74 protein-coding genes are annotated in these 85,826 nt (G+C 55.0%); 33 read left to right on the top strand and 41 right to left on the bottom strand.

The genetic code is table 11. From position 1 onward, the window contains the following. Positions 1 to 123 precede the first annotated feature (123 nt). The 3 genes from IM284_RS00375 to hrpB all read right to left on the bottom strand — a co-directional run bounded on the left by IM284_RS00375 (position 124) and on the right by hrpB (position 6,130). A complete protein-coding gene (locus tag IM284_RS00375) occupies positions 124 to 696 on the bottom strand; it encodes a fimbrial protein (RefSeq protein WP_047367355.1) in 573 nt (190 codons plus the stop codon). Between the two features lie 333 nt (positions 697 to 1,029). Then, a complete protein-coding gene (mrcB, locus tag IM284_RS00370; protein ID WP_045631651.1) occupies positions 1,030 to 3,555 on the bottom strand; it encodes a bifunctional glycosyl transferase/transpeptidase in 2,526 nt (841 codons plus the stop codon). A 145-nt stretch (positions 3,556 to 3,700) separates the two neighbouring features. Further along, positions 3,701 to 6,130, bottom strand: a complete 2,430-nt coding sequence (gene hrpB / locus IM284_RS00365; protein ID WP_047367353.1) for an ATP-dependent helicase HrpB — start codon at positions 6,128 to 6,130, stop codon at positions 3,701 to 3,703. Positions 6,131 to 6,203: 73 nt separating this feature from the next. On the opposite strand from hrpB, the gene thpR reads away from it, so the two are divergent. From thpR to IM284_RS00285, 16 genes are all read left to right on the top strand, one after another. Beyond that, a complete protein-coding gene (gene thpR / locus IM284_RS00360; protein ID WP_047367352.1) occupies positions 6,204 to 6,758 on the top strand; it encodes an RNA 2',3'-cyclic phosphodiesterase in 555 nt (184 codons plus the stop codon). Then, entirely contained in the window at positions 6,748 to 7,452 is a 705-nt protein-coding gene (sfsA, locus tag IM284_RS00355; RefSeq protein ID WP_041911210.1) for a DNA/RNA nuclease SfsA, read from the top strand. Before thpR ends, sfsA begins: the two co-directional genes overlap by 11 nt. Positions 7,453 to 7,628: 176 nt before the next feature. Continuing rightward, on the top strand, positions 7,629 to 8,084 hold the full coding sequence (dksA, locus tag IM284_RS00350) for an RNA polymerase-binding protein DksA (protein ID WP_013095632.1): 456 nt from the start codon (positions 7,629 to 7,631) through the stop codon (positions 8,082 to 8,084). Positions 8,085 to 8,143: 59 nt separating this feature from the next. Further along, complete coding sequence (gene gluQRS, locus IM284_RS00345; RefSeq protein ID WP_069733536.1) at positions 8,144 to 9,034, top strand: tRNA glutamyl-Q(34) synthetase GluQRS; 891 nt, start codon at positions 8,144 to 8,146, stop codon at positions 9,032 to 9,034. Between the two features lie 42 nt (positions 9,035 to 9,076). Then, positions 9,077 to 10,474 (top strand): polynucleotide adenylyltransferase PcnB, encoded by a 1,398-nt coding sequence (pcnB, locus tag IM284_RS00340; protein ID WP_072252701.1) that lies wholly within the window; start codon positions 9,077 to 9,079, stop codon positions 10,472 to 10,474. Next, entirely contained in the window at positions 10,471 to 10,950 is a 480-nt protein-coding gene (gene folK, locus IM284_RS00335) for a 2-amino-4-hydroxy-6-hydroxymethyldihydropteridine diphosphokinase (protein ID WP_047367349.1), read from the top strand. Before pcnB ends, folK begins: the two co-directional genes overlap by 4 nt. Before the next feature lie 123 nt (positions 10,951 to 11,073). Next, entirely contained in the window at positions 11,074 to 11,865 is a 792-nt protein-coding gene (panB, locus tag IM284_RS00330; protein WP_045259479.1) for a 3-methyl-2-oxobutanoate hydroxymethyltransferase, read from the top strand. A gap of 11 nt (positions 11,866 to 11,876) precedes the next feature. Continuing rightward, positions 11,877 to 12,728 (top strand): pantoate--beta-alanine ligase, encoded by an 852-nt coding sequence (gene panC, locus IM284_RS00325; RefSeq protein WP_008501942.1) that lies wholly within the window; start codon positions 11,877 to 11,879, stop codon positions 12,726 to 12,728. Between the two features lie 32 nt (positions 12,729 to 12,760). After that, complete coding sequence (gene panD, locus IM284_RS00320) at positions 12,761 to 13,141, top strand: aspartate 1-decarboxylase (protein ID WP_003856284.1); 381 nt, start codon at positions 12,761 to 12,763, stop codon at positions 13,139 to 13,141. Positions 13,142 to 13,539: 398 nt separating this feature from the next. Next, positions 13,540 to 14,127 carry a fimbrial protein gene (locus tag IM284_RS00315; RefSeq protein WP_047367348.1) on the top strand — a complete coding sequence of 196 codons (588 nt, stop codon included), beginning with the start codon at positions 13,540 to 13,542 and terminating at the stop codon, positions 14,125 to 14,127. Between the two features lie 62 nt (positions 14,128 to 14,189). Next, on the top strand, positions 14,190 to 14,927 hold the full coding sequence (locus IM284_RS00310) for a fimbrial chaperone (RefSeq protein ID WP_047367347.1): 738 nt from the start codon (positions 14,190 to 14,192) through the stop codon (positions 14,925 to 14,927). A gap of 65 nt (positions 14,928 to 14,992) precedes the next feature. After that, on the top strand, positions 14,993 to 17,572 hold the full coding sequence (locus IM284_RS00305; RefSeq protein ID WP_193055693.1) for an outer membrane usher protein: 2,580 nt from the start codon (positions 14,993 to 14,995) through the stop codon (positions 17,570 to 17,572). 13 nt (positions 17,573 to 17,585) lie between these two features. Continuing rightward, positions 17,586 to 18,164, top strand: coding sequence for a fimbrial protein (locus IM284_RS00300; RefSeq protein ID WP_047367345.1), 579 nt, complete (start codon positions 17,586 to 17,588; stop codon positions 18,162 to 18,164). A 23-nt stretch (positions 18,165 to 18,187) separates the two neighbouring features. Then, positions 18,188 to 18,745 (top strand): fimbrial protein, encoded by a 558-nt coding sequence (locus tag IM284_RS00295; RefSeq protein WP_047367344.1) that lies wholly within the window; start codon positions 18,188 to 18,190, stop codon positions 18,743 to 18,745. Then, the gene (locus IM284_RS00290) at positions 18,745 to 19,377 is read left to right on the top strand and encodes a fimbrial-like protein (protein WP_309264704.1); all 633 of its coding nucleotides are present in this window, start codon (positions 18,745 to 18,747) and stop codon (positions 19,375 to 19,377) included. Before IM284_RS00295 ends, IM284_RS00290 begins: the two co-directional genes overlap by 1 nt. A 34-nt stretch (positions 19,378 to 19,411) precedes the next feature. Beyond that, positions 19,412 to 20,494 carry a fimbrial protein StkG gene (locus IM284_RS00285; RefSeq protein ID WP_047367342.1) on the top strand — a complete coding sequence of 361 codons (1,083 nt, stop codon included), beginning with the start codon at positions 19,412 to 19,414 and terminating at the stop codon, positions 20,492 to 20,494. A gap of 1 nt (position 20,495) precedes the next feature. On the opposite strand, the gene IM284_RS00280 is transcribed toward IM284_RS00285, so the two are convergent. The 4 genes from IM284_RS00280 to IM284_RS00265 form a co-directional block, all read right to left on the bottom strand. Then, the gene (locus tag IM284_RS00280; RefSeq protein ID WP_047367341.1) at positions 20,496 to 21,743 is read right to left on the bottom strand and encodes a polysaccharide deacetylase family protein; all 1,248 of its coding nucleotides are present in this window, start codon (positions 21,741 to 21,743) and stop codon (positions 20,496 to 20,498) included. 63 nt (positions 21,744 to 21,806) lie between these two features. Further along, positions 21,807 to 22,247 carry a PTS sugar transporter subunit IIA gene (locus tag IM284_RS00275; RefSeq protein ID WP_047367340.1) on the bottom strand — a complete coding sequence of 147 codons (441 nt, stop codon included), beginning with the start codon at positions 22,245 to 22,247 and terminating at the stop codon, positions 21,807 to 21,809. Between the two features lie 104 nt (positions 22,248 to 22,351). Beyond that, positions 22,352 to 23,122, bottom strand: a complete 771-nt coding sequence (locus IM284_RS00270) for an ABC transporter permease (protein ID WP_023334536.1) — start codon at positions 23,120 to 23,122, stop codon at positions 22,352 to 22,354. Beyond that, positions 23,119 to 24,045 carry an ABC transporter ATP-binding protein gene (locus IM284_RS00265; RefSeq protein WP_193055692.1) on the bottom strand — a complete coding sequence of 309 codons (927 nt, stop codon included), beginning with the start codon at positions 24,043 to 24,045 and terminating at the stop codon, positions 23,119 to 23,121. The genes IM284_RS00270 and IM284_RS00265 overlap by 4 nt, the downstream gene beginning before the upstream one ends. Positions 24,046 to 24,152: 107 nt before the next feature. On the opposite strand from IM284_RS00265, the gene can reads away from it, so the two are divergent. Continuing rightward, entirely contained in the window at positions 24,153 to 24,815 is a 663-nt protein-coding gene (can, locus tag IM284_RS00260) for a carbonate dehydratase (RefSeq protein ID WP_014882586.1), read from the top strand. Between the two features lie 61 nt (positions 24,816 to 24,876). Here can and hpt read toward each other — a convergent pair whose 3' ends face one another. Continuing rightward, positions 24,877 to 25,413, bottom strand: coding sequence for a hypoxanthine phosphoribosyltransferase (gene hpt, locus IM284_RS00255; RefSeq protein ID WP_032644976.1), 537 nt, complete (start codon positions 25,411 to 25,413; stop codon positions 24,877 to 24,879). Positions 25,414 to 25,621: 208 nt separating this feature from the next. Between hpt and IM284_RS00250 the strand changes: the two genes are divergently transcribed. Beyond that, positions 25,622 to 28,012: a glucose/quinate/shikimate family membrane-bound PQQ-dependent dehydrogenase gene (locus IM284_RS00250; protein ID WP_047367339.1), complete on the top strand. Its 2,391-nt coding sequence runs from the start codon at positions 25,622 to 25,624 to the stop codon at positions 28,010 to 28,012. Between the two features lie 74 nt (positions 28,013 to 28,086). Here the strand turns inward: IM284_RS00250 and cueO are convergent, their stop codons facing one another. Next, entirely contained in the window at positions 28,087 to 29,646 is a 1,560-nt protein-coding gene (cueO, locus tag IM284_RS00245; protein ID WP_047367338.1) for a multicopper oxidase CueO, read from the bottom strand. A 145-nt stretch (positions 29,647 to 29,791) separates the two neighbouring features. Between cueO and IM284_RS00240 the strand changes: the two genes are divergently transcribed. The 3 genes from IM284_RS00240 (at position 29,792) to speD (ending at position 31,919) form a co-directional block, all read left to right on the top strand. Beyond that, positions 29,792 to 30,139, top strand: coding sequence for a YacC family pilotin-like protein (locus IM284_RS00240; RefSeq protein ID WP_014882582.1), 348 nt, complete (start codon positions 29,792 to 29,794; stop codon positions 30,137 to 30,139). A gap of 115 nt (positions 30,140 to 30,254) precedes the next feature. After that, positions 30,255 to 31,124, top strand: a complete 870-nt coding sequence (gene speE / locus IM284_RS00235; RefSeq protein WP_028015536.1) for a polyamine aminopropyltransferase — start codon at positions 30,255 to 30,257, stop codon at positions 31,122 to 31,124. Further along, positions 31,125 to 31,919 (top strand): adenosylmethionine decarboxylase, encoded by a 795-nt coding sequence (gene speD, locus IM284_RS00230; protein WP_028015535.1) that lies wholly within the window; start codon positions 31,125 to 31,127, stop codon positions 31,917 to 31,919. Positions 31,920 to 31,950: 31 nt separating this feature from the next. Here the strand turns inward: speD and yacL are convergent, their stop codons facing one another. Together yacL and acnB are read right to left on the bottom strand one after the other, a co-directional pair. Beyond that, the gene (gene yacL, locus IM284_RS00225; RefSeq protein ID WP_028015534.1) at positions 31,951 to 32,313 is read right to left on the bottom strand and encodes a protein YacL; all 363 of its coding nucleotides are present in this window, start codon (positions 32,311 to 32,313) and stop codon (positions 31,951 to 31,953) included. A 190-nt stretch (positions 32,314 to 32,503) separates the two neighbouring features. Beyond that, entirely contained in the window at positions 32,504 to 35,101 is a 2,598-nt protein-coding gene (gene acnB, locus IM284_RS00220; protein WP_048338844.1) for a bifunctional aconitate hydratase 2/2-methylisocitrate dehydratase, read from the bottom strand. An 893-nt stretch (positions 35,102 to 35,994) separates the two neighbouring features. Between acnB and IM284_RS00215 the strand changes: the two genes are divergently transcribed. Further along, entirely contained in the window at positions 35,995 to 37,542 is a 1,548-nt protein-coding gene (locus IM284_RS00215) for a DUF3300 domain-containing protein (protein ID WP_047367335.1), read from the top strand. 10 nt (positions 37,543 to 37,552) lie between these two features. Then, positions 37,553 to 38,344, top strand: a complete 792-nt coding sequence (locus IM284_RS00210; RefSeq protein ID WP_047367334.1) for a DUF2950 family protein — start codon at positions 37,553 to 37,555, stop codon at positions 38,342 to 38,344. A gap of 52 nt (positions 38,345 to 38,396) precedes the next feature. Here the strand turns inward: IM284_RS00210 and lpdA are convergent, their stop codons facing one another. The 4 genes from lpdA to pdhR all read right to left on the bottom strand — a co-directional run bounded on the left by lpdA (position 38,397) and on the right by pdhR (position 45,461). Next, complete coding sequence (gene lpdA, locus IM284_RS00205) at positions 38,397 to 39,821, bottom strand: dihydrolipoyl dehydrogenase (RefSeq protein WP_023332094.1); 1,425 nt, start codon at positions 39,819 to 39,821, stop codon at positions 38,397 to 38,399. A gap of 175 nt (positions 39,822 to 39,996) precedes the next feature. Then, the gene (gene aceF / locus IM284_RS00200; RefSeq protein WP_045259471.1) at positions 39,997 to 41,895 is read right to left on the bottom strand and encodes a pyruvate dehydrogenase complex dihydrolipoyllysine-residue acetyltransferase; all 1,899 of its coding nucleotides are present in this window, start codon (positions 41,893 to 41,895) and stop codon (positions 39,997 to 39,999) included. Between the two features lie 14 nt (positions 41,896 to 41,909). Next, on the bottom strand, positions 41,910 to 44,573 hold the full coding sequence (gene aceE, locus IM284_RS00195) for a pyruvate dehydrogenase (acetyl-transferring), homodimeric type (RefSeq protein WP_028015529.1): 2,664 nt from the start codon (positions 44,571 to 44,573) through the stop codon (positions 41,910 to 41,912). A gap of 123 nt (positions 44,574 to 44,696) precedes the next feature. Next, positions 44,697 to 45,461 (bottom strand): pyruvate dehydrogenase complex transcriptional repressor PdhR, encoded by a 765-nt coding sequence (gene pdhR / locus IM284_RS00190; RefSeq protein WP_006173806.1) that lies wholly within the window; start codon positions 45,459 to 45,461, stop codon positions 44,697 to 44,699. 537 nt (positions 45,462 to 45,998) lie between these two features. On the opposite strand from pdhR, the gene aroP reads away from it, so the two are divergent. The 3 genes from aroP to IM284_RS00170 all read left to right on the top strand — a co-directional run bounded on the left by aroP (position 45,999) and on the right by IM284_RS00170 (position 49,892). Then, complete coding sequence (gene aroP, locus IM284_RS00180) at positions 45,999 to 47,369, top strand: aromatic amino acid transporter AroP (RefSeq protein ID WP_028015528.1); 1,371 nt, start codon at positions 45,999 to 46,001, stop codon at positions 47,367 to 47,369. 164 nt (positions 47,370 to 47,533) lie between these two features. Then, entirely contained in the window at positions 47,534 to 48,931 is a 1,398-nt protein-coding gene (locus IM284_RS00175; protein WP_045259469.1) for a glycoside-pentoside-hexuronide (GPH):cation symporter, read from the top strand. 10 nt (positions 48,932 to 48,941) lie between these two features. Beyond that, the gene (locus IM284_RS00170; protein WP_047367333.1) at positions 48,942 to 49,892 is read left to right on the top strand and encodes a family 43 glycosylhydrolase; all 951 of its coding nucleotides are present in this window, start codon (positions 48,942 to 48,944) and stop codon (positions 49,890 to 49,892) included. 18 nt (positions 49,893 to 49,910) lie between these two features. On the opposite strand, the gene ampE is transcribed toward IM284_RS00170, so the two are convergent. Both ampE and ampD read right to left on the bottom strand, forming a co-directional pair. Further along, a complete protein-coding gene (gene ampE / locus IM284_RS00165) occupies positions 49,911 to 50,765 on the bottom strand; it encodes a beta-lactamase regulator AmpE (RefSeq protein ID WP_041911235.1) in 855 nt (284 codons plus the stop codon). A 9-nt stretch (positions 50,766 to 50,774) separates the two neighbouring features. Further along, a complete protein-coding gene (gene ampD, locus IM284_RS00160) occupies positions 50,775 to 51,326 on the bottom strand; it encodes a 1,6-anhydro-N-acetylmuramyl-L-alanine amidase AmpD (RefSeq protein ID WP_047367332.1) in 552 nt (183 codons plus the stop codon). An 87-nt stretch (positions 51,327 to 51,413) separates the two neighbouring features. Here ampD and nadC point away from each other — a divergent pair, with 87 nt between their 5' ends. The 4 genes from nadC (at position 51,414) to hofC (ending at position 55,486) form a co-directional block, all read left to right on the top strand. After that, a complete protein-coding gene (nadC, locus tag IM284_RS00155) occupies positions 51,414 to 52,307 on the top strand; it encodes a carboxylating nicotinate-nucleotide diphosphorylase (RefSeq protein ID WP_047367331.1) in 894 nt (297 codons plus the stop codon). A gap of 174 nt (positions 52,308 to 52,481) precedes the next feature. Then, a complete protein-coding gene (gene ppdD / locus IM284_RS00150) occupies positions 52,482 to 52,919 on the top strand; it encodes a prepilin peptidase-dependent pilin (RefSeq protein ID WP_047367330.1) in 438 nt (145 codons plus the stop codon). A gap of 10 nt (positions 52,920 to 52,929) precedes the next feature. After that, positions 52,930 to 54,312, top strand: coding sequence for a type II secretion system protein GspE (gene gspE, locus IM284_RS00145; protein ID WP_047367329.1), 1,383 nt, complete (start codon positions 52,930 to 52,932; stop codon positions 54,310 to 54,312). Further along, a complete protein-coding gene (gene hofC, locus IM284_RS00140; RefSeq protein WP_047367328.1) occupies positions 54,302 to 55,486 on the top strand; it encodes a protein transport protein HofC in 1,185 nt (394 codons plus the stop codon). The genes gspE and hofC overlap by 11 nt, the downstream gene beginning before the upstream one ends. 41 nt (positions 55,487 to 55,527) lie before the next feature. On the opposite strand, the gene IM284_RS00135 is transcribed toward hofC, so the two are convergent. After that, positions 55,528 to 56,571 (bottom strand): GMP reductase, encoded by a 1,044-nt coding sequence (locus IM284_RS00135; RefSeq protein WP_028015519.1) that lies wholly within the window; start codon positions 56,569 to 56,571, stop codon positions 55,528 to 55,530. 228 nt (positions 56,572 to 56,799) lie between these two features. Here IM284_RS00135 and coaE point away from each other — a divergent pair, with 228 nt between their 5' ends. From coaE to yacG, 3 genes are read left to right on the top strand one after another with little or no spacing between them, the layout of a single operon-like run. Next, positions 56,800 to 57,420 (top strand): dephospho-CoA kinase, encoded by a 621-nt coding sequence (coaE, locus tag IM284_RS00130; protein WP_047367327.1) that lies wholly within the window; start codon positions 56,800 to 56,802, stop codon positions 57,418 to 57,420. Then, positions 57,420 to 58,163 carry a cell division protein ZapD gene (gene zapD / locus IM284_RS00125; protein ID WP_028015517.1) on the top strand — a complete coding sequence of 248 codons (744 nt, stop codon included), beginning with the start codon at positions 57,420 to 57,422 and terminating at the stop codon, positions 58,161 to 58,163. The genes coaE and zapD overlap by 1 nt, the downstream gene beginning before the upstream one ends. Before the next feature lie 9 nt (positions 58,164 to 58,172). Continuing rightward, positions 58,173 to 58,367: a DNA gyrase inhibitor YacG gene (gene yacG, locus IM284_RS00120; protein WP_028015516.1), complete on the top strand. Its 195-nt coding sequence runs from the start codon at positions 58,173 to 58,175 to the stop codon at positions 58,365 to 58,367. Between the two features lie 34 nt (positions 58,368 to 58,401). Here the strand turns inward: yacG and mutT are convergent, their stop codons facing one another. From mutT to leuO, 23 genes are all read right to left on the bottom strand, one after another. After that, complete coding sequence (gene mutT, locus IM284_RS00115) at positions 58,402 to 58,794, bottom strand: 8-oxo-dGTP diphosphatase MutT (RefSeq protein WP_193055691.1); 393 nt, start codon at positions 58,792 to 58,794, stop codon at positions 58,402 to 58,404. Between the two features lie 57 nt (positions 58,795 to 58,851). Then, positions 58,852 to 61,557, bottom strand: a complete 2,706-nt coding sequence (gene secA, locus IM284_RS00110) for a preprotein translocase subunit SecA (RefSeq protein ID WP_047367326.1) — start codon at positions 61,555 to 61,557, stop codon at positions 58,852 to 58,854. Positions 61,558 to 61,615: 58 nt separating this feature from the next. Beyond that, complete coding sequence (gene secM / locus IM284_RS00105; RefSeq protein WP_028015513.1) at positions 61,616 to 62,119, bottom strand: secA translation cis-regulator SecM; 504 nt, start codon at positions 62,117 to 62,119, stop codon at positions 61,616 to 61,618. Positions 62,120 to 62,399: 280 nt separating this feature from the next. Beyond that, positions 62,400 to 63,317, bottom strand: coding sequence for a UDP-3-O-acyl-N-acetylglucosamine deacetylase (lpxC, locus tag IM284_RS00100; protein WP_006810110.1), 918 nt, complete (start codon positions 63,315 to 63,317; stop codon positions 62,400 to 62,402). A 101-nt stretch (positions 63,318 to 63,418) separates the two neighbouring features. Then, positions 63,419 to 64,570: a cell division protein FtsZ gene (ftsZ, locus tag IM284_RS00095; protein WP_008501978.1), complete on the bottom strand. Its 1,152-nt coding sequence runs from the start codon at positions 64,568 to 64,570 to the stop codon at positions 63,419 to 63,421. A gap of 63 nt (positions 64,571 to 64,633) precedes the next feature. Then, positions 64,634 to 65,890 (bottom strand): cell division protein FtsA, encoded by a 1,257-nt coding sequence (gene ftsA, locus IM284_RS00090; RefSeq protein ID WP_006173845.1) that lies wholly within the window; start codon positions 65,888 to 65,890, stop codon positions 64,634 to 64,636. Continuing rightward, on the bottom strand, positions 65,887 to 66,729 hold the full coding sequence (gene ftsQ, locus IM284_RS00085; protein WP_045259458.1) for a cell division protein FtsQ: 843 nt from the start codon (positions 66,727 to 66,729) through the stop codon (positions 65,887 to 65,889). Before ftsQ ends, ftsA begins: the two co-directional genes overlap by 4 nt. A gap of 1 nt (position 66,730) precedes the next feature. Next, positions 66,731 to 67,651 (bottom strand): D-alanine--D-alanine ligase, encoded by a 921-nt coding sequence (locus tag IM284_RS00080; RefSeq protein WP_047367325.1) that lies wholly within the window; start codon positions 67,649 to 67,651, stop codon positions 66,731 to 66,733. Then, positions 67,644 to 69,119, bottom strand: coding sequence for a UDP-N-acetylmuramate--L-alanine ligase (gene murC / locus IM284_RS00075; protein WP_028015510.1), 1,476 nt, complete (start codon positions 69,117 to 69,119; stop codon positions 67,644 to 67,646). The genes IM284_RS00080 and murC overlap by 8 nt, the downstream gene beginning before the upstream one ends. A 56-nt stretch (positions 69,120 to 69,175) precedes the next feature. Then, complete coding sequence (gene murG, locus IM284_RS00070; RefSeq protein ID WP_028015509.1) at positions 69,176 to 70,240, bottom strand: undecaprenyldiphospho-muramoylpentapeptide beta-N-acetylglucosaminyltransferase; 1,065 nt, start codon at positions 70,238 to 70,240, stop codon at positions 69,176 to 69,178. Further along, a complete protein-coding gene (gene ftsW, locus IM284_RS00065; RefSeq protein WP_028015508.1) occupies positions 70,237 to 71,481 on the bottom strand; it encodes a cell division protein FtsW in 1,245 nt (414 codons plus the stop codon). The genes murG and ftsW overlap by 4 nt, the downstream gene beginning before the upstream one ends. Continuing rightward, positions 71,481 to 72,797: a UDP-N-acetylmuramoyl-L-alanine--D-glutamate ligase gene (gene murD / locus IM284_RS00060; protein WP_193055690.1), complete on the bottom strand. Its 1,317-nt coding sequence runs from the start codon at positions 72,795 to 72,797 to the stop codon at positions 71,481 to 71,483. Before murD ends, ftsW begins: the two co-directional genes overlap by 1 nt. A 2-nt stretch (positions 72,798 to 72,799) precedes the next feature. Continuing rightward, positions 72,800 to 73,882 carry a phospho-N-acetylmuramoyl-pentapeptide-transferase gene (gene mraY / locus IM284_RS00055; protein WP_008501985.1) on the bottom strand — a complete coding sequence of 361 codons (1,083 nt, stop codon included), beginning with the start codon at positions 73,880 to 73,882 and terminating at the stop codon, positions 72,800 to 72,802. After that, entirely contained in the window at positions 73,876 to 75,234 is a 1,359-nt protein-coding gene (murF, locus tag IM284_RS00050) for a UDP-N-acetylmuramoyl-tripeptide--D-alanyl-D-alanine ligase (protein WP_047367324.1), read from the bottom strand. The genes mraY and murF overlap by 7 nt, the downstream gene beginning before the upstream one ends. Beyond that, positions 75,231 to 76,718, bottom strand: coding sequence for a UDP-N-acetylmuramoyl-L-alanyl-D-glutamate--2,6-diaminopimelate ligase (murE, locus tag IM284_RS00045; RefSeq protein ID WP_048338842.1), 1,488 nt, complete (start codon positions 76,716 to 76,718; stop codon positions 75,231 to 75,233). Before murE ends, murF begins: the two co-directional genes overlap by 4 nt. Beyond that, complete coding sequence (locus tag IM284_RS00040) at positions 76,705 to 78,471, bottom strand: peptidoglycan glycosyltransferase FtsI (protein WP_028015504.1); 1,767 nt, start codon at positions 78,469 to 78,471, stop codon at positions 76,705 to 76,707. The genes murE and IM284_RS00040 overlap by 14 nt, the downstream gene beginning before the upstream one ends. A 15-nt stretch (positions 78,472 to 78,486) precedes the next feature. Beyond that, positions 78,487 to 78,852 (bottom strand): cell division protein FtsL, encoded by a 366-nt coding sequence (gene ftsL / locus IM284_RS00035; RefSeq protein ID WP_006173860.1) that lies wholly within the window; start codon positions 78,850 to 78,852, stop codon positions 78,487 to 78,489. Beyond that, complete coding sequence (gene rsmH / locus IM284_RS00030) at positions 78,849 to 79,790, bottom strand: 16S rRNA (cytosine(1402)-N(4))-methyltransferase RsmH (RefSeq protein WP_028015503.1); 942 nt, start codon at positions 79,788 to 79,790, stop codon at positions 78,849 to 78,851. The genes ftsL and rsmH overlap by 4 nt, the downstream gene beginning before the upstream one ends. Positions 79,791 to 79,792: 2 nt before the next feature. Continuing rightward, positions 79,793 to 80,251, bottom strand: a complete 459-nt coding sequence (gene mraZ, locus IM284_RS00025) for a division/cell wall cluster transcriptional repressor MraZ (protein WP_014882537.1) — start codon at positions 80,249 to 80,251, stop codon at positions 79,793 to 79,795. A gap of 599 nt (positions 80,252 to 80,850) precedes the next feature. Then, complete coding sequence (gene cra / locus IM284_RS00020) at positions 80,851 to 81,858, bottom strand: catabolite repressor/activator (protein WP_014168621.1); 1,008 nt, start codon at positions 81,856 to 81,858, stop codon at positions 80,851 to 80,853. Positions 81,859 to 82,037: 179 nt separating this feature from the next. Further along, a complete protein-coding gene (gene ilvN / locus IM284_RS00015) occupies positions 82,038 to 82,529 on the bottom strand; it encodes an acetolactate synthase small subunit (RefSeq protein WP_045259452.1) in 492 nt (163 codons plus the stop codon). 1 nt (position 82,530) lies between these two features. After that, entirely contained in the window at positions 82,531 to 84,255 is a 1,725-nt protein-coding gene (ilvI, locus tag IM284_RS00010) for an acetolactate synthase 3 large subunit (RefSeq protein WP_047367322.1), read from the bottom strand. 380 nt (positions 84,256 to 84,635) lie between these two features. Continuing rightward, on the bottom strand, positions 84,636 to 85,580 hold the full coding sequence (gene leuO, locus IM284_RS00005) for a transcriptional regulator LeuO (RefSeq protein WP_041911249.1): 945 nt from the start codon (positions 85,578 to 85,580) through the stop codon (positions 84,636 to 84,638). Positions 85,581 to 85,826: the final 246 nt, after the last annotated feature.

The following is an 85,826-nucleotide window of genomic DNA, read 5'->3' as shown; positions in this document are numbered from 1 at the left end:
CCACCGAGAACAACACTTGCCTGTACTGAACAGCAGGAAATAATTAAACAACCACATAACAATTTAAATAAAGTCTTCATACAATGTTCCAAAAAGGCAGCCGTTCAGGCTGCCCGTCATTGCTTAGCGATAGACAACCTCGAATGTTGCAGAGGAGGAGTAATGGCCCGCGGTTGGCGCGGTATCCCCCACCTGAATCACTTTCGCGGTGTAGTTAAAGACAGAAGCCGTTGCCCCGGTCGCGTCGTTATTCACATCGGTACCCGTATCCGGTACTGAACCGTCGAAAACAACATCGCCTTTAGCGCCGTTCTCATTGCTGACGATGATGCCAACGTTGGTCGCATTGCCTGCGCCAGTCAGATCGTTCTTCAAGCGCTTGTTAGCGGCGTCTGTTGTCGTGCCGCTAAACTTGAGGTTCAGTTTAGCGACCAGCGGGTCACATTTTTTCACTTCAATCTTAAAGGCTTTTGAGGTGCCAACCGTACCGTCAGCACCAAAATCCGAAGGATAGGTATCTGCGAAAGTGACGGTGGAAGCGTTAGTCCCTGTGCCATCAACGTTAATTTCACAGGTATCGGCAACAATTTTTCCGGCGAAGTTCACCGTACCGGAATCGTTTGATGCAAATACAGGCAGAGACAGCGCGGCCATAACGCTTCCGGCTAAAAATGTAGCGACAACTTTTTTGTTCATGAAAAATATCCTTATATTTGACAATTGTGGCATCCATTCGCACTACAAATATTTTGAGTCGAAATGTTATCCAGCATGTTACACATGACTGACTAAATAGGAATATCCTTTGAGCCAGTGAATTTCTTATGGCGATTACATCAGATTATTCTTCATTGTGTCCAGAGAGGATAAAGTTACGCAACAGGTAGCAGATTTCAAATGCATGTTTTAGATGAAAAAAATGAGAACTTAAAAATTCTAAATTAGATATTTAATATTTTTAAAAATTGCAGAATGTAAAAAACAAAAAAGCCGCTTTATATTAAAGCGGCTTTTTATTCAGGGAATTAATTAATTCCCACCAAACATATCCTTGATCCAGCCGGCCACGCCATCACTGTCTTTCTTCTCGTTCTGCTGCTGGGCCGGTTGTTGCTGCGGCTGCTGCGGCTGAGAAGATTGATCGAACGGGTTGCCCGTTGGCTGTTCAGGCTGGCTCTGCTGGCACAGTGAGTCCGGGTTGGTCGTCCAGACCGGCAGGGTACGCATCCCGCCGCCGCAGATAAAGTTCCCGGAACCATCCACGCCCATATCGACGATATCTTCCGGCGCGACCAGGTTCAGCGGCACAGGTGACTGGTTCGCCAGGTAGCGCTGGTAAATCGACATCGCCCCGCTCGCCCCGTAAAGTTTGGTCGGCTGGTTGTTGTCACGACCTACCCAGGTGATCACCACTTCACGGCCATCAATACCGGCAAACCAGGTATCGACGTTGTTGTTGGTGGTCCCGGTTTTACCCGCCAGATGCAGACCAGGATACTTCGCCCCCAGCTGACGACCGGTACCGCGCTGCACAACCTGCTGCATCGTCCACAGCGTCATGTAGGCCGCCTGCGCAGGAACGGCACGTTCAGCCTGCGGGAAGCTCTGATACAGCACGGAGCCATCTTCGGCAATCACCGAACGCAGGGCAGAGAGCGGTGCGCGGTTCCCCCCGCTGGCAATGGTCTGGAACGCCTGCGCCACTTCGATCGGCGTCAGGTTAAGCGCCCCCAGAATCATCGCCGGAACAGGGTGCAGCTGATCTTTCGGTACGCCCAGCTTCTGCCAGGTATCGACAATAGCCGGCAGGCCCAGCGCCATACCGAGGTTAACCGTAGGTACGTTCATGGAGCGGGTTAACGCATCCACCAGCATCACCTGGCCGCTGAACTGTTTATCATCGTTCTGCGGTGACCAGACCTGGCCGTTAGGCTGACGCAGGGAGATTGGCGCATCGGCGATCCAGGTGTTCAGGCGATACAAATTCGGCTGGCTCAGCGCGGTGAGATAGGTCGCCGGTTTAGCCAGAGAGCCAATCGAACGACGCGCCTGCATCGCGCGGTTGTAGCCCGCATACTGCGGCTCTGCGCCGCCCACCATCGCGCGCACTTCGCCGGTGTTACGGTCAACCACCACCATCGCGGTTTCCAGATCGGAGAGCTTGCGCTGTTTCTTCAGCGCCGGAATGCCTTCCACCGCCGCTTTTTCTGCCGCGTCCTGGGCTACCGAGTCAAAAGTTGTGAAGATCTTCACGCCGGAGAGATCTTTGACCTTATCACCAAGCTTGCTTTGCAGCTCCTGGCGCACCATCTGCATGAAAGCAGGCTGCGGAGAGATCACCCCACCGCGCGGCTGCACGCCCAGCGGACGTGCGCTAAGCATGTCGTATAATTCCTGGTCAATCACCTGCTGCTGTTGCAGCAGACGCAGTACCAGGTTACGACGCTCCAGCGCCAGTTTCGGGTTGCGCCACGGGTTATAAATGGACGCCCCTTTCACCATGCCCACCAGCAGCGCCTGCTGGTCAAGGCTGAGCTCTTCCACCGGACGGCCAAAGTAGTACAGGCTCGCCAGCGGGAAGCCGCGGATCTCGTTATCGCCGCTCTGGCCGAGGTACACCTCGTTCATGTACAGCTCAAGGATACGATCCTTGCTGTAGCGCGCATCCATCAGCACGGCCATGTACGCTTCGTTGGCTTTACGCCAGTAAGAACGCTCGCTGGAGAGGAACAGGTTCTTCACCAGCTGCTGGGTAAGCGTACTCGCCCCCTGCACGGTACGACCCGCAGTCAGGTTCGCCAGCACCGCACGGCCGATGGAGTAGAGACTGATACCGTCGTGCTCGTAGAAATGGCGGTCTTCGGTTGCCAGCAGGGTATCCACCAGCAGATCCGGGAAGCCGTTACGCGCCACGAACAGGCGCTGTTCGCCATTGGCGGACGAGAGCATGGTGATCAGACGCGGATCAAGACGGAAGAAACCGAACTGGCGGTTATTGTCCATGTTCTCAATGGTTTCCAGCCGATCGCCGTCAAAAGTCAGACGCGCGCGCACCTGCCCCTCTTTGCTGTCCGGGAAGTCGAACGGGCGGCGGATCATCTCAATGCTTTTCGCCTGGACGGTAAATTCGCCCGGGCGGGTCATTTTCGTGACCTGACGATACTGCGTAGCTTGCAGCAGTTTCACCATCTCGTTCTTGCTGATGGACATGTCCGGCTCAAGGTTCACCATGCGACCATACACTGCCGCCGGCAATTGCCAGACTTTCCCGTCGATACGGCTGCGGATCTTCTGATCCAGATAAACGCCGTAAATCGCGATCAGCACAACAAAAACAATGAACAGCTTCAGCAGCAGCCAGAACCAGCCGCGCTTCCCACGAGGCTTACGCCCTTTGCCTTTTCCTTTACGCGGCATGGGTTCTTCATCCTCATAATCGTCTTCATAGTCATCGTCATACTCCTCATCTCTGAGGCGACGACGGCTTACCTTTTCTTTCGCCGGACGCGCGGGTTTTCCCTTACGTCCTATTGGCTCGCGGTCATTCCCCGCCATGCTTTTTCTCCGCAACTTTCAGGCGCAAAGGCCAGATTTTCTTTTCTTCCACAGGCCTGTGAAAGAAGAAATCTCTCAAAATTGGTTTTCTCCCTCTCTCCGTGGGAGAGGGCTGGGGTGAGGGCATCAGACCGCACTTTCCCCACTACGAATATTTCTTCGTCCGCCGCGTCGGCGCCGTATTCGCCGGATCGTCCGGCCATACGTGTTTGGGGTAGCGCCCTTTCATCTCTTTCTGCACTTCACGGTAGCTTCCCGCCCAGAACGCTCCCAGATCGCGGGTGATCTGCAACGGACGATGCGCAGGCGAGAGCAACTCAAGCACCAACGGCACCCGCCCTTCCGCAATAGACGGCGTGGTTGCCTCACCAAACATCTCCTGCATCCGAACCGCCAGCGCCGGAGGATTATCCTCATGATAACGAATGGCAAGCCGGCTCCCGGTGGGCACAGTGTAATGCCCAGGAAGCTCACTATCCAGACGTTGACGTAATGACCAGTCCAGTAAATTCTGTAACGCGGTCTTAACATCAAGCGCCTTAAGGGCGCGCAGAGAGTGCACGCCGCTCATTTGCGGCAGCAGCCACTGCTCAAGCGTCGCGAGCAGCGTCTCATCATCCACCGCGGGCCAGCCGTATTCCGGTAGCCACTTCGCGGCGCAGTGCAGACGAATGCGATATTGTTCAGCTTCCGGCGTCCAGTTCAGGACGTTAAGGCCCTTTTCACGAATACCGTTCAGCATTGCCTGGTGTAACTCTTCTTCCGACGGCTTCGCCAGCGGTTTCGTCCCGAGGATCAGTTTGCCAATCTGACTACGCCGAAACGCCTTTAGCGTCCCCTGAGCGTCATCCCATTCCACGATGTCCGATTGCTGGAGCAGCTGCGGGCAGGTACGCGTCAGGGCATCTATGTCCACGGCAATCGCCTGTAAAATACGGGCATCAGGAGACTGGCTGCCCTGAAGCAGGAGCGGCGCGATCAGCCATTCATGTCGCGTCAGGGCATCATCGCTGTCCAGCATCGCCCCCATGCCGTTTGCCAGTTGGTAGCGTCCATCCAGCCCGCGGCGGCGCGCAATCCTGTCCGGGAAGGCCAGCGCCAGAAGGGAGGCAATCTTATCGCCGTCAGGTGAACCGCCCCAGCAGTTCAGGCGTTTGCACAACTGCTGCGCCCGCTGCTGCCAGTTTCCCTGATTGCGCGAAAACGCCTGCCCCAGCTCGCTGCTGCCTCCGCGCGGCGGCTCCTCAAGAATAGCCGCCAGTTTCGCCGCTGTGGCAATTTCATCTTCGCCCTGAGCAGCCACCAGCATCGCCGCCAGACGCGGATCGTTGCCCAGCGCCGCCATTTTCTGACCGCGCGCCGTCAGACGTTCACCTTCCAGCGCGCCAAGCTGGGTGAGCAGGCTGCGCGCGGCGGCGAGATTCACGACAGGCGGTGGATTAAGCCAGGTGAGCTGTTCAGGATCCGGGCAGCCCCAAAGCAGGAGATCCATCACCAGCCCGGAGAGATCGCTTTGTAAAATCTCCGGCGTGCTTTGCTGTGCCGCGCGTTCAGCCTGCTCCGCGCTGGTCAAATGCAGGCAAATACCCGGCTCTAGACGCCCCGCACGGCCCGCGCGCTGCACCATTGACGCCTGACTGATGCGTTGTGTCAGCAGTTTAGTCAGCCCGGTTCGCGGATCAAAGCTCGCCACCCTCTCCTGCGCGCTATCCACCACCAGGCGAATGCCTTCGATGGTCAAACTGGTTTCGGCAATGTTGGTTGCCAGCACGACTTTACGCTGCCCCGCCGGGGCGGGAAGGATGGCTTTACGCTGCTCGGTCAACGACAGGGCGCCATAGAGCGGGCAAAGCAGTACGTCACTGCCCACCCTGGAGGCCAGCCGCTCCTGCACGCGCTGAATCTCCCCCACGCCGGGCAAAAACAGCAGCAGCGAGCCGGGCGCCTGGCGAAGCAGGTCTGCAGTGGCAATAGCTACCGCTTCGTCAAAGCGCTGATGGGCAGGAAGCGGCTGATAGCGACGCTCAACAGGAAATGCCCGTCCTTCTGAGCTGATGACCGGCGCATCGGGTAATACCTGTCGTAGCCGCTCGTTATCCAGCGTCGCCGACATAATCAGCAGCCGCAGATCGTCGCGCAGCCCCTGCTGAACGTCGAGCAACAGCGCGAGGGCCAGATCGGCCTGCAGGCTGCGCTCGTGGAATTCATCCAGGATCACCAGCCCGACGCCGTTCAACTCCGGGTCGTTTTGCAGCATGCGGGTAAGAATGCCCTCGGTGACCACCTCAAGCCGCGTGGACGGGCCGACGCAGGTTTCGGCGCGCATCCGGTAGCCTACCGTTTCGCCCGGTTTTTCATGCAGCAGTTCCGCCAGGCGCTGCGCAACGTTGCGCGCGGCCAGCCTGCGCGGCTCCAGCAGGATAATTTTCCCGGCAATCTTCCCCTCTTTAAGGATCTGCAGCGGCAGCCAGGTAGATTTACCCGCCCCCGTAGGCGCGTTAAGCAAAACCTGCGGGGCATGTTGTAAGGCAGCGAGAAGCTCAGGAAGAACGACGGCGACCGGCAATGAGGACACTAACTGCTCCAGAGGGTTAACATTAGTCGGCGTACATTGTAGCATCGGCGCATATCATTACCGAGTCCCCCGTATGTCTGATTCGAAACGGCTGTTTTTTGCCATTGAATTGCCCACCACCCTACAGCGGCAAATCGTTCGCTGGCGCGCGGAACATTTTCCACCGGAAGCGGGCCGGCCCGTTGCGGCGGCAAACCTGCACCTGACACTGGCCTTTTTGGGTGACGTGAGCGCCGAAAAACAGCGGGCATTAGCCGCCATGGCCGGGCGTATTGCCCAGCCGGCGTTTACGCTGCACCTTGACGATGCGGGTCAGTGGCTGCGTTCGCGCGTGGTCTGGCTGGGTACGCGCCAGCCGCCGCGCGGGTTGTTACAGCTCGCCAATATGTTGCGCGCGCAGGCAGCGCGCAGCGGCTGTTACCAGAGCCCGCAGCCGTTTCATCCGCACGTCACGCTGCTGCGCGATGCCGGTCAGGCCGTTGCCATTCCGCCGCCGGGTTTTCACTGGGCTTTTCCGGTTAATGAATTCGCGCTTTATGAATCCGTCTTTGCACGGGGACGCACCCGCTACAGGCCGCTACAGCGCTGGACGTTGGGCGACACCACAAGGAATTCCGATGAAGTTTAGTCCTGCACTCCAGTCCGCCACGCTGATCCAACGCTACAAACGCTTCCTCGCCGACGTGGTGACGCCGGAAGGCGAAGAGCTCACCCTGCACTGCCCCAACACCGGCGCCATGACCGGTTGCGCCGCACCGGGTGACACGGTCTGGTATTCCACTTCAGAAAATACTAAACGCAAATATCCCCATACCTGGGAAATAACCGAAACGCAAAACGGGGCGTTTATTTGTGTTAATACTCTGCGTGCAAATCAGCTGGTTAAGGAAGCGCTGACGAATGGCGCCATTCCCGAACTGGTGGGTTACGGTACGCATAAAACAGAAGTGAAATACGGCGATGAAGGCAGCAGAATTGACTTCATGTTACAGGCGGAAGGCCGTCCTGAGTGCTATATTGAAGTAAAATCAGTGACGTTAGCGGAACAGGAAAACGGCTTCTTTCCGGATGCGGTAACGCTACGCGGGCAGAAGCATCTGCGAGAGCTAATGAGTGTTGCGGCGGCGGGCAAACGCGCCGTATTACTGTTTGCGGTGTTGCATACAGCGATTGAACGGTTTTCCCCTGCCCGCCATATCGATCCTAAATACGCACAACTGTTGAATGAGGCACAAAAGCAGGGGGTAGAGGTTTTAGCTTATAAAGCGGAACTTTCTGCCGATAATATGACTCTGAGATCGTCTCTTCCCATTGTCTTATAAGGGATTAGACGATTGATGAATAAGTGTTCTGGCCGCGTGCGCAAATACGCTTTTCCTCACAGGCTTGTCAAGTGTTACGTTTAGATAATTGCCATACGGAAAAGCATCTGCTATTTATAGCGACCTGATTTTTCCCCCAACACGGGGATCGATAGTGCGTGTTAAGGAGAAGCAACATGCAAGAAGGGCAAAACCGTAAAACATCGTCCCTGAGTATTCTCGCCATCGCTGGGGTGGAGCCGTATCAAGAGAAGCCGGGCGAAGAGTATATGAACGAAGCCCAGCTGTCGCACTTCAAGCGTATTCTTGAAGCATGGCGTAATCAACTCAGGGATGAAGTGGATCGCACCGTTTCGCATATGCAGGATGAAGCTGCTAACTTCCCGGATCCGGTAGACCGTGCCGCTCAGGAAGAAGAGTTCAGCCTCGAACTGCGTAACCGTGACCGCGAACGCAAGCTGATCAAAAAGATCGAGAAAACGCTGAAAAAAGTCGAAGACGAAGATTTTGGCTACTGCGAATCCTGCGGTGTTGAAATCGGTATTCGTCGCCTGGAAGCGCGTCCAACCGCCGATCTGTGCATCGACTGTAAAACGCTGGCCGAAATCCGCGAAAAACAGATGGCCGGCTAACGCCAGCGCTGTTTATACACTTCAAAGGCGGGAGTCTCTCCCGCCTTGTTACTGTTGATATGTCTGAATCACACTATATCGGGCGCTTTGCGCCATCTCCTTCCGGTGAATTACACTTCGGCTCATTAATTGCCGCGCTTGGCAGCTACCTGCAGGCTCGCGCCAGTCAGGGTAAATGGCTCGTCCGCATCGAAGATATTGACCCTCCGCGTGAAGTTCCCGGTGCTGCAGACACCATTCTGCGTCAGCTGGAACATTACGGTCTTCACTGGGACGGCGACGTTCTGTGGCAGTCACAACGTCATGAGGCTTATCGGGAACGTCTGGCCTGGCTCAGCGCTCAGGGGCTCTCCTATAACTGCACCTGCACCCGCGCGCGTATCCAGAGCGTGGGAGGTGTGTATGACGGCCACTGCCGCACGCTGAATCTTCCCGCGGAAAATGCCGCCGTACGCTTGCTACAGCGCGCGCCCGTCACCCGCTTCCACGATCGGCTCTCCGGTGAGATTAGGGCGGATGAACGTCTGGCATGTGAAGATTTTATTATTCACCGTCGTGATGGTCTGTTTGCGTATAACCTGGCGGTGGTCGTCGACGATCATTTCCAGGGCGTGACGGAAATTGTGCGCGGGGCGGACCTGGTCGAACCGACCGTACGGCAAATCTCGCTTTATCATCAGTTTGGCTGGACGGCGCCGGATTACATTCATCTGCCGCTGGCGGTCAATGCGCAGGGCGTTAAGCTCTCCAAGCAAAACCACGCCCCGGCCCTGCCAGACGGCGATCCGCGTCCTGTTTTGATCGACGCGCTGCGATTTCTCAACCAGAATGTAACCAACGAATGGCAGGATCTGCGCATTGACGAATTGCTGAAAATAGCCATTGCCAACTGGACGCTCGCGGCAGTGCCAAAAATCCAGCATTCTCAAATGCGTTGCGCTGAGCTATGATTAGCCGCTTTTTTCATAACAAAACACACTACGAGGTGTACCATTTTTACCCGAGTCGCTAATTTTTGCCGTAAAGTGCTAAGCCGCGAAGAGAGCATGGCGAACGACGCTATTGCACAACCACACATGTCGGTTATTCCGCGTGAGCAGCACAATATTTCCCGCAAAGATATCAGTGAAAATGCCCTCAAGGTACTCTATCGTCTGAATAAAGCGGGCTACGAGGCCTATCTCGTTGGCGGTGGGGTGCGTGATTTACTGCTGGGCAAAAAACCGAAAGATTTCGACGTGACGACCAGCGCCACGCCCGAGCAGGTGCGTAAATTATTCCGCAACTGCCGTCTCGTTGGCCGCCGTTTCCGTCTGGCTCACGTGATGTTTGGGCCGGAAATCATCGAAGTGGCGACCTTCCGCGGCCACCACGAAGCGGGTGCATCCGACCGCACCACGTCACAGCGCGGCCAGAACGGTATGCTGCTGCGCGACAATATCTTCGGCTCTATCGAAGAAGATGCCCAGCGTCGCGACTTCACCATCAATAGCCTTTATTACAGCGTGGCGGATTTCACCGTGCGTGATTACGTCGGCGGCATGCAGGACCTGAAAGAGGGTCTGATCCGCCTGATCGGCACGCCGGAAACGCGCTATCGTGAAGATCCGGTGCGCATGCTGCGCGCCGTGCGTTTTGCCGCCAAGCTGAACATGCGCATCAGTCCGGAAACCGCAGAGCCGATCCCGCGTCTGGCGACGCTGATTAACGACGTGCCGCCTGCCCGCCTGTTTGAAGAGGCGCTGAAGCTGCTGCAGGCCGGCTACGGGTTCGAAACCTACAAACTTCTGCGCGAATACAACCTGTTCCAGCCGCTGTTCCCGACCATTACCCGTTACTTCACCGAAAACGGTGACAGCCCAATGGAGCGGATGATTGCGCAGGTACTGAAAAATACCGACACCCGCATCCATAACGATATGCGCGTGAACCCGGCATTCCTGTTTGCGGCAATGTTCTGGTACCCGCTGCTGGAAACGGCTCAAAGAATCACCCAGGAGAGCGGCCTCGCCTATTACGATGCCTTCGCGCTGGCCGCGAACGATGTATTGGACGAAGGGTGCCGCACGCTGGCTATCCCAAAACGTATTACCACGCTGGTGCGCGACATCTGGCAGCTTCAGCTGCGCATGTCCCGCCGTCAGGGCAAACGTGCCTGGAAGCTGATGGAGCATCCAAAGTTCCGCGCCGCCTTCGACCTGCTGTCGCTGCGTGCGGAAACTGAACGCAATCAGGAGCTACAGCGCCTGGCGCAGTGGTGGGCCGAATTCCAGGTTTCCGCCCCGCCGGAGCAGAAAGATATGCTGACCGGGCTGGATGAAGAACCTGCCCCGCGTCGCCGTCATCGTCGTCCGCGCAAACGCGCACCGCGTCGTGAAGGGACAGCATGACCCTCGCGTATATCGCCATCGGCAGCAATTTAGCCTCTCCGCTGGAGCAGGTGAATGCTGCCGTACAGGCGCTGGGTGAGATCCCGCAAAGCCGTATCGTGGCGGTCTCCTCCTTTTACCGCACGCCGCCGCTAGGCCCGCAGGATCAGCCTGATTATTTGAACGCCGCCGTGGTGCTGGAAACATCCCTCGATGCCGAAACGCTGCTGGACAACACTCAGCGCATCGAACTGCAGCAGGGGCGCGTACGCAAAGCCGAACGCTGGGGGCCGCGCACGCTTGATCTCGATATTATGCTGTTCGGCCATGAGGTGATTAACACTGAACGCCTCACCGTACCGCATTACGACATGAAAAATCGTGGCTTTATGCTCTGGCCGCTCTTTGAAGTGGCGCCCGATCTCACCTTCCCGGAAGGCATCCCGCTCAAGGCCGTTCTGGACAACCTGAACGCGGAAAGACCCGCTCGCTGGTGATCCTCTTCCCTCACCGGTTGACCCCAGAATAATTGTGGTTAATCGGTTGCCTAAAATCATTGTTCCCTCGAATGTTACTGTTAGAATGCGCAAAGATTCGCTTTTGGGCTATCAGGAAACAGTATGAAACCAACCACCATCTCCTTACTGCAGAAATGCAAACAGGAAAAAAAACGCTTCGCCACCATCACCGCGTATGACTACAGCTTCGCCAAACTGTTTGCCGAAGAGGGGATCAACGTCATGCTGGTCGGAGATTCGTTAGGGATGACGGTACAAGGACATGATTCCACCCTGCCGGTCACGGTCGAAGATATTGCATATCACACCCGTGCGGTACGCCGCGGTGCGCCAGGCTGCCTTCTGCTTTCCGACCTGCCGTTTATGGCCTATGCCACGCCAGAGCAGGCATTTGAAAACGCGGCGGCAGTGATGCGCGCTGGTGCTAACATGGTCAAAATTGAAGGCGGCGCCTGGCTGGTGGAGACGGTGAAAATGCTCACCGAACGCGCCGTGCCGGTGTGTGGTCATTTGGGCCTGACCCCGCAGTCCGTCAACATCTTTGGCGGGTATAAGGTGCAGGGCCGCGGCGACGCAGCGCAGACGCTGTTTGAGGATGCCCTGGCGCTGGAAGCCGCAGGCGCCCAGCTGCTGGTGCTGGAGTGCGTGCCGGTTGAGCTGGCGAAACGCATCACCGACGCACTCTCCATTCCGGTGATTGGTATTGGTGCAGGCAACGTGACCGACGGTCAGATTCTGGTGATGCACGACGCCTTTGGTATTACTGGCGGGCATATCCCGAAATTTGCCAAAAATTTCCTCACTGAAGCGGGCGACATGCGCGCTGCGGTCAGGCAGTATATTGCCGACGTTGAATCCGGTGTTTACCCGGGTGAAGAACACAGTTTCCATTAAGGAGTCTCGTTGTGCTAATCATTGAAACCCTGCCGCTGCTTCGCCAGCATATCCGCCGCGCGCGTCAGGAAGGTAAACGTATCGCACTGGTCCCGACCATGGGCAATCTGCATGACGGCCACATGAAGCTCGTCGACGAAGCCCGTGCGCGAGCAGATATCGTGGTGGTCAGTATCTTCGTGAACCCCATGCAGTTTGACCGCGCCGACGATCTGGCACGCTATCCGCGCACCCTGCAGGAAGATTGCGAGAAGCTCAAAAAACGCCACGCGGATATCGTCTTCTCACCTGCACCGGCGGACGTTTACCCGCAGGGTACCGAAGAGGCGACCTACGTTGACGTCCCGGGCATTTCCACCATGCTGGAAGGAGCAAGCCGTCCGGGCCACTTCCGCGGCGTCTCCACCATCGTCAGCAAGCTATTTAACCTGGTGCAGCCGGACGTTGCCTGCTTCGGTGAGAAAGATTTCCAGCAGCTGGCGCTGATCCGCAAGATGGTTGCTGACATGGGTTACGATATTGAGATCGTCGGCGTACCGATTGTGCGTGCGAAAGACGGTCTGGCACTCAGCTCGCGGAATGGTTACCTGACCGCCGAACAGCGTAAAATCGCGCCGGGCCTGAGCAAGGTTATGAACACCATGGCAGAGCAGATGCTGGCAAAAGAGTTAACAGCAGAAGAGATTATTGCCCTTGCCGAGCAGGCGCTTAACGATAAGGGCCTTCGTGCTGACGACGTACAAATTCGTGATGCTGATACGCTGCTGGAATTAACCCAGAACAGCAAGCGCGCAGTCATCCTGGTGGCGGCATGGCTCGGCCAGGCACGCCTGATTGACAATAAAGTGGTTGAGCTGGCGTAGTTCTTCACCCTTGATAATTAAAGGTAAACGTAATGATTCGCAAAATGCTGCAAGGTAAGCTTCACCGTGTGAAAGTCACGCAGGCCGACCTGCACTATGAAGGCTCCTGCGCCATTGACCAGGATTTTCTCGACGCGGCGGGTATCCTTGAAAACGAAGCGATTGATATCTGGAACGTGAACAACGGTAAACGCTTCTCTACTTATGCGATTGCCGCCGAGCGCGGTTCTAAAATCATCTCCGTTAACGGCGCTGCGGCGCACTGTGCGGACGTGGGCGACATTGTGATCATCGCCAGCTTCGTGATGATGTCTGACGAAGAAGCCCGCCGCTGGCAGCCTAAAGTGGCCTACTTCGAAGGCGACAATGAAATGAAGCGCACCGCAAAGGCGATTCCGGTTCAGGTTGCCTGATTCCAACAAGGAGCGGAACCCTCTGGATCCGCTCCTTAACAGGAAAAAACACATCATTCTGAATTATGTAAATAGCATCTCTTTACTCATTTCACTTATTTTGACCTCTCTTTTCGCGTCTTCTTTCTTCAATAAACATTCCCCTCAGTTATATGCGAATGGGAAATGATCAATGCCATTAATAATCCAAGCCTGCCAATACCACATCAACGCAATAAAAAATAATCCCCAGTGTTTTTTTGAGATCATTTTCAAGATCTTTTTCAATGACTTATCAATCTTTAATTTTTTCTAATTATAACTTTTAGTAATTCTAAATACCCAACGTATACAGAGATCCCTATCATCATTTTGCTTGTATTAAATCATTACAATGTTTTTTAAATGGAATTTCAATTATGTTAAAAAAAACGTTATTAGCTTCAGCTGTAGCTTTGTTTGCAGTAGGTTCTTTTTCAGCAATCGCAGATACGGATCTTGGTTTAATCACCTTTGATGGTGCGGTAACAGACACAACATGTAATATTTCCACCTCCAATGGTGAATCACAAAGCAATATTACTATTACCTTACCCGTCGTTAAAAAATCTGAAGTTGAATCCACAACTATTGATACTGGCGTCGGTTCCAAAAACTTTGAACTGCTGCTCACCAATTGCCCTGAGACATTAAAGAATGCCTCTGCAAGCTTCATGTCAAAAAATATGGGCGCTATTGCGAACGGTACTATTGAACCCGATGCTAACGTACAAGGCTCTGCAACCAACGTTGCACTTGCCCTGTTTAACAATGCCCCAACCATTTCATCTCGTATTATGGTAGGCCAGCCTGACAATAATACGCAGAAAACAGACCTGAAAGCCGGCTCCGGTAAACTGTTCTACCGTGTTGCTTATGTCCCTGGCTCCAACTGGGTGAAAGATACTAGCCCTGTACAGTCAGGTAAAGTCAGCGCCAACGCTTACTTCACCATGAGCTACGAATAATTTTATTCGTCCTGTTAATGTGCCCAGCCGGGCACATTTTTTCGTATTATTTGAGAGTAGACATGTACTTACTGAATATTAAGAGCGGATTAAAAGCCCTGCTGCTGGCCTCGGTGAGCGTTTTTGCTCTTAACGCCAGTGCAGATATTGTGATTTCCGGCACCCGTGTCATTTATCCAGAATCGGCAAAAGACGTAACGGTGTCTATGGATAACCGTGGCACCAGACCTTTACTGGTACAAACCTGGCTCGATGACGGAAGAGATACCACTAATCCTCAAGAGCTGAAACTTCCCTTTATTGTCACGCCTCCTGTATCGCGTGTAGAACCGCAAAAAGGGCAAACGGTCAGAATCACCTGGCTTGGTCAGTCATTGCCAAAAGATAAAGAATCCCTGTTCTGGTTTAACGTTCTGGAAGTTCCGCCAAAGGCAAAGGAAAGCGATACGCAAAGCATGCTTCAGCTGGCATTCCGTACCCGCATAAAACTCTTTTTCCGGCCTACAGGTTTGAAAGGAGAACCGACAGATGCGGCTAAAAATCTTAAATGGACTGAAACCCGGCAAGGTCAAAATATCGTTTTAAGTGCGAAGAATGATTCACCTTATTATGTATCACTGGCGGGGGCAACGCTTATTGCTGGTGCTAAAAGTTACGATATTGAAACGCATTATATTGAGCCATTCTCAAGCCAGACTATGAACGTAAAAAATCATAACACCCTGGGGTATAACAAAATCACCTGGCAAGCCATCAATGATTTCGGTGGAATTGATAAGTATGAATCCATACAGAATTGATTATTTATCCGCCTCGTATCATTCGGAATAACTATAATTAGCTTAACTCTGGGACAGAGTACATCATGCGGTTTAAACGTTCACTACTATTTTTATCGATAAGTGCGGTATTGCCGTTTTGTGCATTTGCTGCTGAAAATAATAAAGAAGAAGACGTGCAGTTTAACGATCAGTTTCTTTATAACACCGGTACATCAATTGATGTCAGCCGTTTTTCAAAAGGCAACCCTGTTCTTGCCGGGACGTATAAGGTGAAGGTGGTTATTAACGGAAAACCTTCCATTACCACGGATCTTGTGTTTAAGGAGAATGGTACACCGCGCGCTACGCCCTGCATCACGCGTAAACTGCTCACCCAGACAAATGTAGCAACCGAGCAACTTAAACCAGCCGGAGATGATTCCGAAGATACGTGCGTCTCTGTGTCAGACGCCTATCCCGGCTCACGTGTGGCTTACGATCCTTCCACACAGGAGTTGGACCTTTCTATTCCCCAGGCTTTCGTCATTCAGCGCCCGGCGGGATTTGTCGATCCTTCTCTTTGGGAAGACGGGATCCCGGCGGCGATGCTCTCCTGGGATCTTAACGGCTGGCACGCGGACACGTCTGATTACAGCACCGATACGGCCTACGCAGGGTTGCGCTATGGAGCAAACCTGGGCCCGTGGCGGCTCCGGGCACGAGGTAATCTGAACTGGGATCGGGATTCCGGTACCCATTACGCCAGCCAGGACATTTATCTCCAGCGTGATATCACGCCGCTGAAAGCACAGTTTATCGCGGGAGATTCCTACACCCGTGGAGATGCTTTCGATTCCATTAGTCTGCGCGGGGCGCGTTTATATAACGATGATCGTATGCTTCCTAATGGCATATCGACTTATGCGCCGGTGATTCGGGGTGTGGCAAACAGCAACGCCAAAGTCACGATCGCCCAGAGCGGAAACACGATTTACGAAACCTCCGTCCCGCCGGGGCCCTTTGAAATCTCAGATCTCAGTACGACGGGTTATGGCAGCGATCTTATCGTCACTGTAGAAGAAGCGGATGGCAGCAAACGTTCCTTCTCGGTCGCGTATTCCTCGGTCGCGCAAATGCTGCGCCCGGGCTACTCCCGATGGGATGTCGGCGTGGGTGAACTGCGTGACGATAACCTACGTGACAAGCCAAAGGTAGGTTACGCCACGGGCTATTATGGATTAACCAATACCTTCACAGGTTATGCGGGTCTGGAGTACACCGATAGCGATTTTTACGCCGCATTGGTGGGTTTGGCAATGAACACCCGCATTGGCGCATTCGCCTTTGATGTCACGCATTCTGATGCCCGGATCGACGGCTTACGGCATCTTAAGGGTGAGAGTTATCGTATCTCCTACAGCAAACTCATGGAAGCCACGAATACCTCTTTCAACGTAGCAGCATACCGGTTTTCGACATCTGACTATCTCAGCCTGAGCGATGCAGCTTCCTTGACCAACGAGATCAAATACCGTGACAGGGAGCTTAACCCTGACCGTGATAACAGCGATGTGTACCAGACTTTCCAGCGCATGAAGAACCAGATCCAGGTGAACATCAGCCAGCCGTTGGCCTTTAACGGCCTTGATTTGGGATCGCTGTATGTCAACTCCACCTGGCAGGACTACTGGAATGAAAGCAGCTCATCAGCGCAGTACTCGGTTGGCCACAGTCAATCGTTAAGCTGGGGAAGTTACAGCCTCTCCGTGCAGCGCACCTACAACGAGTTCGGGGAAAAAGATGATAGTGTCTATCTGAGCCTCACAATTCCTTTCGACACGCTGATGGGTAACGGCAAGCGTGCAGGCGGGTTCTCATCCCTCACCACGGGCATCGGCAGCGATCTAAAAGGCGGTGGAAGTTTTAACGCCAGCGCCAACGGCAACACCGAAGATAACCGGTTCAGTTACAGCATCACCGAAAGCACCACGCGTAACGACGATACATTAAATCAGCTAAGCGGTTACGGGAGTTATAACGGCCCGCATGGACCGGTGAGTCTTTCCGTCTCCGCATCCGATGACGATAGCCGACAATATTCCGCCAGCTATAGCGGCGGGATGATTCTGCACTCTGGTGGCATAACACTCGCCCCTGGCAGCATTAGCGAAAGCGATACGCTTGCGCTGATTAAAGCTGAGGGAGCAGAAGGTGCCCGAGTCTCCATCGGTAACGGTGAAATTGGCTCTTCAGGCTATGCCCTTATGCCCTATCTGTCTGCCTACCGTGAAAACAACGTCGGTCTTGATATCAGCGATATGCGCTCTGACGTTGAAGTGAAAAATACCCGTTCCACTACTGTCCCTCGTAGCGGTGCCGTTGTGCTGGTTAATTTTGAGACCGATCAAGGGCGTTCAGTGTTAATGGAACTGACGCGTGACGACGGTGGGTTTATTCCGCTTGGTGCCGATGTTCAAACTGAGCAAGGCGTATCCGTAGGTAGCGTAGGCCAGGCCGGGCAAGCCTGGATTCGCGGAATTGAAGATAAAGGGTTGTTAAAAATCGTCTGGGGAAGTGAGTCCGGCACATCCTGTACTGTCTCCTATCAGATTCCGCCCAATGCGAAAAAGATTGGACCAACAACGCTGCTGACAGGCCAGACCTGCCGCATCACAGTATTATAAAAGGAGTTAGAGCATGCTTTTTAAACCTGGGAAAAAAACAGGATTATGGGTATTAAGTTCGAGTCTGATGGCGCTGTCGCTCGGAACATACGCCGATAATCTCGATATTACCTTTACCGCTAATATCCGTGACACCACCTGCGATATGAAAATTGAAGGTGGCAGCGGTGATGGCTCCAGCAACGTTATTCCCATTGGCACCGACGGCAAGGTACGCCTGGATTACATCATCCTCAAAAATGCCAAAGCAACAACAAATTTTAAACTCAAAATGGTCTCATGCCCTTCGAGTCTGACAAAGCTGAACACGACCATTAGTGGTAGTGCCAGCCCACTGAATACGGCAATTAAAAACTCACTCTCCGGTGAGGGCAGCGCAGAAAATATTGGCGTGGCGATTTCCCGCACCGCCACTCCGGATGCCCCTTTTGTCATTAATTCATCCACTGATACTCAGCGCCTCGTCTGGTCGAGCGGAGAAATAAGTGCTGGCGAAGTTCAACTCCTGGCGACGCTGGTGGAAACTGCAAGCGGGCAAGGAATGACCGGCAACTTTAGCGGTATCGCTACGTTTAATTTCACCTATGAATAACTGGCGCAATACGGAGCGTTAATATGAAAAAGAAAATGACATCACTGGTGTTTGCGATGACTGCCATCCTGCCTTCCGTTTGTTTAAGCGCCATTACGGGTACGACGAGCGTTCAGGCCACCTTTACGTCCACCATTGAAGCCGGAACCTGTAATGCCGAGATTCAGGATGCGAGCGGGGCTCCTATTAGCATTTTGCCGTTTGGCGATGTATTTAAGTCCGATCTGGTGAGCCAGAACCGAACAGGGGCATTCAAAATCGCGTTCACTAACTGTGCCGGGGTCAAAAATGCCTCCGTTCAAGCCACGCCGGGTGCTGGCGGGTCCTGTACTGGCAATGCCAAAAATGGGAACTCATATGCAGCCGGACATAACGTTGGTTTTGAAATCTGGAAAGGTTCTGTCGACTCAGGTTCCCTGCTGAACTGCGCCACGGCCCCAACTTCTATCGTCAACCTGTCTAACGGGGCGGGAAAATTTGAAATGGATGCGCGCATCGTTATTGCTAAAGATAAAACCATTTCTGACGTGACCACTGGTTCGGTCAGCGCCCCTGTGACTTTTATCGTGACCTATCAATAATGTTTATTAAGACTGATAGCTTAAACAGGATGTTCCACTCCCGCTTAAACTTTAGAAGTGCGATGTTATGGCTCGCCTGCTGTCTGGGGTTTCCCGCAGCAGGTTTTGCCTCGAGCCTGGAGATGGATATGACGGCAAACATCATCAACAATACGTGTCAGGTAAGTATTCCGAATGATGGCAAAGTTATTTTACCGATCGTTGGCAAAGGTTGGTTTTATAACTCCGACGGCAGCCCACGGCTACAACCCGGTGACGCAGCTGGGGGAACTCGCTTCGAAATACAGCTGAAAAGCTGTGCGGAAAGTGAATCTGGACTGGCAAAAACCCTGCATTTTGAGTTTAAACCTCAAAGTGGGATAGTTATCGGAAGCTCTCAACAGGTGTTCGCCAATGAAATTCCCGCCTCTGGGGGAGGAGCAGAGAACGTCGGCGTTGTGATTTTCTCAGAAAAAGACAATACCAATGTGGTCAATGCGTCAGGAACGTCAGATGTTATTTTTGATGTATCTAACCAAACCGAAAGCCAGTATTTAACAAATTATAATTTCTATGCCCGTTATCAAGACACAGGGATTGTCAGCGCGGGGAAAGTTACCACAAGCGTGCTGGTCAGCGTTACTTACAATTAAAATATACCAAGCATCGGATATAAGGAATTTTTGAATGTGTTATATAGCAGGAGCCGGAACAAGTCATTTCTTCATAAAAGGTGCAGGCCTTGCTTTGTCAATTCTTGCAATAAGTTTTTCTGCATCGGCCGATTTGTATGAATGCAAATTTAATGGTTACAGTGTTCAGCCTATTTCGGATGTCAAAGGTGCAAAGCCCAAGATCGTTCCCCTGGAGAGCGTCAGCGCGCCAACAAAAATAAGCGGCCTTATTGATTTGCAGGTGACTCCGGGCCTCTACTCCTGGTGCTCAATGGGTAGAGATGGCGAGCGCGTCTATCAGAAAACGGACAGTACACTGGTCGTCGGTGGCGTGGACGGAAAAGCACTCTTTAAAACTAACGTAACGGGGATCGCCTATACGCTGGCCATGTACCCGACCAACAACGCTTTTAATGCCTTTTTCCCTTCGACTACAGGAAGTTATGTAGAAACGGCCAATCAGGGGGATAATTCAGATCTGGTTAAAGCAGTATGGTGGTATGCCCGTATGGAATTTTATCAATTACCCTCATATGCTGGCGTGCCCGCAAGCGTCACACAGATTGGTCCAGTGGCCGGGAATATTGGCAATATTGTCGTAGGTAACCCCTGGAGCTCAGATGAAAGTGACCATCCACGTCCGTTAATCACGATACCCGATATGGCCTTCAATGTTCCTGTTGAAAAACCGACCTGCACTCTTACGGCTCCTAAAAGCGTAGATCTGGGGGAGTATGATGTTTCCGATGTCGAGAACGATAACACGCAAAAAGTCTCTGCTACCGTGTCAGGGAATTGCACCAACACACGCAAAATTACGATGAAGTTGACCACCAGCAAGACAACCGGGACTGATGGCTCTTTACTCGCGAACACCGCATCGTCGAATGCGGCAAAAGGCGTGGGCGTGTTGCTGAAGTGGCCGGACAACAGCCTGGCGGTGCCTAATTCAACTAACAACTATGCGACAAAAGGGAACACTATCATCCCGTCATTTAGCGAGTCTCTCACGGCTCAGTTGGTTAAATCTGGTACAGAAAAAGTCACTTCAGGAACGTTCAGCGCTATCGGCACGTTGCAGATCACCTACGAATAGCTTATCCCTGCGGCTGATTGCTGATCAGCCGCGACATCGTCTCCAGCGAATCCGTTCTTAAAATATAGAGTCGTTTCAGTAAAAACGGATTATCCCCCGGCTTCACCTTCCCCTTCACCGTGGTCACGGCCAGATGGAAACCGGCATCATTCGCCGCCTTGATCGCCTTATTGTCATAGCCGCCAAAGGGATAAGAAAGGTAGAGCACACGCGGGTTGAACTGTGACAGCGCGCGACGAGAACGCTCAAAATCAAACAGGATCACGTGATAGCTGCGGCTCAGTAAGATCGGGTGTTTATACCCGTCCACGCGGTGCAGGAAGTGAGTGTGCGACTGAATGTCGAACACATCCTGAATGCCCTTAATTTCCTGTACGCTCATAAACTGCAGCGATTTAGGATCCCACTTCTGCGGATGGCCTTTAATACGTGACGAAATGATAAACGCCGTCGCGTTGAAGCCATACTCTTTCAGCACAGGATACGCGTAGCGGCTCACCGACTTCAGGCCGTCGTCAAAGGTAATCACCACCGCCTTCGCGGGCAGGTTCATCTTGTTGCGCACGTAGCCTTCCAGCTGATACATCGTCAGCGTGGTGTACCCCTGGTCGCGAAGCCAGGTCATCTGGTTGCTGAACGCGCGCACGCTGGTGGTGGTGGAGGTATGACGAAAACGGGTGTTCTCCTCATCGCGCAGGATATGGTGATAGGTCAGAACCGGAATGCCGTTATCTTCCTGCGCGTCCAGGCTGCTTATCCACGCCAGGCGGTTGCCGATGCGGATCTGATACCAGGTCTGGTTCAGGCGGTCTTTAAGTTTGTTCAGAATGGGATAACGCAGGTTGGCGCTCAGAGTACCAAAGGGCGCGCTTCCGCTGCTGGGCGCGTTATAGACGGGCGTATCTTTCCAGGTGATGAGGTTCTGGTTACTGAGCGGCTTGTTCAGGTCGCCCAGGCTGTCCTCAACGCGTTGCTTGCCCTGCACTTTCTCAAGGTGGTCTTTATCAATAAAGCCGGTACCGAACCCGAAGCGAAATTCGTAATAATCCGCCGCCGCGGGAAAGACTGCGATGATCTGCCCTGCGCGAATATTGCCCACATTAACCACGGAGTTACCTACCTGAGCCCAGATGGCAGCATCCTCAGTGGTTTGCATATATTGAGCAGGAAGCCCTTGCTGACTTATCAGGCTGGCAGACGCCCCGCCGGAAACCAGCAGCAAAAGGAGAAAGAACACGCGCATGAACATAGGATATAAATCGACACGGGAAATCAGTCGCCATTGTAGCAAAAGCGACATCAATACCAATGTTTAATGCTTATACAGATCGTGAAGCAGAACGAAAGGCGGGTTTTTCTGCTGCTGGTGCCACAGGCTGCTCACTTCCGGCTGGCCCTCCGCCACGATAGCGTGCCGAAACTCTGCGCTGCTCAATGAGGCGCGAAGCGGATAGAGGGCTTCGAGTAAAGGCAGGCTGATACCGGAGATCACTTCACAATTATCATGCTTGTGGCTCAGCAAAGCGGCCGCGCGGTAAGGCGCCGCGCCGGATTTATCGGTAAGAAAAATCACCCCATCACCGGTATCCGTTTCATGCAGGGCATCGCACATCATCCGGCTGAGCATGTTGGTGCTCAACCCGCGCCAGTAGTTAACCACCCGGCATTGCGCCAGCGGGCCAAATTTGGCCTCAAGCTTATCCAGCATGTCCTGCGCTCGTTCATCGTGGCAGGTGATCACCCATCCCAGCATAACTCTCTCCTTAGCAGGCAAGTAGTTTAGCGGAGTGAAGGTTTGCTTACGGTGATAACAGTCAAAGAAAGTGCCCGGCAACCAGAGCGTCGCCGGGCAGAGGGTTAACTACGCAGACCGCGCCCGCGCTGGATCAGATACCAGCACAGCAGGTAGAAGGCGATGATGAACACCACCAGCACCGCCACCGTGGTAAACAGCGGAACATCGGTAATGCCGAGGAAGCCAAAGCGGAAGCCGCTGATCATGTAGACGATCGGGTTCAGATGCGACAGCGCCTGCCAGAACGGCGGCAGCAGCGTCAGGGAGTAGAACACCCCGCCGAGATAGGTCAGCGGCGTCAGCACAAAGGTCGGGATCAGGCTGATGTCGTCAAACGTTTTAGCGAACACCGCATTCAGCAGACCGGCCAGCGAGAACAGAATTGCCGTCAGCAGCAGAGTCAGCGCCACGAACAGCCACGAGTGCACCTGGAACGGCACGAAGAACAGCGAAATCGCCGTCACCAGGATGCCCACGCACAGCCCGCGCGCCACGCCGCCGCCCACGTAACCGGCTATGATGACGTGCGTTGGCACCGGCGCCACCAGCAACTCTTCAATATTACGCTGGAACTTAGCGCTAAAGAACGACGAGGCCACGTTTGCGTAGGCGTTGGTGATCACCGCCATCATAATCAGACCCGGCACGATAAACTGCATATAGGTAAAACCGTGCATCTCACCAATGCGGGAACCAATCAGGTTGCCGAATATGATGAAATAGAGCGTCATGGTGATGACCGGCGGTACCAGGGTTTGCACCCAGATACGCATAAAGCGGTTTATCTCTTTCGCCCAGATACTTTTCAGCGCGACCCAATAAAGATGCGTCATGCCTTGTCTCCTTGTTTATCCTGCACCAGAGAGACAAACAGCTCTTCCAGTCGGTTCGCTTTGTTACGCATGCTTAAAACCTGAATCCCCTGCGCGCTCAGTTGGGAGAACACGCTGTTGATCCCCTGCTCGCGCAGCACTTCCACTTCCAGCGTTGAGGTATCAACCAGGCGATACTGGTACCCTTCAAGCTTCGGTAGCGGGCTTTTTGCCGCCAGATCGAGAATAAACGTTTCGGATTTCAGCTTGGAGAGCAGATCCTTCATCGAGGTGTTCTCCACCAGCTCGCCGTGCTGAATGATGCCGATGTTGCGGCATAGCATCTCTGCTTCTTCAAGGTAGTGGGTGGTCAAAATGATGGTGGTGCCTTTGTCATTAAGATCCTTTAGGAAACCCCACATAGAACGACGCAGTTCGATATCCACGCCTGCGGTGGGTTCATCAAGGATCAGCAGCTTCGGCTCGTGCATCAGCGCACGGGCAATCATCAGGCGGCGCTTCATCCCCCCGGACAACATCCGCGCTCGTTCGTTACGCTTTTCCCACAGATCGAGCTGTTTCAGGTACTTTTCGCTACGCTCAAGCGCCTCTTTACGCTCAACGCCGTAATAACCCGCCTGGTTAACGACAATCTGCTGCACCGTCTCAAACGGGTTGAAGTTGAACTCCTGCGGTACCAGCCCCAGTTGGCGCTTGGCGTTTACCACATCTTTTTGCAGGTCGTAACCAAAGACGCTCACCCGTCCGGACGTTTTATTCACCAGCGAGCTGATGATCCCGATGGTGGTGGATTTCCCCGCCCCGTTCGGCCCCAGAAGCGCGTAAAAATCCCCGGCCTCTGCTTTTAGGTCTATCCCGCGTAGCGCCTGAACGCCACCCGGATAGGTTTTTTTAAGCTGCTCAAGCTCCAGTGCAATTGCCATGAATTTAACTTACCTTCAGTTCTTACACACGTTGTGTGGTTTCATTAAAAGTGGGGTTACCCTATAGTAGCGCAACGCAATTACTTGGTTACAGGTCGCTAACCTCCATGAACGACATAGATACACTCATTAGCAACAATGCACTATGGTCAAAAATGCTGGTGGAGGAAGACCCCGGATTTTTTGGAAAACTCGCACAAGCCCAGAACCCGCGCTTTCTCTGGATTGGCTGTTCAGACAGCCGCGTACCTGCCGAGCGCCTGACCGGCCTTGAGCCCGGCGAACTGTTTGTTCACCGCAACGTCGCCAACCTGGTGATTCATACCGATCTCAACTGCCTTTCCGTGGTTCAGTATGCCGTTGACGTCCTGGAAGTCGAGCACATCATTATTTGCGGCCACTACGGCTGCGGCGGCGTGCAGGCGGCGGTTGAAAACCCGGAACTGGGTTTAATTGATAACTGGCTGCTGCACATCCGCGATATCTGGTTCAAACATAGTTCACTGCTCGGCGAAATGCCGCAGGAGCGACGCATGGACACGCTGTGCGAGCTGAACGTGATGGAGCAGGTATATAACCTTGGGCATTCGACCATCATGCAGTCGGCGTGGAAACGCGGGCAGAAGGTATCAATCCACGGGTGGGCGTACGGTATTCACGATGGCCTGCTGCGCAATCTGGAAGTCACCGCCACCAATCGCGAAACGCTGGAGCAGCGTTACCGTTCGGGGATTGCCAACCTCAAGCTTAAGCATGTGAACCATAAATAAAGCCGGGGGTTTTCGCCCTCTCCCCGTGGGAGAGGGTCGGAGTGAGGGCATCAGCCCGCAATTACTCGTCCAGCAATACCACTTTCCCAACATACGGCAGATGACGATAACGCTGCGCGTAATCAATGCCGTAACCCACCACGAACTCGTCCGGGATGGAGAAACCGACAAACTCCACCGGCACCTGCACTTCACGACGCTCCGGTTTATCCAGCAGCGTACAAATCGCCAGCGATTTCGGCTCGCGCAGGCTCAGGATCTCGCGCACCTTTGAAAGGGTGTTGCCGGAGTCGATAATGTCCTCAACGATCAACACATCTTTGCCACGAATATCTTCATCCAGATCTTTCAGGATTTTCACATCACGGGTTGTGGACATGCCGCTGCCGTAGCTGGAAGCGGTCATAAAATCGACCTCGTGCGGTACCTGCACTTCACGGCACAGGTCTGCCATGAACATGAAAGAACCGCGCAGCAGACCAACCAGCACCATTTCGCTGCCGCTGTCCTTGTAATGCTCGGTGATTTGACGACCCAGTTCGGCGATACGCGCTTTGATCTCGGCTTCCGGGATCATCACTTCAACAGTATGTTTCATATTACTAACCAAATGATTTTGATGAAAATCTTTCAATGCGGATGAATCTTGCTCCGGCATCGATACGCAAGCCAGCCATTATATCAGTAAATGGATAAGCCTGGCGTATGAGTTATAAAAAGCAAATATTGTGATTCCGATCACACTTGTTAACACCTATAATTAGTTGCTAGCAAATTATTAACAAAAACTGACGAGTACACTTTCTATGGCTGAAACAAACACTAAACAGCCGCGTCTACTGGTGACACTAACAGCGCTATTCGCCGCCTTCTGCGGCCTGTACCTGTTAATCGGTGGCGTATGGCTGGTCGCGATCGGCGGCTCCTGGTACTACCCGATTGCGGGCCTGGTTATGCTTGGCGTAACCGTCCTGCTCTGGCGTAGAAAACAATCCGCACTGTGGCTGTATGCCGCCCTCCTTCTTGCCACCATGATCTGGGGCGTCTGGGAAGTCGGTTTCGATTTCTGGGCCCTGACGCCGCGCAGCGACATCCTGGTCTTCTTCGGTATCTGGCTGATCCTGCCGTTTGTCTGGCGCCGCCTGATTGTCCCTTCCAGCGGTGCCGTTGCAGCCCTGCTGGTGGCTCTGTTAATCAGCGGCGGCATTCTCACCTGGGCTGGCTTTAACGACCCGCAGGAGATCAACGGTACGCTGAACGCGGAGTCCACGCCTGCGGCAGCTATCTCGCAGATCGCTGACGGTGACTGGCCTGCTTATGGCCGTAACCAGGAAGGTCAACGCTACTCCCCGCTGAAGCAGATCAACGCGGACAACGTTAAGAACCTGAAAGAAGCCTGGGTATTCCGTACCGGCGACCTGAAGATGCCGAACGATCCGGGTGAACTGACCAATGAAGTGACGCCAATTAAAGTCGGCGATATGCTCTACCTGTGTACGGCGCACCAGCGTCTGTTCGCGCTCGACGCGGCCACCGGTAAAGAGAAATGGCACTTTGATCCACAGCTGAACTCCAACCCGTCCTTCCAGCATGTCACCTGCCGCGGCGTTTCTTACCACGAAGCGCGCGCCGATAATGCCAGCCCGGAAGTCATTGCTGACTGTCCTCGCCGCATTATGCTGCCGGTGAACGATGGCCGTCTGTTTGCCATCAACGCTGAGACCGGCAAGCTGTGCGAAACCTTCGCCAACAAAGGCATTCTGAACCTGCAGACCAACATGCCGGACACCACGCCGGGTCTGTATGAGCCAACCTCCCCGCCAATCATCACCGATAAAACCATCGTGATTGCCGGTTCGGTAACGGATAACTTCTCTACGCGTGAAACCTCCGGCGTTATCCGTGGTTTCGACGTGAACACCGGTAAACTGCTGTGGGCTTTCGACCCGGGCGCGAAAGATCCAAACGCGATCCCGTCTGACGAGCACACCTTTACCTTCAACTCGCCGAACTCCTGGGCACCAGCCGCGTATGACGCGAAGCTGGACCTGGTCTACCTGCCGATGGGCGTATCCACGCCGGATATCTGGGGCGGTAACCGCACGCCGGAGCAGGAACGTTATGCGAGCGCTATCCTGGCGCTGAACGCAACCACCGGTAAGCTGGCGTGGAGCTATCAGACCGTTCACCACGATCTGTGGGATATGGATATGCCGTCCCAGCCGACGCTGGCGGACATTACCGTTAACGGCAAAACCGTGCCGGTCATTTACGCTCCGGCTAAAACCGGCAACATCTTCGTGCTGGATCGCAGCAACGGTAAGCTGGTTGTGCCTGCCCCGGAAAAACCGGTTCCGCAGGGTGCGGCCAAAGGCGACTACGTCAGCAAAACCCAGCCGTTCTCTGACCTGAGCTTCCGTCCGAAGAAAGACCTCAGCGGTGCAGACATGTGGGGTGCCACCATGTTTGACCAGCTGGTGTGCCGCGTGATGTTCCATCAGTTGCGCTATGAAGGCATCTTCACACCGCCGTCTGAGCAGGGCACGCTGGTCTTCCCGGGCAACCTGGGAATGTTCGAGTGGGGCGGTATTTCCGTCGACCCTAACCGTCAGGTAGCGATTGCCAACCCAATGGCGCTGCCGTTCGTTTCCCGTCTGATCCCACGCGGTCCGGGTAACCCGATGGAGCAGCCGAAAGACGCGAAAGGCAGCGGGACCGAAGCCGGTATCCAGCCGCAGTATGGCGTACCGTTTGGCGTTACCCTGAACCCGTTCCTGTCTCCGTTTGGTCTGCCGTGTAAACAGCCTGCCTGGGGTTACATTTCCGGTCTGGATCTGAAAACCAACCAGATCGTCTGGAAAAAACGTATTGGTACCCCACAGGACAGCATGCCGTTCCCGATGCCGGTTCCGGTGCCGTTCAATATGGGTATGCCAATGCTGGGTGGTCCAATCTCCACAGCCGGTAACGTGCTGTTCATCGCGGCAACCGCAGATAACTACCTGCGCGCGTACAATATGACCAACGGTGAAAAACTGTGGCAAGGCCGTCTGCCGGCCGGTGGACAGGCAACGCCGATGACCTATGAAGTGAATGGCAAGCAGTACGTTGTCATTTCTGCGGGTGGTCACGGTTCGTTTGGTACGAAGATGGGCGACTATATTGTCGCGTATGCATTGCCGGACGAAGGCAAATAAAAGCAAAACGGCAACGAAAGTTGCCGTTTTTAGCAATGCAGGCCGGGTAAGGCGAAGCCGCCACCCGGCTTTTTTTATACGGTAAAACCGAGCATCATCCCCGTATCTTCATGCTCCAGCAGATGACAGTGCGCCATATAGGCAAACTCTTCAGGCGCTTCGTGGTCGAACTTCACCAGCACCTCGCTGACGCCGCCTTCCACTCTCACCGTATCTTTCCAGCCTGCTCGATGCGCTTCCGGCGCTTTACCGTTCTCAGACAGAATACGGAACTGCGTGCCGTGGATATGGAACGGGTGCAGCATCATGTCCCCTTCCCCTGAAACCACCCAGCGCTCAAACTGCCCCTTCGTGGCGGCAAACATCGGCGTGTTCATATCGAACGCTTTGCCGTTGATCTTGTTGGCGTTGTGGAAATCGAACCCGTGACCGCCGTGATCCATACCGCCCATTTTGCCGTGGTCCATATTCATGTGGCTCATCATCTGTCCGTGGTGCATTCCCGCCATGGCCTGATTGCCATACTTTTTCATCAGCGCCTGCATGCCCATCATGTCGAGCATCGGGTCCATGGAGAGCTGAAGCTTACGCTGCGTGAGCCCATCCAGCGACGGGAGCGCAGGCAGCGTGGTCAGGGTGTCCGGCAGCGTACCGGAGGCGGTGATCTGTAGTGGCTGAATGCGCAACACCGGATGCGGTTTATCAAACGGCGCGACGGCCATCCCCATCTGGCTGACCGGCAGGGTCACGAGGTCAAACGCTTTGCCATCGCTGATGTCCACCAGCACTTCGAAGCGTTCGCCCATCAGCATCGGCAGCTCGCTCACTTTTACCGGTTCTGGCAGCAGGCCGCCGTCGCTTGCCACCACGTAAAGCGGGCGCTTATCGCTGGTGGCGAAGTTCAGCGAGCGGGCGTTACAGCCGTTAAGCAAGCGCAGGCGCAGCCAGCCTTTCGGGGCGGCGTGCTGCGGATAGATCGCGCCGTTGGCCAGCAGCGTATCGCCAAACCAGCCGACCGCCGCGCTCATCACGTCCAGCTGGTAGTCAATCTGCCCGTCCGCGCTGAATTTTTTGTCCTGCACAATCACCGGCACATCATCGATACCCCACTGTTTTGGCAGGCGCAGGAGACGGCTTTCGTCATCCTCAATCAACACCAGTCCGGCCAGCCCCATTGCCACCTGATGGCCCGTTTTGCCGTGCTGATGCGGGTGGAACCAGCAGGTTGCCGCCCGCTGGTCAGGGGTAAAGGTTACGCTGCGTTTACCCCCAGGCTTGATAACACCCTGGGGACCACCATCCACTTCGCCCGGAACTTCCAGCCCGTGCCAGTGCAGCGTGGTCTCCTCGGCAAGCGTATTACGGATATCCACCGTAACCGCTTTCCCTTTGCGTAACTGAAGCGCCGGGCCGAGCAGATTGCCGTTGTAGCCCCAGGTTGTGGCGCTGTGCCCACCGAAGGAGGTTTTACCGGCCTGAACAACGAGCTGAATACGGCTACGGGCGTCTGCGGTCAGTAAGTCAGGAATGGGTAAGGCAGGCCTTTCAGCCGCAAAAACCGCGCGGCTCCAGAGTGGTAATGCGCTGGCAACCCCCAGCACAGCGGAATATTTTAAAAAATCACGACGTTGCATGTTCATTTCCTTATTTCCAGCAGGCGATCTTTTGAGCATAAACCCTCCCCTTACCGGAAGGTCAAGTAAAGCGGCAATAATAAAGATCGTCGCACTGGCATCAAGTGTGCTAACGTTAATTTTCCGTGAAGAAGTGGTAGAAGCAATGAAGACGTTTTTCAGGACAATTTTGTTCGGAAGCCTGATGGCAATGTGTGCGAACAGCTATGCGCTCAGTGAAAATGAAGCGGAAGATATGGCCGATTTAACGGCGGTTTTTGTATTCCTGAAAAATGATTGTGGCTACCAGAATTTACCCAACGGGCAAATTCGCCGCGCGCTGGTCTTTTTCGCCCAGCAGAACCAGTGGGATCTCAGCAATTACGACAGCTTTGACATGAAGGCGCTCGGTGAAGACAGCTACCGTGACTTGAGCGGTATTGGCATTCCCACGGCTAAAAAATGCAAAGCGCTGGCCCGCGATTCGCTCAGCCTGCTCGCCTACGTGAAATAACCTTCCCGACGCCCCCTGTTCAACCTATACCCGTGCAACCACGGTTATAGTTAGCTATCATGTTTCGCTCATTTTTTGTGAGCGTTACGGATGTTAACAAAGGAGGAGTCCGCGTATGGCCGACCACACGTTGTGGCATGAAACACTGCATGACCAGTTTGGTCAGTACTTTGCCGTTGATAACGTGCTCTATCATGAGAAAACGGATCACCAGGATCTGATCATCTTCGAAAACGCCGCCTTTGGCCGCGTGATGGCCCTGGATGGCGTTGTGCAAACGACCGAGCGCGACGAGTTTATCTATCATGAGATGATGACCCACGTTCCGCTGCTGGCCCACGGACACGCGAAGCATGTTCTGATTATCGGCGGCGGCGACGGCGCAATGCTGCGCGAGGTTTCACGTCATCGTTCCATTGAAACCATCACCATGGTTGAGATCGATGCGGGCGTGGTCTCTTTCTGCCGCCAGTACCTGCCCAACCATAATGCCGGCAGCTATGACGATCCGCGCTTTAATCTGGTTATCGACGACGGCGTTAACTTTGTTAACCAGACCACGCAGACCTTCGACGTGATTATCTCTGACTGCACCGACCCCATCGGCCCCGGCGCGTCGCTGTTTACCTCCTCGTTCTACGAAGGCTGCAAGCGCTGCCTGAACCCGGGCGGGATCTTCGTCGCACAAAACGGTGTCTGCTTCCTGCAGCAGGACGAAGCGCTCGACAGCCATCGCAAGCTCAGCACCTATTTCGGTGACGTCAGCTTCTATCAGGCGGCAATTCCGACGTACTACGGCGGGATCATGACCTTTGCATGGGCAACGGATAACGACGTGCTGCGTCATCTCTCTACCGAAATTATCCAGGCCCGCTTCCATCAGGCCGGGCTCACGTGCCGCTACTACAATCCGGCTATTCATACCGCAGCGTTTGCTCTGCCGCAGTACCTGCAAGACGCATTATCCACTAAGGGGGTGAGCTAATTGAAAAAGCTTAAACTACATGGCTTTAACAACCTGACTAAAAGCCTGAGTTTTTGTATTTACGATATCTGCTATGCCAAAACAGCGGAAGAACGCGATGGTTACATCGCCTATATCGATGAACTCTACAACGCCAACCGTCTGACCGAGATCCTGTCAGAAACCTGCTCGATCATCGGTGCCAATATTCTGAACATCGCACGACAGGATTATGAGCCCCAGGGTGCCAGCGTCACCATTCTGGTCAGTGAAGAGCCGGTCGACCCGCAGCTTATCGACAAAACTGAACACCCGGGTCCGCTGCCCGAAGTGGTCGTCGCCCACCTCGACAAAAGCCATATCTGCGTTCACACCTACCCGGAAAGCCACCCGGAAGGCGGGCTGTGCACGTTCCGCGCCGATATTGAAGTGTCGACCTGCGGCGTGATTTCCCCGCTGAACGCGCTGAACTATTTAATCCACCAGCTGGAATCGGACATCGTCACGATTGATTATCGCGTGCGCGGTTTTACCCGTGATATCAACGGCATGAAGCACTTCATCGACCACGAGATCAACTCCATTCAGAACTTTATGTCCGAGGACATGAAATCGCTGTATGACATGATGGACGTGAACGTGTACCAGGAAAACATCTTCCATACCAAGATGATGCTTAAGGAGTTCGACCTTAAGCACTACATGTTCCACACGAAGCCGGAAGATTTAAGTGAAGAAGAGCGCAAGGTCATCACCGACCTGCTCTGGAAAGAGATGCGCGAAATCTACTACGGCCGCAATATTCCGGCCGTGTAAGTGTTGCCCGGAGCAGGGACGCTTCGGGGAGTTACTTCTGTTTCATAAACTCACGGTAGGCATTCACTACCAGCAGGAAGTCTTCCACGCCGCACAGCGACAGGCTCTCTTCGTCGTAGTAGCTCATCCCCTCTTCCATCTCATCCCCTGAAAACTCAAGCTGGTTGGCGCGCACCATGACCTCTTCACCGTCCATCCACAGCGTATATTCGTGCCCGGCGCGTTGCCAGGAGCGCTCGCTGCCTTTCACCGTATTTGCCGCCTGTTCGACTTCATCAAGAAGGGCGAGATTTTCTTTCACCTCTTCGTTAAACCAGTGTCCAACGGCTTCGTGCCCCATCGACATGCGCACTTTCACCACGCCGGTGATGTCGCGCAAAAATTCGTAATCCATAGTGTTTTCCTCTGCAAAGCCATTAGGGTAATTATCGCAGCAGAGGGAAAGAAAAAAAGCGGGAGAGGTGGGAGGAATGAAAATAAAAAGGTGAGAGCAAGACCCTGCGGCCTGATGCCCTCACCCCGTCCCTCTCCCGTGGGAGAGGGTGCAAACACTAAAAACCGTCTCGTAGAGACGGTTTTGCTGTTTATACCGCCGTCTGGAAGATAACCCCGTCAGCCTTCTCGGTGTACTGAGAAAGCTGGTCGAAGTTCAGATAGCGATAGGTATCCACCGCCGTCTTATCCACCTGCGCCACGAAGGTCTGGTACTCTTCCGGCGTTGGCAGTTTGCCAATCAGCGCCGCAACCGCCGCCAGCTCCGCAGAGGCCAGGTAGACGTTCGCACCAGTACCTAAACGGTTCGGGAAGTTACGGGTAGAGGTGGAAACCACCGTCGCACCGTCGGCCACACGCGCCTGGTTACCCATACACAGGGAGCAGCCAGGGATTTCGATACGCGCCCCGCTCTTACCGAACACGCTGTAGTAACCCTCTTCGGTCAACTGAGCCGCGTCCATACGGGTTGGCGGAGCCACCCACAGGCGGGTCGGCAGCTGGCCTTTGTGGGTATCCAGCAGCTTACCGGCAGCACGGAAGTGGCCGATGTTGGTCATGCAGGAGCCGATAAACACTTCGTCGATCTTATCGCCCTGCACGTCAGAGAGCAGACGCGCATCGTCCGGATCGTTCGGCGCACAGAGGATTGGCTCTTTAATATCCGCCAGATCGATGTCGATCACCGCCGCGTACTCTGCGTCTGCGTCAGCTTCCAGCAGTTGCGGATCCGCCAGCCATTTCTCCATGCCCTGAATACGACGCTCCAGCGTACGACGATCGCCGTAGCCTTCTGCGATCATCCACTTCAGCAGCACGATGTTGGAGGTCAGATACTCAATGATCGGCTCTTTGTTCAGCTTGATGGTACAGCCAGCCGCAGAACGCTCGGCGGAGGCGTCGGTCAGCTCGAACGCCTGCTCCACTTTCAGATCCGGCAGACCTTCAATTTCCAGGATGCGGCCAGAGAAGATGTTTTTCTTGCCTTTCTTCTCAACGGTCAGCAGGCCCTGTTTGATGGCATACAGCGGGATCGCGTGAACCAGGTCGCGCAGAGTGATGCCCGGCTGCATTTTGCCCTTGAAGCGCACCAGCACCGATTCAGGCATGTCCAGCGGCATTACGCCGGTCGCTGCAGCAAACGCCACCAGGCCGGAGCCCGCCGGGAAGGAGATACCGATTGGGAAACGGGTATGGGAGTCACCGCCGGTACCCACGGTATCCGGCAGCAGCATACGGTTCAGCCAGGAGTGGATGACGCCGTCACCCGGACGCAGTGACACGCCGCCGCGGTTCATGATGAAGTCTGGCAGCGTGTGGTGCGTGGTCACGTCAACCGGCTTCGGATAGGCCGCCGTGTGGCAGAAGGACTGCATCACCAGGTCAGAAGAGAAGCCAAGGCACGCCAGGTCTTTCAGTTCGTCACGGGTCATTGGGCCAGTGGTGTCCTGAGAGCCCACAGAGGTCATCTTCGGCTCGCAGTATGCGCCAGGGCGAATACCGGCTACGCCGCACGCGCGACCCACCATTTTCTGTGCCAGCGAGAAGCCGCGGTTGCTTTCTGCCACGTCTTTCGCGTGACGGAAAACGTCGGAGTGCGGCAGACCCAGCGCTTCACGCGCTTTGGTGGTCAGGCCGCGCCCGATGATCAGCGGAATACGGCCACCGGCACGCACTTCGTCAATCAGCACGTCGGTTTTCAGTTCGAAGCTTGCCAGCAGCTCGTTGGTTTCGTGGTTGCGCACTTCGCCTTTATACGGATAGACGTCAATCACGTCGCCCATGTTCAGGTTGCTCACATCCACTTCAATTGGCAGCGCGCCCGCATCTTCCATGGTGTTGAAGAAGATTGGCGCAATTTTGCCACCGAGGCACAGGCCGCCGCCGCGCTTGTTCGGCACGTGCGGAATGTCGTCGCCCATGAACCACAGTACGGAGTTGGTGGCGGACTTACGGGAAGAGCCGGTACCCACAACGTCACCGACGTAGGCCAGCGGGAAACCTTTTTGTTGCAGCGCTTCGATCTGTTTGATCGGGCCCACCACGCCCGGCTGATCTGGCTCAATGCCTTCACGGGCGTTTTTCAGCATCGCCAGGGCGTGCAGCGGGATATCAGGACGAGACCACGCGTCCGGTGCCGGAGACAGGTCATCGGTGTTGGTTTCACCGGTCACCTTAAAGACGGTCACGGTAATTTTTTCCGCCAGCGCAGGGCGGTTCAGGAACCATTCGGCATCGGCCCAGGACTGCATCACCTGCTTCGCATAGACGTTGCCCGCTTTGGCTTTTTCTTCTACGTCGTAGAAGTTATCGAACATCAGCAGCGTGGAAGAGAGCGCTTTAGCGGCAATCGGTGCCAGCTTGTCGTTATCCAGCGCGTCAATCAGCGGATGAATGTTGTAACCACCCTGCATGGTGCCGAGCAGTTCAATGGCTTTTTCAGGAGTAACCAGTGGGGAGGTGGCTTCGCCTTTGGCGATAGCAGCAAGGAATCCGGCTTTTACGTAGGCAGCTTCATCTACGCCAGGCGGTACGCGGTTGATCAACAGATCTAACAGGAATTCTTCTTCGCCCTTAGGCGGGTTCTTCAGCAGCTCGACGAGCGCGGCCATTTGGGTTGCATCTAAAGGTTTGGGTACAATTCCCTCGGCGGCACGTTCTGCTACGTGCTTACGGTATTCTTCTAGCACGACGGTTCTCCTCGCTCTCATTGTCATATGCGGCGGGCGTTCTCTTCACGCTCCTGTGAGACAGCAGTTTGTAGGGTAAATGCCCGATACCGCGTCGGGCAGCATAGCAGGATTTCTGCACAGTGTTAATCCGTTTACAAAAAAGCAACATTAAAAAGTTTGCTGAATCGTTAAGCATGGTGTAGCGGGGAGGCGAGGTGAATTTTGGGGACAAAAAAACCGCCTGGTAGCGGTTATTTTGTTGCCTTGCGGTGGTAGCACACCGGGTTGGCAGATTTGCGGCAATGCACTCGGCATGAATAATGCTCCTGAGTATGCAGATCCGCAAGCACATGTTTTGTGTTTACGAGCCGCCATCCAGTTTCGAATGTAAAAGGATGAAACTGCATTTCACCTCTTTTCAGTCCATTTCGGCTGTAATACTGTTGCCCCCGGCCTGCTTCGCTGGTGTAGCAATCAGTCACCGGGCCCGGAAGCAGTTCCGTAACCTACGCGGCAATGTACTCATTTGCCTGGTTCTGCCTTTTCCGGTGAAGAAGGAACCCGCGTAGCCTGTACAGGAACGCACGCAATGGAGATGCGAATCACTGCGCTGATCGTTGCAATTGGTTTACTGCTTACCGCGCTGCACGGTGGCTGAAACATATCCGAAATCACGGTGCTGTTTGTCGTCAACCTCGGCAACTAGCTGCTGGCCGCTCGCAAGAGCGGCCTTCTGAATTCCCGGCGCCTTTTCCCGCATCGCATATAATTGTGTAATAAATACTCACACTCTTTATCCGGACGTACCGGACGCTTCCCAATAAAAGTCAAAACAGTAAAAGACGGGTGAATAATACTCACGCCAACCGTAACGCCTCACGGCACAGCGCCTGTCTCGTTGGAGTCATTTTATGAAGTTGCCCTTTAAGCCACATCTGCTTGTCCTGCTGTGCAGTGCCGGGCTGTTTGCCGCCTCAGGCGTCATGTTTGTCAAAAGCCGTGCAACGGAACCCGCTGCGTCGGCCCCCGTCGCGCAACCACCGTCAGCGCCTACCGCAGCCCAGCCGGCCCCTGTCGTCGCGCCAACCTACACTGCCGCGCAAATCGATCAGTGGATTGCCCCCATCGCGCTCTACCCGGATGCTCTGCTGTCACAAATCTTGATGGCCTCGACCTACCCGGCCAACGTGATTCAAGCGGCGCAGTGGTCCAAAGACAACCCCAAAATGGAAGGGGACGCCGCGATTCAGGCCGTTGCCAGCCAGCCCTGGGATTCCAGCGTAAAATCCCTGGTCGCGTTTCCTCAGCTTATGTCGCTGATGGGAGAGAATCCGCCGTGGGTACAAAATTTGGGCGATGCGTTTCTCGCGCAGCCGAAAGATGTGATGGATTCGGTACAACGCCTGCGCGCGCTGGCGCAGAAGACCGGCGCCTTGCAATCTACGCCTCAGCAGACGGTCACCACGGTAACGAAACCCGCACCGGCAAAAACCAGCACCACCGAGTCAACGTCAACCACCACGTCCGCACCGGCCCCGACGGTGATCAAAATTGAATCTGCCGATCCGCAGGTCGTTTATGTTCCCACCTATAACCCGAATACGGTTTACGGAACCTGGCCCAACACCGCTTATCCTCCGACCTATCTACCGCCCACGCCCGGAGAGCAGTTTGGCAACAGCTTCGTCAACGGCTTAGGTTTCAGCCTGGGTGTCGCCACAACTTATGCTATCTTCAGCAACATCGACTGGGATGATGACGATGACTGGGACCATCATCATGACGGTGACTGGGATAATCACGGCGGCTACAACCGCAACGGTGATAACAACATCAATATTAACGTTGAGAACTTCAATAAAATCAGCGGACAACGTCTGACGGACGCCAACCGTACCTGGCAGCACAACCCGGCCTATCGGGAAGGTGTCCCCTACCCGACAAACCAGCTCAACACGCGTTTCCACTCCACCAACACGGCCACGGGGCTTAGTGCAACGCAACAACCGGTTAATCGCGATAGCCAGCGTCAGGCGGCGCTGAGCCAGATGGAGAAATCGACAGGTAAAACCTTCCCACAGACTGCTCGCCCGGGCACGAAAGCGGCGCAGCGACAGGCCTCAAGTGAACAGCTGAAACAGATTTCTCAGCGCAATAACTACCGTGGCTATGACACCAAACCGCAGACGGCGAAGCGGGCCACCACGCAGCAGCGAGAAAACCGCCAGACCGCCGCGCAGAGACAAGAGAAACGGGTTCAGCCCTCTCAGCAACGTCCCTTCCAGCAGCGAAACAGTCAGCTCCGGGCCAATGCACTGAGCGGCAACGACAGCCGTTCCGCCAACTGGCAGGCGCAGCAGCAGCGTGGGGCGCAAAGCAGACACCTCGCCGCTCGTCAGCAGCAGCTACGCCCGGCAGCGGCTGGACGTGCTGAACACCGTGAATTCCGTCATCGCTAAGGGAGCCGACATGAAACGTAAATTACTCAGTGGAATGGTGTTGTTCATGGTCTCGGCGACCGTCATGGCGCAGCAATCCTTCAGCTCACCAGAACAGGCTACCAATGCGCTGGAAAGCGCCATCCGCGAGCAAAATGAAAGCGCGATGAACAACCTGCTCGGCGAAAACTGGCGCGATTTTCTGCCATCTGAAGGCGTTGATCCTGACGCAGTCGATCGCTTTCTGCGCGACTGGAAAGTCCGTCATAACACCATTGTCGAAGGCGATAAAGCGCATCTGGTTGTCGGAGACAGCGGCTGGCAACTTCCCATTCCGGTGATCAAAACCGCCTCCGGCTGGCAGTTTGACATCAAAGAAGGCGCCGAGGAGATCCTGACCCGCGAAATTGGGCGCAACGAACTTGCCGCCATCGAAGCCCTGCATGCTTACGTGGCCGCGCAGCAGAGCTATTTTGCGATGAATCAGAAATACGCGCAGAAGATTGTCAGTTCTGAAGGGAAGAAGGACGGTCTGTACTGGCCCGTTTCGCCTGGTGAAGCGCCAAGCCCTCTTGGTCCGGCGTTCAGTCCGAAAGAGCCGGGTGCGGGCTACCATGGCTATCGCTTCCGCATCCTGCCGGATAATCACGGTTTCGCGATGGTGGCGTGGCCTGTCAGCTATGGTCAGACAGGCGTCATGAGCTTTGTGATAAACCAGGACGACAAGGTGTACCAGTCCGATCTCGGCAGCGATTCGGAGCAGAAGGCCCGGGCGCTGGCCTCATACGCACCTGATAACACCTGGCAGCCTGTAGCCCCCTGAACGCCGCGCATAAAAAAAGCGGCCTCAGGCCGCTTTTTTCATCTGAAGAAACTTATTTCTTCTTCGCTTTCGCGTTTGGCAGGTCGGTAATGCTACCTTCAAACACTTCAGCCGCCAGGCCCACGGACTCGTGCAGCGTCGGGTGCGCGTGGATGGTCAGCGCGATGTCTTCCGCGTCACAGCCCATTTCGATAGCCAGACCGATTTCACCCAGCAGCTCACCGCCGTTGGTGCCGACAATTGCACCACCGATAACGCGGTGAGTCTCTTTGTCGAAGATCAGTTTGGTCATACCGTCTGCGCAGTCGGACGCGATAGCACGGCCAGAAGCAGCCCACGGGAAGGTGGCGGTTTCGTAGCTGATGCCTTTCTCTTTCGCTTCTTTCTCGGTCAGACCGACCCATGCAACTTCTGGCTCGGTGTACGCGATAGATGGGATCACTTTCGGATCGAAGTAGTGCTTCATGCCGGCGATAACTTCAGCGGCAACGTGACCTTCGTGAACGCCTTTGTGCGCCAGCATTGGCTGACCGACGATGTCGCCGATAGCAAAGATGTGCGGCACGTTGGTGCGCAGCTGTTTGTCAACGCGGATGAAGCCACGGTCATCCACTTCCACGCCAGCTTTGCCCGCGTCGAGATTTTTACCGTTCGGTACACGACCGATAGCCACCAGCACGGCGTCGTAACGCTGTGGTTCGGATGGGGCTTTTTTGCCTTCCATGGAAACGTAAATACCGTCTTCTTTCGCTTCAACGGCAGTCACTTTGGTTTCCAGCATCAGGTTAAACTTCTTGCTGATGCGCTTGGTGAAGACTTTAACGATGTCTTTGTCAGCAGCCGGGATAACCTGGTCGAACATTTCAACCACGTCAATGTCTGAACCCAGCGCATGGTACACGGTACCCATTTCCAGACCGATGATACCGCCGCCCATAACCAGCAGACGCTTAGGAACGGTTTTCAGCTCCAGGGCATCAGTGGAATCCCACACGCGTGGATCTTCATGTGGAATGAATGGCAGTTCGATTGGGCGAGAGCCTGCCGCGATGATCGCGTTGTCGAAGTTGATAACGGTTTTGCCGTTTTCGCCTTCCACTTCCAGGGTGTTCGCACCGGTGAATTTACCCAGACCGTTTACCACTTTCACTTTACGGCCTTTGGCCATACCCGCCAGACCGCCGGTCAGCTGAGTGATAACTTTCTCTTTCCAGGTACGGATTTTGTCGATATCGGTTTTTGGCTCGCCGAAGACGATACCGTGTTCAGCCAGCGCTTTGGCTTCTTCGATAACTTTCGCTACGTGCAGCAGCGCTTTAGAAGGGATACAGCCGACGTTCAGACAAACACCGCCGAGGGTGCTGTAACGTTCTACGATGACGGTTTCCAGACCTAAATCCGCTGCACGAAATGCTGCGGAGTAACCTGCCGGGCCTGCCCCAAGTACTACGACCTGAGTTTTGATTTCTGTGCTCATCATGACCTCTTAGTTTATACCCGTCGTCCACCGGGTCGTTCTATCCGCCCGCAGTTTACAAAATTGTTAACAATTTTGAAACAACAAACGGCTCACGAATTGTCGCTTTCACCAATAACCTCATAAACACCATGAGATTATCAGAAAAAAGCCGGCCGACTGGCCGGCTTTTCGATTACATCACCAGGCGGCGAATGTCGCTCAGCATGTTGTTGATGATGGTGATGAAACGCGCACCATCAGCCCCGTCGATCACGCGGTGGTCGAAGGACAGAGAGATTGGCATCATCAGACGCGGCACGAACTCTTTGCCATTCCACACCGGCTCCATCGCGGACTTGGACACACCGAGGATAGCCACTTCCGGCGCGTTCACAATCGGCGCGAAGTGGGTAGTACCCAGGCCGCCGATGCTGGAGATAGTGAAGCAGCCGCCCTGCATTTCGCCGGCAGTCAGCTTACCATCACGCGCTTTCTTGGAGATGGTGGTCAGTTCACGGGACAGCTCAGTGATGCTCTTCTTGTTCACGTCTTTGAAGACCGGAACAACCAGACCATTTGGCGTATCTACCGCAACACCGATGTTGATGTATTTCTTCAGCGTCAGCTTCTGGCCGTCTTCGGACAGGGAGCTGTTGAAGCGTGGCATCTGCTCCAGAGCAGCGGCAACGGCTTTCATGATGAAGACCACTGGGGTGAATTTCACGTCCAGCTTACGCTTCTCGGCTTCGGCGTTCTGCTGTTTACGGAACGCTTCCAGATCGGTGATATCGGTTTTGTCGAAGTGGGTAACGTGCGGGATCATCACCCAGTTACGGCTCAGGTTAGCACCAGAGATTTTCTGGATACGGCCCAGCTCCACTTCTTCGATTTCGCCGAACTTGCTGAAGTCCACTTTCGGCCATGGCAGCATGCCCGGGATACCGCCGCCAGCGGCTGCCGCAGGTGCAGCTTCGGCGCGTTTCACCGCGTCTTTCACGTAAGCCTGAACGTCTTCGCGCAGGATACGACCCTTACGGCCGGTCCCTTTCACTTTCGCCAGGTTCACGCCGAATTCGCGCGCCAGGCGACGAATCAGCGGAGTCGCGTGGACGTAAGCGTCGTTTTCAGCGAACTCTGATTTTTCTGCTTTTGCAGCAGGGGCAGCGGCTGGTTTAGCAGCCTGAGCCGGTGCAGCAGCCGGTGCTGGAGCAGCCGCGGCAGCCGGAGCTGCGGCAGGCGCAGCGCCTTCCACTTCGAAGACCATGATCAGGGAGCCGGTAGACACTTTGTCGCCGGTGCTGATTTTGATCTCTTTAACGGTACCGGCGAACGGCGCAGGCACTTCCATGGAAGCCTTGTCGCCTTCAACGGTGATCAGTGACTGTTCAGCGGCAACTTTGTCGCCCACTTTTACCATCACTTCGGTGACTTCAACTTCGTCACCGCCGATGTCCGGTACGTTAACGTCTTTCGCACCGCCAGCAGCGGCTGGTGCAGCGGCCGGAGCCGGAGCAGCGGCCTGTGCAGGCGCGGCAGCAGGTGCAGCACCCGCCACTTCGAAGATCATGATAAGCGACCCGGTAGACACTTTGTCGCCGGTGTTGATCTTGATCTCTTTTACGGTACCGGCGAACGGAGCCGGCACTTCCATAGAGGCTTTGTCGCCTTCTACGGTGATCAGTGACTGCTCGGCCGCAACGGTATCGCCCACTTTCACCAGGATTTCAGTGACTTCAACTTCGTCACCGCCGATGTCAGGCACGTTCACTTCTTTCGCTGCTGCGGCAGCTGCTGGAGCAGCGGCGGCCGGAGCGGCTTCTTTTTTCTCTTCCTGCGCAGGTGCAGCAGCTGCTGCACCGTCGGCGGAATCGAAAATCATGATCAGTTTGCCGGTCTCGGTTTTATCGCCAACGGAGACTTTGATCTCCTTAACGATGCCAGCCTGAGGAGACGGGACTTCCATAGAGGCTTTATCGCCTTCTACGGTGATCAGCGACTGTTCAGCTTCAACTTTGTCGCCCACTTTGACCAGGATCTCGGTGATTTCAACTTCATCAGCCCCGATGTCCGGTACATTGATTTCGATAGCCATTATTCTTTTACCTCTTACGCCAGACGCGGGTTAACTTTTTCTGCATCGATGTTGAATTTGGTAATTGCGTCCGCAACCACTTTCTTATCGATTTCGCCACGTTTAGCCAGTTCGCCCAGTGCTGCTACAACCACGTAAGAAGCATCAACTTCGAAGTGGTGACGCAGGTTTTCGCGGCTGTCAGAACGACCGAAGCCGTCAGTACCCAGTACGCGATAATCATCAGCTGGAACGTAAGTACGAACCTGCTCAGCGAACAGTTTCATATAGTCAGTAGACGCCACCGCTGGCGCGTCGTTCATCACCTGAGCGATGTACGGTACGCGTGGGGTTTCCATTGGGTGCAGCATGTTCCAGCGCTCACAATCCTGGCCATCACGCGCCAGTTCGGTGAAGGAAGTCACAGAGTACACGTCGGAACCCACACCGTAGTCTTTCGCCAGGATCTGCGCTGCTTCACGAACGTGACGCAGGATAGAACCGGAGCCCAGCAGCTGAACTTTACCTTTGCTACCTTCAATGGTTTCGAGTTTGTAGATACCTTTACGGATACCTTCCTCGGCACCTGCTGGCATTGCCGGCATGTGGTAGTTTTCGTTCAGGGTGGTGATGTAGTAGTAAATGTTCTCTTGCGCTTCACCGTACATGCGCTGCAGGCCGTCATGCATAATGACTGCCACTTCGTACGCGTAAGACGGGTCGTAAGAGATACAGTTAGGAATAGTCAGAGACTGAATGTGGCTGTGGCCATCTTCGTGCTGCAGACCTTCACCGTTCAGAGTCGTACGACCAGAAGTACCACCGATCAGGAAGCCGCGAGCCTGCTGGTCGCCTGCCTGCCAGCACAGGTCACCAATACGCTGGAACCCGAACATGGAGTAGTAGATGTAGAACGGGATCATCGGCAGGTTGTTGGTGCTGTAAGAGGTCGCAGCAGCCAGCCAGGATGCGCCTGCGCCCAGCTCGTTGATACCTTCCTGCAGAATCTGACCTTTCTCGTCTTCTTTGTAGTATGCAACCTGCTCACGGTCCTGCGGGGTGTACTGCTGGCCGTTCGGGCTGTAGATACCGATCTGACGGAACAGACCTTCCATACCGAAAGTACGCGCTTCGTCGGCGATGATTGGCACCAGGCGATCTTTGATCGACTTGTTCTTCAGCATCACGTTCAGGGCACGAACGAAAGCGATAGTGGTAGAGATCTCTTTGTTCTGCTCTTCCAGCAGCTGAGAGAAGTCTTCCAGCGCTGGCAGTTCCAGCTTCTCGGTGAAGTTAGGCTGACGAGCTGGCAGGTAGCCTTTCAGCGCCTGACGACGTTCGTGCAGGTACTTGTGCTCTTCAGAGCCTTCCGGGAAGGTGATGTAAGACAGGTTTTCTACCTGCTCATCGGTCACTGGAACGTTGAAACGGTCGCGGATATAGCGCACGCCGTCCATGTTCATTTTCTTAACCTGGTGAGCGATGTTTTTACCTTCTGCGGTATCACCCATGCCGTAACCTTTGATGGTGTGGGCCAGGATTACAGTCGCTTTACCTTTGGTTTCACGCGCTTTTTTCAGTGCAGCGTAGATTTTCTTCGGATCGTGACCACCGCGGTTCAGGGCCCAGATCTGCTCATCAGTCCAGTCGGCAACCAGCGCTGCGGTTTCTGGATATTTGCCGAAGAAGTGCTCACGCACGTAGGCACCGTCTTTGGATTTGAAGGTCTGGTAGTCGCCGTCAACGGTTTCGTTCATCAGTTGGATCAGTTTACCGCTGGTGTCTTTACGCAGCAGTTCGTCCCAACGGGAACCCCACATGACTTTGATCACGTTCCAGCCAGCACCTGCGAAGATGCCTTCCAGTTCGTTGATGATCTTGCCGTTACCGGTTACCGGACCATCCAGACGCTGCAGGTTACAGTTGATGATGAAGCACAGGTTGTCCAGCTTCTCACGGGTTGCGATGGTGATCGCACCTTTAGATTCTGGCTCATCCATTTCGCCGTCGCCCAGGAAGGCGTAAACGGTCTGCTCAGAGGTGTCTTTCAAACCACGGTGTTCCAGATACTTCAGGAATTTAGCCTGGTAGATCGCACCGATTGGGCCCAGACCCATAGATACGGTCGGGAACTGCCAGAATTCAGGCATCAGTTTAGGGTGCGGATAAGAAGACAGACCTTTACCGTGAACTTCCTGACGGAAGTTGTTCATCTGCTCTTCAGTCAGACGACCTTCCAGGAATGCACGTGCATAGATGCCCGGAGAGATGTGGCCCTGGAAGTACACCAGATCGCCGCCGTCTTTCTCGTTCGCTGCACGGAAGAAGTGGTTGAAGCACACTTCGTAAACGGTCGCAGAAGACTGGAAGGACGCCATGTGGCCACCCAGTTCCAGGTCTTTCTTGGACGCGCGCAGAACGGTCATGATGGCGTTCCAGCGGATTGCAGAACGGATACGACGTTCCAGATCCAGATTGCCCGGGTATTCCGGTTCGTCTTCAACGGCAATCGTGTTTACGTAGTTGCTAGCCCCTGCACCTGAAGCAACCTTCACGCCGCCTTTGCGGGCTTCAGAAAGCAGCTGATCAATCAGATACTGAGCGCGCTCAACACCTTCTTCACGGATGACCGATTCGATCGCCTGTAGCCAGTCGCGAGTTTCGATCGGATCCACGTCATTTTGGAGACGTTCTGACATGGGGGTATTCCTTATCTATCTAATACGTTGATTTGTCTGGAACCTGTCCCATTGTGCTCTTGGGTAAGAACACAATAAGACAGGTTCTGCGTTTAGTTGCCGCGCTCTAAAAGTACCTGGCGCTTAATCCTTTCGTTGCTGTATGCGGCGTAATGAACGTTCGCGACGCGATTGTTCACGGCTGCGGTCCAGCAAGATTTCCTCAATGAAAGCCAGGTGACGGTGCGACGCTTCGCGCGCCTGCTCCGGCTCCCCGGCCATTATCGCCTCGAATACTCGGGTGCGATGGTTGCTTACCAGCGGGAGCATCTCCCGACGGGCATACAACAATTCAAAATTCTGACGAACGTTCTGGGCCAGCATCGGCTCCATGCAGCGTAGCAGATGGAGGAGCACCACGTTGTGTGCCGCTTCGGTGACGGCGATTTGATACTGGACAACGGCGCTGGACTCGGCGTCTAAATCGCCGGACTGCTGTGCCCGTTCAATGGCCTGATGCAGTTCGCGGATACGCACGCGATCTTCATCAGTGCTGCGAAGGGCGGCGTAATAGGCCGCAATACCTTCAAGCGCGTGACGGGTCTCAAGCAGATCAAACTGGGATTCTGGGTGGTCAGAGAGAAGTTCTACCAGCGGATCGCTGAAGCTCTGCCACAGGCTGTTCTGCACAAAGGTTCCGCCGCCCTGGCGACGAAGCAGCAAGCCCTTTGCTTCGAGGCGTTGAATCGCCTCACGCAGAGAGGGACGTGAAACGTCGAACTGTTTTGCCAGCTCGCGTTCTGGCGGAAGTTTCTCACCCGGGCGCAGAGTCCCTTCGAGGATTAAAAACTCCAGCTGCTGCTCAATCACATCAGATAGTTTTGGTTGGCGAATTTTGCTGTAGGCCATATTCCCTGTCTTACGCCTTTTTGCCCGGAGTCAATTGGTCTTACCAATTTCTAGTTCGTATCGCTAAAGTAACAAAGTATTCACCTTCTGTCCATATTGGTTTTGATTGAAATCAGTAAACCCTGCACATTTTAACAACCTTACAGAAATAACGTTTCAGAAATGTAACTTTGCACAAATGAGTTGATTACTCCCAAAGAGGGAGTTTTAACCATAATGAAACGAGGGGTTTTGCAATCTGAAGCGATTCAACATGGCAAATAATGAAAATTCGCCCACTTAAGAAGCATTTCTATTCTATAGGTTGGGTTAGGAAGAATAAGCGGGCCGATTTACAAATGCTTTCTTTTTATTCAAGTCGTCAGCATCGCTTCATAAAGCAGGTGCATTCGCAGGCGCTTACCACTATTCTGGCGCTTACGGAAGTCATCTCCGCTTTTTTCGGTTTGTTTAACTGTAAAGAAATAAATACAGAATATGGACTTTCATAATTACACACGCACAGCGTGAACATAACAACCACACACGAGGTTTCAAATGGAAGCTCAACAGCACGGCGATCAGCTAAAGCGCGGACTTAAAAACCGCCATATACAGCTCATCGCACTGGGCGGTGCGATTGGTACCGGCCTGTTTCTGGGCAGCGCATCCGTTATCCAGTCAGCCGGTCCGGGTATTATTTTGGGTTACGCGATTGCGGGTTTCATTGCTTTTCTGATCATGCGCCAGCTTGGCGAAATGGTCGTTGAAGAGCCGGTCGCAGGCTCGTTCAGCCACTTTGCCTATAAATACTGGGGCAGCTTTGCGGGCTTCGCCTCCGGCTGGAACTACTGGGTGCTGTACGTTCTGGTTGCTATGGCCGAGCTGACCGCCGTCGGGAAGTACATTCAGTTCTGGTATCCGGAGATCCCCACATGGGCGTCTGCTGCAGCCTTCTTCGTGATTATCAACGCCATTAACCTGACCAACGTAAAAGTATTCGGCGAGATGGAGTTCTGGTTTGCCATTATCAAAGTCATTGCCGTTGTGGCGATGATCATCTTCGGTGGCTGGCTGCTGTTCAGCGGCAACGGCGGCCCGCAGGCTACCGTGCGTAACCTCTGGGAACAGGGCGGCTTCCTGCCTCACGGCATGACCGGTCTGGTGATGATGATGGCGATCATCATGTTCTCCTTCGGCGGCCTGGAGCTGGTGGGTATTACCGCCGCCGAAGCCGATAACCCGGAGCAAAGCATTCCGAAAGCCACAAATCAGGTTATCTACCGTATTCTGATCTTCTATGTGGGCTCACTGGCCGTGCTGCTCTCCCTGTTGCCGTGGACGCGCGTGACCGCTGACACCAGCCCGTTTGTTCTCATCTTCCACGAGCTGGGCGATACCTTTGTCGCCAACGCCCTGAACATCGTGGTGCTGACCGCAGCGCTCTCCGTTTACAACAGCTGCGTATACTGCAACAGCCGTATGCTGTTCGGCCTGGCCCAGCAGGGCAACGCGCCGAAGATGCTGCTCAACGTGGATAAACGCGGCGTGCCGGTGAATACCATCATTGTTTCAGCCATCGTGACCGCGCTGTGCGTGCTGATTAACTACATGGCACCGGAATCGGCGTTTGGCCTGCTGATGGCGCTGGTAGTCTCCGCTCTGGTTATCAACTGGGCGATGATCAGCCTGGCGCACATGAAGTTCCGCCGCGCGAAACAGCAGCAGGGCGTCACCACGCGCTTCCCTGCCCTGCTCTATCCGCTGGGTAACTGGATTTGCCTGCTGTTTATGGCGGCCGTGCTGGTGATCATGCTGATCACGCCGGGCATGGCGATTTCCGTCTACCTGATCCCGGTCTGGATTGCGATCCTTGGCGTTGGCTATCTCTTCAGCCAGAAAAGCCGTAATGCCATGAAGGCGCACTAAACCTCTCGCCGCGGCACCTGTTTTTGAGGGTGCCGCGCGTTGTTACCTCCTTCACACTTTCACGCCAACAGCACATTTATCCATATCACCGCCCTGATACTGCAACGCATATATTCCTTTGCCAGCGAATAATTCTCCCCATACCGTAAACCGGAGAGCTGTCGATGGATAACAACAAACTGTCAGTAAAAGAAAAGATCGGCTATGGGATGGGCGACGCGGGATGCAACATCATCTTCGGCGCCATCATGCTGTTTGTTAACTATTTCTATACGGATATTTTTGGCCTGGCGCCTGCGCTGGTCGGCGTGCTGCTGCTGTCCGTCCGCGTGATTGACGCCGTAACGGACCCGATTATGGGGGCGATTGCCGACCGTACCCGCAGTAAATATGGCCGGTTTCGTCCATGGCTGCTGTGGATTGCGTTCCCCTACGCGCTGTTCAGCATTCTGATGTTCACCACCCCGGAGTGGAGCTATAACAGCAAAGTTATCTATGCGTTTGTCACCTACTTCCTGCTCTCGTTAACCTATACGGCCATCAACATCCCTTACTGCTCGTTAGGTGGAGTGATCACCAACGATCCAAAAGAGCGCGTGGCCTGCCAGTCGTATCGCTTCGTGCTGGTCGGCATCGCCACGCTGCTGCTCTCCTTAACGCTGCTGCCGATGGCCGACTGGTTTGGCGGGGATAACAAAGCCAAAGGCTACCAGATGGCGATGACCGTCCTGGCGCTGATTGGTACCTGTATGTTCCTGTTCTGCTTCGCCACCGTGCGCGAGCGAGTGCGTCCGGCAGTGCAAACCAACGACGAACTGAAAAACGACCTGAAAGACGTGTGGAAAAACGACCAGTGGGTGCGCATTTTGCTGCTCACGCTGTGCAACGTCTGCCCGGGCTTTATCCGCATGGCGGCGACCATGTATTACGTCACCTGGGTGATGGGCCAGAGCACCCACTTCGCCACGCTGTTTATCAGCCTGGGCGTTGTCGGCATGATGCTTGGCAGCGTGCTGGCGAAAGTGCTGACCGACCGCTGGTGTAAGCTGAAGGTCTTCTTCTGGACCAACATCGTGCTGGCGGCATTCTCCTGCGCCTTCTATTTCTTCGACCCGAAAGCCACCGTTACCATCGTGGTGCTCTACTTCCTGCTGAACATCCTTCACCAGATCCCGTCTCCGCTGCACTGGTCGCTGATGGCCGACGTGGACGACTACGGCGAGTGGAAAACCGGGAAACGCATCACCGGGATCAGTTTCTCGGGTAACATCTTCTTCCTTAAACTGGGCCTGGCGATTGCCGGTGCGATGGTCGGCTTCCTGCTCTCCTGGTACGGTTATGACGCGGGCGCAAAAGCGCAAAGCGCGGACGCCATCAACGGGATCGTGCTGCTCTTTACCGTCATTCCGGGCATTGGATACTTAATTACCGCTGGGGTGGTACGTCTGCTGAAGGTAGACCGTGAGACCATGAAGCAGATCCAGGCCGATCTGGAAAAGCGTCGCACCAACTACCGCGAACTGAACGACTATCAGGAACTCAAAGCCGCTGAGACTAAATAAGGAAAGCCGCATGCATAACTGGCCAAACCCGTTTATCGAACAACGCGCCGACCCGTACATTTTACGCCATGAGGGACAGTACTATTTTATTGCCTCCGTGCCGCAGTACGACAGGCTGGCGATCCGCCGCGCAGACTCGCTGGAAGGACTACGCGGAGCTGAAGAGGTAGTGGTCTGGCGCAAACCCGAGACCGGCCCGATGAGCCAGCTAATCTGGGCGCCAGAACTGCACCACGTTGACGGCAAGTGGTACATCTATTTTGCCGCGACGCACACCCAGGCGCTCGACGCGCTCGGGATGTTCCAGCACCGCATGTTTGCGATTGAGTGTGCGGACCGCGATCCGCTCAGCGGTACCTGGATCGAGAAAGGGCAAATCAACACCCCGTTCGACACCTTCGCCCTGGACGCCACCACCTTTGTTCATCAGGGCAAACGCTGGTACCTGTGGGCGCAAAAAGCCCCGGATATTTCCGGCAACTCTAACCTCTATCTGTGTGAAATGGAGAACCCGTGGACGCTGAAAGGCGAGCCGGTGATGCTCAGCAAGCCAGAATACGACTGGGAATGCCGTGGTTTCTGGGTCAACGAAGGTCCGGCGGTGCTGGTTCACGGCGATAAGCTGTTTATCAGCTACTCCGCCAGCGCCACCGATGAGAACTACTGCATGGGATTACTGTGGATAGACCTGAACGCCGCTCCGCAAAACCCGGCAAACTGGCACAAATCCCCTCGCCCGGTTTTCGTCACCAGCTACGAGAACCGCCAGTACGGGCCAGGCCACAACAGCTTTACGCAAACGCCGGAAGGGGAAGATGTATTGGTATACCACGCAAGAAATTACACCGAAATTGAAGGCGATCCGCTTTACGATCCGAACCGTCATACCCGCCTGAAGCTTGTCCGCTGGGACGAAAACGGGATGCCTGATTTCGGCATCCCGCCTGCGGATACGTTATAGCCTTTGCGGCGCGCTGGGTTACACCAGCGTGCCGTAAATCGTCAGCAGCGCCACAATCACCACCACCACAAACGAGGTTTTCTTCGCCATGGAGACGGCGGCTTTTGGCGTTTCGATCTTGTCGGTATGCGGTTCGCGCGCCAGCGAGAACTGCGCCAGGCGCGTCAACACCTGGTACTGGGACGTATGGCGGTCCCCAAGAGAAGCGAACCATGCGGGCAGCGCTTTTTCACCGTGCCCAATTAAGGCGTACACCACGCCCACCAGACGCACCGGGAGCCAGTCGAGCACGTGCAGGATGGCATCAATGCCGGACAGCAAACGCTCATGCGGCGTCAGATAACGGGCAAGCCAGGTCTGCCAGGCGCGCAGGAACGAATAGCCCATCAGCAGTACCGGCCCCCACGGGCCGCCCACCACAAACCAGAACAGCGGAGCAAGGTAGTAGCGGAAGTTAATCCACAGCAGCGCGTTTTGCAGCTCGCGCAGGAACTCGCGCTCGTCGCAGTCCGGCGGCACGCCGTGGATCATCGTCAGCTCGCTCGCCATCGCGCCGCGCGCGTGGGCATCGTCACGGGAGGCGGCTTTCAGGTAGGCGTGATAGTGCAAACGCACCTTGCCCGCACCAATGCACAGCACGCCGAGCAGGATCCACACCACCAGCAGCGGCACGTTGAAAAAGAGTCCGTACAGCGAGCGCAGCAGCAGGAAGGTAATCAGCATGACGCCCGCCATCATCAGCAGCGTGCGCAGCATGGAAAAGTGCTTGATGCGGCGGAATAACACCTCCAGCCGGTGATCCAGTTGCCAGTGCTCGCCGAGCTTGAACAGGCGTTCAGCGATGATAACCAGCAGCATGGTAAACAACGTCATGGTATCTCCTTATTCTGACGACGCGGCAAGCATGGCGCGAAACCGCGGCCAGTCAAATGCCGGGCCGGGATCGGTTTTTCTCGCCGGAGCGATATCGCTGTGCCCGGTAATATTGTCGGCGATTGCCGGGTAGAGTCCGATAAGCGTGTGGGTAATAGCAACCAGCTGCTGATACTGGGCATCGGTGTAGGGGGTAATGTCCGTACCTTCCAGCTCGATCCCAATCGAGAAATCGTTGCACCGTTCGCGCCCGTGATACATCGATACCCCGGCATGCCAGGCGCGCTTATCAAAAGGAACATACTGAACCACCTCACCATCACGGCGAATCAGGCAGTGAGCCGACACGCGCAGATGCGCAATCTCAGCGAAGAAGGGATGAGCATTGGGATCTATCGTTCCCGTGAATAACGCATCGATCCACGGGCCGCCAAACTCACCCGGCGGGAGGCTAATATTATGAACCACCAGCAGTGTGGGCTTTTCATCCTCCGGGCGGCAGTCGTGGTGCGGCGAGGGTACATGCCGCGCATCCACCAGCCATCCGTTTTCTAACAACATGCTGGAACTCCTTCTGTATGGTGCAATGACTCGGTTCAGAGTAGCATGTTTCAATATTATGATTCGTTACCAATTTGGAGTTTTATCATGCCGCCTCGCCGCTACAACCCCGACCACCGACGTGAAGCGCTTCTGGAACGTATTAATATGGATATTCCGGCAAGCGTCGCCCATGCGTTGAAAGAAGACCTGGGGGGTGACGTTAACGCCGATAAAGATATTACCGCACAATTGTTGCCAAAAGAGACACGCTCGCACGCGGTCATTATCACCCGTGAGGAGGGCGTTTTTTGCGGCAAGCGTTGGGTTGAAGAGGTCTTTACTCAGCTGGCGGGTGACGATGTACAGGTGACATGGCACGTTGATGATGGTGATGCAGTGACCGCCAATCAGCCGCTGTTCGAGCTGCACGGTCCTTCCCGCGTATTACTGACCGGCGAGCGTACCGCGCTCAATTTTGTCCAAACGCTCTCTGGCGTCGCCAGTGAAGTGCGCCGCTACGTTGACCTGCTGGCCGGCACCCGTACCCAGCTGCTTGATACCCGCAAAACGCTGCCGGGCCTGCGCACTGCGCTGAAGTACGCGGTGCTCTGCGGCGGCGGCGCAAACCATCGTCTGGGCTTATCCGATGCTTTCCTGATTAAAGAGAACCACATTATTGCTTCTGGCTCCGTGCGTCAGGCGGTGGAGAAGGCCTTCTGGCTGCACCCGGACGTGCCGGTTGAGGTGGAAGTGGAAAACCTGGACGAGCTGGAGCAGGCGATCAAGGCCGGGGCCGATATCATCATGCTCGATAACTTCGAAACGGAGCAGATGCGCGAGGCGGTGAAACTGACCAACGGCCGGGCCCAGCTTGAAGTGTCCGGAAACGTCACTTTCGAGACGATCCGTGAGTTCGCCGAAACCGGCGTGGATTACATCTCCGTTGGCGCGCTGACCAAGCACGTTCGCGCCCTCGATCTCTCAATGCGCTTCAAATAACGCACGCTCCCCTCTCTGCCCGGAGAGGGGAATTTCAGCCTCGCTCGCAAATCCATTGTCCTTCTCTGCAACACGGAATGAATTCTCTGAAGCTCCTTTCTCGTTCTCTTTTTTGCCCCTCGTTTCTGCCCTGTCCCGCTGACAAAGTAGCGCCACTTTGCATAAGGAGCAGATATGGACAGACAACAAGGATTCACACTCATTGAGCTGATGGTGGTCATTGGCATCATTGCGATTCTGAGCGCCATCGGCGTTCCCGCCTATCAGAACTACCTGCGTAAAGCAGCCCTCACCGATATGCTGCAAACTTTCGTTCCCTATCGCACTGCCATTGAGCTTTGCGCGCTCGATCGCGGCGGCGTGGAGAGCTGCGATGCCGGCAGTAACGGTATTCCCTCTCCTGCCACGACGCGTTACGTTTCAGAAATGAGCGTGGCGAAAGGGGTCGTGACCTTAACAGGCCAGGAGAGCCTGAACGGGCTGACGGTAACCATGACGCCGCAGTGGAGCAACGGCAATGGCATGACGGGCTGGACGCGTGACTGCAATATCAGTGCTGACAGCGCGCTTAAGCAGGCCTGCGAAGACGTCTTCCGCTTCGACACTAACTAAGGAGCGGATAATGAACACCGATCAACTCGTGGCGCTTTGTCTTCGCCACCATGCCCTGCTGCTCACCAGCGACAGCGACATGATTAGCATCGCCGTCGTGGGAACCCCCGCGCCTGAACTGATGGAGGCCCTGCGCTTCGCGACCCAGAAGCGGATTGATATCGAATGCTGGAGCGCTGAACGCATGGAAAAGCACCGGCAGTTAACCGCGCAATCGCATCTGCCCGTCGTTTCGCAACCCCACTCCGCGGTGGACATCCTCAACCACACGCTGCAGCAGGCAGTAAACCAGCGCGCGTCTGACATCCATATCGAACCAATGGAACACGCGTGCCAGATCCGCTTACGTATCGACGGGGTACTTTATCCGCAGCCTCCCCTTTCCGCCGCGCTGGCGACGATGCTCAGCGCCCGGTTAAAAGTGCTGGGTAATCTGGATATTGCGGAACGGCGCTTGCCGCAGGACGGTCAGTTTACGATTGAGCTGACAAACGAGCCGGTCTCGTTTCGTATCGCCACGCTTCCCTGCAATGGCGGTGAGAAAATTGTGCTGCGTTTGCTACATCAGGTTCAGCAGGCGCTGGAGCCGAACGCGCTTGGCATGAGCGCTAAACAGCTGGCCTGTTTTAATGAGGTACTCCACCAGCCTCAGGGGCTAATTCTGGTCACCGGCCCGACGGGCAGCGGCAAAACCGTAACGCTCTACAGCGCGCTGCAGGCGCGTAACACCCCTGACGTCAACATCTGCAGCGTGGAGGATCCCATCGAGATCCCGCTTGTGGGGTTAAATCAGACGCAGGTTAACCCCCGCGCGGGCTTAACATTCCAGACCGTACTGAGAGCGCTGCTCCGTCAGGATCCGGACATCATTATGGTCGGGGAAATCCGCGATGGTGAAACAGCAGAAATTGCCATCAAAGCCGCGCAGACCGGGCATCTTGTATTGTCGACGCTGCACACCAACTCGACGACGGAAACCCTCATTCGTCTGGAGCAGATGGGCGTGGCGCGCTGGATGATCTCTTCCGCGCTCTCGATGGTAATTGCCCAGCGGCTGGTTCGGCGCCTTTGCCCGCACTGCCGACAGAAAACAGGGGAGCATACGGACCTGCCGCGCTCGGTTTGGCCGCGGCAACTTCCTCGCTGGCAGCCTGCAGGCTGCGATCGTTGTTATCACGGTTTTTACGGGCGCGTGGCCATTTTTGAAGTACTTGCGATCGATAATCCCCTGCGCCAGGCTATTGCCAGCGGGGCAGGCACCGAGGTGATTGAAGCCAGCGCCCGACAGGCTGGACTCATCTCGCTGTTTGAACACGGCTGCATGGCCGTTGAACAAGGGATGACCACGCTTGAAGAGTTAGTGCGTGTTCTGGGTATGCCCGATGGCTGCTAATCAACTCTGGCGCTGGCGAGCAATCTCCGCTGAAGGAGAACCCCGAAACGGGGTACTCTGGGCCACCGACCGCAACGCAGCCTTCACCAGGCTGATGCGTAACGACCTCCATCCTCTGGCCCTGACCCGATGCGCTCAAAGGCACCGCTGGCGTCCACATCACTGCTACGAGATGTTTCGTCAGCTCGCAACGCTTCTGCAGGCCGGGCTGCCGCTCGCGCATAGTCTGCAAATGCTGGCAGACCAACATCCAGTAGAACCGTGGCGGGGGCTACTGCAAAACGTTGCCGATGAACTCAGTGAAGGCTGTCCTTTTTCTGAGGCGCTCAAACGGTGGCCAGCGGTCTTTAGCCCACTGCATATCTCAATGGTGAAAACCGGAGAGCTAACGGGGAAGCTTGAAGCGTGCTGCCGAGAGCTTGCAGAGCAGCAAAAAGCGCAGCAGCAGCTCAGCGCGAAGGTGAAAAAAGCGCTGCGCTACCCGGCGATCGTCCTGACGCTGGCCGTGCTCGTCGTGCTGGCAATGGTCACCCTGGTTTTGCCCGAATTTGCCGCGATCTACAAAACCTTTAATACCCCGCTTCCGGCGCTGACGCGAATTGTTATGGGGATAGCCGCGTTTATGCAGTCATATGCCCTTGCGCTGTTCGCGATGCTGCTTGTTCCCGTAACCGCAGCCTGGCCTCTGCGACACCATCCTCGCTGGCAGCGTATTCTGCTGAGTTTTCCCGTAATGGGAGCGCTGGCGAGAGGGCAAAAGCTGGGGCAGATCTTCACCGTGCTGTCGCTCACGCAGCAGGCGGGCATTGCATTCTTACAGGGGCTTGAAAGTGCAGAAGAGACTGTTGAAAGCCGGTACTGGCAGGGAATACTCCGCAGCATACGCGAGAACATTGAAAAAGGTCTCCCCGTCTGGTCGTCCTTTCAGAAGGCGGCAATGTTTACCCCGCTCTGTATTCAGCTTTTACGAACCGGCGAGATGTCAGGTTCGCTGGACGTCATGCTGGCAAACCTTGCTCGCCATCACACGGAACAGACCTTTCAACGTGCAGACAACCTGGCGGCGCTTCTGGAGCCACTGCTCCTGGTTGTTACGGGGGTTATCATCGGCACGCTGGTGGTGGCAATGTATCTGCCGATTTTCCATCTGGGAGATGCGATGAGCGCGGGGTAGTGCAGCAGCGCTGGCGCACGAGCATGCGCCAGCGAAAGCCATTACAGGCTATTGAAAACGCGGTTTTCCTGCTCCTGAACGCGAATAAACGTTGTGCGTTTCGTCAGCTCTTTCAGGCGGGATGCACCCACGTAGGTACAGGCTGAGCGCAGGCCGCCCAGGATGTCGCGCGCGGTGTTTTCAACCGGGCCGCGCAGAGGCAGCTTCACGGTTTTGCCTTCTGCCGCACGGTATTTTGCCACGCCACCGACGTGGCGGGTCATCGCGGATTCAGAACTCATACCGTAGAACAGCATGAATTTCTCGCCGTTCTCTTCCACCACGGTGCCGCCGCTCTCTTCGTGGCCTGCCAGCATACCGCCGAGCATCACGAAGTCCGCGCCGCCGCCAAAGGCCTTTGCGACATCGCCCGGCATGGTGCAACCGCCGTCGCTGATGATCTGGCCGCCCAGGCCGTGCGCCGCGTCGGCACATTCAATGACCGCGGAAAGCTGCGGATAACCAACTCCGGTCTTCACGCGCGTGGTGCATACGGAGCCCGGGCCAATGCCCACTTTCACGATGTCGGCACCGGAAAGGATCAGCTCTTCACACATTTCACCGGTCACCACGTTACCCGCGATGATGGTTTTGGTCGGCCAGGCTTCGCGCGCCTTGCTGACGAACTGCACGAAGTGCTCGGAGTAACCGTTCGCCACATCAATACAAACGAAGCTAAGCGCCGGGTTAGCATTCAGGATCTGTTTGGTTTTCTCGAAATCGGCGTCGGAAGTACCGGTGGAAACCATCACGTGCTTCACCACGTCAGCAGAGGCAGACGCAACAAACGCATTCCACTCTTCAGGAGTGTAGTGCTTGTGGACTGCAGTAAGAATATCGAACTGAGCCAGCGCCGTTGCCATCTCAAAGGTACCGACTGTATCCATGTTGGCAGCAATGATTGGCACGCCAGACCACGTCTGACCGGAGTGTTTAAAGGTGAATTGACGTTCGAGTTCAACGTCTGAGCGACTTTTCAGTGTAGAGCGTTTAGGGCGGATAAGAACGTCTTTGAAACCTAACTTCAGATCTTCTTCGATACGCATGTGCGGATTCCTGGGGTTAGAGGCAAATATGTTAAAAGCACAACTCCAGTGACGCTATCATACGCACTAATACCTGCTCCGCAAGACTGCGAAATTCTCTTTTTTTACGCTACAATCCTATAAATTTACCTGGTAAAAATCCGGTAAAGAGAATCAAACAATTACTGTCGCACGTTTGTTTTTTAAGCAACTGATTTCCATAATGAATAATTCCCAGGATTTGATTTAATGGGGTATATCGTCGCAGTAACCGGCGGCATCGGTAGTGGCAAAAGTACCGTTGCGGACGCGTTTTCTCGTCTCGGCATCGCGATTATTGATGCTGATATTATTGCCCGTCAGGTGGTAGAGCCCAATACACCCGCGCTAAAGGCCATCTCCGACCATTTCGGTCAGGCAATCATCAATGCCGATGGCACACTGAACCGCCGTCAGCTTCGCGAATATATTTTTTCCGATTCTGCGGAAAAAGCCTGGCTTAATGCCCTGCTCCACCCCATTATCCACCAGGAAACTCAGCGTCAGATAGCCGCAGCCCGCTCGCCCTATGTCCTGTGGGTGGTTCCGCTCCTGGTAGAAAATCAGCTGCATAAAAAAGCCAATCGGGTATTGGTGATTGATGTCACACCCGAGACGCAAATCCAGCGAACCATGACGCGCGACCACGTCTCGCGTGAACATGCTGAACAAATTCTTGCCGCTCAGGCCACTCGCGCTCAGCGCCTTGCCGTTGCGGATGATGTTATTGATAATAACGGCGCACCAGATGCCATTGCATCGGATGTTGCCCGCCTGCACGAGCAGTATCTAACCTTCGCCGCGCAGGCCGTTGCACAGGAAAAACCATAATGTCGACTCACATCCTTTTTGAGCACCCGCTTAATGAAAAAATGCGTACCTGGCTGCGCATTGAATTTCTCATCCAACAGCTTTCACAACATCTGCCTGTTAACGATCATGCCACGGCGTTGCACTTCTTTCGCAACGTAGGCGATCTGCTGGATGTGATTGAACGTGGCGATGTCCGCACGGAGCTGTTGAAAGAGCTGGAGCGCCAGCAGCGTAAATTACAGGCCTGGGCCGAAGTACCGGGCGTGGATCAAAGTCGAATTGACGCCTTACGCCAGCAGTTGAAAAACAGCAGCACGACGCTGATGGCCGCGCCGCGCGTTGGGCAATATTTACGAGAAGACCGTTTGATAGCGCTGGTGCGCCAGCGCCTGAGCATACCGGGCGGTTGCTGTAGCTTTGATCTGCCAACGCTGCATATGTGGCTGCATATGCCGCAGGAACAGCGCGATCGCCAGGTAAACAGCTGGCTGGGTAGCCTGGAGCCGATGAATCAGACGCTATCGCTGATCCTCGATCTTGTGCGTAACTCTGCCCCGTTCCGCAAGCAAACCAGTCTCAACGGTTTTTATCAGGACAACGGCGACGACGCCGATCTTCTGCGTCTAAATTTGTCGCTTGGCGAGCAGCTTTATCCACAAATTTCCGGGCATAAAAGCCGTTTCGCGATCCGCTTTATGCCGCTGGACAGTGAAAATGGCACCGTGCCGGAACGCCTCGATTTTGAACTGGCCTGTTGTTAAGGAGTGCCAATGTCTGACGTCACCACCGTAAACTGCCCAACCTGTGGGAAAACTGTCGTCTGGGGAGAAGTGAGTCCGTTTCGCCCGTTCTGCTGCAAGCGCTGTCAGCTCATTGATCTGGGCGAATGGGCGGCGGAAGAGAAACGTATTCCTAGTGAAGGCGACCTCTCGGATAGCGATGACTGGAGCGAAAGCCAGCAGTAACGTTCAAAGCCTGCTGGCGATTCGTTCGGCAGGCCTACATGTTTGTCGCTAAGCGGCGGATCACAGGCTCATTGGCTGGCGGGAATTTGTCGGCATCACTGACCTGAAGTTCCACCCAGTTACCCGGCTGTCCCTCTTTTCCCCAGGGTTCACCTTCCCAGCTTTCCACCAGCCAGAACCACAGCGTGATGTGCCTGTCGGGAAACTGATACTCCAGCTTATCGAACAGCGTGGCGCCAAGCGGGGTAATCCCCACCTCTTCCTGCAGCTCACGCACCAGCGCCTCTTCCGGCGTTTCTCCTGATTCGATTTTCCCGCCAGGAAACTCCCACTTGTTCGCCATATGGGCGTCAGCAGCGCGCTGGGTGATGAAGATTTGGTTTTGCGGGTTGCGAATAATCCCGACGGCAATTTGCATTATTTTCATAGCGTCACTCCCATAAAAAAGGCGCAGATATCTGCGCCTTTTGAGTTAGTTATGTTCTTAGCTCAGGCGGCCGTGGCACGCCTTGTATTTTTTACCGGAACCACACGGGCACGGATCGTTACGACCGACTTTACGATCGCCGGTCTGCGCGGCGATCGCTGCTGCGGCTTCGCTTTCGTCAGTCTGGTGGCTCAGCTGCTGCATCTGCGCCAGACGCTCAGCTTCTTCACGGCGCTGCTGCTCCATCGCTTCCACTTCTTCCGGCATGCGCACCTGAACCTTGCTCAGGGTGCTGATCACTTCGTACTTCAGTGACTCCAGCATAGAGGCAAACATGGAGAAGGATTCACGCTTGTATTCCTGCTTCGGATCTTTCTGCGCATAGCCGCGCAGGTGGATACCCTGACGCAGGTAGTCCATCGCCGCCAGGTGCTCTTTCCACAGGGAGTCCAGCGTCTGCAGCATCACGCCTTTTTCGAAGTGACGCATCATCTCAGCGCCAACCACTTCTTCCTTACGCTTATAAACCTCCAGCGCGGTTTCAAAGATACGTTCGCGCAGGGTCTCTTCATGCAGCTCAGGCTCTTTATCCAGCCACTCTTTGATTGGCAGATCGAGATCGAAGTCGTTTTTCAGACGTTCCTGCAGGCCTTCAACGTCCCACATCTCTTCCAGAGACTGCGGTGGAATATGCGCGTCGATGGTGGCTTTGAACACATCTTCGCGGATGCTGTTGATGGTTTCGCTCACGTCGGACACGTCCAGCAGTTCGTTACGCTGGGTGTAGATCGCGCGACGCTGATCGTTGGCCACGTCATCATATTCCAGCAGCTGCTTACGAATATCGAAGTTGCGGCTTTCCACTTTACGCTGGGCGTTAGCGATCGCTTTAGTCACCCATGGGTGCTCAATGGCTTCACCAGGCTTCATGCCCAGCTTACGCATCATGCCGGACACGCGGTCGGAGGCGAAAATACGCATCAGCGCATCTTCCATAGACAGGTAGAAGCGGGAAGAACCGGCATCACCCTGACGGCCCGCACGGCCGCGCAGCTGGTTGTCGATACGACGAGATTCGTGACGCTCGGTACCGATGATGTGCAGACCACCGGATGCCAGCACCGCGTCGTGACGCACCTGCCAGTCGGCTTTGATCTGCTCGATCTGCTCTGGCGTTGGGTTTTCCAGCTCTGCGACTTCAGCCTGCCAGCTACCGCCGAGCATAATATCGGTACCACGACCCGCCATGTTGGTGGCGATGGTCACGGCTCCCGGATAGCCCGCCTGAGCAACAATGTCCGCTTCTTTAGCGTGGAACTTGGCGTTCAGAACGTTGTGCTTGATGCCTGCTTTGGTCAGCTCATTGGAAACCACCTCGGATTTCTCGATGGAGATGGTCCCCACCAGAACCGGCTGACCATTGGCAGTACGGTCGCGAATATCTTCGATGATCGCCTGAATTTTTTCCGCTTCGGTCATATACACCAGGTCCGGCATATCCTTACGGATCATCGGACGGTTGGTTGGCACAACCACGGTATCCAGCTTGTAGATGGAGCTGAATTCAAACGCTTCGGTATCTGCGGTACCGGTCATCCCCGCCAGCTTCTCATACAGACGGAAGTAGTTCTGGAAGGTGATTGAGGCCAGCGTCTGGTTTTCGTTTTGAATGTCCACGCCTTCTTTCGCTTCCACCGCCTGATGCAGACCATCAGACCAGCGACGACCCTGCATGGTACGGCCGGTGTGTTCATCGACAATGATGACTTCGCCGTCTTTCACGATGTAGTCAACGTCGCGGGTGAACAGCGCGTGGGCGCGCAGCGCGGCGGTCACGTGGTGCATCAGCATGATGTTGCTCGGAGAGTACAGAGACTCACCTTCTTCCATAATGCCTTCAGCCACCAGCAGCTCTTCGATTTTCACCAGACCGCGTTCGGTCAGGTTCACCTGGCGCGCTTTTTCATCTACGGAGAAGTGGCCTTCACCCTGGAAGGTATCGGAGTCTTCTTTCTCCTGGCGCAGCAGGTGTGGAATGATTTTGTCCACTTTACGGTACATGTCAGAACTGTCTTCGGCCGGGCCGGAGATGATCAGCGGGGTACGCGCTTCATCGATCAGAATGGAGTCAACCTCATCCACCAGCGCATAGTGCAGCTTACGCTGGACGCGCTCTTCCGGGCTGAACGCCATGTTGTCGCGCAGGTAGTCGAAGCCGTATTCGTTGTTGGTGCCGTAGGTGATGTCCGCGTTGTAGGCTTCGCGCTTGGCGGGTGCCGGCAGTCCGGACATGTTGATGCCGACGGTCATGCCGAGGAATTCGAACAGCGGGCGGTTGTTTTCGGCATCACGCTGGGCCAGATAGTCGTTGACGGTAACGACGTGAACGCCTTTACCGGTCAGTGCATTCAGGTAAGCCGGCAGCGTTGCGGTCAGGGTTTTACCTTCACCGGTACGCATTTCCGCGATGCAGCGTTCGTTAAGCACCATACCGCCCAGCAATTGAACGTCGAAGTGACGCATGCCGAACACACGTTTACTCGCTTCACGCACAACGGCGAAAGCTTCCGGGATCAGGCTTTCTAAGGTTTCACCTTTTTCCAGACGCGCACGGAATTCCGCCGTTTTCGCTTTCAGCTCATCATCAGAAAGCTTCTCCATCGCCGGTTCCATACCGTTGATGACGGCAACAGCTTTGCGCATACGGCGCAGGGTACGATCGTTACGACTACCAAAAACTTTGGTTAATAATTTGATTAGCATAATAAATTCTCAAACGCCCCAGACGGGCAGATAAATTAAGGTATTGAAAAAGGTTAATTTAGCTGAGGCGTTGAGGCCCGGCACGGATGCCGTGAACCTGGCTAATCCATGTCGAAACGGAGAATGATACAGGAGGAACAAACCAGGTTTGCGCCGTCTGACTCACGGTCACGGGCGGCTGGTTATCCTGCGTCAGAAGCGCATTAAGCGTATCGAGCAGGGCAAGATGCTGAGCCTGAACCGGCAGCGACTCTTCAGCAACAGGCATCGTCTGCGGCGCCATCGCGAACGACAGATGACGAATAACCGTGCGGATGGCGTGCTGCTGCCAGTAATCAACGGAGAAATTAGGACGACGGCTGGCTTCAAGCCACGCGAGATTAGTAAAGTTAACCCGCGTCGAGAGATCGTGTTTAGTTGTCGTGGAACGTGCTGGCGTCGCCGCTTCCGCACTGTTGCTGAGCGCAGGCAAGCCGAAACTTGCCGCGACCATCCCTAATAAGAGATGCGGCCAGAAGTAACGTCTGCCAAATTGTCGCCAGCGCGTCAGTATTCCGCTCACTTGCTCCACCACAATCGCCCGCCAGTGCAGGCTGAGTTCAATTATTCTTTTTTAGCGCCCAGATATTACCACTAAAGCCAATACGCAGCAGCAGGAATGACACCTTGCAGCAGGTAAAAACGGTCAATAATGCAGCGAACACACCGTTATTCGGCACCCGACAATGGCCAGGGAGTAGAGGGGCAAATCAAAGAAGGGCAGAAATAAAAACGACTGGCTTCCCTGGTCGGAGAGAGTACCAGGTGAACCAGTCGCTTTTCTTACGAAACGGCGTTAACCGTTACGCCAGGACCATAGTCGGTGCTTTGAACGCCAGCGGCAGTTCCGCTTCGTCTTCAAAGGTCACATATTCCCAGGCTTCCTGTTTTGCCAGGACGGCCTGCAACAATTTGTTGTTCAGTGCATGACCGGATTTGAACGCGGTAAATGCACCAATGATGTTGTGACCACACATGAACAGGTCGCCGATCGCATCCAGCATTTTGTGACGAACGAATTCATCTTCAAAACGCAGGCCGTCTTCGTTCAGTACGCGATAATCGTCAACAACGATGGCACAATCGAAGCTGCCGCCCAGGCACAGGCCGCGGGACTGCAGATATTCGATATCACGCATGAAGCCAAACGTACGTGCGCGGCTGATCTGGCGCATAAACGCATCAGCAGAGAAGTTCATCGCGTAGCGCTGAGTGCTGGAGTCAATCGCCGGATGGTTAAAGTCGATGGTAAAGTCCAACGAGAAACCATTGTACGGTTTGAATTCAGCCCACTTGTCGCCATCTTCGACGCGAACGGTCTCTTTGATGCGAACAAATTTCTTCGCACAGTTCAGTTCTTCGATGCCGGCATCCAGCAACAGATAAACGAACGGCGCAGCACTACCATCCATAATCGGGATTTCTGGCGCATCGACTTCAACAATAATGTTGTCGATACCCAGACCCGCCAGGGCGGCGTTCAGGTGCTCTACGGTAGAAATCCGCACGTCATGCTCGTTCACCAGACAAGTACAGAGCATTGTATCACGCACAGATTTGGCATCGGCCGGAAAATCTACCGGTGGATTCAAGTCGGTGCGACGATAGATGACCCCGGTATTGGCCGGCGCAGGGCGTAACGTCAGTGTGACTTTCTTGCCGGTATGTAAACCGACACCCGTCGCCTGAACGATACGTTTAAGTGTCCTTTGTTTGATCATCGTATAATCTCGCCAAATTAACTATCCAACCGAGAGTGTATATCACTAACGGTGGGCCAGTTTAGCACAAAGAGCGCAAATCCCCAAATTCCAGCCAATTCTTAGTCAGCTTGCTTACGCAGGAACGCCGGGATGTCCAGATAATCTGGCTCTTTTGCCGTTTGCGGCGTTGGGTCGTTCACCACTTTCGCGGCCGGTTTTTGCTCCTGAGTCAGAGGAGACATACCGTGCTGCTGGTAACGATCCATTACCGGTTGCTGAGTCTGCTTGTTGGTCACGAGGGTGATCTCAGGACGCTTGTCCATACCGATACCGGTCGCAACAACGGTAACACGCAGCTCGTCGTTCATTTCCGGGTCAAGGGAAGTACCGATTACCACGGTCGCGTTGTCAGAGGCGAACGCGCGGATGGTATTACCCACGGTTTCGAACTCATCCAGACGCAGGTCAAAGCCAGCGGTAATGTTGACCAGCACGCCGCGCGCACCGGACAGATCGATATCTTCCAGCAGTGGAGAAGAGATCGCCATTTCAGCCGCTTCTTCCGCACGGTCTTCGCCGCTCGCCACGCCAGAGCCCATCATCGCGTAGCCCATTTCGGACATCACGGTGCGAACGTCTGCAAAGTCAACGTTCATCAGGCCAGGACGGGTAATCAGTTCTGCGATACCCTGGACCGCGCCTTTCAGCACGTCGTTTGCTGCGCCGAAGGCGTCCAGCAGGGAGATACCACGACCCAGAACTTTCAGCAGCTTGTCGTTCGGGATGGTGATCAGCGAGTCCACATGCTTGGACAGTTCGGTGATACCCTGCTCCGCGAAGGCCATACGCTTCTTGCCTTCAAAATTGAAAGGCTTGGTCACGACAGCAACGGTCAGGATACCTAAATCTTTAGCTACTTCAGCGACAACAGGTGCTGCACCGGTACCGGTACCGCCGCCCATGCCTGCTGCAATGAAGACCATGTCCGCACCTTCCAGTGCAGCACGCAGGGCTTCACGATCTTCTTCAGCCGCGTTGCGACCGACTTCCGGGTTAGCCCCAGCGCCCAGCCCTTTGGTGATGCCACCGCCGATCTGGATAGTCTGGCCGACTGCCGTTTTACGCAGTGCCTGCGCATCGGTGTTAACTGCGAAGAATTCAACACCTTCAATGCGTTCACGCACCATATGCTCTACGGCGTTACCGCCGCCGCCACCGACGCCGATGACTTTAATCACCGCGTCGTTGGTCAGTTCCATAGGTTCAAACATAATTTCTCTCTCCGTTGTGCCTGTCGCCCGAGACCGCTAATTCTCTCCGGTCTCTTTAAAAAATTAAAACTCTTTTCGCAGCCAGTTGTTCAGTCGTTTGACCCACGACCCCACTGAGACGCGTTTTTCCACTTCTGCTTCACCACTGAGATGAGATTCCTTCCCGTAGTGAAGCAGGCCCACAGCCGTTGAATAGTAAGGCTCCTGAGCATAATCCGTTAAACCGGTAATATTCAGCGGCGCACCAATACGCACCTGCGTATGGAACACGCGCTGAGCGCAGGCCGCAAGACCTTCAATTTGCGCTGCACCGCCGGTTAATACAATCCCCGCCGCAAGATGATGCTTAACACCCTGCTGACGAAGCTGTTCCTGAAGCTGTAAAATCTCTTCGTTGACCAGGTTGAGCAGCTCGGTATAGCGCGGCTCAATTACCTCTGCCAACGTCTGGCGCTGCAGGCTACGCGGCGGACGGCCGCCCACGCTCGGCACCTCAACGCTCTCATCTTTACCAACGATAGACCCCAGCGCACAGCCGTGGCGTACTTTAATCGCTTCTGCATCGCTCGGTGGCGTACCAAAAGCGTAAGCAATATCGCTGGTCACAACGTTCCCTGCGTAAGGGATCACTTTGGTGTGGCGCAGCGCACCGCCGGTATACACGGCCATGTCCATTGTACCACCACCGATATCCACCACACAGACACCCAGTTCACGTTCGTCTTCGGTCAGCACGGAATAACTTGCCGCCAGACCGGCGAAAATAAGTTGGTCAACTTTCAGGCCACAACGTTCAACGGCTTTTACGATGTTCTTCGCCATATCGTTGTGACATGTGATCAGGTGCACTTTTGCCTGCATACGAACGCCAGACAGACCAACCGGGTTCTTGATCCCTTCCTGATAGTCAATCGCATATTCCTGCGGGATCACGTGCAGCACGCGATGCTCATCGCGAACGCGCACGGACTTCGCCGTATGCACAACGTTTTCAACGTCTTCCTGCGTCACTTCTTCTTCAGAAATCGGCACCATACCGATTTCGTTCTGGCAGCTAATGTGCTTGCCAGAAAGGGCCAGATAGACAGAAGAAATCTGGCAATCTGCCATTAATTCAGCCTGGTCGATGGCGCGCTGTACGCATTTCACCACCGACTCAAGGTCGTTTACCCCACCTTTATCCATACCACGGGACGGGCAACTGCCCACGCCAATGATATTGACCATACCGTCGGGCAGAACTTCCCCTACTAAAGCGGCAACCTTCGCGGTGCCAATCTCCAGTCCAACTACCAGTTTTCTGTCCGTCGCCTTGATCATTGTTGTTCTGCCTGTACCTGTGCCTGATTCTGTTGCTGATTAGGTTCCTCGACCGGAGCCGGCTCCCAACCGACTGCTGCGCCTGAGTCATAGCGCAAATCAACGTAGCTTATCCGTTTGCCGTCCGCCTGCGCCTGCTGTTGTAAAACCGGGTAAAGTTCTACAAAACGCGCAAGACGTTTCATTGTGTCGCCGCGTCCCAGGTTGAGCTTAATGCCGTTCGTCAACGTCAACTGCCAGGAGCGGCGCGCCGTCATCGCAGCATCTTTTAACGTAAACCTGTCCTTCGCCAGCACCTGCCCCATTTCACGAAAACCCTGCAATACTTCGTTTTCGCTGCCTTCAGGGCCATACAACATCGGTAAATTTTGCTTGTTGACACGATCGCTCGGGACGCTGAAGGAATTTCCATCTACGTCAACCATGTGCTGATCATTCCAACGCGCAATGGGCACATATTCAACCAGATGAATCTTCAATTCATCAGGCCATTGTTTTCTGACACTCGCCTGTTTTATCCAGGGCAGACGTTCAATCTGGCTCTGGATAATATTGACGTCCTGCGTCATAAAGGTGCCGGGCGATCCCAGCGCCAGAATAGACTGGCGAATATCATCGTTACGCGTGTAGTGACGCTCGCCGGTCACCACCAGCTTTGACAGCGGCAACCGCTGTGCGTCTTCCATCCAGCCCAGCACCATCCAGCCGCTGATAAACACGGTGCACAGCACCCCGAGCAGGAAAATTATTCCTGCAAGACGCGTTCCATTACTCCGGCGTGAAGAAGTGTATTCTTCTTCGTCATCGCGGTTGCGCGTGTTCAATGCAGCCTGAGACATATCAGCCCGCCTGGTCCAGAATACGTACGACTAACTGCGAGAAGCTCATTCCCGCCTGACGCGCCGCCATCGGCACAAGGCTGTGGCTGGTCATTCCCGGTGAGGTATTGGCTTCCAGCAGATAAAACTGCCCGTCATTGTCCTGCATCACATCAATGCGTCCCCAGCCGCTGCAGCCCAAAACATTCCAGGCTTTAAGCACCAGGGACTGTAATTCGGCTTCGCGCTCTGCTTCAAGACCACAAGGGCAGAAATATTGCGTCTCATCAGAGAGATACTTCGCCTCATAATCATAGAAGACTCCGGCGGGTTGGATGCGAATTGACGGTAAAATTTCTTCGCCAAGCATCGCGACGGTAAATTCCGGCCCGCTGAGCCATTTTTCAATCAGAACTTCTTCATCGTGTTGAAATGCCAGCGCTAAAGCAGATGTTAAATCTTCAGCTTTATCGACCTTTGACATCCCGACGCTCGACCCTTCCCTGCTCGGCTTTACAATAACCGGTAAGCCCAGTGCCGCAATGCGTGTATTAACGCTGTCCGACAGGCCCAATTCAAATTCGCCGCGCGTCAGCGCCACCCACGGCGCAACGGGTAAACCCGCTCCCTGCCAGAGTAACTTACTGCGCAGTTTATCCATAGAGATGGCGGATGCCATCACGCCGCTGCCGGTGTAAGGAAGGCCGATCAGCTCCAGAAGCCCTTGCAGGGTTCCGTCTTCACCGCCACGACCATGTAACGCGATAAAGACCTTATCGAAGCCCATCGCTTTTAATTGCGTCACGTCGACCTCTTTTGGATCGACAATATGTGCGTTTACGCCGCCTTCACGCAGGCCCGCCAGCACGGCAGCGCCGGAATTCAGAGAAACCTCGCGCTCGGCGGAGTTGCCGCCAGAGAGGACTGCAATCTTATTAGCCATGATGCTCATCCTCCTGGGTTTGCGGCTTCAGTTTGATTTCAGCTAAGGTACGGGCGATCTTGCCGATATTTCCCGCACCCTGAATCAGGATGAGATCGTTACCGGTCAGGACCGGTGCCAGAATTTCCGCCACCTGTGCCGGGTCAGAAACCAGAATAGGGTCAACTTTACCGCGCCCGCGGATGGTACGACACAGGGAACGGCTGTCTGCGCCTGGAATTGGCGTTTCGCCAGCGGCGTAAACATCCAGCATCAGCAGGGTATCCACCTGTGACAGCACGCTGGCGAAATCGTCATACAGATCGCGGGTACGCGTGAAGCGGTGCGGCTGGAAGATCATCACCAGATTCTTCTCCGGCCAGCCCGCGCGTGCGGCTTTGATGGTCGCGTCCACTTCCGTCGGATGGTGGCCGTAGTCGTCCACCAGCATCGCGGTACCTGGCTTACCATTCACCGCATCCAGCGGGAACTCGCCGAGGAAGTCAAAGCGACGCCCCGTCCCCTGGAAGCTTTCCAGCGCACGCAGGATCGCCTCATCATCAATGCCTTCTTCCGTCGCAACAGCCACTGCCGCTGCGGCGTTGAGTGCGTTATGGCGCCCTGGCGCATTCAGCGTGACGTGCAGCAGCTCTTTGTCCTGACGCGCCAGAGTGAAATGCCCCTGCGCACCAATCTGTTTGTACTCTTCCACGCGGACGTCAGCGTCTTCGCTGAAGCCGTAGGTGGTGATTTGACGACCGACGCGCGGCAGCAGCTCGCGGATCACCGGGTCGTCCACGCACATCACCGCGCGGCCATAAAACGGCAGGTTGTGCAGGAAGTTGATGAAGGTCTGCTTTAAGTTTTCGAAGTCGCCCTGGTAGGTATCCATATGGTCAGCTTCGATATTGGTGACAATCGCCACCATCGGCTGCAGGTGCAGGAACGACGCGTCGCTCTCATCCGCTTCCGCAATCAGATAACGGCTGTGGCCCAGACGCGCATGGACGCCTGCGGCTTTCACCAGACCGCCATTGACAAACGTCGGATCGAGACCCGCTTCCGCATAAATGCTGGAAACCATCGCCGTGGTCGTGGTTTTACCGTGGGTACCGGCAATCGCAATGCCGTGACGGAACCGCATCAGTTCCGCCAGCATTTCTGCGCGGCGGATCACCGGAATGCGCGCTTCGTGCGCGGCAACGATTTCCGGATTGTCAGAGGAGATGGCGCTCGATACCACCACCACGCTTGCATCGCGCACGTTTTCCGGGCGATGGTTGAAATAGATAGTCGCCCCAAGCGACGCCAGCTGCTGCGTAACAGGGTTTGGCGCCAGGTCAGACCCGCTGATCTGATAACCTTCGTTAGCTAACACTTCGGCAATACCGCCCATGCCGGCACCACCGATGCCAACAAAGTGAATGTGCCGGACGCGACGCATCTCGGGCACGATTGAACGCAGTTTTGCCAGTTGTTGTGTATTCATTCTCTAAACGCCATCGACTACTTAAAATTCGTGCAGCGCAACACGCGCTGCGAGGGTTAAGCCTGGGCTGCCAGGCTCACTTCTTTTGCCACCCGTTCTGTCGCATCCGGGATAGCGGCAGCGCGCGCGCGCTGTGCCATCTCCAGCAGTGCGTCTCTGTTCCAGCCCGCCAGGGTGGTGGCGACCGCATCGGCGGTAAAGTGTGGCTGCTCAAAAATTTTCGCCGCGCCGGCTTTCTCAAGCGGCAGCGCGTTCCAGTACTGCTGTCGGTCTTTGTGCTGGAACGGCACGAACAGCGCTGGCAAGCCGGCGGCGGCGATTTCGCTCACCGTCAGCGCGCCAGAGCGGCAGACCACGACATCGGCCCAGGCATAGGCTGCGGCCATATCGTCAATAAATTCCGTCACTTTATGCTGCGGCTGGCCTTCATCAGCGTACGCCTGCTCAACGGTCTGCTGAGCGCCTTTACCGCTTTGGTGCCAGATAGTCACGGCATCACCCAGCTTTGCCGCCACCTGCGGCATTGTCTGATTCAGAATGCGCGCACCCTGAGAACCACCAACGACCAAAACACGAACCGGGCCTTCACGTCCCGCCAGGCGGGCATCCGGCAGCGGCAGAGCCAACACGTCGACGCGCACCGGGTTACCCACCACGTCCGCTTTCGGAAACGCGCCGGGAAACGCCTGCATCACTTTGGTGGCGATTTTCGCCAGCCACTTGTTGGTCAGACCGGCAATACCGTTCTGCTCGTGCAAAACAACGGGAATGCCTAACGACCACGCGGCCAGCCCGCCGGGACCAGAAACATAGCCGCCCATCCCCAGCACCACATCGGGCTTAAAGCGCTTCATGATGGTGCGCGCCTGACGCCAGGCATTAAAAATACGCACCGGCGCCAGCAGCATGGCCTTGAGGCCTTTGCCTCGCAGGCCGGAAATACGAATAAAGTCGATCTCAATACCGTGCTTCGGTACCAGGTCGGCTTCCATGCGGTCTGCGGTTCCCAGCCAGCGTACCTGCCAGCCCTGCTCCATTAAATGGTGCGCAACCGCCAGCCCCGGGAACACGTGTCCACCGGTACCGCCTGCCATCACCATTAACCGCTTCGGTTGATTCATCGTGAACCTCGTGTAAACGCCTGGGCTTTCTCCAGACGCGTCTCATAATCTATGCGTAACAAAAACATAATGGCCGTCGACATGATCAACAGGCTCGAACCACCATAGCTGATCAGCGGCAACGTCAGACCTTTGGTCGGCAGCATACCCGCTGCGGCCCCGACGTTAACCAGCGCCTGGAAGCTAAACCAGATACCAATTGAGCAGGCTAAGAAGCCTGAGAAGCGGTGATCGATCTCCAGCGCTTTTCGGCCAATCGACATGGCGCGGAAAGCGACGAAGAATACCATTAAAAGCGCTAATACCACACCGATATAACCCAGTTCTTCCCCAATAATGGAGAAGATGAAGTCGGTGTGCGCCTCCGGTAAATACTCCAGTTTCTGTACCGAGTTGCCCAGACCTTGCCCCCAAACTTCACCGCGGCCAAACGCCATCAGCGACTGCGTCAGCTGGTAACCGCTACCGAACGGATCTTCCCACGGGTTCCAGAACGAGGTCACGCGGCGGATACGGTAAGGCTCGGCGAGGATCAGCAGCACCACCGCTGAAATCCCCATCCCGATGATGGCGATAAACTGCCACAGCTTGGCCCCTGCCAGGAACAGCATCGCCAGCGTGGTGACAAACAGTACGACAACGGTCCCGAGGTCAGGCTGCGCCAGCAGCAGGATCGCCAGCACCAGAATGACGCCCATCGGCTTTAAGAAGCCGCGAAGGTTGTTTCGCACCTCATCGACTTTTCGCACCAGGTAGTTTGCCAGGTAGCAGAATAACGAAAGCTTGGTGAACTCCGCAGGCTGAATACGCAGCGGGCCGAAGGCGATCCAGCGTGATGCCCCGTTAACGGAGCTCCCGACAACCAGCACGATCAGCAGCATGATAATGGAGGCGATCAGCATCGCGGTACTGTGGCGCTGCCAGAACGCCATCGGCAGACGAAGCGTTACCAGCGCCAGGCAGAACGCCAGAATGATGTACAGCCCGTCACGCTTGGCGAACAGGAAGGGATCGTTCGCCAGACGCTGTCCAACGGGCATAGAGGCCGACGTCACCATGATAAAGCCGATCGCCGCCAGCCCCAGCGTCAGCCAGAACAGGGTGCGGTCGTACATAATCAGGCTATCGGAATCTTTATCCCGTGAAGCCATCACCCAGCCTTTCAGCGCCGCAAACAGCCACACCAGAATTCCAAATCCTGGCAGGCGCGGCATTTTCAGGCGAGGGAGAGATAAACGCATCAGCCTAACTCCTTCGCAAGGCGGGTAAAGACATCGCCACGCTGTTCGAAATTCTTAAACTGATCGAGGCTGGCGCACGCCGGGGAGAGCAGAACCATGTCGCCAGGCTGCACGCGCGGGGCAATCAGGCGCATCGCCTGTTCCATCGTTTCAGTTTGCTCAGCAACTTCCGGACGTAGTTCAGCCAGCTCGCTGCCGTCACGGCCAAAGCAGTACAGGCGGATGTTATCGCCAGTGAGGTACTGTTTCAGGGAGGAGAAATCAGCGGATTTGCCGTCGCCACCCAACAGAAGATGCAGGGTGCCGTCAACGTGCAGACCGTTCAGCGCGGCCTCTGTGCTTCCCACGTTGGTCGCTTTGGAGTCGTTAATCCAGCGCACGCCGTTATGCTCCAGCGCCAGCTGGAAACGGTGTGCCAGGCCGGAAAACGTGGTCAACGCTTTCAGGCTGGAAGAGCGCGGCAGCCCTACGGCATCTGCCAGCGCCAGCGCCGCCAGGGCATTGGTATAGTTGTGCTGGCCGGAAAGCTTCATCTCCTTCACGTTCAACACTTTTTCACCTTTCACGCGCAGCCAGGTTTCGCCCAGCTGGCGGTTCAGATGATAATCACCCATGGTGATACCAAAGCTGATGCAGCGCTCGTCCGCGCCGCGCACCGGCATGGTCAGCGCGTCGTCGGCGTTAACCACGCAAACTTTGGCATTTTCGTAAACACGCAGCTTGGCCGCGCGATACTGCTGCAGACCAAATGGATATCGATCCATATGATCTTCCGTCACGTTGAGGATCGTTGCCGCCGCCGCATGCAGGCTGGAGGTGGTTTCAAGCTGGAAGCTGGAAAGTTCCAGAACGTACAGCTCGCAGCCTTTGTCCAGCAGCATCAGCGCGGGCAGACCGATATTGCCGCCTACTCCTACGTTCATGCCTGCGGCTTTCGCCATTTCACCCACCAGGGTAGTGACGGTGCTTTTGCCGTTAGAACCGGTGATCGCGATAACCGGCGCCTGCGCTTCGCGGCAGAACAGCTCGATATCGCCGACAATCTCAACGCCCGCATCCGCAGCAGCGCTCAGTGAAGGGTGCGCCAGCGCCATACCCGGGCTGGCGACAACCAGATCGGCTGCCAGCAGCCAGTCATCATTCAGACCACCAAGGTGGCGTTCAACCTGTTCCGGCAGTTTGTCCAGACCCGGCGGAGAGACACGCGTATCCATCACACGCGGCGTCACGCCGCGCGCAAGAAAAAAGTCCACGCAGGAGAGGCCAGTGAGGCCTAACCCGATGATAACGACTTTTTTACCCTGGTAATCTGCCATGATTAACGTACCTTCAGCGTTGCCAGGCCAATCAGCACCAGCATCAGCGAAATAATCCAGAAGCGCACAATCACGCGCGGCTCCGGCCAGCCTTTCAGTTCATAGTGGTGGTGGATCGGCGCCATACGGAAGATGCGCTGACCGCGCAGCTTGAAGGAGCCGACCTGCAAAATCACCGACAGGGTTTCAACCACAAACACGCCGCCCATGATCACCAGCAGGAACTCCTGACGCAGCAGCACGGCGATAATGCCCAGCGCGCCGCCCAGCGCCAGAGAACCGACGTCCCCCATAAAGACCTGCGCCGGATAGGTGTTGAACCAGAGGAAGCCCAGCCCCGCGCCGACTATCGCCGTACAGACGATCACCAGCTCACCCGCGTGACGCAGATAAGGAATGTGCAGGTAGTTCGCAAAGTTCATGTTACCGGTCGCCCACGCCACCAGCGCAAAACCAGCCGCCACGAAGACGGTTGGCATAATCGCCAGACCATCCAGGCCATCGGTCAGGTTAACGGCGTTACCGGTACCAACAATTACAAAGTAGGCCAGCAGGATGTAGAACAGCCCCAGCTGCGGCATCACGTCTTTAAAGAACGGCACCACCAGCTCGGTGGCGGGCGTATCTTTTCCTGCCAGATACAGCGCGAAGGCAACGCCCAGCGCAATCACTGACATCCAGAAATACTTCCAGCGGGCAATCAGGCCCTTCGTGTCTTTGCGGACGACTTTACGGTAATCATCCACAAACCCGATAATGCCGTAGCCCACCAGTACGGTCAGCACACACCAGACGTACGGGTTAGACGGATAGGCCCACAGCAGTACGGAAACGACGATCGCGGTCAGGATCATGATCCCGCCCATCGTCGGCGTACCGCGCTTGCTGAAGTGCGACTCCGGACCGTCGTTACGTACGACCTGGCCGAAAGAGAGTTTTTGCAGACGGGCAATCATGCGCGGGCCCATCCACAACGAGATGAACAGCGCAGTCAGCAGGCTGACGATGGCGCGAAACGTCAGATACGAAAAGACGTTAAAGCCTGAATAATATTTGACCAAATGTTCGGCCAGCCAAACTAACATGTCCCGTTCTCCTGTAATGCGTGCACAACCTCTTCCATGGCGGCACTACGTGAACCTTTCACTAACACTGTCACAATTTGTTTTTCTGTAATTAATACCTTAAGGCGCTCAATCAACGCGGCTTTGTCGGCAAAATGTTCGCCAACGCCGCTGGCATGGCTAATCGCCTGGCTCAGTTTTCCTGCGCTCAGCACGCAGTCCAGTCCCGCCGCTTTCGCCGCTTCACCCACCTGGGTATGACAGGCTTCGCTTTCATCGCCCAGCTCCGCCATGTCGCCAACCACCATGACGCGGTAGCCCGGCATTTCAGATAGCACCTGCACCGCCGCCGTCATTGAGCCGACGTTCGCGTTGTAGGAGTCATCCAGCAGCAATTTGTTTTCTGCAAGCGGGATCGGGTACAGGCGTCCCGGCACGGCTTTCAAATTCGCCAGCCCGGTTTTAATCGCCTCGTGTGACGCTCCCACCGCCGTCGACAAGGCCGCTGCCGCCAGCGCATTGGCGATGTTATGGCGTCCCGGCAGCGGTAACAGCACGTCTACGTCACCCGTTGGGGTAGCAAGCGTGAATTCCGTACCGTGCGACGTCACATGGATATTGGTCGCGGTAAAGTCACTGTTGGCCGCGTTCGGCGAGAAGCGCCAGGTTTTACGCGAGCCAATGATGCTCTGCCAGTTCAGCCAGTCGTTGTTGTCGGCATTGAGAATGGCAATGCCGTCAGCAGGCAGACCGGTGTAGATTTCGCCTTTCGCTTTCGCCACGCCTTCCAGCGAGCCAAAGCCTTCCAGATGCGCTGCCGCGAGGTTATTCACCAGCGCCGCTTCCGGGCGAGTCAGGCTCACGGTCCAGGCGATTTCGCCCTGGTGGTTTGCCCCTAACTCGATCACCGCAAACTCATGCTCTTTGGTCAGGCGAAGTAATGTCATCGGCACGCCGATGTCATTATTGAGGTTGCCTGCGGTATAAAGCGTATTACCGCACTGGCTGAGGATGGCCGCCGTCATCTCTTTCACTGACGTTTTGCCCGATGACCCGGTCAGCGCGACAACGCGAGCAGGCACCTGCTGACGAACCCAGGCGGCCAGTTCACCGAACGCGAGACGCGTATCGCTCACCACTATCTGCGGTAAATCGATATCCAGCCTGCGGCTGACCAGCAGCGCGCCAGCGCCGTTTTCTTTGGCCTGTCCGGCAAAATCATGCGCGTCAAAACGTTCGCCTTTCAGCGCCACAAACAGACAGCCCGCGGTCACTTTACGGGTGTCGGTGGTGACCGCGTCAATAGTCAGATCCTGGCCCAGCAGCTCGCCGTGCAGTACCGCAGCGGCCTGGCTTAAGGTGATGCTAATCATGCGACGACTCCCAGCAGACGCGCTGCCGTTACGCGGTCGGAGTAGTCCAGACGACGATTGCCAACAATCTGATAGTCTTCATGGCCTTTACCGGCCAGCAGAACGACATCATTTTCTTTTGCCTGCATGATGGTATTTGTCACGGCTTCCGCGCGGCCTTCCACCACACGGGCGCGACCGGCGTCCAGCATACCCGCCAGAATGTCGTTGATGATGGCGCGCGGCTCTTCGGTACGCGGATTGTCATCGGTGACCACAGGAATGTCCGCGAACTGCTCCGCAATGGCGCCCATCAGGGGACGTTTACCTTTGTCGCGATCGCCACCGCAGCCGAAGACGCACCAGAGTTTACCGGTGCAGTGCAGGCGTGCCGCTTCCAGCGCTTTTTCCAGCGCATCCGGCGTGTGGGCATAATCGACAACCACGGTCGGTTTGCCCGGCGCGCTAAACACTTCCATACGGCCGCAAACCGGCTGGAGACGCGCTGACGTTTTCAGCAGTTCCGCCATCGGATAACCCAGCGCCAGTAGCGTTGCCAGCGCCAGCAGCAGGTTGCTGACGTTGAACGCCCCCATCAGGCGGCTTTCGATTTCACCGTCACCCCAGGAAGAGGCAAAGCGGATCGTCGCGCCACTGTCGTGATAGTTAACGTCAACGGCCTTCAGCCAGCGGCCGTGGCAGTTCGGATTGATATGGTCTTCCATCGACACCGCTACCGCGTCTGGCAGCTTTGCAAGCCAGCGGCGGCCCACTTCGTCGTCGGCGTTGATGATAGCCTGGCCGTAATGGTGAGTTGAGAACAGCAGCCATTTGGCGGCTTCGTAGTGCTCCATATCACCATGATAATCAAGGTGATCGCGGCTCAGGTTGGTGAACACTGAAGCAGCAAACTTCAGTGCCGCGACGCGGTGCTGTACCAGGCCGTGCGAAGAAACTTCCATCGCGGCAAAGGTTGCCCCCTGCCCTGTCAGACCGGCAAGCACGTGCTGTACGTCAACCGCAGAACCGGTGGTGTTTTCCGTCGGGCTCACTTTGCCCAGCAGGCCGTTACCCACGGTCCCCATCACCGCGCCGGTTTCACCCAGCAGCTGAGCCCACTGCGCCATCAACTGCGTGGTGGTGGTTTTTCCGTTCGTGCCCGTCACGCCAACCAGACGCAGCTGGTCGGAAGGTTCGTGATAAAAACGTCCTGCCAGTGCAGAGAGACGCTCATTCAACTGGCTGAGATAGATAACCGGCACCCCGTGCATTTCACGGATCTCACCGTCGGTTGCCTCGTCTTTAGCCTCAGCAATAATGGCAGCCACACCTTGCGCAATCGCCTGCGGGATATAACGACGCCCGTCCGCCTGATGACCAACCACCGCCACAAAAAGATCGCCAGAAGCAGCCACGCGGCTGTCCAGTACCATCTCTCGCAGTGCTCGCTCCGGTGCATTTGGCACCCACGGAGCGAGAAGGTCGCGCAAATTACGATCTGCCACCTGTACCCTCGCCTTGATTAATTACAAATTCACTTTTTTCGCCCGTCGCCAGCGCATCTGGTTCAACGTTCATGGTGCGTAACACGCCGCCCATGATGGCGCCAAACACAGGCGCGGAAACGGCGCCGCCGTAGTATTTACCCGCCTGTGGATCGTTAATCACGACCACCAGCGCAAAACGCGGATTGCTAGCAGGCGCAACGCCTGCGGTATAGGCAATGTATTTGTTGATGTAGCGGCCGTCTGGCCCCACCTTTTTCGCCGTACCGGTTTTAATGGCGATGCGATAGCCTTTGATGGCCGCCTTCACGCCGCCACCGCCCGGCAGCGCCACGCTTTCCATCATGTGCACAACGGTACGAACGATGGATTCCGGGAAGATACGCTCGCCCGGAACCGGTGGATCAACTTTGGTGATGGACAGCGGGCGATAGACGCCGTAGCTGCCAATCGTTGCGTAGACTCGCGCTAACTGTAACGGGGTTACCATTAGCCCGTAGCCGAAAGAGAAGGTGGCCCTCTCTATGTCAGACCACCGTTGTTTTTGAGGATATAAGCCACTGCGTTCTCCGACCAACCCCAAATTGGTCGCCTTTCCAAGTCCAAAACGTGAGTAAGTCTCTACTAACGCTGAGGACGGCATCGCTAACGCCAGCTTTGAAACACCGACGTTACTCGACTTCTGTAACACCCCGGTCAGGGTCAATTCGCTGTAGCGCGCCACGTCTTTAATCTCGTGGCCGTTAATACGGTAAGGGATCGTGTTCAGGACCGTGTTTTCATTGACGATACCGCGCTGAAGCGCCGTCATCACCACCATCGGCTTCACCGTGGAGCCTGGTTCGAACACGTCGGTAATCGCCCGGTTACGCATCGCATCTTTTGCGGTGCCGGTAAAGTTGTTCGGGTTGTAGGAAGGACTGTTGGCCATGGCCAGCACTTCTCCGGTGCTGACATCCACCAGCACGGCGCTGCCGGATTCTGCCTTGTTAAACGCCACGGCGTTGTTCAGCTCGCGGTAGACCAGCGCCTGCAGGCGCTCGTCAATACTCAGAGCCAGGTTGTGCGCCGCCTGGCTGTCTGTAGAGGAGATATCTTCGATGACGCGCCCGTAGCGGTCCTTACGCACAATTCGCTCGCCAGGCTGGCCGGTGAGCCACTTATCGAAGCTTTTTTCAACGCCTTCAATCCCCTGGCTGTCGACGTTGGTGAAGCCGATGAGGTGAGCGGTTACTTCGCCGGACGGATAGTAACGACGCGATTCTTCGCGCAGATGAATGCCCGGCAGCTTCAGTTTTCGAATGTAGTCCGCCATGTCAGGGTTAACCTGGCGCGCCAGATAGATAAAACGCCCTTTCGGGTTCGCGTTGACGCGGGAGGCTAGCTGATCCAGCGGCATTTTGAGCGCATCTGAAAGCGCTTTCCAGCGGTTATCAAGCGTGATGCCACCGGCGTCGTGCAGCTCTTTCGGGTCGGCCCAAATCGCTTTCACCGGCACGCTCACCGCCAGCGGGCGACCTGAACGATCAGTGATCATTCCGCGAGAAGTCGACACTTCCTGAACGCGAAGGGAGCGCATATCGCCCTGGCGTACCAGCATGTCAGGGGCGATGATTTGCAACCACGCCACGCGTCCCAGCAGGAAACCCAGCGCCAGTAAAATGCAGCCGCAAAGCAACGCAAAACGCCAACTGATGAAGTTGGCCTGTTCTTCCTGACGTTTTGGTTTAAGCGTTTTTGCCGCTGCTTTCATGCGTCGCGTGTTCCCTTATTTTTGTACTACGATATTTTCCTGGGAAGGATCAACATGCTGCAGTTGCAGCTTTTCCGTTGCGATCCGTTCAACCCGGCTGTGATCGCCGAGCGCGTTTTCTTCAAGGATCAGATTTCGCCATTCAATATCCAGCGCATCGCGTTCCAGCACCAGCTGCTCGCGTTGCGCAGTCAATAAACGTGTATGGTGAGCTGTGGTCACCACCGTAACTGCCGTAACAATGATGCAAATGAACAGGCAGAGTGGCAGTTTCCCGAATCGCAAAAGATCGTCGCCGATCACGCCAGGCAAGGCATGGCGCTCGTTGCTTCCTAACGATCCCTTAACTTTGCTTAGGGTTTCTGTCACTCTGCCGATCATGCGTTCGTCCTCTCTGCAACTCGCAGCACTGAACTACGGGCACGTGGATTCTCTGCCACCTCTTCTTCGCCCGGCATCAACTTGCCTAATGCTCGCAACTGACGGCCCCCCAGCTTCCTGAGTTGTTCTTCCGTCATCGGCAGCCCCGCTGGAACCTGAGGACCGCGGCTCTGTTCACGCATGAAGCGTTTTACAATGCGGTCTTCCAGCGAATGGAAGCTGATGATGGATAACCGCCCACCCGGGGCCAGCACGTCGAGCGAGCTTTTTAGCGCCAGCTCTATTTCCTCCAGTTCACTGTTTACCCAGATGCGAACCGCCTGGAAGGTACGGGTCGCGGGATGTTTGTGCTTATCCTTCACCGGCGTCGCCGCCGCAATCACTTCGGCCAGCTCTTTGGTGCGGGTCATTGGCTCAACGCGGTTGCGCTCAACGATGGCGCGCGCAATGCGCTTGCCAAAACGTTCTTCGCCGAAGGTTTTGATCACCCAGGCAATATCTGCTTCGTCAGCGGTCTGCAGCCATTCGGCGGCAGACTGGCCGCGCGTCGGGTCCATACGCATGTCCAGCGGACCGTCGCGCATAAAGGAGAAGCCGCGTTCTGCATCATCAAGCTGGGGTGAAGATACGCCAAGATCGAGAAGAATCCCGTCGATCTTGCCTGTAAGATCGCGCTCGGCCACGTAATCCGCGAGCGCAGAAAAAGGTCCATGCACGATGGAAAAGCGTGGGTCATTGATGGTCTGTGCCACGGCAATCGCCTGCGGATCGCGATCGATTGCCAGCAGTCGCCCTTCCTCTCCAAGCTGGGAGAGGATCAAACGCGAGTGACCACCGCGACCAAACGTGCCATCAATGTAGATGCCATCCGGACGAATATTCAGGCCGTTCACGGCCTCGTCCAGTAACACCGTTTTATGTTTATAATTTTCCATCATATTTATAGAGACAAGTCCTGCAGCCGTTCCGATAAAGTTGCGGAATCAGACTGCTCAGCGTCGATATCTTCCTTGACCTGTTGATACCAGGTCGTTTCGTCCCACAGTTCAAACTTGTTGAACTGCCCGACCAGCATCACTTCTTTGGTCAGACCGGCATGTTGCCGCAGCACGGGCGCAATCAGTAATCGCCCGGCGCTATCCATCTGACACTCACTGGCATGTCCCAATAACAGCCGCTGCACGCGGCGCTCTTGCGGGTTCATGCTCGACAGTCGCGACAGCTTTTGCTCAATGATTTCCCATTCAGGTAAGGGGTAAAGCAGCAGGCAGGGGGAGTTGATGTCAATGGTGCAAACCATTTGACCCGAAGCATTCTCAATCAGCTGGTCGCGGTATCGGGTTGGGACCGATAAACGCCCTTTGCTGTCGAGATTGACTAACGTAGCTCCACGGAACATGCCAGTCTCACCCCTCCTCACCACTTTAACCCACAAATTCCCACCTAAAGGAGTTTACGGAGCGAGGGAAAAGCTTGTCAAGCCAGGACTCTCCCTGTAGAGACCCGAAAGCCCTCTATTTACAGAGATAAACAGTCCTGGTTAATAACTGCACAACTGGCGAGGCAAATTAACGTTATGAATATTTGTAAGAAAAAAACCGAATATGCACACTAGCGTTAAGGCTCACTCAATATCATCGCAGATAAATATAAAGTGTCAGTTTGCGACGCGGGCAGCATTTTATGACAGATTGTCAGGGGATAACAGCGCCAGATTCACTCAATCGGTCGGTGGAAGCAGCGGTTGCGTTGCTGGCCAGTCGGGGGGAAGGAAAAACGTCTGAATATTCATCGACCGAAGAGGGTTTGTAACAAAGTAATACAAAGAGAGGCTTTTAAAAATCGCTTCATGATTCTTTAAGGACCCTTTTAAACGGCAAAATGAATTAAGAAAAATAGTAGATTAGGATCTCTCAAGAATTATCCTAATTTCACTGCGGGAATTAACTCGGCGAATTATTCCAGTAAAAAGGGGCGGTTTTTCGCCGCCCCGTCATTTCATTTATGGCGGCTCAAAATTCCGCGATGATAGAGATTACGTTTGATACGCGTCAGACCCGGCTTCGGTTTGCGCGGCTCATCCAGGCTCGCCAGAACAATCTCCAGGACGCGTTCCGCTACATCTCGGTGACGCTGGGCCACCGCCAGCACTGGGCACTGAAGGAAATCGAGAAGCTCGTTATCCCCAAACGTGGCGATCGCCAGGTCAGAGGGAAGTTTGCCTTCACGACGCAAGGTGACATCCATTACCCCCTGCAGAAGGGCAAATGACGTGGTGAACAGTGCCTGGGGCATCGGGTGCGTCTCCAGCCATTTTTCGAACAGTTGCGCAGCGGCTTCGCGTTCATAGCTGTTGGCATAGAGATAGTGGACTTCACGCGGATCGTCTTTCCAGGCGGTTCTGAACCCTTGCTCACGGAGGAAGCTTACGGAAAGCTCGGGCAGCGCGCCAAGATACAGCACCGTTTCAGCGGGGAAGGTTCTCAGCTCAGCGGCCAGCATTTCCGCGTCATCCTGATCGGCGCCCACTACGCTTGTGAAATGCTCACGATCGAGCGCGCGGTCCAGCGCCACGATGGGGAACGGATCGTTCGCCCAGCGCTGGTAAAACGGATGCTCCGGCGGTAAGGAGGTTGAGACGATGATGGCATCGACCTGACGCTGGAGCAGATGTTCAATGCAGCGCATCTCGTTATCGGGCTGGTCTTCAGAACAGGCTATCAGCAGCTGGTAACCGCGCTGGCGGGCCTGACGTTCAAGATAGTTGGCGATACGGGTATAGCTGGTGTTTTCCAGATCCGGGATCACCAGACCAATAGAGCGGGTGCGCCCGGCACGCAGGCCGGCAGCGACAGCATTCGGATGGTAGTTATGCTCACGAACCACCGCCATAACTTTTTCAACGGTCTTATCGCTGACGCGGTACTGCTTTGCTTTGCCGTTAATCACATAGCTGGCCGTTGTTCGTGACACGCCGGCTAGCCGGGCGATTTCATCCAGTTTCACAATTGCCCCTTAAAAAAAGAAAAGAGTCCATGGCCCTGTCAAGGTTATGGTTAAATCTTTTAACATCTAAACGCAGAAAAGCCTTCGCGGCAACCGCTTTTATCTGCGTTGTCGGCTGATTACGCAAAAAAAAGCCCGGCTTTGGTGACCGGGCTGAAAGAGGCGAACCTTTTTAACAACTACCGCATGATTTTCTCGCCGCGTGACAGACCAACGATCCCCGATCTCGCCACCTCAACAATTTTTGCTACATCCCGCACGGATGCCAGGAAAGCGTCCAGCTTGTCACTGGTTCCGACCAGTTGAACCGTATAAAGAGAAGGCGTGACGTCGATGATCTGCCCGCGGAAGATATCCGCATTGCGTTTGACCTCTTCGCGCCCGTAACCGCTGGCCTGTATTTTTACCAGCATGACCTCACGCTCAACGTAAGCGCCCTGCCCTAGCTCGCTTACGCGCAGCACATCGACCAGCTTATGCAGCTGTTTCTCGATCTGCTCAATTACCTTGGCATCGCCAACGGTCTGAATCGTCATACGCGACAGCGTCGGATCGTCCGTTGGCGCCACGGTCAGGCTTTCAATGTTATAGCCACGCTGCGCAAAAAGCCCAATGACGCGCGACAGTGCGCCAGACTCGTTTTCCAGTAATACCGATAATATCCGGCGCATATCAGGTTCTCTCCGTTTTGCTTAACCACATCTCGTCCATACCGCCGCCGCGAATATGCATCGGATAAACGTGCTCGGTTCCATCAACGATGACATCCATAAAGACGAGGCGGTTGTTTTTAACGTGCTCAAGCGCTTCGGCGAGCTTCGTTTCCAGTTCAGCCGGATCGGTCACCCGCATCCCTATATGACCGTAAGCTTCAGCAAGACGAACAAAATCCGGCAGCGATTTCATATATGACTGAGAGTGGCGGCCCGAGTAGATCATATCCTGCCACTGCTTCACCATACCGAGATAGCCGTTATTAAGGTTGAGCACCAGTACCGGCAGCTCATATTGCAGCGCGGTGGAAAGTTCCTGAATGTTCATCTGAATACTGCCGTCTCCGGTCACGCAGACGACGGTTTCATTTGGCAGCGCCAGCTTCACGCCCAGCGCGGAAGGCAGGCCAAAGCCCATCGTGCCTAAACCTCCCGAGTTGATCCAGTGACGCGGTTTATCAAACGGATAATAGAGGGCGGCAAACATTTGATGCTGGCCCACGTCAGAGGTCACATACGCGTCGCCTTTCGTCAGTCGCCAAACCGTTTCGATGACCGCCTGCGGCTTAATATGCTCGCTTTGGGTGTCATATTTCAGACACTGCCGCGCGCGCCATTGCTCAATTTGCTGCCACCAGTCACGGATTTCATCCAGCGGTTGCGCTGTGTTTTCCAGCGCCAGCAGATCCAGAATTTGTTCAAGGACCTGTCGCGCGTCGCCGACGATAGGTACATCAGCCGACACCGTTTTTGAAATTGACGTCGGATCGATATCAATGTGCAGCACGGTGGCATTCGGGCAATACTTCGCCAGGTTGTTGGTCGTACGATCGTCAAAACGCACGCCGACGGCAAAGATGACGTCAGAATGATGCATCGTCATGTTGGCTTCATAGGTACCGTGCATACCCAACATGCCGAGCGCCTGTCGGTGGGTAGCGGGAAACGCTCCGAGTCCCATCAGCGATGACGCAACAGGAAGATTGAGCTTTTCAACCAGTTCACGAAGCTGTGCCTCACACGCTGAATTGACGGCCCCGCCACCGACATAGACCACCGGTTTTTTAGCGGCCAGCAGCGTTTGCAGCGCGCGTTTGATCTGACCTTTGTGGCCCTGCGTTGTTGGGTTGTAAGAGCGCATGCTCACCGATTCCGGCCAGACATAAGGCAGCTTGTTTGCAGGGTTCAGGATATCTTTAGGGAGATCGACCACCACCGGCCCCGGGCGCCCGCTTGCCGCCAGCCAGAACGCCTTCTTCAGAATGCCTGGAATGTCTTCGGTTTGCTTGACCAGGAAGCTGTGCTTCACGACGGGACGCGAAATCCCGACCATGTCGCACTCCTGAAACGCATCATAGCCAATCAGTGATGTCGCGACCTGTCCGGAAAGGATCACCAGCGGAATAGAGTCCATGTACGCGGTCGCAATGCCGGTAATGGCGTTTGTCGCACCGGGCCCCGACGTGACCAGGACCACGCCCACTTCACCCGTCGCACGCGCCAGGCCATCGGCCATATGTACCGCCGCCTGCTCATGGCGTACCAGCACATGGTCAATACCCCCTACCGTATGCAGTGCGTCATAAATATCGAGGACCGCGCCGCCAGGATAGCCGAACACTTGCTTTACGCCCTGATCGATCAGCGACCGGACGACCATTTCCGCGCCAGACAACATCTCCATGCTTTGCCTCCAGGCATTTTGTTATAGACGGACCGCCGAATTCATTTCCGCACCGTCTTTCGATCGGGATGAACCCGTCTTCTATTTTGCAGAGTGATACTTACCTTAACCGCTCGTTATGAGGCAGGCAATTCGCAAACCAGGAGAGAGAAGAGGCCGTGAAAGCAGAAAAAACAGACATTGTCAGAGGATATGGTTAATTCATCTGAAATTAGGGGATGAGATGATAAATCATCGCTGAAAAGCGCGGCGATGTAGAAAATCATCTATTTTTACGGGCCTGGCAGGCGCCAGATAAAATACGCAACAGAACAAAATATTAATAAAAGAAACAAAACCAGGATAAATCACATGCAAAGATGCAATTTATCCTGACTCGATTACCGACGGCAGATGCTAATAAGTAGCTCTTCCATCCACTGATGTCCTTTATCCCGTCCAGCAGCTTCATGCCAGGAGAGATAGCAGGTGCGGCTATTTAGCTTGAGCGGCAGAGGCAAAATTTGCAGATTTAACGCGCCAGAGAACTCTTCTGCCAGCCAGCGTGGGGCAATTGCCACCAGCTGCGTCTGGGAAACGACGTTTAACACGCTGACCATGGCCATCCCCTGATAAGCCACGCTCGCCTGTTTCTCCGCAGTGTCGTACCAGGGCAGGCTAAAGGAGGCATATCTGTCGAGCGCAACAACGGCATGCTGTTCGCTATAAACGTCACTTTCTCGTAACGGCGCATTCAGTCGTGGATGTTTTTTGCTGGCAACCAGCACCATTTCATCTTTAAACAGCGGTACACAGGAAAATTCAGGACGGCGGAATTCTTCATAACCCAGGACGAATTCGATTTCCTGGTAACGTAACTGGTGTTCGGTGTTTTGATTTAAGGACGATTTAAAGACGAGATTAATATTAGGTGCAATCTCTTCAACTTTATTATAAATAATTGACGTCAGATAATTATCTAATGGACTGCAGACGCAGAGATGGAATACTCGCTCACTGCTTAAGGGTTCAAAGCCCGAGCCCGGCAGTTCATTTTGCACCAGCTGCAGCGCCTGGCGGATGGAGCCGAAAAGCTGGAAAGCCCGCGCTGTAGGCTGGATGCCTCTTCCATAACGAACAAACAATTCGTCGTTGAACATAACCTTAAGCCTCGCCACGGCATTACTTACGGCAGGCTGTGACATCCCCAGGGCTTGTGCCGCACGCGTGATATTCTGCTCCTGCATGACAGCATCAAACACCGTCAGTAGATTAAGATCCACCGTGCGTAACTGTGGTTTAATTCCATCAGTAATCTGTGGTTGTTTAATATTATTTTCTGGCACTTCTGACTCCACTGTCACGCTACACTCCCTTCGCCAACGCACTGTAATAATTTCGAAAAATATGATTTACCATGCAGATACGACCAGCGAAAGAAAATTGTTTAAAAATCGGAATATATAAAGATTATCTAATAATGCTATAATACAAAACGGCACAAAGGATATGCTTAACTTTAGTGTTTGAATGAAACCATAAACCAAATCAATATACAATAACCATCCAGTTAAGGATGACTTAAGTATAAT

This window comes from Enterobacter cloacae complex sp. P12RS (assembly GCF_014895875.1).
Lineage (GTDB): Bacteria > Pseudomonadota > Gammaproteobacteria > Enterobacterales > Enterobacteriaceae > Enterobacter > Enterobacter bugandensis.
The sequence above is the reverse complement of the archived record's forward strand: the minus strand, read 5'-3'. Positions and strand labels throughout refer to the sequence as shown.

Coding starts and splice junctions, on each gene's coding strand:
- mraZ (WP_014882537.1), bottom strand. CDS start 80,251: ATGTTCCGTGGAGCTACGTTAGTCAATCTCGACAGCAAAGGGCGTTTA.
- dksA (WP_013095632.1), top strand. CDS start 7,629: ATGCAAGAAGGGCAAAACCGTAAAACATCGTCCCTGAGTATTCTCGCC.
- murF (WP_047367324.1), bottom strand. CDS start 75,234: ATGATTAGCATCACCTTAAGCCAGGCCGCTGCGGTACTGCACGGCGAG.
- gluQRS (WP_069733536.1), top strand. CDS start 8,144: ATGTCTGAATCACACTATATCGGGCGCTTTGCGCCATCTCCTTCCGGT.
- murG (WP_028015509.1), bottom strand. CDS start 70,240: ATGAATCAACCGAAGCGGTTAATGGTGATGGCAGGCGGTACCGGTGGA.
- nadC (WP_047367331.1), top strand. CDS start 51,414: ATGCCGCCTCGCCGCTACAACCCCGACCACCGACGTGAAGCGCTTCTG.
- pdhR (WP_006173806.1), bottom strand. CDS start 45,461: ATGGCCTACAGCAAAATTCGCCAACCAAAACTATCTGATGTGATTGAG.
- hofC (WP_047367328.1), top strand. CDS start 54,302: ATGGCTGCTAATCAACTCTGGCGCTGGCGAGCAATCTCCGCTGAAGGA.
- IM284_RS00080 (WP_047367325.1), bottom strand. CDS start 67,651: ATGGCTAATAAGATTGCAGTCCTCTCTGGCGGCAACTCCGCCGAGCGC.
- folK (WP_047367349.1), top strand. CDS start 10,471: ATGACCCTCGCGTATATCGCCATCGGCAGCAATTTAGCCTCTCCGCTG.
- IM284_RS00315 (WP_047367348.1), top strand. CDS start 13,540: ATGTTAAAAAAAACGTTATTAGCTTCAGCTGTAGCTTTGTTTGCAGTA.
- IM284_RS00295 (WP_047367344.1), top strand. CDS start 18,188: ATGAAAAAGAAAATGACATCACTGGTGTTTGCGATGACTGCCATCCTG.
- lpdA (WP_023332094.1), bottom strand. CDS start 39,821: ATGAGCACAGAAATCAAAACTCAGGTCGTAGTACTTGGGGCAGGCCCG.
- IM284_RS00175 (WP_045259469.1), top strand. CDS start 47,534: ATGGATAACAACAAACTGTCAGTAAAAGAAAAGATCGGCTATGGGATG.
- mutT (WP_193055691.1), bottom strand. CDS start 58,794: ATGAAAATAATGCAAATTGCCGTCGGGATTATTCGCAACCCGCAAAAC.
- hpt (WP_032644976.1), bottom strand. CDS start 25,413: ATGAAACATACTGTTGAAGTGATGATCCCGGAAGCCGAGATCAAAGCG.
- aceE (WP_028015529.1), bottom strand. CDS start 44,573: ATGTCAGAACGTCTCCAAAATGACGTGGATCCGATCGAAACTCGCGAC.
- IM284_RS00300 (WP_047367345.1), top strand. CDS start 17,586: ATGCTTTTTAAACCTGGGAAAAAAACAGGATTATGGGTATTAAGTTCG.
- IM284_RS00310 (WP_047367347.1), top strand. CDS start 14,190: ATGTACTTACTGAATATTAAGAGCGGATTAAAAGCCCTGCTGCTGGCC.
- zapD (WP_028015517.1), top strand. CDS start 57,420: ATGTCGACTCACATCCTTTTTGAGCACCCGCTTAATGAAAAAATGCGT.
- murD (WP_193055690.1), bottom strand. CDS start 72,797: ATGGCAGATTACCAGGGTAAAAAAGTCGTTATCATCGGGTTAGGCCTC.
- cueO (WP_047367338.1), bottom strand. CDS start 29,646: ATGCAACGTCGTGATTTTTTAAAATATTCCGCTGTGCTGGGGGTTGCC.
- IM284_RS00305 (WP_193055693.1), top strand. CDS start 14,993: ATGCGGTTTAAACGTTCACTACTATTTTTATCGATAAGTGCGGTATTG.
- ftsZ (WP_008501978.1), bottom strand. CDS start 64,570: ATGTTTGAACCTATGGAACTGACCAACGACGCGGTGATTAAAGTCATC.
- IM284_RS00210 (WP_047367334.1), top strand. CDS start 37,553: ATGAAACGTAAATTACTCAGTGGAATGGTGTTGTTCATGGTCTCGGCG.
- ftsQ (WP_045259458.1), bottom strand. CDS start 66,729: ATGTCTCAGGCTGCATTGAACACGCGCAACCGCGATGACGAAGAAGAA.
- IM284_RS00135 (WP_028015519.1), bottom strand. CDS start 56,571: ATGCGTATCGAAGAAGATCTGAAGTTAGGTTTCAAAGACGTTCTTATC.
- ampD (WP_047367332.1), bottom strand. CDS start 51,326: ATGTTGTTAGAAAACGGATGGCTGGTGGATGCGCGGCATGTACCCTCG.
- IM284_RS00375 (WP_047367355.1), bottom strand. CDS start 696: ATGAACAAAAAAGTTGTCGCTACATTTTTAGCCGGAAGCGTTATGGCC.
- ilvI (WP_047367322.1), bottom strand. CDS start 84,255: ATGGAGATGTTGTCTGGCGCGGAAATGGTCGTCCGGTCGCTGATCGAT.
- mrcB (WP_045631651.1), bottom strand. CDS start 3,555: ATGGCGGGGAATGACCGCGAGCCAATAGGACGTAAGGGAAAACCCGCG.
- lpxC (WP_006810110.1), bottom strand. CDS start 63,317: ATGATCAAACAAAGGACACTTAAACGTATCGTTCAGGCGACGGGTGTC.
- thpR (WP_047367352.1), top strand. CDS start 6,204: ATGTCTGATTCGAAACGGCTGTTTTTTGCCATTGAATTGCCCACCACC.
- IM284_RS00265 (WP_193055692.1), bottom strand. CDS start 24,045: ATGGCAATTGCACTGGAGCTTGAGCAGCTTAAAAAAACCTATCCGGGT.
- IM284_RS00215 (WP_047367335.1), top strand. CDS start 35,995: ATGAAGTTGCCCTTTAAGCCACATCTGCTTGTCCTGCTGTGCAGTGCC.
- yacL (WP_028015534.1), bottom strand. CDS start 32,313: ATGGATTACGAATTTTTGCGCGACATCACCGGCGTGGTGAAAGTGCGC.
- IM284_RS00275 (WP_047367340.1), bottom strand. CDS start 22,247: ATGCTGGGATGGGTGATCACCTGCCACGATGAACGAGCGCAGGACATG.
- IM284_RS00270 (WP_023334536.1), bottom strand. CDS start 23,122: ATGACGCATCTTTATTGGGTCGCGCTGAAAAGTATCTGGGCGAAAGAG.
- ampE (WP_041911235.1), bottom strand. CDS start 50,765: ATGACGTTGTTTACCATGCTGCTGGTTATCATCGCTGAACGCCTGTTC.
- secA (WP_047367326.1), bottom strand. CDS start 61,557: ATGCTAATCAAATTATTAACCAAAGTTTTTGGTAGTCGTAACGATCGT.
- panB (WP_045259479.1), top strand. CDS start 11,074: ATGAAACCAACCACCATCTCCTTACTGCAGAAATGCAAACAGGAAAAA.
- IM284_RS00240 (WP_014882582.1), top strand. CDS start 29,792: ATGAAGACGTTTTTCAGGACAATTTTGTTCGGAAGCCTGATGGCAATG.
- IM284_RS00170 (WP_047367333.1), top strand. CDS start 48,942: ATGCATAACTGGCCAAACCCGTTTATCGAACAACGCGCCGACCCGTAC.
- IM284_RS00250 (WP_047367339.1), top strand. CDS start 25,622: ATGGCTGAAACAAACACTAAACAGCCGCGTCTACTGGTGACACTAACA.
- panD (WP_003856284.1), top strand. CDS start 12,761: ATGATTCGCAAAATGCTGCAAGGTAAGCTTCACCGTGTGAAAGTCACG.
- ftsL (WP_006173860.1), bottom strand. CDS start 78,852: ATGATCGGCAGAGTGACAGAAACCCTAAGCAAAGTTAAGGGATCGTTA.
- IM284_RS00280 (WP_047367341.1), bottom strand. CDS start 21,743: ATGTTCATGCGCGTGTTCTTTCTCCTTTTGCTGCTGGTTTCCGGCGGG.
- mraY (WP_008501985.1), bottom strand. CDS start 73,882: ATGTTAGTTTGGCTGGCCGAACATTTGGTCAAATATTATTCAGGCTTT.
- can (WP_014882586.1), top strand. CDS start 24,153: ATGAACGACATAGATACACTCATTAGCAACAATGCACTATGGTCAAAA.
- aceF (WP_045259471.1), bottom strand. CDS start 41,895: ATGGCTATCGAAATCAATGTACCGGACATCGGGGCTGATGAAGTTGAA.
- yacG (WP_028015516.1), top strand. CDS start 58,173: ATGTCTGACGTCACCACCGTAAACTGCCCAACCTGTGGGAAAACTGTC.
- aroP (WP_028015528.1), top strand. CDS start 45,999: ATGGAAGCTCAACAGCACGGCGATCAGCTAAAGCGCGGACTTAAAAAC.
- ftsW (WP_028015508.1), bottom strand. CDS start 71,481: ATGCGTTTATCTCTCCCTCGCCTGAAAATGCCGCGCCTGCCAGGATTT.
- ilvN (WP_045259452.1), bottom strand. CDS start 82,529: ATGCGCCGGATATTATCGGTATTACTGGAAAACGAGTCTGGCGCACTG.
- ppdD (WP_047367330.1), top strand. CDS start 52,482: ATGGACAGACAACAAGGATTCACACTCATTGAGCTGATGGTGGTCATT.
- IM284_RS00285 (WP_047367342.1), top strand. CDS start 19,412: ATGTGTTATATAGCAGGAGCCGGAACAAGTCATTTCTTCATAAAAGGT.
- speE (WP_028015536.1), top strand. CDS start 30,255: ATGGCCGACCACACGTTGTGGCATGAAACACTGCATGACCAGTTTGGT.
- IM284_RS00290 (WP_309264704.1), top strand. CDS start 18,745: ATGTTTATTAAGACTGATAGCTTAAACAGGATGTTCCACTCCCGCTTA.
- ftsA (WP_006173845.1), bottom strand. CDS start 65,890: ATGATCAAGGCGACGGACAGAAAACTGGTAGTTGGACTGGAGATTGGC.
- murC (WP_028015510.1), bottom strand. CDS start 69,119: ATGAATACACAACAACTGGCAAAACTGCGTTCAATCGTGCCCGAGATG.
- sfsA (WP_041911210.1), top strand. CDS start 6,748: ATGAAGTTTAGTCCTGCACTCCAGTCCGCCACGCTGATCCAACGCTAC.
- gspE (WP_047367329.1), top strand. CDS start 52,930: ATGAACACCGATCAACTCGTGGCGCTTTGTCTTCGCCACCATGCCCTG.
- rsmH (WP_028015503.1), bottom strand. CDS start 79,790: ATGATGGAAAATTATAAACATAAAACGGTGTTACTGGACGAGGCCGTG.
- coaE (WP_047367327.1), top strand. CDS start 56,800: ATGGGGTATATCGTCGCAGTAACCGGCGGCATCGGTAGTGGCAAAAGT.
- IM284_RS00040 (WP_028015504.1), bottom strand. CDS start 78,471: ATGAAAGCAGCGGCAAAAACGCTTAAACCAAAACGTCAGGAAGAACAG.